This is a genomic window from Cellulomonas sp. Y8 (assembly GCF_008033115.1).
Taxonomy (GTDB): Bacteria; Actinomycetota; Actinomycetes; order Actinomycetales; family Cellulomonadaceae; genus Cellulomonas.
Genome location: NZ_CP041203.1, coordinates 631,797 through 745,238, shown reverse-complemented (window position 1 = coordinate 745,238; position 113,442 = coordinate 631,797). Strand labels below are relative to the sequence as shown.

At 75.3% G+C, this 113,442-nt stretch carries 107 protein-coding genes, 1 other RNA gene and 2 pseudogenes (1 of these 110 cut by a window edge); 61 read left to right on the top strand and 49 right to left on the bottom strand.

Going from position 1 to position 113,442, the window contains the following annotated elements; genetic code table 11:
* The first annotated feature begins 58 nt into the window (after positions 1-58).
* From FKM96_RS03345 to secA, 4 genes are all read left to right on the top strand, one after another.
* Positions 59-835, top strand: a complete 777-nt coding sequence (locus FKM96_RS03345; RefSeq protein WP_246855175.1) for a ComF family protein — start codon at positions 59-61, stop codon at positions 833-835.
* 163 nt (positions 836-998) lie between these two features.
* Positions 999-1,691 (top strand): ribosome hibernation-promoting factor, HPF/YfiA family, encoded by a 693-nt coding sequence (hpf, locus tag FKM96_RS03340; RefSeq protein ID WP_147794036.1) that lies wholly within the window; start codon positions 999-1,001, stop codon positions 1,689-1,691.
* Between the two features lie 350 nt (positions 1,692-2,041).
* On the top strand, positions 2,042-3,220 hold the full coding sequence (locus FKM96_RS03335; RefSeq protein WP_371300484.1) for a winged helix-turn-helix domain-containing protein: 1,179 nt from the start codon (positions 2,042-2,044) through the stop codon (positions 3,218-3,220).
* A 163-nt stretch (positions 3,221-3,383) separates the two neighbouring features.
* Positions 3,384-6,203 carry a preprotein translocase subunit SecA gene (secA, locus tag FKM96_RS03330; protein ID WP_147794035.1) on the top strand — a complete coding sequence of 940 codons (2,820 nt, stop codon included), beginning with the start codon at positions 3,384-3,386 and terminating at the stop codon, positions 6,201-6,203.
* Positions 6,204-6,259: 56 nt separating this feature from the next.
* On the opposite strand, the gene FKM96_RS03325 is transcribed toward secA, so the two are convergent.
* Positions 6,260-6,619 carry an Rv3235 family protein gene (locus FKM96_RS03325; protein WP_147794034.1) on the bottom strand — a complete coding sequence of 120 codons (360 nt, stop codon included), beginning with the start codon at positions 6,617-6,619 and terminating at the stop codon, positions 6,260-6,262.
* Between the two features lie 668 nt (positions 6,620-7,287).
* Between FKM96_RS03325 and FKM96_RS03315 the strand changes: the two genes are divergently transcribed.
* A complete protein-coding gene (locus FKM96_RS03315) occupies positions 7,288-7,773 on the top strand; it encodes a hypothetical protein (protein WP_147794033.1) in 486 nt (161 codons plus the stop codon).
* Positions 7,774-7,944: 171 nt separating this feature from the next.
* Here the strand turns inward: FKM96_RS03315 and hisN are convergent, their stop codons facing one another.
* From hisN to FKM96_RS03295, 4 genes are all read right to left on the bottom strand, one after another.
* Positions 7,945-8,739 (bottom strand): histidinol-phosphatase, encoded by a 795-nt coding sequence (hisN, locus tag FKM96_RS03310; protein ID WP_147794032.1) that lies wholly within the window; start codon positions 8,737-8,739, stop codon positions 7,945-7,947.
* Positions 8,740-8,789: 50 nt separating this feature from the next.
* Positions 8,790-9,836 (bottom strand): ribosome small subunit-dependent GTPase A, encoded by a 1,047-nt coding sequence (rsgA, locus tag FKM96_RS03305; RefSeq protein ID WP_147794031.1) that lies wholly within the window; start codon positions 9,834-9,836, stop codon positions 8,790-8,792.
* Positions 9,837-9,852: 16 nt separating this feature from the next.
* The gene (gene aroA, locus FKM96_RS03300; protein WP_147794030.1) at positions 9,853-11,151 is read right to left on the bottom strand and encodes a 3-phosphoshikimate 1-carboxyvinyltransferase; all 1,299 of its coding nucleotides are present in this window, start codon (positions 11,149-11,151) and stop codon (positions 9,853-9,855) included.
* A gap of 79 nt (positions 11,152-11,230) precedes the next feature.
* On the bottom strand, positions 11,231-11,809 hold the full coding sequence (locus FKM96_RS03295) for a DoxX family protein (protein WP_147794029.1): 579 nt from the start codon (positions 11,807-11,809) through the stop codon (positions 11,231-11,233).
* 114 nt (positions 11,810-11,923) lie between these two features.
* Between FKM96_RS03295 and FKM96_RS03290 the strand changes: the two genes are divergently transcribed.
* Both FKM96_RS03290 and rsrA read left to right on the top strand, forming a co-directional pair.
* Entirely contained in the window at positions 11,924-12,685 is a 762-nt protein-coding gene (locus FKM96_RS03290; RefSeq protein ID WP_147794028.1) for a sigma-70 family RNA polymerase sigma factor, read from the top strand.
* A complete protein-coding gene (gene rsrA / locus FKM96_RS03285; RefSeq protein WP_147794027.1) occupies positions 12,682-12,981 on the top strand; it encodes a mycothiol system anti-sigma-R factor in 300 nt (99 codons plus the stop codon). Before FKM96_RS03290 ends, rsrA begins: the two co-directional genes overlap by 4 nt.
* A 108-nt stretch (positions 12,982-13,089) precedes the next feature.
* On the opposite strand, the gene FKM96_RS22070 is transcribed toward rsrA, so the two are convergent.
* A complete protein-coding gene (locus FKM96_RS22070) occupies positions 13,090-13,164 on the bottom strand; it encodes a 50S ribosomal protein bL37 (RefSeq protein WP_370521008.1) in 75 nt (24 codons plus the stop codon).
* A 131-nt stretch (positions 13,165-13,295) separates the two neighbouring features.
* On the opposite strand from FKM96_RS22070, the gene FKM96_RS03280 reads away from it, so the two are divergent.
* The 3 genes from FKM96_RS03280 to FKM96_RS03270 all read left to right on the top strand — a co-directional run bounded on the left by FKM96_RS03280 (position 13,296) and on the right by FKM96_RS03270 (position 15,980).
* Positions 13,296-14,384 carry a type IV pilus twitching motility protein PilT gene (locus FKM96_RS03280; RefSeq protein ID WP_147794026.1) on the top strand — a complete coding sequence of 363 codons (1,089 nt, stop codon included), beginning with the start codon at positions 13,296-13,298 and terminating at the stop codon, positions 14,382-14,384.
* A 100-nt stretch (positions 14,385-14,484) separates the two neighbouring features.
* Positions 14,485-15,327: a DUF4097 family beta strand repeat-containing protein gene (locus FKM96_RS03275; RefSeq protein ID WP_147794025.1), complete on the top strand. Its 843-nt coding sequence runs from the start codon at positions 14,485-14,487 to the stop codon at positions 15,325-15,327.
* Positions 15,327-15,980, top strand: coding sequence for a PadR family transcriptional regulator (locus tag FKM96_RS03270; RefSeq protein WP_371300481.1), 654 nt, complete (start codon positions 15,327-15,329; stop codon positions 15,978-15,980). Before FKM96_RS03275 ends, FKM96_RS03270 begins: the two co-directional genes overlap by 1 nt.
* A 28-nt stretch (positions 15,981-16,008) precedes the next feature.
* Here FKM96_RS03270 and FKM96_RS03265 read toward each other — a convergent pair whose 3' ends face one another.
* Both FKM96_RS03265 and FKM96_RS20510 read right to left on the bottom strand, forming a co-directional pair.
* A complete protein-coding gene (locus FKM96_RS03265) occupies positions 16,009-16,608 on the bottom strand; it encodes a GDSL-type esterase/lipase family protein (RefSeq protein ID WP_147794024.1) in 600 nt (199 codons plus the stop codon).
* A gap of 109 nt (positions 16,609-16,717) precedes the next feature.
* Positions 16,718-16,873: a hypothetical protein gene (locus FKM96_RS20510; protein ID WP_168216859.1), complete on the bottom strand. Its 156-nt coding sequence runs from the start codon at positions 16,871-16,873 to the stop codon at positions 16,718-16,720.
* 94 nt (positions 16,874-16,967) lie between these two features.
* On the opposite strand from FKM96_RS20510, the gene FKM96_RS03260 reads away from it, so the two are divergent.
* On the top strand, positions 16,968-17,951 hold the full coding sequence (locus FKM96_RS03260; RefSeq protein WP_147794023.1) for a GlxA family transcriptional regulator: 984 nt from the start codon (positions 16,968-16,970) through the stop codon (positions 17,949-17,951).
* 64 nt (positions 17,952-18,015) lie between these two features.
* Here FKM96_RS03260 and FKM96_RS03255 read toward each other — a convergent pair whose 3' ends face one another.
* A complete protein-coding gene (locus tag FKM96_RS03255) occupies positions 18,016-22,008 on the bottom strand; it encodes a multifunctional oxoglutarate decarboxylase/oxoglutarate dehydrogenase thiamine pyrophosphate-binding subunit/dihydrolipoyllysine-residue succinyltransferase subunit (protein WP_147794022.1) in 3,993 nt (1,330 codons plus the stop codon).
* Positions 22,009-22,172: 164 nt separating this feature from the next.
* Positions 22,173-23,465 carry a multidrug effflux MFS transporter gene (locus FKM96_RS03250; RefSeq protein WP_147794021.1) on the bottom strand — a complete coding sequence of 431 codons (1,293 nt, stop codon included), beginning with the start codon at positions 23,463-23,465 and terminating at the stop codon, positions 22,173-22,175.
* Between the two features lie 104 nt (positions 23,466-23,569).
* On the opposite strand from FKM96_RS03250, the gene FKM96_RS03245 reads away from it, so the two are divergent.
* The gene (locus FKM96_RS03245; protein ID WP_210417356.1) at positions 23,570-24,097 is read left to right on the top strand and encodes a MarR family winged helix-turn-helix transcriptional regulator; all 528 of its coding nucleotides are present in this window, start codon (positions 23,570-23,572) and stop codon (positions 24,095-24,097) included.
* Here FKM96_RS03245 and FKM96_RS03240 read toward each other — a convergent pair.
* The 5 genes from FKM96_RS03240 to FKM96_RS03220 form a co-directional block, all read right to left on the bottom strand.
* Positions 24,084-25,262 (bottom strand): RtcB family protein, encoded by a 1,179-nt coding sequence (locus FKM96_RS03240; protein ID WP_147794020.1) that lies wholly within the window; start codon positions 25,260-25,262, stop codon positions 24,084-24,086. The two genes, FKM96_RS03245 and FKM96_RS03240, sit on opposite strands and share 14 nt — an antisense overlap.
* Positions 25,263-25,334: 72 nt before the next feature.
* A complete protein-coding gene (locus tag FKM96_RS03235) occupies positions 25,335-26,144 on the bottom strand; it encodes an ABC transporter permease (protein ID WP_147794019.1) in 810 nt (269 codons plus the stop codon).
* Positions 26,141-27,121 carry an ABC transporter ATP-binding protein gene (locus tag FKM96_RS03230; RefSeq protein WP_147794018.1) on the bottom strand — a complete coding sequence of 327 codons (981 nt, stop codon included), beginning with the start codon at positions 27,119-27,121 and terminating at the stop codon, positions 26,141-26,143. The genes FKM96_RS03235 and FKM96_RS03230 overlap by 4 nt, the downstream gene beginning before the upstream one ends.
* Before the next feature lie 97 nt (positions 27,122-27,218).
* Entirely contained in the window at positions 27,219-28,316 is a 1,098-nt protein-coding gene (locus tag FKM96_RS03225) for an ATP-binding protein (RefSeq protein ID WP_246855173.1), read from the bottom strand.
* Complete coding sequence (locus FKM96_RS03220; protein ID WP_147794017.1) at positions 28,313-29,113, bottom strand: response regulator transcription factor; 801 nt, start codon at positions 29,111-29,113, stop codon at positions 28,313-28,315. The genes FKM96_RS03225 and FKM96_RS03220 overlap by 4 nt, the downstream gene beginning before the upstream one ends.
* 186 nt (positions 29,114-29,299) lie before the next feature.
* Here FKM96_RS03220 and FKM96_RS03215 point away from each other — a divergent pair, with 186 nt between their 5' ends.
* The 3 genes from FKM96_RS03215 to FKM96_RS21880 all read left to right on the top strand — a co-directional run bounded on the left by FKM96_RS03215 (position 29,300) and on the right by FKM96_RS21880 (position 32,818).
* Positions 29,300-30,628 (top strand): hemolysin family protein, encoded by a 1,329-nt coding sequence (locus FKM96_RS03215; RefSeq protein ID WP_210417355.1) that lies wholly within the window; start codon positions 29,300-29,302, stop codon positions 30,626-30,628.
* A complete protein-coding gene (locus tag FKM96_RS03210) occupies positions 30,625-31,683 on the top strand; it encodes a hemolysin family protein (RefSeq protein ID WP_147794016.1) in 1,059 nt (352 codons plus the stop codon). The genes FKM96_RS03215 and FKM96_RS03210 overlap by 4 nt, the downstream gene beginning before the upstream one ends.
* 259 nt (positions 31,684-31,942) lie before the next feature.
* Positions 31,943-32,818 (top strand): M15 family metallopeptidase, encoded by an 876-nt coding sequence (locus FKM96_RS21880; protein WP_147794015.1) that lies wholly within the window; start codon positions 31,943-31,945, stop codon positions 32,816-32,818.
* Between the two features lie 66 nt (positions 32,819-32,884).
* On the opposite strand, the gene FKM96_RS03200 is transcribed toward FKM96_RS21880, so the two are convergent.
* Complete coding sequence (locus FKM96_RS03200) at positions 32,885-33,808, bottom strand: aldose 1-epimerase family protein (protein ID WP_147794014.1); 924 nt, start codon at positions 33,806-33,808, stop codon at positions 32,885-32,887.
* Positions 33,809-33,895: 87 nt separating this feature from the next.
* Here FKM96_RS03200 and prfB point away from each other — a divergent pair.
* The 6 genes from prfB to smpB all read left to right on the top strand — a co-directional run bounded on the left by prfB (position 33,896) and on the right by smpB (position 38,753).
* Positions 33,896-35,012 (top strand): peptide chain release factor 2 gene (gene prfB / locus FKM96_RS03195; protein ID WP_147794013.1). Its coding sequence is split into 2 segments (ribosomal slippage): positions 33,896-34,039 and positions 34,041-35,012, totalling 1,116 coding nucleotides; the frame shifts between segments, so codons are not numbered across the junction.
* Positions 35,013-35,208: 196 nt separating this feature from the next.
* On the top strand, positions 35,209-35,898 hold the full coding sequence (gene ftsE / locus FKM96_RS03190) for a cell division ATP-binding protein FtsE (RefSeq protein WP_147794012.1): 690 nt from the start codon (positions 35,209-35,211) through the stop codon (positions 35,896-35,898).
* A gap of 12 nt (positions 35,899-35,910) precedes the next feature.
* On the top strand, positions 35,911-36,828 hold the full coding sequence (ftsX, locus tag FKM96_RS03185) for a permease-like cell division protein FtsX (RefSeq protein ID WP_147794011.1): 918 nt from the start codon (positions 35,911-35,913) through the stop codon (positions 36,826-36,828).
* Positions 36,829-36,838: 10 nt separating this feature from the next.
* The gene (locus FKM96_RS21255) at positions 36,839-37,966 is read left to right on the top strand and encodes a hypothetical protein (protein ID WP_246855172.1); all 1,128 of its coding nucleotides are present in this window, start codon (positions 36,839-36,841) and stop codon (positions 37,964-37,966) included.
* The gene (locus tag FKM96_RS03175; protein WP_246855323.1) at positions 37,858-38,175 is read left to right on the top strand and encodes a M23 family metallopeptidase; all 318 of its coding nucleotides are present in this window, start codon (positions 37,858-37,860) and stop codon (positions 38,173-38,175) included. Before FKM96_RS21255 ends, FKM96_RS03175 begins: the two co-directional genes overlap by 109 nt.
* Before the next feature lie 107 nt (positions 38,176-38,282).
* Positions 38,283-38,753, top strand: a complete 471-nt coding sequence (smpB, locus tag FKM96_RS03170) for an SsrA-binding protein SmpB (RefSeq protein WP_147794009.1) — start codon at positions 38,283-38,285, stop codon at positions 38,751-38,753.
* Between the two features lie 114 nt (positions 38,754-38,867).
* On the opposite strand, the gene FKM96_RS03165 is transcribed toward smpB, so the two are convergent.
* The 3 genes and pseudogenes from FKM96_RS03165 to FKM96_RS22060 form a co-directional block, all read right to left on the bottom strand.
* Positions 38,868-40,364, bottom strand: coding sequence for a thioredoxin domain-containing protein (locus FKM96_RS03165; RefSeq protein WP_147794008.1), 1,497 nt, complete (start codon positions 40,362-40,364; stop codon positions 38,868-38,870).
* A gap of 247 nt (positions 40,365-40,611) precedes the next feature.
* Positions 40,612-40,725, bottom strand: a pseudogene (locus FKM96_RS22065) (DUF255 domain-containing protein); the annotation flags it as partial.
* A gap of 20 nt (positions 40,726-40,745) precedes the next feature.
* Positions 40,746-41,042 carry a DUF255 domain-containing protein gene (locus FKM96_RS22060; RefSeq protein WP_371300480.1) on the bottom strand — a complete coding sequence of 99 codons (297 nt, stop codon included), beginning with the start codon at positions 41,040-41,042 and terminating at the stop codon, positions 40,746-40,748.
* Positions 41,043-41,162: 120 nt separating this feature from the next.
* Between FKM96_RS22060 and FKM96_RS03155 the strand changes: the two genes are divergently transcribed.
* The gene (locus tag FKM96_RS03155; protein WP_168216858.1) at positions 41,163-42,002 is read left to right on the top strand and encodes an alpha/beta fold hydrolase; all 840 of its coding nucleotides are present in this window, start codon (positions 41,163-41,165) and stop codon (positions 42,000-42,002) included.
* Positions 41,996-42,706, top strand: coding sequence for a triacylglycerol lipase (locus FKM96_RS03150; RefSeq protein ID WP_147794006.1), 711 nt, complete (start codon positions 41,996-41,998; stop codon positions 42,704-42,706). Before FKM96_RS03155 ends, FKM96_RS03150 begins: the two co-directional genes overlap by 7 nt.
* Positions 42,707-42,745: 39 nt before the next feature.
* On the opposite strand, the gene FKM96_RS03145 is transcribed toward FKM96_RS03150, so the two are convergent.
* The 5 genes from FKM96_RS03145 to FKM96_RS03125 form a co-directional block, all read right to left on the bottom strand.
* Entirely contained in the window at positions 42,746-44,119 is a 1,374-nt protein-coding gene (locus tag FKM96_RS03145; RefSeq protein ID WP_147794005.1) for an NAD(P)/FAD-dependent oxidoreductase, read from the bottom strand.
* 98 nt (positions 44,120-44,217) lie between these two features.
* Complete coding sequence (locus FKM96_RS03140; protein WP_147794004.1) at positions 44,218-45,297, bottom strand: ATP-dependent DNA ligase; 1,080 nt, start codon at positions 45,295-45,297, stop codon at positions 44,218-44,220.
* 47 nt (positions 45,298-45,344) lie between these two features.
* Positions 45,345-46,097 carry a histidine phosphatase family protein gene (locus FKM96_RS03135; protein ID WP_147794003.1) on the bottom strand — a complete coding sequence of 251 codons (753 nt, stop codon included), beginning with the start codon at positions 46,095-46,097 and terminating at the stop codon, positions 45,345-45,347.
* Positions 46,098-46,158: 61 nt separating this feature from the next.
* Positions 46,159-46,893, bottom strand: coding sequence for an ABC transporter permease (locus FKM96_RS03130; protein WP_147794002.1), 735 nt, complete (start codon positions 46,891-46,893; stop codon positions 46,159-46,161).
* Positions 46,890-47,867: an ABC transporter ATP-binding protein gene (locus FKM96_RS03125; RefSeq protein WP_147794001.1), complete on the bottom strand. Its 978-nt coding sequence runs from the start codon at positions 47,865-47,867 to the stop codon at positions 46,890-46,892. Before FKM96_RS03125 ends, FKM96_RS03130 begins: the two co-directional genes overlap by 4 nt.
* Positions 47,868-48,062: 195 nt before the next feature.
* On the opposite strand from FKM96_RS03125, the gene FKM96_RS03120 reads away from it, so the two are divergent.
* Positions 48,063-48,875 carry a TetR/AcrR family transcriptional regulator gene (locus FKM96_RS03120; protein WP_147794000.1) on the top strand — a complete coding sequence of 271 codons (813 nt, stop codon included), beginning with the start codon at positions 48,063-48,065 and terminating at the stop codon, positions 48,873-48,875.
* Between the two features lie 12 nt (positions 48,876-48,887).
* Here FKM96_RS03120 and FKM96_RS03115 read toward each other — a convergent pair whose 3' ends face one another.
* Positions 48,888-49,415, bottom strand: coding sequence for a DUF6328 family protein (locus tag FKM96_RS03115; RefSeq protein WP_147793999.1), 528 nt, complete (start codon positions 49,413-49,415; stop codon positions 48,888-48,890).
* A gap of 217 nt (positions 49,416-49,632) precedes the next feature.
* Here FKM96_RS03115 and ssrA point away from each other — a divergent pair.
* The 3 genes from ssrA to FKM96_RS21245 all read left to right on the top strand — a co-directional run bounded on the left by ssrA (position 49,633) and on the right by FKM96_RS21245 (position 52,235).
* Positions 49,633-49,999, top strand: a transfer-messenger RNA (tmRNA) gene (ssrA, locus tag FKM96_RS03110).
* A 255-nt stretch (positions 50,000-50,254) separates the two neighbouring features.
* Entirely contained in the window at positions 50,255-52,015 is a 1,761-nt protein-coding gene (locus tag FKM96_RS21250; RefSeq protein ID WP_246855171.1) for a DUF222 domain-containing protein, read from the top strand.
* A gap of 46 nt (positions 52,016-52,061) precedes the next feature.
* Positions 52,062-52,235 carry a hypothetical protein gene (locus FKM96_RS21245; protein ID WP_246855170.1) on the top strand — a complete coding sequence of 58 codons (174 nt, stop codon included), beginning with the start codon at positions 52,062-52,064 and terminating at the stop codon, positions 52,233-52,235.
* Positions 52,236-52,263: 28 nt separating this feature from the next.
* Here FKM96_RS21245 and FKM96_RS03100 read toward each other — a convergent pair whose 3' ends face one another.
* On the bottom strand, positions 52,264-52,713 hold the full coding sequence (locus FKM96_RS03100) for a MarR family winged helix-turn-helix transcriptional regulator (RefSeq protein ID WP_168216857.1): 450 nt from the start codon (positions 52,711-52,713) through the stop codon (positions 52,264-52,266).
* A gap of 46 nt (positions 52,714-52,759) precedes the next feature.
* Here FKM96_RS03100 and FKM96_RS03095 point away from each other — a divergent pair, with 46 nt between their 5' ends.
* The gene (locus FKM96_RS03095; protein ID WP_147793997.1) at positions 52,760-53,152 is read left to right on the top strand and encodes a VOC family protein; all 393 of its coding nucleotides are present in this window, start codon (positions 52,760-52,762) and stop codon (positions 53,150-53,152) included.
* A gap of 33 nt (positions 53,153-53,185) precedes the next feature.
* Here the strand turns inward: FKM96_RS03095 and FKM96_RS03090 are convergent, their stop codons facing one another.
* The 4 genes and pseudogenes from FKM96_RS03090 to FKM96_RS03075 all read right to left on the bottom strand — a co-directional run bounded on the left by FKM96_RS03090 (position 53,186) and on the right by FKM96_RS03075 (position 55,534).
* A complete protein-coding gene (locus FKM96_RS03090; RefSeq protein ID WP_147793996.1) occupies positions 53,186-53,632 on the bottom strand; it encodes a GNAT family N-acetyltransferase in 447 nt (148 codons plus the stop codon).
* Positions 53,633-53,645: 13 nt separating this feature from the next.
* On the bottom strand, positions 53,646-53,834 hold the full coding sequence (locus FKM96_RS03085) for a hypothetical protein (protein WP_147793995.1): 189 nt from the start codon (positions 53,832-53,834) through the stop codon (positions 53,646-53,648).
* A gap of 181 nt (positions 53,835-54,015) precedes the next feature.
* Positions 54,016-54,978: pseudogene (locus FKM96_RS22055) on the bottom strand (ABC transporter substrate-binding protein); the annotation flags it as partial.
* Between the two features lie 124 nt (positions 54,979-55,102).
* Positions 55,103-55,534: a type II toxin-antitoxin system PemK/MazF family toxin gene (locus tag FKM96_RS03075; RefSeq protein WP_147793994.1), complete on the bottom strand. Its 432-nt coding sequence runs from the start codon at positions 55,532-55,534 to the stop codon at positions 55,103-55,105.
* A gap of 192 nt (positions 55,535-55,726) precedes the next feature.
* Here FKM96_RS03075 and FKM96_RS03065 point away from each other — a divergent pair, with 192 nt between their 5' ends.
* Together FKM96_RS03065 and FKM96_RS03060 are read left to right on the top strand one after the other, a co-directional pair.
* Positions 55,727-58,414 carry a right-handed parallel beta-helix repeat-containing protein gene (locus FKM96_RS03065; protein ID WP_168216856.1) on the top strand — a complete coding sequence of 896 codons (2,688 nt, stop codon included), beginning with the start codon at positions 55,727-55,729 and terminating at the stop codon, positions 58,412-58,414.
* 171 nt (positions 58,415-58,585) lie between these two features.
* Positions 58,586-59,860: a hypothetical protein gene (locus FKM96_RS03060; RefSeq protein WP_147793992.1), complete on the top strand. Its 1,275-nt coding sequence runs from the start codon at positions 58,586-58,588 to the stop codon at positions 59,858-59,860.
* 81 nt (positions 59,861-59,941) lie between these two features.
* Here the strand turns inward: FKM96_RS03060 and FKM96_RS03055 are convergent, their stop codons facing one another.
* The 6 genes from FKM96_RS03055 to FKM96_RS03030 form a co-directional block, all read right to left on the bottom strand.
* Positions 59,942-60,703 carry an ABC transporter ATP-binding protein gene (locus FKM96_RS03055; protein WP_147793991.1) on the bottom strand — a complete coding sequence of 254 codons (762 nt, stop codon included), beginning with the start codon at positions 60,701-60,703 and terminating at the stop codon, positions 59,942-59,944.
* The gene (locus tag FKM96_RS03050) at positions 60,700-61,668 is read right to left on the bottom strand and encodes an iron chelate uptake ABC transporter family permease subunit (RefSeq protein WP_246855169.1); all 969 of its coding nucleotides are present in this window, start codon (positions 61,666-61,668) and stop codon (positions 60,700-60,702) included. The genes FKM96_RS03055 and FKM96_RS03050 overlap by 4 nt, the downstream gene beginning before the upstream one ends.
* Before the next feature lie 100 nt (positions 61,669-61,768).
* Positions 61,769-62,761 (bottom strand): iron chelate uptake ABC transporter family permease subunit, encoded by a 993-nt coding sequence (locus FKM96_RS03045; RefSeq protein ID WP_210417354.1) that lies wholly within the window; start codon positions 62,759-62,761, stop codon positions 61,769-61,771.
* Complete coding sequence (locus FKM96_RS03040; RefSeq protein ID WP_147793990.1) at positions 62,758-63,768, bottom strand: siderophore ABC transporter substrate-binding protein; 1,011 nt, start codon at positions 63,766-63,768, stop codon at positions 62,758-62,760. Before FKM96_RS03040 ends, FKM96_RS03045 begins: the two co-directional genes overlap by 4 nt.
* A gap of 105 nt (positions 63,769-63,873) precedes the next feature.
* Positions 63,874-66,240, bottom strand: a complete 2,367-nt coding sequence (locus tag FKM96_RS03035) for an arylsulfatase (protein ID WP_147793989.1) — start codon at positions 66,238-66,240, stop codon at positions 63,874-63,876.
* A 104-nt stretch (positions 66,241-66,344) separates the two neighbouring features.
* Positions 66,345-67,319 carry a formylglycine-generating enzyme family protein gene (locus FKM96_RS03030; RefSeq protein WP_147793988.1) on the bottom strand — a complete coding sequence of 325 codons (975 nt, stop codon included), beginning with the start codon at positions 67,317-67,319 and terminating at the stop codon, positions 66,345-66,347.
* An 85-nt stretch (positions 67,320-67,404) separates the two neighbouring features.
* Between FKM96_RS03030 and FKM96_RS03025 the strand changes: the two genes are divergently transcribed.
* Positions 67,405-68,163, top strand: coding sequence for a DUF429 domain-containing protein (locus tag FKM96_RS03025; protein ID WP_147793987.1), 759 nt, complete (start codon positions 67,405-67,407; stop codon positions 68,161-68,163).
* A gap of 3 nt (positions 68,164-68,166) precedes the next feature.
* Here FKM96_RS03025 and FKM96_RS03020 read toward each other — a convergent pair whose 3' ends face one another.
* A complete protein-coding gene (locus tag FKM96_RS03020; protein ID WP_168216855.1) occupies positions 68,167-69,243 on the bottom strand; it encodes a winged helix DNA-binding domain-containing protein in 1,077 nt (358 codons plus the stop codon).
* Complete coding sequence (locus FKM96_RS03015) at positions 69,240-70,613, bottom strand: FAD-binding oxidoreductase (RefSeq protein WP_147793985.1); 1,374 nt, start codon at positions 70,611-70,613, stop codon at positions 69,240-69,242. The genes FKM96_RS03020 and FKM96_RS03015 overlap by 4 nt, the downstream gene beginning before the upstream one ends.
* Positions 70,614-70,748: 135 nt before the next feature.
* Between FKM96_RS03015 and FKM96_RS03010 the strand changes: the two genes are divergently transcribed.
* Positions 70,749-71,039 (top strand): DUF1905 domain-containing protein, encoded by a 291-nt coding sequence (locus FKM96_RS03010; protein ID WP_147793984.1) that lies wholly within the window; start codon positions 70,749-70,751, stop codon positions 71,037-71,039.
* Between the two features lie 24 nt (positions 71,040-71,063).
* Here the strand turns inward: FKM96_RS03010 and FKM96_RS03005 are convergent, their stop codons facing one another.
* A complete protein-coding gene (locus tag FKM96_RS03005; RefSeq protein ID WP_147793983.1) occupies positions 71,064-73,568 on the bottom strand; it encodes a hypothetical protein in 2,505 nt (834 codons plus the stop codon).
* Between the two features lie 415 nt (positions 73,569-73,983).
* On the opposite strand from FKM96_RS03005, the gene FKM96_RS03000 reads away from it, so the two are divergent.
* From FKM96_RS03000 to FKM96_RS02990, 3 genes are all read left to right on the top strand, one after another.
* Positions 73,984-74,283, top strand: a complete 300-nt coding sequence (locus FKM96_RS03000; RefSeq protein ID WP_147793982.1) for a hypothetical protein — start codon at positions 73,984-73,986, stop codon at positions 74,281-74,283.
* Positions 74,284-74,341: 58 nt separating this feature from the next.
* On the top strand, positions 74,342-75,277 hold the full coding sequence (locus FKM96_RS02995; RefSeq protein WP_147793981.1) for an aldo/keto reductase family oxidoreductase: 936 nt from the start codon (positions 74,342-74,344) through the stop codon (positions 75,275-75,277).
* Between the two features lie 63 nt (positions 75,278-75,340).
* Complete coding sequence (locus tag FKM96_RS02990; protein ID WP_147793980.1) at positions 75,341-75,643, top strand: DUF1905 domain-containing protein; 303 nt, start codon at positions 75,341-75,343, stop codon at positions 75,641-75,643.
* 24 nt (positions 75,644-75,667) lie between these two features.
* Here FKM96_RS02990 and FKM96_RS02985 read toward each other — a convergent pair whose 3' ends face one another.
* A complete protein-coding gene (locus FKM96_RS02985) occupies positions 75,668-76,015 on the bottom strand; it encodes a hypothetical protein (protein ID WP_210417353.1) in 348 nt (115 codons plus the stop codon).
* A gap of 154 nt (positions 76,016-76,169) precedes the next feature.
* Here FKM96_RS02985 and FKM96_RS02980 point away from each other — a divergent pair, with 154 nt between their 5' ends.
* Together FKM96_RS02980 and FKM96_RS02975 are read left to right on the top strand one after the other, a co-directional pair.
* Positions 76,170-77,072, top strand: coding sequence for a LysR family transcriptional regulator (locus FKM96_RS02980; protein WP_147793979.1), 903 nt, complete (start codon positions 76,170-76,172; stop codon positions 77,070-77,072).
* A 44-nt stretch (positions 77,073-77,116) separates the two neighbouring features.
* The gene (locus FKM96_RS02975; RefSeq protein WP_147793978.1) at positions 77,117-78,364 is read left to right on the top strand and encodes an FAD-dependent oxidoreductase; all 1,248 of its coding nucleotides are present in this window, start codon (positions 77,117-77,119) and stop codon (positions 78,362-78,364) included.
* A gap of 7 nt (positions 78,365-78,371) precedes the next feature.
* Here FKM96_RS02975 and FKM96_RS02970 read toward each other — a convergent pair whose 3' ends face one another.
* Together FKM96_RS02970 and FKM96_RS02965 are read right to left on the bottom strand one after the other, a co-directional pair.
* A complete protein-coding gene (locus tag FKM96_RS02970) occupies positions 78,372-79,535 on the bottom strand; it encodes a glycosyltransferase family 2 protein (protein ID WP_147793977.1) in 1,164 nt (387 codons plus the stop codon).
* Between the two features lie 3 nt (positions 79,536-79,538).
* Positions 79,539-80,543, bottom strand: coding sequence for a phosphodiester glycosidase family protein (locus FKM96_RS02965; protein WP_147793976.1), 1,005 nt, complete (start codon positions 80,541-80,543; stop codon positions 79,539-79,541).
* A 172-nt stretch (positions 80,544-80,715) separates the two neighbouring features.
* Here FKM96_RS02965 and FKM96_RS02960 point away from each other — a divergent pair, with 172 nt between their 5' ends.
* From FKM96_RS02960 to FKM96_RS02950, 3 genes are all read left to right on the top strand, one after another.
* Positions 80,716-81,588 (top strand): class I SAM-dependent methyltransferase, encoded by an 873-nt coding sequence (locus FKM96_RS02960; protein ID WP_246855322.1) that lies wholly within the window; start codon positions 80,716-80,718, stop codon positions 81,586-81,588.
* Between the two features lie 70 nt (positions 81,589-81,658).
* A complete protein-coding gene (locus FKM96_RS02955; protein WP_147793974.1) occupies positions 81,659-82,081 on the top strand; it encodes a VOC family protein in 423 nt (140 codons plus the stop codon).
* On the top strand, positions 82,048-83,883 hold the full coding sequence (locus FKM96_RS02950) for a bacterial transcriptional activator domain-containing protein (protein ID WP_168216854.1): 1,836 nt from the start codon (positions 82,048-82,050) through the stop codon (positions 83,881-83,883). Before FKM96_RS02955 ends, FKM96_RS02950 begins: the two co-directional genes overlap by 34 nt.
* Positions 83,884-84,025: 142 nt before the next feature.
* Here the strand turns inward: FKM96_RS02950 and FKM96_RS02945 are convergent, their stop codons facing one another.
* Entirely contained in the window at positions 84,026-84,913 is an 888-nt protein-coding gene (locus FKM96_RS02945; protein ID WP_147793972.1) for a hypothetical protein, read from the bottom strand.
* Positions 84,914-84,999: 86 nt separating this feature from the next.
* Positions 85,000-86,379: an NYN domain-containing protein gene (locus FKM96_RS02940; protein WP_147793971.1), complete on the bottom strand. Its 1,380-nt coding sequence runs from the start codon at positions 86,377-86,379 to the stop codon at positions 85,000-85,002.
* Positions 86,380-86,459: 80 nt separating this feature from the next.
* Between FKM96_RS02940 and FKM96_RS02935 the strand changes: the two genes are divergently transcribed.
* The 3 genes from FKM96_RS02935 to FKM96_RS02925 all read left to right on the top strand — a co-directional run bounded on the left by FKM96_RS02935 (position 86,460) and on the right by FKM96_RS02925 (position 89,629).
* Complete coding sequence (locus tag FKM96_RS02935) at positions 86,460-88,013, top strand: PucR family transcriptional regulator ligand-binding domain-containing protein (protein ID WP_147793970.1); 1,554 nt, start codon at positions 86,460-86,462, stop codon at positions 88,011-88,013.
* 123 nt (positions 88,014-88,136) lie between these two features.
* Positions 88,137-89,051, top strand: a complete 915-nt coding sequence (locus tag FKM96_RS02930) for a hypothetical protein (protein WP_147793969.1) — start codon at positions 88,137-88,139, stop codon at positions 89,049-89,051.
* A 2-nt stretch (positions 89,052-89,053) separates the two neighbouring features.
* A complete protein-coding gene (locus FKM96_RS02925) occupies positions 89,054-89,629 on the top strand; it encodes a hypothetical protein (protein WP_147793968.1) in 576 nt (191 codons plus the stop codon).
* Positions 89,630-89,640: 11 nt separating this feature from the next.
* Here the strand turns inward: FKM96_RS02925 and FKM96_RS20505 are convergent, their stop codons facing one another.
* Positions 89,641-90,099: a PPC domain-containing DNA-binding protein gene (locus tag FKM96_RS20505; protein WP_168216853.1), complete on the bottom strand. Its 459-nt coding sequence runs from the start codon at positions 90,097-90,099 to the stop codon at positions 89,641-89,643.
* Between the two features lie 2 nt (positions 90,100-90,101).
* A complete protein-coding gene (gene add, locus FKM96_RS02915; RefSeq protein WP_246855168.1) occupies positions 90,102-91,121 on the bottom strand; it encodes an adenosine deaminase in 1,020 nt (339 codons plus the stop codon).
* 379 nt (positions 91,122-91,500) lie between these two features.
* Here add and FKM96_RS02910 point away from each other — a divergent pair, with 379 nt between their 5' ends.
* The 11 genes from FKM96_RS02910 to FKM96_RS02860 all read left to right on the top strand — a co-directional run bounded on the left by FKM96_RS02910 (position 91,501) and on the right by FKM96_RS02860 (position 103,493).
* Entirely contained in the window at positions 91,501-92,571 is a 1,071-nt protein-coding gene (locus FKM96_RS02910) for an ABC transporter substrate-binding protein (protein ID WP_147793965.1), read from the top strand.
* A gap of 26 nt (positions 92,572-92,597) precedes the next feature.
* Positions 92,598-93,422 (top strand): ABC transporter ATP-binding protein, encoded by an 825-nt coding sequence (locus FKM96_RS02905; protein ID WP_147793964.1) that lies wholly within the window; start codon positions 92,598-92,600, stop codon positions 93,420-93,422.
* The gene (locus FKM96_RS02900; RefSeq protein ID WP_246855167.1) at positions 93,419-94,204 is read left to right on the top strand and encodes an ABC transporter permease; all 786 of its coding nucleotides are present in this window, start codon (positions 93,419-93,421) and stop codon (positions 94,202-94,204) included. Before FKM96_RS02905 ends, FKM96_RS02900 begins: the two co-directional genes overlap by 4 nt.
* Complete coding sequence (locus FKM96_RS02895) at positions 94,201-94,992, top strand: ABC transporter permease (protein ID WP_147793963.1); 792 nt, start codon at positions 94,201-94,203, stop codon at positions 94,990-94,992. The genes FKM96_RS02900 and FKM96_RS02895 overlap by 4 nt, the downstream gene beginning before the upstream one ends.
* A complete protein-coding gene (locus FKM96_RS02890) occupies positions 94,989-96,638 on the top strand; it encodes an amidohydrolase family protein (protein ID WP_210417352.1) in 1,650 nt (549 codons plus the stop codon). Before FKM96_RS02895 ends, FKM96_RS02890 begins: the two co-directional genes overlap by 4 nt.
* Positions 96,635-99,127 carry an amidohydrolase family protein gene (locus FKM96_RS02885; protein WP_147793962.1) on the top strand — a complete coding sequence of 831 codons (2,493 nt, stop codon included), beginning with the start codon at positions 96,635-96,637 and terminating at the stop codon, positions 99,125-99,127. Before FKM96_RS02890 ends, FKM96_RS02885 begins: the two co-directional genes overlap by 4 nt.
* A gap of 21 nt (positions 99,128-99,148) precedes the next feature.
* Positions 99,149-99,913 (top strand): hypothetical protein, encoded by a 765-nt coding sequence (locus FKM96_RS20500; protein WP_168216852.1) that lies wholly within the window; start codon positions 99,149-99,151, stop codon positions 99,911-99,913.
* Between the two features lie 81 nt (positions 99,914-99,994).
* Complete coding sequence (locus tag FKM96_RS02875) at positions 99,995-101,188, top strand: NAD(P)/FAD-dependent oxidoreductase (RefSeq protein ID WP_246855166.1); 1,194 nt, start codon at positions 99,995-99,997, stop codon at positions 101,186-101,188.
* 136 nt (positions 101,189-101,324) lie between these two features.
* The gene (locus FKM96_RS02870) at positions 101,325-102,131 is read left to right on the top strand and encodes a PP2C family serine/threonine-protein phosphatase (protein ID WP_168216851.1); all 807 of its coding nucleotides are present in this window, start codon (positions 101,325-101,327) and stop codon (positions 102,129-102,131) included.
* A gap of 106 nt (positions 102,132-102,237) precedes the next feature.
* On the top strand, positions 102,238-102,873 hold the full coding sequence (locus FKM96_RS02865) for a ClpP family protease (RefSeq protein WP_147793960.1): 636 nt from the start codon (positions 102,238-102,240) through the stop codon (positions 102,871-102,873).
* On the top strand, positions 102,873-103,493 hold the full coding sequence (locus tag FKM96_RS02860) for a ClpP family protease (RefSeq protein ID WP_147793959.1): 621 nt from the start codon (positions 102,873-102,875) through the stop codon (positions 103,491-103,493). Before FKM96_RS02865 ends, FKM96_RS02860 begins: the two co-directional genes overlap by 1 nt.
* An 87-nt stretch (positions 103,494-103,580) precedes the next feature.
* Here the strand turns inward: FKM96_RS02860 and FKM96_RS02855 are convergent, their stop codons facing one another.
* Entirely contained in the window at positions 103,581-104,030 is a 450-nt protein-coding gene (locus FKM96_RS02855) for a helix-turn-helix domain-containing protein (protein ID WP_147793958.1), read from the bottom strand.
* A gap of 204 nt (positions 104,031-104,234) precedes the next feature.
* On the opposite strand from FKM96_RS02855, the gene FKM96_RS02850 reads away from it, so the two are divergent.
* The 3 genes from FKM96_RS02850 (at position 104,235) to FKM96_RS02840 (ending at position 107,279) form a co-directional block, all read left to right on the top strand.
* Positions 104,235-105,131 carry an LLM class F420-dependent oxidoreductase gene (locus FKM96_RS02850; RefSeq protein WP_147793957.1) on the top strand — a complete coding sequence of 299 codons (897 nt, stop codon included), beginning with the start codon at positions 104,235-104,237 and terminating at the stop codon, positions 105,129-105,131.
* A 68-nt stretch (positions 105,132-105,199) separates the two neighbouring features.
* Positions 105,200-105,580, top strand: coding sequence for a VOC family protein (locus tag FKM96_RS02845; protein WP_147793956.1), 381 nt, complete (start codon positions 105,200-105,202; stop codon positions 105,578-105,580).
* A gap of 61 nt (positions 105,581-105,641) precedes the next feature.
* Entirely contained in the window at positions 105,642-107,279 is a 1,638-nt protein-coding gene (locus FKM96_RS02840) for a SpoIIE family protein phosphatase (protein ID WP_147793955.1), read from the top strand.
* A gap of 7 nt (positions 107,280-107,286) precedes the next feature.
* Here FKM96_RS02840 and FKM96_RS02835 read toward each other — a convergent pair whose 3' ends face one another.
* Complete coding sequence (locus FKM96_RS02835; RefSeq protein ID WP_147793954.1) at positions 107,287-108,912, bottom strand: endo-1,4-beta-xylanase; 1,626 nt, start codon at positions 108,910-108,912, stop codon at positions 107,287-107,289.
* A 125-nt stretch (positions 108,913-109,037) separates the two neighbouring features.
* Here FKM96_RS02835 and FKM96_RS02830 point away from each other — a divergent pair, with 125 nt between their 5' ends.
* The 3 genes from FKM96_RS02830 to FKM96_RS02820 all read left to right on the top strand — a co-directional run bounded on the left by FKM96_RS02830 (position 109,038) and on the right by FKM96_RS02820 (position 111,673).
* On the top strand, positions 109,038-109,835 hold the full coding sequence (locus tag FKM96_RS02830) for an endonuclease/exonuclease/phosphatase family protein (RefSeq protein WP_246855321.1): 798 nt from the start codon (positions 109,038-109,040) through the stop codon (positions 109,833-109,835).
* Positions 109,832-110,632, top strand: coding sequence for a M15 family metallopeptidase (locus FKM96_RS20970; protein ID WP_210417351.1), 801 nt, complete (start codon positions 109,832-109,834; stop codon positions 110,630-110,632). Before FKM96_RS02830 ends, FKM96_RS20970 begins: the two co-directional genes overlap by 4 nt.
* A 111-nt stretch (positions 110,633-110,743) precedes the next feature.
* Positions 110,744-111,673 carry a universal stress protein gene (locus FKM96_RS02820; protein WP_168216850.1) on the top strand — a complete coding sequence of 310 codons (930 nt, stop codon included), beginning with the start codon at positions 110,744-110,746 and terminating at the stop codon, positions 111,671-111,673.
* Between the two features lie 42 nt (positions 111,674-111,715).
* Here the strand turns inward: FKM96_RS02820 and FKM96_RS02815 are convergent, their stop codons facing one another.
* On the bottom strand, positions 111,716-112,738 hold the full coding sequence (locus tag FKM96_RS02815) for a LacI family DNA-binding transcriptional regulator (RefSeq protein ID WP_147793951.1): 1,023 nt from the start codon (positions 112,736-112,738) through the stop codon (positions 111,716-111,718).
* 179 nt (positions 112,739-112,917) lie between these two features.
* Between FKM96_RS02815 and FKM96_RS02810 the strand changes: the two genes are divergently transcribed.
* Positions 112,918-113,442: the 5' portion of a carbohydrate ABC transporter permease gene (locus tag FKM96_RS02810; protein ID WP_371300479.1), read on the top strand. It continues 405 nt past the right edge of the window; the window shows 525 of its 930 coding nt (coding positions 1-525); the start codon lies at positions 112,918-112,920; its stop codon lies beyond the right edge, outside the window.

The window sequence follows — 113,442 nt, the reverse complement described above, 5'->3', positions numbered from 1 at the left end:
GTGCCGCCGCCGGGGACGCGGGGCGCGCACGTCCGCACCGCCGCGCGAGGGTGGTCGGGTGCCCGTCACCACCGTGCGCGGCGGCCCGCTCGCCCGCGCCGCCCGCGAGGTCCTCGACCTCGTCCTCCCCGTCACGTGCGCCGGGTGCGGCGTCCCGGGCCGGCCGCTGTGCCCCGTGTGCCTCCACGCGTTCGCCGGGCCGCCGCGGCGGTGCGAGCACGCGGCGGGGCGGCTGGACCGGATGGACGGCACCACCGTGCCGGTGTGGGCGCTCGCCGAGAACGACGGCGCAGTGCGGCGGGCGGTCGTCGGCTGGAAGGACCGGGGGCGGGCGGACGTGACGCCGTGGTTCGGGGCCGTGCTGCGCCGGGCGGGCCCGGCGGTGCGCCGCGCGCTCGCGGGCGCGGCGGCCGACGGCGCGCCGGGGCCGCTGCTGGTCGTGCCCGCGCCGGCGTCGCCCCGGGGCCGGGCGCGCCGCGGCGAGGACCTCGTGGGGGCGCTGGCCCGCTCGGCGGCCGCCGGGCTCGGCGGGGCCGTCGCGCTGCCCGCGCTGCGTCTCGCCGGGGCGGGCCGGGACCAGGTCGGGCTCGGCGCCCGGGGGCGCGCGGCGAACCTCGCCGGCCGGGTCCGGGTCCGCCCGCGGGCGTGCGCGGCGCTGGTCGGTGCCCGCGCCCTCCTCGTCGACGACGTGCTGACGACGGGCGCGACGCTGGCCGCGTGCCGGTCGGCGCTGGAGGCCGCGGGGGCGCAGGTCGTGGGTGCGACGGTGCTGGCCGTCACCCGTCCGCCGGGATCGCCGACCGGCTGGTTGGAAGCCTCGGCCGACCCGGGCTAGCGTGGTCCCACAGCACCGGGAGGCGACGACGTCCCCCGGTACCGGGACTCGACGGGCACGCCCGCACGAGGAGGTGGTGCCGCAGACCAGCGCCCCGCGAGGGCGCTCCGAGCATGCTGCCGGGCGGGCACCGACCCGCCCCCGGACCTCCAGGAGGTACCCCATGGAGATCGTCGTCGCCGGCCGTCACACCGACGTCCCCGAGCGGTTCCGTCAGCACGTGACGGACAAGCTCGCCAGGCTCGAGCAGCTCGCCCCCCGGGCGCAGCGCATCGACGTCGAGGTGACCCACGAGCCCAACCCCCGGCAGGCCGCTGCCGCCGAGCGGGTCGAGCTGACCGTGGTGGGCAAGGGACCGGTGATCCGCGCCGAGGCGTGCGCGGACGACCGGTACGGGGCCTTCGACCTGGCGATCGACAAGCTCGCGGAGCGCCTCCGTCGGGCCCGGGACCGGCGCAAGAGCCACCGCGGCAAGGTCCCCACGCCGGTGAGCGACCCGCTGCCCCCGCTCGAGGACCTGGAGCCCGAGCCCGCCGCGCCGGAGCCGTCCGAGGACGGGGTGGTCGAGACGACGCTCGGCGACTCGCCCGTCGTCATCCGCGAGAAGGTGCACGTCGCCCAGCCGATGACGATCGACGACGCGCTCTACGAGATGGAGCTCGTCGGGCACGACTTCTTCCTGTTCGTCGACGCCGAAACCGCGCAGCCGTCCGTCGCCTACCGCCGCCGCGGCTGGAGCTACGGGATCATCAAGCTCGACGCCGCGGTGACCAGCATCGGCACGGGCGAGGGCGCGGCCGCCGCGCCGCAGGCCGGGGGCGTCGCCGCCCCGGCGGGGGCCGCCGCGCAGCGCTGACCCCGGACCCCCCGCACCACGGAACCGCGCCCGCCGACGACCCTCCGGTCGGCGGGCGCGGTCGCGCCCGGCGGCACGCAGCGACCTCGGCGCGAGGGCGACCTCGCAACCGGCACCCCGGTCACCCGCGGCGTGTGTCGGTGGCGGGCGGCACGATGGGGCGATGGCCACCAGCACCGACGCCGCGCCGCCCGCCGCCCCCGGCCGCCGCACCGCCGCCGCCCGCCGCGCCGTCACCGGCACCGCGCACCGCCCCTCGGCCACGCTGTCGCTGTCCCCAGGCCCGCCGGGTCGCGCTGCGCGCCCAGGGCCTCGACCGCCCGCGCGCCGAGCGCACCGGGCCCGCCACGATGCGGCAGCTGCAGCAGGTCGTCGACCGGGTCGGGCTGCTGCAGATCGACTCCGTCAACGTGGTCGCCCGCGCGCACCTCGTGCCGACGTTCTCCCGGGTCGGCCCGTACGACCCGGCGCTCCTCGACCGCGCCGCGGGCCGGGCGCCCCGCCGGCTGGTCGAGACCTGGGCGCACGAGGCCTCGTACGTCCCGCCGGAGACGTACGCGCTGCTCGGCTGGCGGCGGCGCGCCTACCGCGACTACGCGTGGGGCTCGATCCGGGAGGTGCCGCTGACGCACTCGCCGCTCGTGGCCGACGTGCTGGCGATGATCGCCGACGACGGCCCGCTCACGGCCAGCGAGGTGCACGCGCGCGTCGAGGGGCCCGTGCCGCGGGACCGCACGGAGTGGGGCTGGAACTGGACCGCGGCCAAGCGGGTGCTGGAGTACCTGTTCTTCACGGGGCAGGTCGCCTCGGCCCGCCGGAACCCGCAGTTCGAGCGCTGCTACGACCTCACCGAGCGGGTGCTGCCCCCGGACGTGCTCGCCGCGCCCGAGCCCGACGACGACGACGCGGTGCGCGAGCTGCTCCGGATCGCCGCACGCGCCCACGGCGTCGCCTCGGAGCGCTGCCTCCTCGACTACTTCCGGATCAAGGGTCCGCGCGCCCGGGCGGCCGTCGGCGACCTGGTCGACGAGGGGACGCTGGTCCCGGTGCAGGTGGACGGCTGGGCCCGGCCGACCTACCTGCACGCCGACGCCGACCTGCCCCGCCGCGCCACCGGCCGCGCGCTGCTCAGCCCCTTCGACCCGCTCGTGTTCGAGCGGCGCCGGCTCGAGGAGCTGTTCGGCCTGCGGTACCGCATCGAGATCTACGTGCCCGAGGCGCAGCGGGTGCACGGGTACTACGTGCTGCCGTTCCTCCGCGGCGAGCGCCTGGCCGCGCTCGTCGACCTCAAGGCGGACCGCCGCGCCGGGGTGCTCCGGGTGCACGCCGCGCACCCGGCGGAGGCCGCGGGGCCGGTGCCGGGGGCGGTCCCGGGCTCGGCGCCCGGCGACGTCGCGGCGGACCTCGCGGCCGAGCTGCGGCTGCTCGCGACCTGGCTCGGGCTGGACGACGTGGCGGTGGGGGACCGGGACGGCACGCCGCGCGGGACGCTCGCCCCGGTCCTGGCGGGAGCGCTCGCGGCGGGCTGACGCGCAGACCGCCGCGGCGGGGTGGCCGGCAGGCCACCGGACCGGGGCGCCGGGTTGCTGCACGTCGCCGCGCCTCACCTACGATGGTCGGGGCCCGGCTGTGCGGTCGGGACGCCGGGACGCCGCACGTGGCCACGTGCGGCGCAGCGAGTCGGGAGTGCACGTGCCTGCGATCCTCGAGAAGGTCCTCCGCCTGGGCGAGGGACGGATCCTCAAGAAGCTGTCGGGCGTCGCCCAGCAGGTGAACGCGCTGGAGGACAGCTTCACGTCCCTGTCGGACGCCGAGCTGCGCGAGGAGACCGACCGGTTCAAGGCGCGGCTGGCCGACGGCGAGTCCCTCGACGACCTCATGGCCGAGGCCTTCGCCGCGGTGCGCGAGGCCGCGCGCCGGACGCTGGGCCAGCGGCACTTCGACGTCCAGCTGCAGGGCGGCGCCGCGCTGCACTGGGGCAACATCGCCGAGATGAAGACCGGTGAGGGCAAGACCCTGGTCGCCACCGCGCCGGCCTACCTCAACGCGCTCACCGGCAAGGGCGTGCACGTCGTCACGGTCAACGACTACCTGGCGAGCTACCAGGCCGACCTCATGGGCCGCGTCTACCGGTTCCTCGGCCTCACCACGGGCGTCGTGCTGTCCGGCCAGACCCCCGCCGAGCGCCGCGTCCAGTACGCCGCCGACATCACCTACGGCACGAACAACGAGTTCGGCTTCGACTTCCTGCGCGACAACATGGCGTGGAGCACCGACGAGCTCGTGCAGCGCGGGCACCACTTCGCGATCGTCGACGAGGTCGACTCGATCCTCATCGACGAGGCCCGCACCCCGCTCATCATCTCCGGCCCGGCCTCCGGCGACGCCAACCGCTGGTACTCCGAGTTCGCCAAGGTCGTGCGCCGCCTCCAGCCCGAGCGCGACTACGAGGTCGACGAGAAGAAGCGCACCATCGGCGTCCTCGAGCCCGGCATCGAGCGCGTCGAGGACTACCTCGGCATCGAGAACCTCTACGAGTCGCTGAACACGCCGCTGATCGGCTTCCTCAACAACGCCATCAAGGCCAAGGAGCTGTTCAAGCGCGACAAGGACTACATCGTCGACAAGGGCGAGGTCCTCATCGTCGACGAGCACACCGGCCGCGTGCTGCCGGGCCGCCGCTACAACGAGGGCATGCACCAGGCGATCGAGGCGAAGGAGGGGGTGGTCATCAAGGCCGAGAACCAGACCCTCGCCACGATCACCCTGCAGAACTACTTCCGCCTGTACGACAAGCTCTCCGGGATGACCGGCACCGCCGAGACCGAGGCGGCCGAGTTCCAGGGCACGTACAAGCTGGGCGTCGTCCCCATCCCGACCAACCGCGGGATGCAGCGGATCGACCAGGCCGACCTCGTCTACAAGGCCGAGGAGGGCAAGTACGACGCCGTCGTCGCCGACATCGTCGAGCGGCACGCGAACGGCCAGCCCGTCCTGGTCGGCACCACGAGCGTCGAGAAGTCCGAGATCCTCTCGAAGAAGCTCCGCAAGGCCGGCGTCCCGCACGAGGTGCTCAACGCCAAGCAGCACGCCCGGGAGGCGTCGATCGTGGCGCAGGCGGGCCGCAAGGGCGCCGTCACCGTCGCCACCAACATGGCCGGCCGCGGCACCGACATCATGCTCGGCGGCAACGCCGAGTTCATGGCCGTCGCCGACCTCGCCTCGCGCGGGCTCGACCCGAACGAGAGCCCGGAGGAGTATGAGGCCGCCTGGCCCGACGCCCTGGAGAAGGCGAAGGCCGCGGTCGCCGCGGAGCACGACGAGGTCGTGGAGCTCGGCGGCCTGTACGTGCTCGGCACCGAGCGGCACGAGTCCCGCCGCATCGACAACCAGCTCCGTGGCCGCTCCGGCCGGCAGGGCGACCCGGGCGAGTCCCGATTCTACCTGTCGCTGCAGGACGACCTCATGCGGCTGTTCAACTCCGGCATGGCCGAGTCGATGATGACCCGCGCGGGCTTCCCGGACGACCTGCCGCTGGAGTCGAAGATCGTGACCCGCGGCATCCGGTCCGCGCAGTCGCAGGTGGAGGCGCGGAACTTCGAGATCCGCAAGAACGTCCTCAAGTACGACGACGTGCTGTCCCGGCAGCGCGAGGTCATCTACGAGCAGCGCCGGCGCGTGCTCGAGGGCGAGGACATGCAGGAGCAGGTCCAGCACTTCCTCGAGGACGTGCTCGACGACTACGTCACCGCGGCGACCGCCGAGGGCCACCCGGAGGACTGGGACCTCGAGCAGCTGTGGACCACGCTCAGGACCGTGTACCCCGTGTCGATCGAGGTGGACGAGGTCGTCGAGCAGGCCGGCGGCCTCGGGCGGGTCACCCCGGAGCTGCTCAAGGCCGAGCTGCTGTCCGACGCGCGGATCGCCTACTCCGAGCGCGAGACGTCCCTCGGCGAGCCGAACATGCGCCAGCTGGAGCGCCGGGTCGTGCTGTCCGTGCTGGACCGCAAGTGGCGCGAGCACCTCTACGAGATGGACTACCTCAAGGAGGGCATCGGCCTGCGCGCGATGGCCCAGCGCGACCCGCTGATCGAGTACCAGCGCGAGGGCTACCAGCTGTTCCAGGCGATGACGGACGGGATCAAGGAGGAGGCCGTGGGCTACCTCTTCAACCTGGAGGTCAAGGTCGCGGAGGCGCCCACGCAGGCGCCGACGTCCCAGGACGAGGTCGCCGGGTCCGCCGACGGCGCACTGGCCGCCGGTGCCGGTGCGGAGCCGGTGCTGGTCGCGAAGGGCATCGACGGCCCGGAGCGCAAGGTGCCGCTGCAGTACTCGGCGCCGAGCGTCGACGGCGACAGCGGCACGACCGTCACCCGGGGCCGTCGTGCGGCCGGTCCGGCGACGTCGGAGCCCGCCGGGGGAGCCCCCGACGCGGCGGACGGCACCGGCGAGGACGCCGGAAACCGCGAGGCGCGCCGCAAGGCCGCGAAGCAGCAGCGCCGCCGGGGCTGAGCCCGAGGTGCGACGCCGCCCGCCCACCCCGCCCGGGGTGGGCGGGCGGCGTCGTCTCAGCCCACGACGAGCGCCGCCGCGCGCCAGCGCCCGGTGGACCGGGTGAGCCGGACCGCGACGGCGCGGACGCGGTCGGCCTGGGCCACCACGACGGACGCCTCCACGGTGTGCGCGTCGACGCGGTGCACCCGGACGCGCCGGACCGACGGGCGCCGTGCCGCCCCTGCGGGCACGGTGTCCGTCGGCTCCGCGGCGACGTCGCGCGGGCTCGCGGCGGCGTCGAGCACCCGGGAGCGGGGTGCCGTGAGGGCGGCCCGGCGCGCGAGCCCGTCGTAGACCTCGGGCGTGAGCCAGCGCGCGAGCTGGGCCAGCGGCCGGCTGCCGGCGAGCACCTCGACCGCGGCGAGCGCGACCATGCAGCACGCCTGCCGCGGGTCGAGCTCGGGGGCCCCGCCCGGTGCGGCGCCCGGCGCCCCGCCCCACGAGCGAGCCGGAGCGCCGCCGGGCGCCCGGGCCGGGGAGGTGCGCGTGGTGGGCGGCCGCCGCGGCCGCGCCGACCTCCCGGACCGCACCGTCCTCGGCGCCGGCCCGTCCTCCCGCGCGTTCGTCCCCCGTGCGGTGCTGTCCGGCGCGTCAGGGCCCGGCCGGTCCGCCGGGCCCGCCCGGCCCGCCGGGTCCGCCGGGTCCGCCGGGTCCGCCGGGTCCGCCCGTCCCGCCGGGTCCGCCCGGCCCGTGCCGTCGTCGGGCGCGGCGGCGTCGCCCCGCACCGCGGGAGGACGCGGCTCGACCGCCTCCGGCGGCTCGGGCGGGAGCGGCGGGGGAGCGGGGACGAGGCGCACCTCGACCGCGGTGCTCACGGGTCTCCCGTCGTGGTCGTGCCGGTGCGGTACCTGCTCATGTGCTACCTCCGTGGTCGGTCGGCCCCGCCGCCCGGCACAGATGTACCCCTCCACGCCCGGCGCGCGCCAGGGAGTCCTGCGGAACCTGGGGACAGGGACCGGCGGGTCGGCGCACGACGCGCGGAACTCGCCCGGGTTCGTCCGGGATGTGCGTCGCGATCGTCTCGGGGCGGCACACTGATCCCGTGCGCCTCTACCTGCCTGCCACCCTGGACGAGCTCGACGACCTGCTGGGCGGCCGCGCCCCGCTCGCGGCCCCGCGCCGCGCGCACGCGGTCACGCCGGCGCTGACCGCGCTGCTTCCCGACGAGGACGAGGAGGGCGTCGAGTTCGCGGCGCAGCTCATGGCCGCGGACGACGCGCTCGTCCTGCTCGCGTCCCGCCCGGACGCGCCCGGCCTGCGACTCGTGGTCACGGTCGAGGTGCCGGACGACGCCGTGCGCGACGGCGCGCCGGACGACGGCGCCGGCGTGGACGACGAGGCCGCGAGCCTGGTCACGCTGACCGCCCCCGCGACGCTCGACGTGGTGGTGTGCGCGCACGTCGACGAGCCCGCTGCCAAGGACGAGGTCGCCCGCGCGCTGGACGGCGACGACGCCGCGCTCGACTCCCTCGCCGAGCGCGACCTGCTCTGGTACGACGCGACCGAGCTGACCCGCATCCCGCGCTGACGGCCCGCGCCCACGGAGCGTCCTGCCGGACCCGCCCCGCGACGGGCGCGCCGAGGTCGGTGGTCCCGGCCGAGATCGGTGGTTCCAGGCACCGACCTCGGCGCGAACCACCGACCTCGGCGCGAACCGCCGACCTCAGCGACGGGGGGCCGGGGGGCGGAGCCTCGCGGGTCAGTGCTCGATCAGCGGGTCCAGCACCTGCAGCGCCGCTCCGTGGAGCCTGCCGTTGGACACCAGCGCGCTGCCGCCGAACGGCCCGTCGACGCCCTGCACCGACGTGAACCGCCCGCCGGCCTCCGTGACGATCGGCACCAAGGCCGCCATGTCGTGCAGCGCGAGCTCGGGCTCGGCGGCGACGTCCACCGCGCCCTCGGCCACCAGCACGTGGGACCAGAAGTCGCCGTACGCCCGGGTGCGCCACACCTTGCGGGTGAGGTCCAGGAAGTGGTCGAGCCGGCCCTGCTCCTCCCAGCCGCCGAGGCTCGAGTAGGACAGCGACGCGTCCTGCAGCCGTCCGACCTCGGACACCTGCATCCGGGTCGCCGACGTGAGCGACCGCCCGGTCCACGCGCCCGAGCCGACGGCGGCCCACCACCGGCGGTGGAGCGCGGGCGCGCTGACCAGGCCGACGACGACCTCGTCGCCGTCGAGGAGCGCGATCAGGGTCGCCCAGACCGGCACGCCCCGGACGAAGTTCTTGGTGCCGTCGATCGGGTCGACCACCCACCGTCGCGGGCCGTGGCCGGTGTCGGCCATCTCCTCGCCGTGCACGGCGTCGCGCGGGCGGGCCCGGGACAGCTGCGCGCGGATGAGCTCCTCCGCTGCCCGGTCGGCGTCGGAGACGGGCGTCAGGTCGGGCTTGGTCTCGACCCGGAGGTCCTGCGCCTTGAACCGCGACATGGTGAGCGCGTCCACCTGGTCGGCGATCACGTGGGCGAGGCGCAGGTCGTCGTCGTACCGGGTCATGGGTCCAACCTATCCGGGCCGTACGGTCCGGGACGCCGTGTCAGCCCCGGTCAGCCCGCGTCCGGCGCACCCGAGCGGCTCACGAGCAGCCGGCGGAACGAGTCCACCCGGGCCGTCCGCGCCTCGCGGGCCGCCTCGTCGGGGGAGGCCTCGACCCACTCGTCCAGGGCGCAGTCCGGTGCGTCGGCGGCGTGCGTGCAGCCGCGCGGGCACTCCTCGGCGATCTCGGCCAGGTCGGCGAACGCCCCCAGCAGGTGGTCCGGGTCGACGTGCGCCAGCCCGAACGACCGCACGCCGGGCGTGTCGATGACCCAGGTGCCCGGCTCCCCGGGCACGCGGAGCGCGACGGCCGACGTGGACGTGTGCCGCCCGCGCCCGGTGACGTCGTTCACCACGCCGACGGCCCGCAGCGCGTCCGGCACCAGGGCGTTGACGAGCGTCGACTTGCCGACGCCCGAGTGCCCGACCAGCACGGACATCCGCCCGGCGAGCGCCGCGCGGACCTCGTCCAGCCCCTCGATCGCGGCCTCGTCGGTGCGCGAGCTGACGACCACGCGCACGCCGATCGGCTCGTACAGCGCCCGCAGCGCGGCGGGGTCGGCGAGATCGGCCTTGGTGAGCGCGAGCAGCACGTCCATGCCGGCGTCGTAGGCGGCGACCACGCAACGGTCGATCATCCGGGTCCGCGGCTCGGGGTCGGCCAGGGCGGTCACGACGACGAGCTGGTCGGCGTTCGCGACGATCACCCGCTCGACCGGGTCGGTGTCGTCGGCGGTGCGCCGCAGGACGGTGCTGCGCTCGACGATCCGGACGATCCGCGCGAGCGAGCCCTCGGCGCCGGAGGTGTCGCCCACGAGGTCGACCCGGTCGCCCGGCACGACCCGCTCGCGGCCGAGCTCGCGCGCCTTCATGGCGACGGCGACGCGCTCGTCCGGGCCGTCGGCGTCGACCAGGACCGTGTACCGCCCGCGGTCGACCCCGGTGACGAGCGCACGGTCGGCGTCGGCGTGCTCCGGGCGGGTCTTGGTGCGGGGGCGGGTGCCCCGGCGGCTGGGCCGGACCCGGACGTCCGACTCGTCGAGCGCGCGGCGCGCCACGGTCAGCAGCCCCCCGTCACGCCAGCATCCCGTCCCACAGCCCCACGAAGTCCGGGATGGTCTTGGCGGTGGTCGCGACGTCCTCCACCAGCACCCCCGGCACGGCCAGGCCGAGGAGCGCGCCGAACGTCGCCATCCGGTGGTCCGCGTAGGTCCGGACCGTCCCGGCGTGCAGCGGCCGCGGGGTGATGACCAGGCCGTCGGTGGTCTGCTCGGCCTGCCCGCCGAGCCGGGTGATCTCGGCGGACAGGGCGGCGAGCCGGTCGGTCTCGTGCCCGCGCAGGTGGGCGATGCCCCGCAGCCGGGTGGGGGAGTCGGCGAGCGCGGCGAGCGCGGCGATCGTCGGGGCGATCTCGCCGGCGGCGTGCAGGTCGAGGTCGACGCCGCGCACCTGGCCGGTGCCGGTCACCGCCAGCACGTCGCCGTCGAGCCGGGTCGTCGCGCCCATCTGCTCGAGGATCCCGGGCAGCAGCCCGCCCGGCTGCGTCGTGGCGGCGGGCCAGCCCGGCACCCGCACGGTCCCGCCCGCGACCAGCGCCGCGCACAGGAACGGCGCCGCGTTGGACAGGTCCGGCTCGACCCGCACGTCGCGCGCGGCGACCGGTCCCGGCTCGACCTGCCACACCGTCGGCACGGAGTCGTCGACCACGACGCCGGCGGCGCGCAGGGCGGCGACCGTCATCTCGATGTGGGGGAGGCTCGGCAGCGTCGGGCCGGTGTGCCGGATCGTCAGCCCCCGCTCGAACCGCGGCGCGGTGAGCAGCAGGCCGGACACGAACTGCGAGGAGCCCGACGCGTCGACGTCGACGACGCCGCCCTCGACGGAGCCGGTGCCGGTGATCGTGAACGGGAGGTGGCCCGGCTCGCCGTGCTCGGCGACGCCGACGCCCAGCGCGCGCAGCGCCGCGAGGACGGGGCCCATCGGCCGGACGCGGGCGCCCGCGTCGCCGTCGAACCGGACGTCGCCGTCCGCCAGCGCCGCCACGGCGGGCAGGAACCGCATGACCGTCCCGGCCAGGCCGCAGTCGACCGCCCGCGGCCCGCGGAACGCCCCCGGCGTCACCAGCCAGTCGCCGGGCGCGGCGGGGTCGTCCTCGATCGTCGTGCCGAGGTCCCGCAGCGCCTGCGCCATGAGCAGCGTGTCCCGGGAGCGCAGCGCGCCGCGCAGGCGCCCGGGGCCGTCGGCGAGCGCGGCGAGCACCAGGTAGCGGTTGGTCAGCGACTTGGAGCCGGGGACCTCGACCGTCGCGTCCAGGGGGCCGGTCGCCGTGGGGGCGGGCCAGTCGGGGGCGGCGGGGAGGACCTCGGAGCTCATGGCGGTCAGGCTATCGGGGCGCGCCGGGCGCCCGGCCCGGGCGTCCGCCCTGCGAGGCGGCGCGGGTCGCGCACGGGGCTCAGTGCACCGCGTCCGTGATCTTCTTCGACGCGGCCTTCGTCGCCGCCGAGGCCGTCGCCGCCGCGGCCGCCGCCTTCGCGGTCGCGGCCCGGGTCGCCCGGGCGTGCTCGACGCGCCAGCGCACCGACGGCCGCCCCGCGGTGTCGGCGGCGGCGATGAGCGCGCCGCCGGTCATCGACAGGCCGCGCAGGAACCGGGCCTTGCGGTCCTTCTTCTCCTGCTCGGACAGCGTGCGGCGCTCCTTGCGGGAGGCCGGGGCGTCGGCTGCGGCGAGCGGCAGCGTGAGGGCGGCGAGCGCCAGGGCGGCGGCGCGGGGCGCGCGCCCGGTGGCGAGCAGCAGGGCGGCCAGCGCGGTCGCGCCGCCGTGCACCCGCACGACCGTCGTCAGCTGCGCGTCCGACGGGTGCCGGTAGGCGTCGAGCGCGCCGCCGAGGGCGCCGCGCGGGACGGCGGCGTCGAGCCGCTCGACCGCACCCCGGGCGACCGCGACGTGCGCGGCCGGCCGGCGCAGCGCGTCGACCCCCTCGCTCAGGAACCACGACGCGAACAGCGGTCGGGCGATGCGGCGCAGCAGCATGACGTCCTCCTCCCGGCCGTCCGCGACGCACGGACGCCTGCCGTCCAACCTAGCGGCGCGACCTGCTCGCCGCCCCCGGGAATGCCCGGGGCGGCCGCCCGTGTTGTGCCGTCCATGAGCTGTACCACCCTCGAACGGCCGGCCGCCTCCGCCGGTGGCGTCGCCGTGCTGCCCCGCCCGGGCGGCCCGGTGCCTCCGCGCGCACTAGGCTCGGCGGTGATGAGCGAGGACACCACACGCGCCCCCGAGTCCGAGGACGACGCGGCGCGCAGCGAGCGGTTCGAGGCCGAGGCGCTGGTCTACCTGGACCAGCTGTACGGCGCCGCCCTGCGCATGACCCGGAACCCGTCGGACGCCGAGGACCTGGTCCAGGAGACGTTCGCGAAGGCGTTCGCCGCCTTCCACCAGTACCGGCCGGGCACGAACCTCAAGGCGTGGCTGTACCGGATCCTCACCAACACGTTCATCAACACGTACCGCAAGAAGCAGCGCGAGCCGCAGCAGTCCCAGGCGGACGAGATCGAGGACTGGCAGATCGCGCGGGCCGAGTCGCACTCGTCGACGGGGCTGCGCTCCGCCGAGGCCGAGGCGCTCGACCACCTGCCGGACTCGGACGTGAAGGACGCGCTCGCGCGGCTGCCGGAGGACTTCCGGATCGCCGTGTACCTGGCGGACGTCGAGGGGTTCGCCTACAAGGAGATCGCCGAGATCATGGGCACCCCGATCGGGACCGTGATGTCCCGGCTGCACCGCGGGCGGGGCCAGCTGCGCGACATGCTGGCCGACTACGCGCGCGACCGGGGGCTGGTGCCGGCAGGGGGGTCCGCGACCGCCGAGGGCGGGGACGGCACGGGATCGTCGAGGAGGGCACGATGACGGGCTTGGACGCCGCGGGGACGTCGACGCCGGCAGAGGGCCAGGGGTCCTGCGGCCCCGAGTGCGAGCAGGCGCTGGGCCGGCTGTTCGCCTACGTGGACCGGGAGCTCGAGCCGGGTGACGCGGACCAGGTGCGGCAGCACATCGAGGACTGCCGGCCCTGCCTGGACGAGATCGCCGTCGAGACGATGCTCAAGGAGCTCGTCAAGCGGTGCTGCCAGGACAAGGCCCCGGAGGACCTGCGGGTGAGGATCCACGCACAGCTGACGACCCTGCGGGTCACGCGCACGCTCTGAGCGGCGCGGCGGCCGGCCCGCAGGTCGGACGCCGCCCCCCGAGCACGACGAAGGGCCCGGTGCGTCGCACCGGGCCCTCGTGCTGGGTGCGGCTGCGCCGCCCGACGCTCAGGCGTTGGGGCGCTTGCCGTGGTTGGCGCCGTTCCCGGCGCGGGAACGGCGCTTGCGGCCACGCTTGCTCATGGAACTTCTCCCTGGTGAGACTGACCGGCACGGCGGTACAGCCGCCCGGGGACCCTCCATGGTCCCACATCCGCGCTGCTCGTCCGCACCGACCGTTCAAGGACGGGGGGTGACCGGCCGATCACCAGGGAGTGAGCGACCAGCCGCAGTCCGTCGTCCCCCTCCTGCACGCCCTGGCCCAGGCCGGCGGCTCCGACCTGCACGTCAAGGTCGGCTCCGAGCCGCGCGTCCGCGTCGACGGCCGGCTCCGCCGGCTGCAGGTCCCCGCGCTCAAGCCGCGGGACACCGAGCACATGCTCGGGGAGGTGCTGCCCGACGACCTGACCGAGACGTTCGTCCGCACCCACGAGGCGGACTTCGCGTTCTCCCTGTCGGGCGTGGGCCGGTTCCGCGTCAACGCGTACCAGGCCCGCGGCACCTACGGCCTGGTGTTCCGCCTGGTCGGGACCGGCGCGCAGTCGCTGTCCGAGCTCGGCCTGCCGGAGGTGCTGGGCGAGCTCGCCCTGGAGCCGCGCGGCCTGGTGCTCGTCACCGGCCCCACCGGGTCGGGCAAGACGACGACGCTCGCCTCGATGATCGACCTGATCAACACGGTGCGCGAGGCCAACATCGTGACGATCGAGGACCCGATCGAGGTCCTGCACGCCGACAAGCGCGGCATCGTCTCCCAGCGCGAGATCCGGCAGGACACGGCCGACTTCACGGTCGCGCTGCGGGCCGCCATGCGGCAGGACCCGGACGTCATCTTCGTCGGCGAGATGCGCGACGTGGAGACCGTCCGCGCCGCGCTGTCCGCGGCGGAGACCGGGCACCTGGTGCTCTCCACGCTGCACACGATCGACGCCGCCGAGTCGGTGAACCGCATCGTCGACTTCTTCCCGCCGCACGAGCAGCAGCAGATCCGCGTCGCGCTGGCCCAGGCGCTGCGCGGCATCGTGTCGCAGCGGCTGGCGCGCAAGGCGGACGGCGCGGGCCGGACCGCGGTGGTCGAGGTGCTGGTGAACACCGGCCGCACGGCGGAGGCGATCGTGGACCCGTCGAGCAGCGAGCCCCTGCTGGACCTGATCAAGCAGGGCGACTACTACAAGATGCAGACGTTCGACCAGCACCTGGTGCGCCTGGTCGCGGACGGCACGGTGACCTACGACGAGGCCCTGGGCGTCGCGACGAACCCGCAGGACCTGACCGTCGAGCTGCGCTCGGTGGGCCTGATCGCCTGACCGCACCGCGGCCCGCCGGCCCGCGCCACCCCTTGCCCGCCCTGCTGACGCGATATAGCGTGTCCGAACGCGATATATCTCGATGCGGAGGAGCAGCGCCATGGCCACGGAGTCCTGGGTCGTCATCGGCCCGCAGATCATCGAGGTCGAGGACGTGCGCTCGCTGCGCGTCCAGGTCAGCGGGGGACGGGTCGACGTCGTCGCCCACGACGACCCGGCGCTGACCGGGGCGCGGCTCGAGGTGCACCGGGTCGACGGCTCGCCGCTCGAGGTGACCTACGCCGACGGGGCGCTGTGGGCCGGCGTCCGGTCGGTCACCGGCATCGACGGCTTCCTGGAGCGGCTGCGCGGACCGGGCCAGCGCGACCGCGTGGAGATGCACCTCGCCGTGCCGCGCGCCGTCGCCGCGTCGCTGGCCTCGGTGAACGCGGACCTGCTGCTCGCCGGCGTCCAGCAGGACGCGACGGTGTCCACGGTGGGCGGCGGCGTGGTCGTGGACGGCACCCGCGGCGCGCTGTCGGTCAAGAGCGTGTCGTCCGACGTCGTCGTGCGCGACCACCTCGGGGACCTGTCGATCGGCACCGTCTCGGGCGCGGCGACGGCCTCCGGCGCGCTGCACCGGGTCTCGGTGACCACCGTGTCCGGCGAGGTGACGCTCGACTGCCTGGCGCCCACCTCGGTCTGCCACGTCCGGACCGTCTCCGGCGACGTCGCCGTGCGGCTGCCCGCGGGCCACGGCGTCGGGGTCGAGGCGCGCAGCGTGTCCGGGCGGGTCGTCGTCGACGGCGTCGAGCACGGCGACCGCCGCCCCGGGCGCACGACCGTCGACCTCCGCGACGACCGCGCCACCTGCTACGTCTACTCCCAGACCGTGTCCGGCCACCTCACGGTGCTGCACGGCGCCCCGCTCGCCGAGCCGGTGATGGACGCCGGCGGCGCCTGATGGCCGTCTTCGGGCACGGGCAGCTCCGGCTGTACCTGCTCTCGCTGCTGGAGGCCGGGCCGCGGCACGGCTACGAGCTGATCCGCGCGCTGTCGGACCGGTTCGGCGGCACCTACCGGCCGAGCGCCGGGACGGTGTACCCGCGGCTCGCCCGGCTCGAGGAGGAGGGCCTGGTCGCGCGCACCGAGTCGGGCCGCAAGACGCTGTACGCCCTGACCGACCGCGGCCGGCAGGAGGTCGAGGCGCACCGCGCGGAGCTGGCCGCGCTGGAGCACGAGCTGGCCGACGTGGTGCGCGACCTCGCCGCCCAGGTGCGGGCCGAGGTCGCCGGGTCCATGGCGGGGATGCGGGCGGAGATGGCGGCGGCGGCGCAGCAGGCGCGGGCGGCGGCGCTCCGCACCCGGGAGTCGCGGGTCGAGGCGTCGGCGGCCGGGGTGCCGCGTCCGGGCGGCCCGGCCGCGGAGGAGCGCCGGGCCGCCCGGACGCGCCGCGCGCAGATCGAGGCCGACCTCGCGGCGTTCCGGGCCGACGTGCGCGACGCCGTGCGCCGCGCGGAGGCGGCCGGGGGGCCGACCGCGCTCACCGCCGACACGGTGCGCACCGTGCTCGCGAGCGCCCGCTCGGCGATCGCCGCGACCCTTCCGCCCCGCTGAGCACGGGGCGGCGGGCGGCCCGCGGCGGTCAGACCACGTCCTCCGGGAGGCCGAGCCAGGCGTTCCAGTGCGAGTGCAGCACGAGCCAGGCCATGAGCCCGTAGCCGGCCTGCCCGGGCAGCGACCCGTCGCCCGCGGCGAGGTCGGCGAGCCACTGCTCGTGCCCGGCCAGCGGGGTGCAGGTGTCGACGTACGGCACCCGGCGCCGGGTGGTCACGTCGGCGAAGGCGGCGGACAGGTCCGCGAGCGTCGTGGGGTCGACCCCCGCGCCGGGCGGCGGGCCGACGACGAACGCCGGCATCCGGCGCTGCTCCGCCGCGTCGAGGATGTTCGCGAGGTTGAGCCGGCTGCGCGCGAGCGACAGCCCGGCGAGGGCGTCGGCGCGGCCCAGGGAGACGACGAGCCGGGTGTCGGCCTCGGCCGAGGCGCGCCGGCCGACCTCCTCCTCCCACCGGGCGGAGAGGCCGGAGGTGGTCTCGCCGGGGACCGCCAGGGTCAGCACGGTCGGGGGCACGGGGGTCGCCGTGCGCGCGGCCACGCGGCCGACCCAGCCCAGCGCCCGCGGGTCGCCGGCGCCCGCGGCCAGCTCGTCCCCGATCACCACCAGGCGCAGTGGCAGCTCGCCCACGTCCCGTCCTCCCGCTCGCCGTGCGCGTCCCGCGGTCGCGGACGCGTGGCCAGTCTCGCAGCCGGAGCGCCGGGGGCGCCCGCCGACGCGCGGCGCGGGACCGAGGGGCTCAGTGCAGGTAGCGGTCGGCGTCGTCGGTCCAGTCGTGGTGCGAGCGCGGGGGCTCGCGGCGGCCGAGGCCGTCGGTCCGCAGCCAGTCGTACAGCCGGGCGCCGAGGTAGGCGGTCAGGGTGAGGAGGGCCAGGGCGAGGATCAGTGCGGTCATGGCAGAAAGCCTTCCGCCACATCGATCCCGCCACGAGTGGCAGCACTGCCGACCCCCGTCGACTTCCCGCCAGATCCGTGGCAGGCTCGGTCGCATGCTGCAGCGTGTCGCCGCGATCGCGGTCCCCGGGGTGTCGGCGTTCGAGCTCGGGCTGGTCTGCGAGGTGTTCGGCATCGACCGGTCCGACACCGGCGGCCCGACCTTCGACTTCACGCTGTGCACCCCGGAGCCCGGGAGCGTGCCGATGGAGCCGGTGCTCGCGATCGAGGTGCCGACCGGGCTCGAGGTCACCGAGGACGCCGACCTCGTCGTCGTGCTGCCCTACAAGGCGCCCTACGGGCTGCCCGCGGCCGCGCGCGACGCGATCCGCGCGGCGCACGACCGCGGCGCCTGGGTCATGAGCATCTGCTCGGGCACGTTCGCGCTGGGGGAGGCCGGGCTGCTCGACGGGCGGCGGTGCACCACGCACTGGATGTACGCCGACGACCTGCAGCGCCGGTACCCCACGGCCGAGGTGGACCCGGCGGTGCTCTACGTCGAGGACGGCCGCGTCATCAGCAGCGCGGGGACCGCCGCGGGCATCGACGCCTGCCTGCACCTCATCCGCCGCGAGCTCGGCGCGCAGCAGGCGGCGCTGGTCGCGCGGCGGATGGTCGTGCCGCCGCACCGGGACGGCGGGCAGGCGCAGTACGTGGACACCCCGCTGCCGTGCGACGCGGACACCCTCGCCCCGCTGCTCGCGTGGATGTCCGAGCACCTGGACGCCGACCTGACCGTGCCGGACCTCGCCGCCCGTGCGCTGATGTCCGAGCGGACGTTCGCGCGCCGGTTCCGCGCCGAGACCGGCACGACGCCGGCCGCCTGGGTGACCCGGCAGCGCCTGGTGCGGGCGCAGGAGATGCTCGAGCGGACCTCCGCCGGGGTGGACGAGGTCGCGCGCGCCAGCGGGTTCGGCAGCGCGGCGATCCTGCGGCACCACTTCGCGCGGGTGCTGGGCACGAGCCCGCAGGCCTACCGCCGCCAGTTCGCGTGCACCGACGAGGCGGAGGCGGCCGCCGACCGCATGTCGGTCGCCTGAGCCCGGACGCGCGTGAGGCCGGCCGCCCTCGAGGGGCGGCCGGCCTCCGTGCGTGCGGTGTGCGTCAGCGCTCGAACGCCGCCCGCAGGATCTCCGCCTGCTCGGCCTGGTGCGCCTTCGCCGAGCCGGCCGCGGTCGAGGCGGACGCCGGGCGGGACACGGCCCGGACCGGCGCGCCGACGACCGGCGGCAGCGCGAGGGAGACGTACGACCACGGGCCCTGGTTCCGCGGCTCGTCCTGGACCCACACCAGCTCGGCCCCGTCGAACGGCGCGAGCGCCGCGCGGATCCCGTCGTGGTCGAGCGGGTACAGCTGCTCGAACCGGACGATCGCGGTCCGCTCGTCGCCTCGCTTCTCGCGCTGGGCCACGAGGTCCCAGTAGAGCTTGCCGGAGCAGAGCAGCACGCGGTCGACCCCGGCGGCCGAGGCGGCGGCGCGCTCGTCGCCGATCACCGGCCGGAACGTGCCGGACGTGAAGTCCTCGACGTTCGACGCGCCCGCCTTGAGCCGCAGCATCGACTTCGGGGTGAAGACGATGAGCGGGCGGCGCGGCCGGGCGTAGGCCTGGCGGCGCAGCAGGTGGAAGTACGACGCCGGGGTGGTCGGCTGGGCCACGGTCATGTTGCCCTCGGCCGACATCTGCAGGAACCGCTCGATGCGGGCCGACGAGTGGTCCGGCCCCTGGCCCTCGTAGCCGTGGGGGAGCAGCAGCACGACGGACGAGTGCTGGCCCCACTTCTGCTCGGCGGAGGAGATGAACTCGTCGATGACGGTCTGCGCGCCGTTGACGAAGTCGCCGAACTGCGCCTCCCACAGCACCAGGGCGTCCGGGCGCTCGACGGAGTAGCCGTACTCGAAGCCGAGCGCCGCGTACTCCGACAGCGACGAGTCGTAGACCCAGAACTTGGCCTGGTCCGCCGACAGGTAGAGCAGCGGGGTCCACTCGGCGCCGGTCTCCCGGTCGTGCAGGACCGCGTGCCGCTGCACGAAGGTGCCGCGGCGGGAGTCCTGCCCGGCGAGGCGCACCGGCGTGCCCTCGATCAGCAGCGAGCCGAACGCGAGGATCTCGCCGAAGCCCCAGTCGATGCCGCCCTCGCGGGACATCTGCTCCCGCTTGGCGAGCAGCTGCGCGAGCTTCGGGTGGATCGTGAAGCCCTCCGGCGCTCGCACGTGCGCGGCGCCGATCCGCTCCAGAACCTTGGCGGGCGCGGCGGTCTGCCAGCCGATGATGACGCCGGCGTCCTCGCGCTGGGACTCCGGGCGCTCCAGGCCGGCCACCGGCTCGGCGTCGGGCGACGGCGGGGTCCAGCCCTCCTCGCGGGTCTCCGCGAACACCCGCTCGAGCTGCGCCTGGTAGTCGCGCAGCACGTGCTCGGCCTCCTCGAGCGTGATGTCCCCGCGGGACACCAGCGCCTCGGTGTAGAGCTTGCGGACCGAGCGCTTGGCCTCGATGAGGTTGTACATCAGCGGCTGGGTCATCGAGGGGTCGTCGCCCTCGTTGTGGCCGCGGCGGCGGTAGCAGACCATGTCGATGATCACGTCGCGGTCGAACTGCTCGCGGTACTCGAACGCGAGCTCGGCGACCCGCACGCACGCCTCGGGGTCGTCGCCGTTGACGTGGAAGATCGGGACCTGCAGGCCCTTGGCCACGTCGGTGGCGTACTGGGAGGAGCGCGAGGACGACGGGCCGGTGGTGAAGCCGACCTGGTTGTTGATGACGACGTGGATGGTGCCGCCGGTGCGGTAGCCGCGCAGCTGGGCCAGGTTGAGGGTCTCGAAGACCACGCCCTGCCCGGCGAACGCCGCGTCGCCGTGGATGAGGATCGGCAGCACGGAGAACCCGTCGCCGCCGAGGTCGATCCGGTCCTGCTTGGCGCGGACGATGCCCTCGAGCACCGGGTCCACCGCCTCGAGGTGGGACGGGTTCGCGGCCAGGTAGACGCGGGTGGACGCCCCGGACTCGGCGTGGAACACGCCCTCGGTGCCCAGGTGGTACTTGACGTCGCCGGAGCCCTGCACGGACTTGGGGTCCTGGTTGCCCTCGAACTCGCTGAAGATCTGGCCGTACGACTTGCCCGCGATGTTCGCGAGCACGTTGAGCCGGCCGCGGTGCGCCATGCCGATGGCCACCTCGTCCAGCCCGCCCTCGGCGGCGCGGGACAGCACGGCGTCCAGCAGCGGGATGACGGACTCGCCGCCCTCCAGGGAGAACCGCTTCTGGCCGACGTACTTGGTCTGCAGGAACGTCTCGAACGCCTCGGCGGCGTTGAGGCGGCGCAGGATGCGGAGCTGGTCCTCGCGCGGCGTGGGGGCGTAGCCCGCCTCCAGCCGCTCCTGGAGCCAGCGACGCTGCCGCGGGTCCTGCAGGTGCATGTACTCGAAGCCGGTGGTGCGGCAGTACGAGTCGCGGAGCAGGCCGAGCACCTGGCGCAGGGTGGCCCGCGGCCGGCCGGTGAACCCGCCGGTCGGGAACGTGCGGTCCAGGTCCCACAGCGACAGGCCGTGCGTCTGCACGTCCAGGTCGGGGTGCTTGCGCAGGCGGTAGGCCAGCGGGTCCGTGTCGGCCATGAGGTGGCCGCGCGACCGGTAGGAGTGGATGAGCTCGGCGATCCGCGCGGGCTTGATGGCCTCGGCGTCGGGGTCGGCCGCCTCCTTGACCCAGCGGATGGGCTCGTAGGGCACGCGCAGGGACGCGAACACCCGGTCGTAGAAGCCGTCCTCGCCGAGCAGCTTGCGGTGCAGGATGCGCAGGAAGTCGCCGGACTGGGCGCCCTGGATGACGCGGTGGTCGTAGGTGGACGTCACCGTCAGCACCTTCGACACGCCCATCTTGTTGAGCTGCTCGTCCGAGGTCCCCTGGAACTCGGCCGGGTAGTCCATCGCGCCGACGCCGATGATCGTGCCCTGGCCCTGCATGAGCCGCGGCACGGAGTGCACCGTGCCGATGGTGCCGGGGTTGGTCAGCGACAGCGTGGTGCCGGCGAAGTCGTCGACGCCGAGCTTGCCGCCGCGGGCGCGCCGCACCACGTCCTCGTACGCGTTCCAGAACTGCGCGAAGTCGAGCGTCTCGGCCTGCTTGATGCTCGGGACGAGGAGCTGGCGGGTGCCGTCCGGCTTGGCCAGGTCGATCGCGAGGCCCAGGTTGACGTGCGCCGGCGTGACGTAGCCGGGCTTCCCGTCGACGAGCGTGTACGCGGTGTTCATCGCGGGCATCTCGCCGACCGCCTCGACCAGCGCGAAGCCGATGAGGTGCGTGAACGAGATCTTGCCGCCACGGCCGCGGGCGAGGTGGTTGTTGATGACGATCCGGTTGTCGACCAGCAGCTTGGCCGGGATGGCGCGCACCGACGTCGCGGTGGGCACCTCCAGGCTGGCCTCCATGTTGGTGACCACCCGGGCGGCCGGGCCGCGCAGGCGCTGGGTCTCGTCGGACGCCTCGGGCACCTCCTGCTCCGCCTCGCGGGCGGCCTTGGCGGCCGGGGCGTAGGGGGCGGTCGCGGGCTGCGCCGTCGCCACCGGGGAGGTGGTGGGGGCGGGCTCCGGATCCCGCGGCGCGGGCTGCTCCTGGGGTCGGGTGGCCTCCGGGGCGGGGGCGGGCGGGACCGCGCCCCCGGTGTCCGCGGGGCGCTCGGCGACGGGCGCCGCGACGGTGCCCGGGCGCTCGCCGGCGGGTGCGCCCGGCGCGGGGCGCGGTCGGCCGCCTCGCGGGGCGTGGGCGCGTCCCCCGACGCGCCCGGGGCCGCGGGGGCAGCGGGTGCCGGGGCGCTCGCGGTGCCGGCGGGGCGCGGCGTCGACCACGCCGTTCCCCCCGGTGCTCCCCGCGCCGCCCCCGTCCGCGACCGCCCCCGACGTCGTCGTGGCGGGCGCCGAGGGCTTGTAGCCCTCGAAGAAGTCCCACCACGCCGGGTCGACCGACGTCTTGTCCTGGAGGTACTGCTCGTACAGCTCGTCCACCAGCCACGTGTTCGCGCCGAAGTCGGCACGGTTCACGTCTGGCTCCGCATGCTGGGACACGCGAGGATCGCCCACTTCCTCCGCGGTCACGGACCGCGTCATCGCCGGATCAGTTCGTGGACCACCCTACGTCCTGACCGGGCGTCATCTCCCCTCGGGGAGCGCGGCGCGCGGACGGTTCACACGGTTGTCACACGGCTGGTCCGGCGGGGGTGTCAGGCTCCCCATCTGCGGGTCTGCGCCGGGTCGAGGACGTGTCAACTCGGTCATGCGCCTGCCGGGACGACCTCCTCGGCGCGAGCGGGGGCGGTGGCGGCGAACCGCGCCGCGAGCACGGCGCCCACCGCCAGCACCAGCATCGTCACCGCCATCGGCACGGCGGTCCGCTCGCCCGCCAGGCCGACCAGCGGGGACACCGCGGCGCCCACGCCGAACTGCAGCGCGCCCATCACGGCGGACCCGGTGCCGGCGGCGTGCGCGACCTCGTCGGTGGCCAGCGTCGTGGCGTTGCCGAACACCAGCCCGAGCGAGCTGACGGCGAGGAACAGCAGGACCAGCGTCGGCCACCGGGGGAGGCCGAGCAGCACCACGTCGAGCAGCAGGAGCACGCTCAGCACCGCCACCGCCGCGACGCCGACGGCCAGCAGCCGCTGCGGCGCGAACCGGTCCACGAGCCGGGTGCCCAGACCCGCGACGACGCCGAGGCCGAGCGCGTTCGCCGCGAACGCCACCGAGTACGCGCCGACCGACAGCCCCAGGACGTTCTGCAGCACGAACGGCGACGCCGAGATGTACGCGAACATCGCCGCGAACCCGAGCACCAGCGCGCCGGTCCAGCCGAGGTAGCGGCGGTTGCCGAGCACGGAGCGGGCGTCGCGGAGCGTGGCGGCGAGCCCTCCGTCGGTTCGGGCGTCGCGCGGCCGGGTCTCCGGCACCAGGGCCAGGACGCCGACCAGCATGAGCGCGCTGAGCCCGGCGAGGATGCCGAACACCCCGCGCCAGCCGACGGCGGTCACCAGCGTGCCGCCGAGCAGCGGGGCCGCGACGGGCGCGACGCCCTGGATCAGCATCATGATCCCGAACAGCTTCGCGGCGGCGGTGCCCCGGGCGCGGTCGGCGACCACGGCCCGGCTGAGCACCACGCCCGCGGCGCCGGCGAAGCCCTGGACGAACCGCGCGGCGATCAGGAACCCGATCGACGGGGCGAGGGCGCACGCCAGCCCGGCGGCGGCGCACAGGGCGCTGCCGGCGATGAGCAGCCCGCGGCGGCCGCGCTGGTCGGACAGGGGGCCGATCACCAGCTGCCCGAGCGCCAGCCCGACCATGAACGTGGTCAGGGACAGCTGCACGGCGGTCGCGGTGGTGCCGAGGTCGACGGCCAGCTGCGGGAAGGCGGGCAGGTACATGTCGGTCGCCAGCGGGGCGATCGCGGTGAGCAGCGCGAGCACGACGGTGGTGGCGAGCGGGAGCGCGCGGCGCGGCGGGGTCGCGTCGGCGGCCGGTGCGGCGTCGGCGGTCGGGGTGGCGGCAGGCACGGCGGTGCCCGGGGCAGCGGTCATGGGGTGTGCTCCAGCACGGGGGAGGGCGGCGCGGTGCCGCGGACCGGAGCATCATATCTATGAACTCATATATGTCCGTTCATAGGCGCTGCTAGCCTCCCGGAGTGACCCGACTCCGCCCCGCCGACGACGCCGGGGCCGACCCCGAGACCGACCCCGCGGCCGACGAGCTCCGGCTCCTCGCCGTCGCGCTGCACGACCTGTCCCGCGCGGTGCGCCGGGCCGAGGGCGCGCACGACGGTGGGCTGCCCCCGCTGCCGCCGACCGAGTTCGAGGTGATGCGCTACGTCGACGCGCACCCGGGCACGAGCGTCGGCGGTGTGGCCGCGGGGCTCGACCTGCGGCAGAGCAACGTGAGCGCCGCGCTGCGCGGCCTCGTCGGTCGCGGGCTGGTCGAGCGCGCCGCGGACGCAGACGACCGCCGGGTGACCCGGCTGCACCCGACCTCCCACGCCCGGGCCCGCCGCGAGCCGGTCGAGGCCGGGTGGGCCCGCGCGCTCGGAGCGGCGCTCGCGGGCATGGCGACCGAGGACGCGGACGCCGTGCGGCGAGCCGCCGCCCCGCTCGCCCGCCTCGCCGCGCGGACGCGGGCGGCGGGGGAGCGGGACGGCGACGGCCTCAGTCGCCCTTGACGTTCACGACCTGGCGCAGCACGTGCCGCACCTCGACGAGGTCGGCGGCGTCCGCCATCACCTGGTCGATGTCCTTGTACGCCGCCGGGATCTCGTCGAGGAAAGCGTCGGTGTCCCGGTACTCGATCCCCGCCATCGCCTCCCGGAGCTGGTCCCGGGTGAACAGCCGCCGGGGGGCGGACCGGGAGTGGGCCCGGCCGGCGCCGTGCGGGCTCGACGTCAGCGACAGCGGGTCGCCCTTGCCGGCCACCACGTAGGACGCGGTGCCCATCGACCCGGGGATCAGGCCGGGCTCCCCGCGCCGCGCCCGGATCGCGCCCTTGCGGGACACCCACACCGTCTTCCCGAAGTGCTGCTCCTGCTCGGTGAAGTTGTGGTGGCAGTTGACCCGCTCGGCCTCGTCGACCGGCGCACCCATGTGGGCCCCGATCGCCGCGACGACGCGGTCCATCATCTCCTCGCGGTTGGCGGCGGCGAAGTCCTGCGCCCACCGCAGCTCGCGGACGTAGGCCCAGAACTCGTCGGTGCCCTCGACCAGGTAGGCGAGGTCGGGGTCGGGCAGCGGGATCCACCACCGCCGGCACAGCTCGGCCGCGACGGCGATGTGGTGCTGCGCGATCTTGTTGCCGACGCCCCGGGAGCCGGAGTGCAGGAACAGCCAGACGGTGCCGGTCTCGTCCACCGAGACCTCGATGAAGTGGTTGCCGGAGCCGAGCGAGCCGAGCTGCAGCCGCCAGGTCCCGGCGTACCGGCCGGGGTCGAACCCGGCTTCCGCGGCAGCGGCCTCGAGGTCGGCCACCCGCGCCGCGGCGGTGTCGGTGAGCGCGGTGTTGTACCCGCCTGCCGACACCGGGACGGCGGCCTCGATCGCCTCGCGCAGCGGGGTGAGGGGACCGGCCGCGCGCAGCTCGTCCTCGGACCAGGCGGTGCGCACGGCGATCATGCCGCAGCCGATGTCCACCCCGACGGCGGCCGGGATGATCGCGCGGAGCGTCGGGATCACCGACCCCACCGTCGCGCCCTTGCCCAGGTGGGCGTCGGGCATCAGGGCCACGTGCGGGTGCACGAACGGCATCGTGGCGGTGCGGACGGCCTGCTCGCGGGTCTTCGGCTCGAGGATCGACGCCCAGCTGACCAGGTGCTTCGAGAGGTGCTCGCGGCTCATGGCGGGATCATGGTCGCTCCGGCCGCCGGCGGTCGCGCTGATTTCGCGCGCCCGCCGGCGGCCGTCACCTGGTCAGGTGATGTCGCGCTTCAGCGTCGTGAACCGCCCCAGGACGGCGAGCAGCACCGCGTACCCGACGAGCACCGCGGCACCCGCGGCCGGCCCGAGCAGCGAGCCCGCGCCGGTGGCGGAGTAGAACGACCCGCCGCTGATCGCCTCGCCGGCCGCGCCGGGCAGGAACTTGCCGATCGGGGCGGTCGCGTCGTTCAGGCCGAGCACCAGCCGGGCGATCGGCTCCACGAACTGCGTGAACGCGAGCACGACGACGATCGCGACCACCTGGTTCGGCATCGCGAAGCCGAGGCCGACGCCCACGACGCACCAGACGGTGAGGGCCAGCGCGGTCCGGGCGATGATGCCCCAGACCTCGCCCTCGCCGAGCAGGTTCGGCGCGTCGGTGAACGCGAACGCCAGCGCGCCCGCGCCGACGGTCGCGAGCGTGCCGAGCACGCCGTACAGCACGCCCACGGGGATGCTCGCGACGAGCTTCGCGACGACGAACCGGTTGCGGTCCGGCTGCGCCAGCAGGGTCGGGGTGAGCGTCCGGTGCCGGAACTCGGCGGTGACGGACAGCAGGCCGACCAGGAGCGGCAGCGCGTACCCGAACGAGGCGGGCAGCGTGTAGACCGCGGTGACGACGGCCATCGGGTCGGCCACGACCGGCGCGCCGTCGGTGCCGGACACCTCGGCGCCGTCGAAGGTGAACGCGAACGCCATCGCGGCGCCCATGAACGCCATGTAGCCGATCATCACGATCAGCAGCACCCACCACGTCCGGGTGGTGACGATCTTCCGGTACTCGGAGACCAGGGAGTCCTTCATCGCGCACCTCCGGCGGGGGCGTCGGTCGGGGCGGGGGCGGGGCCGTCGGCGGGCGCCGCGTGCGCGCCGCGGGCCGGGGCGGGGGCGGTGAGCCGGAGGAACACGTCCTCCAGGCCGACGCCGTGGGCCGCGAGCTCGTGCAGCTCGAGGCCGGCGGCGAACGCCGCGTGCCCCACGGTGGCGACGTCGGTGCCGACGAGCTCGGCGACGCCGGGCGCCCCGGCGACCCGCTGCCAGCCCGCGCGGGCGACCAGCGCGTCGAGCGCGGCACCGTCGGGGGAGGCGACCCGGACCCGCGGCTCGGCCAGCCCGCTGAGCTCGGCGAGCGTGGAGGCGTGCACGAGCCGCCCGCCGGCGATGATGACGACGTCGTCCACGGTCTGCTGGACCTCGGACAGCACGTGCGAGGACACCAGCACCGTGCGGCCCTGGGCGGCGAGCGCCCGCAGCAGGTCGCGCAGCCAGCGGATGCCCTCGGGATCCAGCCCGTTGGCCGGCTCGTCGAGCAGCAGCACCGGCGGGTCGCCGAGCAGCGTGGTCGCCAGCGCGAGCCGCTGCCGCATGCCGAGCGAGAACCCGCCGACCCGGCGCTTCGCGGCTCCGGCGAGGCCGACCAGGTCGAGGACCTCGTGCGCCCGGGCATCCGGCACGCCGGCCTGCGGCGCGTACAGCCGCAGGTGGTCCAGCGCCGTGCGGCCGGGGTGGAAGTCGGCGGCCTCGAGGGCGGCGCCGACGGTGCGCATCGGGCGGTCGAGCGCCGTGTACCGCCGGCCCCCGATGGTGGCCGTGCCCGACGTCGGCTGCACGAGACCGAGCAGCATCCGCAGGGTGGTCGTCTTGCCGGCGCCGTTGGGGCCCAGGAACCCGGTCACCCGACCGGGGCGGACCGTGAAGCTCAGGTCGTCCACGGCCCGGACCTGGCCGAACGTCTTCGTGAGGTGGGAGACCTCGATGGCGTGCGTCGCGTCGGGTGGCATGTCTCGACCCTAGGGACCGACCCGCGCGCCGCGGATCAGCCGCGAGGTGGAACCCGGGGGTGGCCGCGCCTCCGCCGCCCGGGGGAGCCCGGCAGGCTCAGAAGGCCGCGGTCGCCGGCCGGGACGTCCGCCGCGACGGCAGCATGACCCGCATCGTGCAGCCCGTGTCGCTGTCCGCGACCTCGACCGTCCCGCCGTGCAGCGTCACCGCCCACCGGACGATCGACAGCCCCAGGCCGGTGCCGCCGGTCGAGATCTGGCCGGTGATCGCCGGGGAGTTCCCGCGGGCGAACCGCTCGAACACCCGCTCGCGCTGGTCGGCCGCGATGCCGGGACCCTGGTCGATCACGTCGAGCCGGACCCAGCCGCCGGCCCGGTGCGCCTCCAGCCGGACCGGGGCGCCCCGCGGGGAGTGCCGGACGGCGTTCTGGACGAGGTTGGCGACCACCTGGTGCAGCCGCTCGCGGTCCGCCGGGAGGGTGAGCTCCGGCGGGTCGACGACCACGGGGAACGTCAGGTCCTTCGACGCGCCGACGAGGCGGCCCTCCTGCGCCGCCTCCTCCAGGAACTGCTGCACGGGGACGTCGGTCACCTGCAGGTCGACGGCGCCCGCCTCCAGCCGGGACAGGTCCAGCAGGGTGGCGACCAGCCGGCTGAGGCGCTGGGTCTGCGCGAGCGCGGCCTTCATCGTCTCGGGGTCCGGGTCCTCGACGCCGTCGACGATGTTCTCCAGCTGCGCCTGCAGGGCGGTCACCGGCGTGCGGAGCTCGTGCGACACGTTGGCGACCATCTCCCGGCGCAGCAGGTCCGCCTGCTCGAGGTCGTCGGCCATCCGGTTGAACGCCGTCGCGAGCTCGCCGACCTCGTCCCGGCTGGTCGCGCGCACCCGGCGGCTGTAGTCGCCGGCGGCCATCGCCCGGGCGGCGGAGGTCATCTCGCGCAGCGGGGACGTCATGCCGCGGGCGAGCACCTGCGTCATCACCAGCGCGAGGACGATCACGATGGGGAACGTCCGGGACGGGCCGAGCGCGTTGTTCAGCCCGATCCAGGTCAGGAGCGCCGCCACGAACACCGCGGCCGCGACCAGGACGCCGAGCTTGATCTTGATGGACCGCAGCCGGTCGAGCGGGCGGACGTCCGGCAGCCGGCCCACGCGCGCCGGGCGCTGGTGCCGGGGAGGGGTCGGCACCGTCACGCCGGGCCGCCTCCCGGGGTGGCCGTGCCCGCCGCGCCGGCCGGCTCCAGGGCGTAGCCGACGCCGTGCACGGTGCGGATCAGGTCGGCGCCGAGCTTCCTGCGCAGGGCCTTCACATGCGAGTCCACCGTGCGGGTCCCGGAGGCGTCCACCCAGTCCCAGACCTCGGCCAGCAGGCGCTCGCGGGTGAGCACGGTCCGCGGGCTGGCGGCGAGGGCGAGCAGCAGGTCGAACTCCGTCGGCGTGAGGTGCACCTCCTCGCCCGCGCGGTGCACGCGGCGCTGCGCGCGGTCGATGACCACGTCGCCCACGGCGACCGGCGGCTCGGCGGACTCGGTGCCCGCGGCGGCGAGCTCGGCGGCGAGGGCTGCGCGCTGCTGGCGGCGCAGCAGCGCCTTGACCCGCGCGACGAGCTCGCGCATCGAGAACGGCTTCGTCATGTAGTCGTCGGCCCCGACGCCGAGGCCGATGAGCATGTCGGTCTCGTCGTCGCGCGCCGTCAGCATGAGGACGGGCACCGGGCGGTCCGCCTGGATCCGGCGGCACACCTCGAGGCCGTCGATGCCGGGCAGCATCACGTCGAGCACGACGACGTCGGGCGCGAGGCGCGCGGCGGCGTCGACCGCCTGCAGGCCGTCGCCGACCGTCTCGACCTGCCAGCCCTCGGCGGCGAGCCGTCGCGCGACCGCGGTGGCGATGGCCGGCTCGTCCTCGACCACGAGGACCGAGGTGGATGCGGCGCCCGGGGCGCCCGCGGGGGTTCCGGCACCGGCGCCGGGGCGGGATGCGAAGGTCATCTCGCCAGCGTAGAGCGCGCGTGTGGAGGTTTCGTATGATTGCGCCACCATGAGCAGCTCAAGTCGCTGCCGGCGTCCCACCCGGGCCGACGTGCCCGGGGGAGACCATGCCGGCCCTTCCTGCCTCCTGACCCACCCCGTGCGCGTCCCGGTACCGCCGGGCGTGCGCGCCGCGGGTGGTGACCCGTGCTGACCGACTGGTTGCTCGTCGCGCTCGGCGTCGTGCTCACCGCCGGCACCGCGGTGTTCGTCGCGAGCGAGTTCTCCCTGGTCACGCTCGACCCCGGGGTCGTCGAGGGCCAGACCCGGCCCGACGACCGCCGCGGGCAGAGCGTGCTCAAGGCGCTCCGCCGGCTGTCGACGGAGCTCTCCGGCGCCCAGGTCGGCATCACCGTCACCACGGTGCTGCTCGGCTACACCACGCAGCCTGCCGTCAACGCGCTGCTGGCCGAGCCGCTGCGCGGGTCGTTCCTCGGCCCGGCGATCGGCGGCGCGGTCGCGCTCGTCGTCACGCTGGTGCTGGTGAACGGGTTCTCGATGCTGTTCGGCGAGCTGGTGCCGAAGAACTTCGCGATCAGCCGCCCGCTGGGCACCGCGCGCTGGGTCGCGCCGCTGCAGGCCGGCTTCACCTCCGCGCTGCGCCCGCTGATCACCCTGTTCAACTCCAGCGCCAACGCGCTGCTGCGGCGCATGGGCGTCGAGCCGCGGGAGGAGCTGTCCGGCGGCCGGTCGCCGCAGGAGCTCGCCGCCCTGGTGAAGCGGTCGGCCCAGCAGGGCACCCTCGACGAGTCGACGGCGACCCTGCTGACCAACTCGATCGAGTTCACCGACCTCACCGCGGTCGATGTGATGACCGACCGGCAGCGCGTCGTCACGCTCCGCCGCGCGGACACCGCCGCCGACGTCGTCCGGCTGTCCCGCGAGACCGGGCACTCCCGGTTCCCGGTGATCGGCGACGACTCGGACGACGTCGTGGGCCTGGTGCACCTGCGCCGGGCCATCGGCGTGCCGTACGAGCGGCGCGACGAGGTGCCCGCCGCCGCGCTGATGATCGACGCGCCGCGGGTCCCCGAGACGGTGCACCTCGGCCCGCTGCTGGTCGAGCTCCGTGAGCACGGGATGCAGATGGCCGTCGTCGTCGACGAGTACGGCGGCACGTCGGGCGTGGTGACCCTGGAGGACGTCGTCGAGGAGCTGGTGGGCGACGTCGCGGACGAGCACGACCGCCGGCGCACGGCCGCCTCGCGGCGCGCGGACGGCGCCTGGGTGGTGTCGGGCCTGCTGCGCCCGGACGAGCTCACCGAGACCACGGGCCTCGTCGTCCCGGAGGACGGCCCGTACGAGACGCTGGGCGGCCTGGTGATGGCCGCGCTCGGGCGGGTGCCCGAGGCCGGGGACGAGGTGCGCGCGGGCGACGTGCTGCTCCGCGTCGAGACCATGGCCCGCCGCCGCGTCGAGCGCGTGGTGGTCCAGCCGGCCCGTGCGGCCGCCGATGCCGAGGGGGCGGCCCGATGAGCCCCGGGGTGGCCCTGGCGCTCGCGGTCGCGCTGCTCGCGGGCAACGCCTTCTTCGTCGCGGCCGAGTTCGCGATCATCTCCGCGCGGAGGTCGGCGATCGAGCCGCTGGCCGCGGCCGGCGACCGCCGCGCGACGACCGTGCTGTGGGCGATGGAGCACGTCTCGCTCATGCTCGCCTGCGCCCAGCTCGGCGTGACCGTCTGCTCCACCAGCCTGGGCCTGGTGGCGGAGCCGGCGATCGCGCACCTGATCGAGGACCCGCTGCACGCGGTCGGCGTCAGCACGAGCCTGGCGCACCCGATCGCGTTCGTCGTGGCGCTGCTCGTGGTGGTCTACCTGCACGTCGTGCTCGGCGAGATGGTGCCGAAGAACCTGGCCGTGTCCGGCCCGGACCGCGCGGTGCTCGTGTTCGGCCCGCCGCTGGTCTGGATCGGGCGGGTCGTGCGCCCGGTCATCGCGGCGCTGAACTGGATCGCCAACCACGTGCTCCGGCTGTTCCGGGTGGACCCGCGCGACGAGGTCGCCTCGGCGTTCACGGCCCAGGAGGTGCAGTCGATCGTCGAGCAGTCGCAGGCGGAGGGGCTGCTGGACGACGAGCAGGGCCTCCTGTCCGGCGCGCTGCAGTTCTCCGACCGCACGGCGGCCGAGGTGATGGTCCCGCTCGCGGACCTCGTCACCGTCCCCGTCGACGCGACGCCGGACGAGGTCGAGCGGCTGGTCGCCCGGACGGGCTACAGCCGGTTCCCGGTGCTCGGCCGCGGCGACGTGCCCACGGGCTACCTGCACGTGAAGGACGTGCTCTACGCGGACGACGGCTCCCGCCGGCTGCCGGTGCCGACGTGGCGGGTGCGCGCGCTCGCCGTCGTGGCACCGGGCGACGAGGTCGAGGAGGCGCTGGCCGCCATGCAGCGCTCCGGCGTGCACCTCGCGCGCGTCGAGGACGACGGCGGGGCGGTCGGCGTCGTGTTCCTGGAGGACATCCTCGAGGAGCTCGTCGGCGAGGTCCGGGACGCGATGCAGCGGGGCGCGTTCCGGCACCGCGCGGGGGCCTGACGGCCCCGGACTGGGCCGAACGTGGGACCTTCGTCACACGACAGGGTGAGCCCGGTGGGTGAACGCGCGCGACACGCCGATGATCCGTCAGCTACCCCCCGGTCGGGGGGTTGGAACGGGCACCCCGGTGCCGTTATGGTTTCGTGATCGATCACCCGGATCCCCCTGACGGTGACGCCTCGGCGCCCCGCCCCTTCCCGGGTGTCGCCCCTCGTCCGTCGGCGGCTCCTCGCCGCCTGCCCGTGAGCTCGGAGGTCCCGTGGCGTCGCACCGCGTGCAGCCCGCCGACGCCGGCGCCCCCACCCGACGCCAGCTCCGCGAGGCGGGCCGCACGCGACCCGCCGCCGCGTCCGCCGACGCCGCCCCCGCGTCCGCCGACGCCGCCCCCGCGGCGGTCGCCGTCACCGAGCACCGGCGGCGCACCAGCCCGGCCGCCCGGTGGGGCACCCGCGCCGGCGTGCTCGTCACGCTGGCCGCCGTCACGGTCGCGATCCCGCTCTCCCAGGGCGCCGCGCGCAGCGAGGACGGCTTCACGGACGCCGAGGCCGACGCGACGCTGCCCAGCACCGTCGAGGCGCTCACCTCCTCCGCGACGTCCGTGCTCCCGCCGGCCTCGCTCGTGTCGGGCGACGCCACCGCGCTGCGCGCGCAGGTGGACGTCAGCCGCAGCCAGGAGCGCGAGATCCTGCCCGGCTGCGACGGCGAGGCCAACCCGGCCAGCGCGAACGGCCAGGTCCCGCAGTCCGACCTCTGCTACCTCTGGGACGGCAAGACCCAGCTGCGCGCCGACGCCGCCGAGGCGCTCGCCGAGCTCAACGCCATGTGGGTGACCCGGTGGGGCACCGACCTGTGCCTGTCCAGCGGCTACCGCACGCTCGCCGAGCAGCGGGCGGTCAAGGCCGCCAAGGGCTCGCTCGCCGCACCCGCCGGCCGCAGCAACCACGGCTGGGGCCTCGCGGTCGACCTGTGCACCTCGCAGACCACCGGCGCGCAGTGGGAGTGGCTGAACGACAACGCGCCGGTGTTCGGCTGGGAGAACCCCGACTGGGCGCGCCCCGGCGGATCCGGCCCCTACGAGCGCTGGCACTGGGAGTACACCAAGGGCGTCATGGCCGACGGCGAGTACTACGGCTGACGCCCCGCCCGCACGAGAACGGCCCCGCCTCCTCCGGGAGGCGGGGCCGTCGTCGTCCGGGGCCGATCAGGCCAGCGTCATGCCCCAGGTGACCTCGTGCGTGGCGCCCGGCTCGAGGCGCACCAGGCGCTCGCCGGTGCGGAACGCGTCCGCGATGCAGCTCATCGGCTCGGCGGCGACGCCGCGGCGGTCGATCTTCGGGATGCCGTTGCCGGTGCACACCTGCCAGGTGTCCATCGAGGAGTCCATCCACATCGCGGCGCCGTGGCCGTCGGGGGAGCCGAGCACGATCCAGGACAGGCCGTCGGCGTCCCGGGTCACGTCGACGAACGCGTCGTCCAGCGCCACGCCGGCGAGCGGCTGCGGGGCGCGGCGGTCCTCGGCGCCCGACAGCGGGCGCGTGCCGGTCGGCAGCAGCCGGTCGTCGACCGTCACCTGCGACGCGGCGTCGACCCGCAGCGTGCAGTCGTCCACGGCGGCGTCGCCGGGGGACAGCCACGGGTGGAAGCCGATGCCGTACGGCGCCGCGGTCGCCCCCAGGTTGGTCGCGGCGACGTGCACGCGCAGCCCGGCGTCGGACAGCGAGTAGGTGACGTCGACGCGCAGCGACCACGGGTAGCCCGGCGTCGGGACCAGGTCGTGGCGCAGCGTGACGGAGGTGTCGCCGTCGGGGCCGGACCCGGAGGCGACCTTCGCGTACCGGACCTGGGCCACCAGGCCGTGCAGGGCGGTCATCCGGTCGGGCTCGGTGACGGGGACCTGGTAGTCGGTGCCGTCCCAGGTGTACTGCCCGTCCCGCAGCCGGTTGGGCCACGGGGCGAGGACGGCGCCGGAGAAGGCGGGCGCGAGGTCGGACTCGTCGAACGGCAGCACGACGTCGCGGCCGCCGACGCTGTAGGCGCGGACGCTGGCCCCGACCTCGGCGATCACGGCGCGGTGGGCGCCGTGGGCGAGGGCGTGCTGCTGTCCGGAGGGTGCGGGCGTGTTCACGCTCACACCGTAGCGGCCGGGGGTCCCGGGTCGGGCGAACGCGTCCCGTGACCCCGCACCGCCCGGCAGCCGGTAGCCTGGACCGTCGTGGCAGCCACCGACTTCCCCGCCGAGATCCGCGACCTGCGCAGCACCCTGCAGTCCATCCAGGCGGTGTCCGACCCCACGGCCCTCCGGGCGAAGATCGCCGACCTCTCCGAGCAGGCGTCCGCCCCCGACCTGTGGGACGACCCCCGAGTCCGCCCAGAAGGTCACCAGCGCGCTGAGCGCCGCGCAGTCCGAGCTCGACCGCGTCGACAAGCTCGGCGGCCGGATCGACGACCTCGAGACCCTCGTCGAGATGGCGACGGAGGACGGCGGCGACGCCGAGACCCTCGCGGAGGCGGAGGCGGAGCTCGTCTCGATCCGCAAGGACCTGGGCGAGCTCGAGGTCCGCACGCTGCTGAACGGCGAGTACGACCAGCGCGAGGCGGTGACGATCCGCGCGGGCGCCGGCGGCGTGGACGCGGCCGACTTCGCCGAGATGCTCATGCGGATGTACCTGCGGTGGGCGGAGCGGCACGGCTACCCGACGACCGTGCTCGACACGTCGTACGCGGAGGAGGCCGGCCTGAAGTCGGCGACGTTCGAGGTGAAGGCGCCGTACGCGTTCGGGCACCTGTCGGTCGAGGCCGGCACGCACCGCCTGGTGCGCATCTCGCCGTTCGACAACCAGGGCCGCCGGCAGACGTCGTTCGCGGCGGTCGAGGTCATCCCGCTGATCGAGCAGAGCGACGACAACATCGAGATCCCCGAGTCGGAGATCAAGGTCGACGTGTTCCGCTCGTCCGGCCCGGGCGGGCAGTCGGTCAACACGACGGACTCCGCGGTCCGCATGACGCACATCCCGACCGGCATCGTCGTGTCGATGCAGAACGAGAAGTCGCAGATCCAGAACCGCGCGGCGGCGCTGCGCGTGCTCCAGTCCCGCCTGCTCCTGGTCCGCAAGGCCGAGGAGGACGCGAAGAAGAAGGAGCTCGCCGGCGACATCAAGGCGTCCTGGGGCGACCAGATGCGCTCGTACGTGCTGCACCCGTACCAGATGGTCAAGGACCTGCGCACCGAGCACGAGGTGGGGAACACCTCCGCGGTGTTCGACGGCGACATCGACGGGTTCATCGAGTCGGGGATCCGCTGGCGCCGCCAGGCGGCCGTCGAGGCCTGATCCGCGGGCTGCGGCCGCTCGGCACGCGGCAGAACCGGGCATTTCGCCCGGAACGCGGGCGGTGGGGCGACTCACAGGTTCGCGCGCGGCGTGTCACGGACGGGTCACGACGGGCGGCTGCCTACGCTCGACGCGGCCAGGTCCCGCACCACCCTCCGCACGCCCTCAGTCCCCGACCGGCTGGCCGCAGAACCCCGTGATCAGATTCGAGAACGTCACCAAGGTCTACGCGCGCGGCGCGCGCCCCGCGCTGGACCACATCAGCCTCGAGGTCGAGCGCGGCGAGTTCGTGTTCCTCGTCGGCGCGTCCGGCTCCGGCAAGTCGACCTTCCTGCGGCTGGCGCTGCGCGAGGAGCGGCCCTCGGCGGGCAAGGTCTTCGTCGCGGGCAAGGACCTCACCACCCTGTCGTCGTGGAAGGTCCCGCACCTGCGCCGCCAGATCGGCGCGGTGTTCCAGGACTTCCGGCTGCTGCACAACAAGACCGTGTTCGAGAACGTGGCGTTCGCGCTCCAGGTGATCGGCAAGCCGCGGCACCACATCCTCACCACCGTGCCCGACGTGCTCGAGATGGTCGGGCTGGCCGGCAAGGAGAAGCGCCGCCCGCACGAGCTGTCCGGCGGCGAGCAGCAGCGCGTGGCGATCGCGCGCGCGTTCGTGAACCGGCCGTCGATCCTGCTGGCCGACGAGCCCACCGGCAACCTCGACCCGACCACCTCCCTGGGGATCATGCGCCTGCTCGACCGGATCAACCGCACGGGCACCACGGTCGTCATGGCGACGCACGACGACGAGATCGTCGACCAGATGCGCAAGCGGGTCGTGGAGCTGTCCGGCGGCGAGATGGTGCGCGACCAGTCGCGCGGCGTCTACGGCTCGGACCGCTGAGGGGGGATCGACGTGCGACTGCAGTTCATCCTCTCGGAGATCGGCATCGGCCTGCGCCGGAACCTCTCCATGACCATCTCGGTCGTCCTGGTCACCTTCGTGTCGCTGACCTTCGTGGGCGCCGCCGCGCTGCTGCAGATGCAGATCGGCAAGATGCAGGACGACTTCTACGGCAAGGTCGAGGTCGCGGTGTACCTCTGCCCGGCCGGGACCTCCTCGGAGCCCACCTGTGCCGGCGGCGAGGTCACCGACGACCAGAAGCAGGCGATCCTCGACGCGCTCGACGCGCCGGACGTGTCCCCGTACATCGAGAGCGTCACGGCGGAGTCCAAGGAGCAGGCGTTCGAGACGTTCCAGCGCCAGTTCGAGGGCCAGTACTGGGCCCAGGTGATGACCGTCGACGACATGAACGAGTCGCTGCGGATCAAGCTCACCGACCCGGAGAAGTTCGAGGTCGTCGCCGACGTGCTGCAGGGGCGGCAGGGCGTCGAGACCGTGCAGGACCAGCGCGAGCTCTACAACACGCTCTTCCGGGTGCTGAACTCCGCGACCCTGCTGTCGCTCGGCCTCGCAGGGGTGATGCTGCTCGCCGCCGTGCTGCTCATCACGACGACGATCCGGCTGTCCGCGCTCAGCCGCCGGCGCGAGACCGGGATCATGCGCATGGTCGGCGCGTCCAACCTGTTCATCCAGCTGCCGTTCATGCTCGAGGGCGCGATCGCCGCCACGATCGGCGCGGCGCTGTCCGTCGCCGGGCTGTGGGCCGGCGTGCGGTACCTCGTGACCGACTGGCTGGGCGGCCAGGTCGCGTGGATCCCGTACGTCACCATCAACGAGGTGTGGCAGGTGGCGCCGTTCCTGGTGGCGGCCGCGATCCTGCTCGCCGCGATCTCGTCCCTGGTCACCCTGAGCCGCTACACGAAGGTCTGAGATGGCGAGCATGCGCACCCGCACCCCCCGCCGCGCGCGCGGCACCCGCGCCGTCGCGGCGTCGCTCGCCGGCGCGCTCGCGGTGCTGCTCGGGCTGACCGCGGCCGGGTCCGCGGTCGGCGACGACCTCGACGACCGGCAGGCCGCGCTCCAGCGCCAGCAGCAGCAGAACGAGCAGCAGCGGGCCGACGCCGAGGCGGCGCTGGAGGGGCTCAGCACGCAGTACCAGCAGACCGCGCAGGACCTGCTCGCGGTCCAGCAGCAGCTCGCCCCGGCGCAGGCCGCGCTCACCGCGGCGCAGGCGGCGCTGGCCGGCTACGAGCGCGAGGCGGAGCTCATCGCCGCGCGGCTGCAGGACGCCGAGGACCAGGAGACGTCGATCAGCTCGACGATCGCCACGGACACCCAGCGCTCCGACGAGATCCGCAGCCAGATGCGCCAGATGGCGCGCCAGGCGTACCAGGGCGGCCCGAGCCTGTCCGGCCTCAGCATCATGGTCGGCGCGCAGACCGTCGAGGAGTTCACCGAGCAGTACGGGCTCGCCTCCGCCGCGCAGCGCACCCAGAACCAGGTGCTCGACGAGCTCTCCGACATCGAGGCCGCCAACAAGAACAGCCAGGCGCGGCTCACGGCCGTGCGCGAGCGGATCACCGAGCTCAAGGCCGAGGCCGACGCCAAGGTCGCCGAGGCGGAGCAGGCGCGCCAGGAGGCCGCCGACCGCCAGGCCGAGGTCGAGCGGCTGATCGCGGAGCAGACCGCCAAGCAGCAGGCCCTGGCCTCGCAGAAGGCGGCCGCCGAGGCCGAGGTCGCGTCCATCGACGCGGAGAAGAAGTCGATCGAGTCGGAGCTGACCAAGGTCGCGAACGAGCAGCGGGCCCGCGCCGCCGCGGCCGCCGCGGCGGCGGGGCAGCCCGCGCCCGCCGCCGGCCCGTCTCCGGCGCGGTGTTCGGCAACCCGACGTCGATCAACCCGATCCACGTCACCAGCGAGTACGGCATGCGGCTGCACCCCATCCTCGGGTACTACCGGCTGCACGCGGGCATCGACCTGCGCACCTACTGCGGCACCCCGATCTACGCGGCCCGCGAGGGCACCGTGCAGTGGGCGCGCTGGCGCAACGGGTTCGGCAACCAGGTGATGGTCGACCACGGCCTGTACAACGGCAGCTCGCTGATGACGTCGTACAACCACATGACGAGCTTCGTGGTCGGCGGCGGGCAGCACGTGTCCCAGGGCCAGCTGCTCGGCTACTCGGGCAACACCGGGACGTCGGCGGCCTGCCACCTGCACTTCGAGGTCTACGTCAACGGCGCGACGCAGAACCCGCGGCCGCTGCTCGGCCTGTAGCGGAATCCGGGCGACGCGCGGGGCGGGGCCGGTTAGGCTGCTGCGTCGCCCCCCGGTCCCGTCGGGGCACCCGCACGACCCCCGTGCACGACCCCAGGAGGAGAGTCATGGCCAAGCAGAGCGGTCGGTCGCTCGTCGCGTCCAACCGCAAGGCGCGCCACGACTACCTCATCGAGGACGTGTTCGAGGCCGGCGTCGTGCTGAGCGGCACCGAGGTGAAGGCGCTGCGCGCCGGCCGCGCGTCGCTGGTCGACGGCTGGTGCTCCGTCGACGGCGGCGAGGCCTGGCTCGAGGGCGTGCACATCCCCGAGTACTCGCAGGGGACGTGGACCAACCACGCGCCGCGGCGCAAGCGCAAGCTGCTGCTGCACCGCGAGGAGATCGACCGGCTCGAGGCGAAGACCCGCGAGAAGGGCCAGACGATCATCCCGCTGTCCCTGTACTTCCTCGACGGCCGCGCGAAGGTCGAGATCGCCCTGGCGCGAGGCAAGCGCGAGTACGACAAGCGCCAGGCCCTGCGCGAGCGCCAGGACAACCTCGAGGCGGTCCGCGCCATGCGGGAGAAGCGCGACCGCTGACCCGCGCCGCGCCGCGACCCTGCGCCCGCGTCGCGGATCCGCCGAGAGGGCAACTCTCGGCTGTGGTGCGGGGGTCGCGCACAGCCGAGAGTCGCCATCTCGGCGAGAGAGCCCCTAGGCGAGCGACGCGCGCAGGGCGCCCGGGTCGGTCGTCGGGCGGTCGCAGACGAACCCGCGGCACACGTACGCCGCCGCGCGGTCGCCCACCAGCGGGCGGTCACGCAGCAGGCCCACCGCCGCGGGGTCGGCGGCCACCTCGTCGGGGTCGCCCTGCGCGAGGACAAGGCCGGGTGCGGGGGAACGCAGCGCCGCGCGCACCAGCGCCACCCGGCCGGGGTCGTCCGCCCGGCCGAGCACCGCGACCTCCCGCGGCCCGTCCAGCACCGCCTCGGCGGTCGCCAGCGCCCAGGCCACCGCGCGCGGGTGCCGGTGCGCGATCGACAGCGGCCCGGCGAGCGCGAGCTCCGCGGCGCGCCGGTCGGTCGCCGAGCCGGTCAGCGCCGCGCGGGCGAGCAGAGCGCCCGCCGCGGCCGACTGCCCCGCGGCCGAGGGCCCGTCCGCGACGTCCGGCCGGGTGGAGAGCCGCGCGACGACCGGGTCGGTCTGGTCGTCGGCGGTGTCCCGGAACCCGTGCCCCGGGGCACGGAACCGCGCGAGCACCGTGTCCAGCAGGGCCGACGCCCGTGCCGCCCACCGCGGGTCCCCGGTCACGCCGCCGAGCACTCCGAACCCCTCGGCCACCGCGGCGTAGTCGGTGAGCACCCCGGGCGCCGTCCCCACCGCGCCGTCCCGCGACGTGCGCGCCAGCCGCACCAGCCCGTCCCCGCCCTGGAGCGTGTGCACGGTGTCGAGCAGCTCCGCCGCGTCCCCCGCCGCCGCGACCCACTCGCGGCGCTCCAGGGCGGCGCCCGCCTCGGCGAGCGCGGCGACCGCCAGCCCGTTCCACGCCGCGACCACCTTGTCGTCCCGCGCGGGCTGCGGCCGGGCGGACCGGGCGCGCAGCAGCGCCCGGCGCACCCGCGCGAACCGCACCTCGTCCTCGGGAGCGGGGTCCGCGCGCAGCTGCAGCACGGAGGTGCCCGCCTCGAACGTGCCGGCCTCCGTGACGCCGAACAGCTCCGCCGCCCACGCACCGTCCTCGGCGCCGAGCGCCTCGTCGAGCGTCGCCCGGGTCCACACGTAGGTCGCGCCCTCGACGCCGTCGGTGTCCGCGTCGAGCGAGGAGGCGAACGCGCCCTCGGGCGTCCGCAGGTCGCGCAGCAGCCAGTCCGCGGTGCCCTCGACCACGTGCCGGGCCAGGTCCGACCCGGTGCTGCGCCACCAGTGCACGGCGACCCGGAGCAGCATCGCGTTGTCCTCGAGCATCTTCTCGAAGTGCGGCACTGTCCACGTCGCGTCCACCGCGTACCGGGCGAACCCGCCACCGACCTGGTCGGCCATGCCGCCGCGGGCCATCGCCTCCAGGGTGCCGGTCGCCAGCGCGAGCGCGCGGGCGTCGCCGGTGCGGGCGTGCCGGCGGAGCAGCCACTCCAGGGTCGTCGACGGCGGGAACTTCGGGGCGCCGCCGAACCCGCCGTGCTCGGCGTCGTACGACGCCGCGAGCGCCTCCACCGCGAGGTCGGAGACCCGGGCGACGGCGTCGAGGTCGAGGGCGGCGGTGCCGTCGTCGTCGTCGGCGTCGCCCGCCCCGCGCGCCGGTCGCCGCGTCGGCGCCGTCGGCAGCAGCGCCCTCGGCCGGGGCCGCCCCGTCCGCCGCGGCCCCGCCCGCGGTGCCCGCGCTCGCCGCGGCCCCGCCGCCCAGGTGCGCCAGCAGCTCGGCGGCCCCGCCCCGGACCTCGTCCCGCCGCTCCCGCCACGCCCGGGACAGCGCCTCGAGCACCTGCCCGAACGCCGGCCGCCCGGCCACGGGGACCGGCGGGAAGTACGTGCCGCAGAAGAACGGGTCGCCCTCCGGCGTCGCGAACACCGTCATCGGCCAGCCGCCCTGCCCGGTCATCGCCTGGGGGTCGCCGCCATGTAGGCGGCGTCGAGGTCGGGGCGCTCCTCGCGGTCGACCTTCACGTTGACGAACCGGCTGTTCATCACCGCGGCGACCGCCTCGTCCTCGAAGGACTCGTGCGCCATGACGTGGCACCAGTGGCACGCGGCGTAGCCGATCGACACGAGCAGCGGCACGTCCCGGCGGCGGGCCTCGGCGAACGCCTCCTCGCCCCACTCGTACCAGTCCACCGGGTTCCCGGCGTGCTGGCGCAGGTACGGGCTGGTGCTGCGGGCGAGGCGGTTCGGCATGCGTCCCACTCTCGCCCGGCGCCGCGGGGCCCGCACCCCGCGCGGGTGCCCCGGGTGGCCCGGCGCCGCGGAGTCCGCCAGAGTACGGATCCCGCCCGCTCGACCCCGAGGAGCCCGTCCGTGCTGTCCACGCCCTCCGACACCCCGGCGGACGACCGCGCCGGCGACCGCCTCGACGGGCGCTCCGGCGGCCGGCAGCCGGGGCGGCTGCTCGCCCGGGCCCTCGGCGGCGCGCAGCCGCGCGGGCTCGACCCGGCGGCGGGCGTCGTCGTCACGGACGTCGGGCGCCCGGACGACCCGGCGGTGGTGCTGGTGCACGGCATCGGCGTCTCGGAGCGGTACTACCGCGCCCTGACCCGCGAGCTCGCCACCGACCGCCGGGTCCTCGTCCCGGACCTCCCCGGGTTCGGCCGCAGCCCGCGCCCGGCCCGGGTGCCCACGGTGGGCGACCTCGCGGACGTCGTACTCGCCGTGCTCCGGCACCGCGGGATCGACCGCGCGACGCTGGTCGGGCACTCGATGGGCGCCCAGGTGGTGGCCGAGGCGATGCTCCGGGCGCCCGACGTCGTCGAGCGGGTCGTGCTCATCGGCGCCGTCGTCGACCCGGAGGCGCCGTCGGTGCTCCGCCAGGCGCTGCGGCTCGCGAAGGACGGGCTGCACGAGCCTCCGGGGATCAACGCCGTCGTGGCCAGCGACTACCTGCGGACCGGGCCCTCCTGGTACGCCGCGATGCTCCCGCACATGTTCGCCTACGACACCGCCGCCGCCGTGTCCCGGCTGCCCGGCCCCGCTCTGGTGGTGCGCGGCGAGCACGACCCGGTCTCCTCGCGGGCGTGGGCGCGTCGGCTGGGTGCGCTCGCGGCTCGCGCCGACGTCCGCGAGGTGCCCCGCGCCGGGCACGTCGCGATGGCCAGCCACGCGCCGCTGCTCGCCCGCTGGGTGCGGGAGGGCCCGTGCTGAGCGCGGGGGTGGCCGCCCGCCGCGCGGTCTGGTGGGGCCAGGACTACGCCTACGCCGGCTGGCGGCAGGCGCGCGGGCTGCTGTCCCGGACCTCGCCGGACTCGTACACCCGGCCCGCGCCCGCCCGCCGCCCGCCGGTCCTGCTGCTGCCCGGCGTGTGGGAGACCTGGCGGTTCCTCGAGCCGCTCGCGCGCGGGCTGTTCGCGGGCGGGCACCCGGTGCACGTCGTCGCGCCGTTCGGGCTGAACCGGGGGAGCGTCCCGGACATGGCCGACCTGGCCGCGGCCCAGCTGCTCGACGCCGACCTGCGCGGAGTGGTGGTGGTCGCGCACTCCAAGGGCGGGCTGATCGGCAAGAGCGTCATGGGCCGAACCGACGTCGGCGACCGGGTCCTCGGCATGGTCGCGATCAACACGCCGTTCTCCGGGTCGCCCTACGCGCGGCTGCTTCCCCTGCGGTCGATCCGGACCTTCCTGCCCGACGACGAGGTGCTCACGGCGCTCGCCGCCCAGCGCGCCGACCACGGGCGCATCGTGTCCGTGGCGACGTGCTTCGACCCGCACATCCCGACCGGCAGCGAGCTGCCGGGGGCTCGCAACGTCCGCCTGCAGACGCCGGGGCACTTCCGCTCGCTGACCGATCCGGCGCTGCTCCCGCTGCTGGAGCGGGAGCTCGCGCGCCTCGCGTCGGCCGGCCCCGCCTGACCCGGCAGGGCCGTGCCGGTGAGCGGCGTGGACGGCGGCTCAGTCGTCCAGGACCTGGCGGGTCGGCACCGTGGGCTTGTCGACGCCCCGCGTGCGCAGGGCGCCCCGGCCGACCACCTGCTGCCAGGTGGCCGTGCGCTCGGACCGCCCGCGGCCGATGAAGCTCACGGCCCAGTGCAGCAGCGTCGTGATCCGGTTCTTGAACCCGACCAGGTAGAACAGGTGCACGCCGAGCCAGAGCAGCCAGGCGCCGAACCCGGCCGTCTTGACCGGCCCGATCTTCGCGACGGCCTGGAACCGGGACACCGTCGCGAGCGACCCCTTGTCCTTGTACCGGAAGGGCCCGGCGCTGGGCTCGCCCTGCACACGGCGGACGATCTCCTGCGCGGCGTACCGCCCGGTCTGCATGGCGGCGGGCGCGACGCCCGGCACCCCGGGGCGCAGGGCCATGTCGCCGACGACGAACACCTCCGGGTGCCCGGGCAGCGAGCCGTTGGGCTCGACCCGCACCCGGCCGGCGCGGTCGACCTCGGCGCCGGTCTTCTCGCCGAGCTGCTTCCCGAGCGGCGAGGCCTGCACGCCGGCGGCCCACACCTTGGTCTGCGCCTCGATGGTGGTGCGGTTGCCGTCGCCGTCCTCGACGGTGACGGACTCGTCGTCGACGTCGACGACCTTGTGCCCCATCAGCAGCTCGACGCCCAGGCCCTCGAGCACCCGCGCCGCGGCGTCCTGCAGGTCCTCCGGGTTGCCGGGGAGCACCTTCGGCACCGGGTCGACGAGGAGGATGCGCGCCTGGGTCGGGTCGAGGCGGCGGAACGACCCGCGCAGCGACCGGTGGGCCAGCTCCGCGAGCTGCCCGGCCATCTCGACGCCCGTGGGGCCCGCGCCGACGACGACGAACGTCGTGAGCCGCGCGCGCTCGGCGGGGTCGGTGGCGAGCTCCGCCAGCTCGAACGCGCCGAACACGCGGCCGCGGATCTCCAGCGCGTCGTCGATGCTCTTGAGACCCGGGGCGAAGTCGGCGAACTGGTCGTTGCCGAAGTACGACTGCCCCGAGCCGGCCGCGACGACGAGGCTGTCGTACCGGGTGCGGGTCTCGCCGAGCGGCGAGGACGACACGACCACCCGCTCGTCGAGGTCGATGTCGGTGACGACGCCCAGGAGCGCCCGGGCGTTCCGCTGGCTCCTGAGCACGTCGCGGGTGGCGGGGGAGATCTCGCCCACCGACAGCACCCCCGTGGCGACCTGGTAGAGCAGCGGCTGGAACAGGTGCGTCGCGGTCCCGTCGATCACGGTGACCCGGACGGGGGCGTCGGCCAGCGCCTTGGTGGCGAACAGGCCGCCGAAGCCGGACCCGATCACGACGACGTCGTGCGGCTTGCCGGGCGTGCGCGAGGGGACGGAGGCGCTCATTCCACGGGGTCCTTCCGCGGTCGGATCTGGCGGACCCGTCCGACCCTACGAGCGGGTCGAGCGGAGCGCGCGCGGAGGGCGCCGGGGCCCGCCGCCGGTCATGTGGGCGGCGCGAGGATCTCCGACAGCCGGAAGCCGACCGGCTCCTCCAGCTGCGCGTAGGTGCAGGTCGCGGGGTCGCGGTCCGGGCGCCAGCGCTTGAACTGCGCGGTGTGCCGGAACCGGTCGCCCTCCATGTGGTCGTAGCCGACCTCGACGACGAGCTCCGGGCGCAGCGGCACGAACGACAGGTCCTTGGTCGCGTTCCACCGGCTGACCGCGCCGGGCATCCGCCTGCCCTCGTGCGCCGACTGGTCCGCCCAGTCGCCCCACGGGTGCTCGGACAGGTCGTCGGCCCGCAGCGGCGCCAGCTCCTCGACCAGCGCCTTGCGCCGGGCCATCGGGAACGACGCCGCGACGCCGACGTGCTGCAGCCGGCCGTCGTCGGTCCACAGCCCGAGCAGCAGCGAGCCGAGCACGTCGCCGGACTTGTGCCAGCGGAACCCGGCGACCACGCAGTCGGCGGTGCGGGCGTGCTTGACCTTGGACATCGTCCGCTTGTCGGGCTGGTAGGTGCCGTCGAGCGGCTTGGCGACGACGCCGTCCAGCCCGGCCCCCTCGAACTGCGTGAACCACTGCTGCGCCACCGCGAGGTCGCCCGTCGCCGGGGTGACGTGCACGCGGGGGTCGTCGCCGGTGATCGTGGCGCCGAGCGCGTCGACGAGGCGGGCGCGCCGGTCGCCGAACGGGGTGCGCATCAGGTCGTCGTCGCCGAGCGCGAGCACGTCGAACGCCACGAACGACGCGGGCGTCTGGCCGGCCAGCAGCCGGACTCGGCTCTCCGCGGGGTGGATCCGCTGCTGGAGCGCGTCGAAGTCGAGCCGGTCGCCGGACACGATCACGATCTCGCCGTCCAGCACGCACCGCTCCGGGGTGGACGCCCTGATCGAGTCGACCAGCTCCGGGAAGTACCGCGTCATCGGCTTCTCGTTCCGGCTGCCGAGCACCACCTCGTCGCCGTCCCGGAACACGATGGTGCGGAACCCGTCCCACTTGGGCTCGGTGTGGCCGAGGTCGGGGATCTCCGGCACGGCCTTGGCCAGCATCGGCGACACGGGCGGCATCACGGGCAGGTCCATGGCGCCCATCCTGCTCGGCGGCGGCGCGACGGGCCAGAGGTGGCGCGTCAGCCCGCGTCCGGGCGCTCCGGGGAGCGCACCGGCTGCTCGGTGCCGGGCACCGGCAGCCCCGGCGCGCCCTGCGCCGCGGGGTCGTACCCGAACGTCCGCACCTCCCGCTCGCCGTCCGGCCCGATCCGGACCGTCGACACGCTCGCGTTCGCCAGCGGGTCCATCGGCACGGTGCCGGCCATCGCCAGGTAGGCCAGCAGCGTCACGCCGTGGCTGACCACCAGCACGTCGCCGCCGCCCGCGTGCTCGCGCTCGATGCGCCCGAACGCGTCGGCGACCCGCTCCAGGTACGCGGTCGTGCGCTCGGCGCCGGGCAGGCCCGGGTAGGTGCCGGTGAGGATGCCGCCGAACAGCTCGACCGGGTCGCCGAGCGCCAGCAGCTCGGCCTCCGGCCGCGCCTCGAGGTCGCCGAAGTGCATCTCCCGGAGGCCGGGGTCGGTGGTGAGCCCGACGCCGGGGTGCGCGGTGAGCAGCTCGCGCGCCGTCGCGACGGTGCGGCCCGCCGGGCTCGCGTACGCCGCGGCGAAGCTCCGGTCCGCGAGCACCCGCGCGGTGGCGCGCACGCCGGCCAGGCCGTCCGCCGTCAGCGGGGAGTCCGACCAGCCCTGCAGCAGCCGGGCGGTGTTGAACTCCGTGCGGCCGTGCCGCACCAGGTAGAGCGTCGTGGTGCCGTCGGGGGCCGCCCCGTCGTCGAGGCTGCTCGTCGGGCCGTGCTCCGCCCCGTCGGCGGACGTCGCGATGAAGGGCATGCCCGCGATCCTAGGCACGGCCCCGGCGCCCGTCGTCGGGTCGCCGGGGCCGTGCGAGCACCTACGCCCGTCGGCGCAGCGCCCAGGTGGCGCCCGCCACCGACGCCGCGCACCAGGCCAGCAGCACGACGAGCGAGCGCCCGGGCATCGTGAACGTGTCGTCCGCCAGCCCGGACCGGATCAGCTGGGCCATCGGCTCGAACGGGAACCACTCGTGCGCCGTCTGCAGCCACGCGGGCATTCGGTCGGCCGGGTAGCTGACCGGGGTGAACAGCAGGATCACGAACACCAGCACCTGGGTCATCAGCATCGCCAGGGTGGGCTTGAGCAGCGACGCCATCCCGTAGCCCACCGCCGCGGCCGTGAGCGACACCAGCAGCGTCGCGGGGACCAGCCACGGCGCGGGCGACAGGTGGACATCGAACCGGAGCACGCCGGTGACGATGCCGAGCACCATGCCGGGCAGCGCGATCAGCGTCCAGACCAGCAGGTCGCTCACCAGGAACGAGCCGCGCGGCACCGGCAGCGTGCGCATCCAGTCGAGGCTGCCCTCCGTCCGGGACTGGGACAGCATCTGCGGCGTCATCACCAGGCCGACCATCACGAGCGTGATCGTCGGGGCACCGGTCGCCAGGTAGAGGGCCTGGTCCGGGGGCGGATCGCCGATCACGAGCCCGAAGCCCAGGATCGTCGCGACCGCCAGGAACACCTGGACGACGACGAGCAGCGGCAGCATCGTCGCCTGCCGGCGGAACTGCCACTGGGTGAGCAGGAGGGTCTGCTGGACGGTGGTCACGCCGCCACCTCCGCACCTGCGGCCCGGACCGCGTGCTGCTCGTGGCCGACGAGGTCGACGTACACGTCCTCGAGCGAGGCCGGCGTCAGCGCGTACCGCTCGAGCCGGTGCGCCGCGACCTCGTCCTGCGCCCAGCGCACGACCTCCGCGGCGTCGGCGGCGCGGACGGTGCCGACCTCCCTCCCGCGCGCGCCCGCCACCTCCCGCACCGCGGGGTGCCACCGCCAGCCGGCGTCGACGGCGCCGGGGGAGAGGTCCGCCTCCACGGTGAGCGTGCCCTGCAGGTGTGCCGTGAGGCCCGCGGGGGTGTCGTCCGCCAGCACCCGGCCTCGGTCGAGCACGACGAGCCGGTCGACGACGCGCTCTGCCTCCCGGACGTTGTGCGTCACCAGCAGCACCGCGCGGCCCTCGTCGGCGAGCGCGCGGATCCGGCCCCAGAGCAGCCGCCGGCGCACGGGGTCGACGTCGTTGGTGGGCTCGTCCAGGACGACGAGCCGGCCCGGGGTGACGACGGTCATCGCGAACGCGGTGAGCCGGGCGATGCCGCCGGACACCTTCTCCGCGGGGGTGTCGGCCCAGGGGCGCAGGTCGAGGGCGTCGAGCAGCTCGTCGGTCCGCGCGCGCACCGCCGCGCGGTCGGCGCCGCGGATGCGCCCCACCAGCTCGATCGCCCGGCGCGGCGTGAGACCCGTGATCGGGACGTTGGCCTGCGCCTGGATGCAGGTGCGTCGGCGCGCCTCGGCGGGCTGCGCCACCGCGTCGACGCCGTCCAGGCGGATCGTGCCCTCGTCGGGGCGGACGAGCCCGACGACCTGGTTCACGAGCGTCGTCTTGCCGGCCCCGTTGTGGCCGAGGAGGCCGACGACCTGCCCCGCCGCCACGTCCAGGTCGATCCCGTCGTTCGCCTGCACGCCGCCGCGCCCGCGGTACCGCTTCCGCAGCCCGCGGACGGTCAGCACACCCGCTGCGTCCATCTCCGCACTCCCTCGCTCGTCGCCCCGTCGGCTCGCATACCGACCGGTACGTGATGGAACGTATCAGGATGTGGCGCTGAGATACCAGCGGGTATCTGATCGGTAGAGCGCGACGTCGTCGCAGGTCACGTCATCGGCTCGCGCCTTGTCAGGTGCGGGATACCGGTCGGTACGCGACGCGGCTAGGATGGCGGCATGGCGCGCACGCACGACGACCAGGCCCCCGGCGGGAACGCGGCGGACGACTCGATCGGGGCCGCAACCCGCGCCCTCGCCGACGCCACCGCCGCGCTGACCCGGCTCATCGGCAAGCAGGTGCAGTCCGTCGTCCCCGAGGTCTCCGACGCGGTCGCCGCGAGCCTGCGCGAGGCGTCGCGCGGGCTGGCCGACGCCTCCGAGAGCGTCGGGCGACGGGGCGGGAGCGGCCGGGCCGAGGAGCGGCGCGCCGAGCGCGCGGGCCGCACGCGCACCGAGCTGCTGGACGCCGCGGCGCGCGCCTTCGCCCGGCAGGGGTACGAGGGCGCGTCCCTCGGGGACATCGCCGCCGACGCCGGGTACACCAAGGGCGCCGTGTACGCGCACTTCGGCTCGAAGCACGAGCTGTTCCTCGAGGTCGCCCGCCGGCAGATCGCCGCCGCCACCGCCCAGCCCGGCCTGCCCCCGCTGGAGGACGAGGGGTTGGAGCCGTGGGTGTCGGCGGCGCTGCACACCATGGTCGACGAGACCGACCTGCTGCTGTCGCTCGAGATCCTGTCCTTCGCCGTCCGGCACCCCGAGGCGCGCGCCGAGCTCGGCGCGTTCTACGAGGACGGCTTCGCCGAGCTCGCCGGTCAGGTCGGGCGCGAGCGGCACCCCGCCGCCCCCGAGCCGGACGAGGCCGACTGGGACACCGCGCTCGCGGTGGTCAGCGTCTCGAACATCGCCCTGCTGCTCGGCGCGGTGACCGGCTCGCCGCACGCCTCGCCGGAGGCGGGCTCGCGGGTGATCGCGCGGCTGCTGCGGGGCTGACGGCGCGCGTCGTCAGGCGGTCTCGCGCCGCGCGCGGTGCGACAGCCGCCACGGCAGCGCGACCCAGACGACCGCCAGGCCGGTCAGCGTCACCGCGCCGGCCACGATCCCGGCCGTGCGCCCGACCACCACGTCGAACAGCAGCAGCGCCGAGCCGCCGAGGACGAGCGCCAGCGCCGCGAGCCCCGTCTGCGCCATCCGGTCCGCCGAGTCCACGAGCTCGCGCTTGAGGTGCCGTCGGAACAGGATCCTGTGCAGCGAGACCGGCGCCACGATGAACGCGGTCGCGGTCAGGGCCAGCACGACCAGCACCAGGTAGACGGTCTTCTGGTAGTCGTCCAGGTCCAGGAACCGCTGCTGGAACGGGACCGTCAGCAGGAACCCGGTCAGGATCTGCACGCCGGTCTGCGCGACGCGGAGCTCCTGGAGCAGCTCGTTCCAGTTCCGGTCCATCCGCTCCGTGGCGGTCTCGCTGCGGCCGTCGCGGGGATCGGCGTCGAGGTCCTCGGGGCGGGTGCTCTCGGAGTCGTGCTGCGGCATGGTCGGTCCTTCGCGCGGTGCGCGCCGCCCGGGTCCTCGGCGGCGTCTGCGCCGATGGTGCCCCGGTCGATCGCAGGACGCAGGTCGAGCGGGCAGTCCCACGGGAATCACGGTGCGGGCTGCGGCGTTGCACCCGTATGCTGGACCTGCTGCGGCAGGCGGCCGGGAGCCCGCGAGGGCGACCGGGCGAGGGTCGCGGCGATTGACAACTCCACATGGGGGTGATCGGTTTCGACGGTGATCGTCGAGCCAGGAGAAGCGGGCCGAGGACACACGGTTATCTCGCTAACGCTCCGTGTAAACCCATAGGTGCCGATAACAAGCGCACCGACTTCGCCCTCGCCGCCTGAGCGAGCCTCGAAGTCCGTCAGCCTGAGCTAGCTTCCGACTCAGTTCCTGGCGTCATCTAGGGAGCCACTGCTCGTAGCCTTCGTCACGGGGGCTGCGGGGACTTTCACGTGACTGAGCCTGTCCACCACTTGTCTGCGTGATGGTGGGGGCCGAGAAAAGCGCAGCAGACTGCGCCCGGAGAAGCCCTGGTTCCACGTCATCGGACGCGGGTTCGATTCCCGCCACCTCCACTCGAGTGCCGAGAGGCCCGTCCCCGTCCGGGGGGCGGGCCTCTGGTGCGTCATCGGTCCCGGGCTGTGCCGGTGGCCGCTCGGGCTGCCGGGGCCGCGAGGCCCGCCCGCGGGACCCGCCGTGCGGGACCCCGCGCGCGGGACCCGCCGCGCGGCTGCGGGGCGCCGAGTCGTCCACAGGTGCCGTGGTCGTGCGTCGTCCCCAGGGCAGGGGTCGGTCGCCGGGGTCGTGTCGGTGGGCGTCGGTAGTGTCGTTCCATGGCATCTGACCTGCAGGAACACCCCGACGGCGACCCGGTCGCCGCCGTGTTGCTGCCGGTCTACGGGCCCGACGGGACCTGCCTGACGGACTTCGGCCCGGACCCCGTCGTCGCCGCGGGTGGGGCGCCGCGCACGGGTGAGCAGCGGCAGATCGAGGCGATCCGGTCCTGCGAGCCCGGACCCGAGCTGGACGCGTGGTTGCGGGGGCTGGATGCGAGCGTGCTGCCCTCGGCGATCGTGGTCGAGGTGATCGCCGCGCAGACCCGGATCGAGTCCTACCAGCACGCCCGGACCCTCGGCCTGATCGCCGAGCTCGCCTCCCGGGAGGAGATGAGCCCGGAGTGGTCGCCGCTGGCGGGCGCGCCCCCGACGCAGGCGTGCGTGGCCGGCGACGAGCTGGCGATGCGCCTGGGATGGCCGCGGGTCGCGGCGACGAAGACCGTGCACCGTGCCCTGGTGTTGGACGGGATGCTCGGCGCGACCCGCGAGGCGTTGGAGGTCGGGCACCTCGACGCGGCCAAGGCCCAGGTCCTGACGGCCGGGTTGGCGGACCTGTCGTTCCAGGTCGCGCACGCCGTCGAGGACGCGGTGCTGCACGACGCCGACCAGTGCTCGGTCGCCGAGCTCCGGCAGCGCGTCGAGCGCGAGATCCGGCTGGTCGACCCCGAGGGCGCCGCCGCACGCCGCGAGCGCGCCCGGCGCACACGCAAGGTCTCCCACCCCCGGCCGCAGCCGGACGGCATGGCCTCGATGTGGCTGGTGCTCGACGCGGCGGACGCGCTCCGGGTCGACGGGGTCCTCACGCACGCCGCGAAGACCGCCAAAGCGCTCGGCGACGACCGCACCCTGGACCAGCTGCGCGCCGACGGCCTCCGCGACCTGGTGGTCGGCGACGTCCCGGAGTCGGACGGGCCGGCGTTCGAGGTCCACCTGTCCCCGGGCCTGCCCGTGCCGCCGGAGCCGCGACGGTCGTGGAACGGGGCGACCTCCACCGACCGGGACGGCGCGGTGCTCACCCGCCCGGTGGAGCCGATCCCGATCGCCACCCTCACCCCGCTCGGTCCCGCCACGCACCCCGAGCCCCGTGTGGGCCACCCGGCCCCTTCGCGCGGAGCGCGACGCACGTCGACCGGGGTCCCGACCGGCATCGGGGCGGAAGACGACACCGGGGTCTCGACCGACACCGGGGCGGAAGGCGACACCGCGGTCTCGACCGACACCGGGGCGGAAGACGACACCGGGGCGGAAGACGACACCGGGGTCTCGACCGACACCAGGGGCCGGGACCACAGCTGTCGCCACCACACCGAGCGCACCGAGCACACCGAGCGCACTCGACGCGCACGCCCTCGCGCCCAGCACCGTCACGCCCGCTGCCGCGACCGCGATCACGCCCGCTGCCGCGCGCCGCGGCTGCACCCGCTGCTCCGGCCGCCCGGGCGCCGAGATCCGGATCACCATCCCCGCCTCGACCCTGCTCGGCCTGGACGACCAGCCGGCGCACCTCGACGGCCACGGCCCCATCGACGCCGTGCAGGCCCGAGCGCTGGCGATCGGCGGGGTCTGGCAGCGGGTCGTCACGGACCCGCTCACCGACCGGGTGCTGGACGTCGGCCGCGAGCGATATCGACCACCCGCCGCCCTGGCCGACCTCGTCCGCACCCGCGACGGGACCTGCGCCGCACCCGGGTGCAGAGTCCCGGCCTGCGCTTGCGAGCTCGACCACACGAAGGAGTTCCACCCTCAACCCGGTGGTGACCCCGACGCGCCCCTGGGCGGCACCGACGCGGACAACCTCGGGCCGGTGTGCCACCGGCACCACCGACTCAAGAGCGACGGCGGCTTCCGACTACGGCAGATCAGCCCCGGGCTCTACGAGTGGATCACCCCCACCGGGCACCGCTACCTCACCCGGCCGGGGACGGGGCAGGCCCACGACGCCACCGCCGACCCCTACGACGCCCCACCGCCGTTCTGACGAACCACCTCGGTTCTGAGGCGCGCGATCAGTCGTCGCCGGCGAGCAACGCGTCCCTGCTCGCCCCGAGCGCGTCCCGCAGCGCCGCCCGCCCTGCGGCGTCGAGCCCGCCGAGCATCCGCTCCATCACCCCGGCCACCCGCGCCTCCGCCTCCGCCAGCGCCGCGGTGCCGGCGCGCGTCGCGGCCACCGCCCGCTCCCGCCGGGGCCCCGGTTCCGCGGCGCGCTCGACCAGCCCTTGCCGCTCCATGCCCTGGACGAGCACGTTCATCGACTGCCGGGAGACGAACGTGCGCCGCGCGAGCTCGGACCCGGTGATGCCCGGCTCTGCGCGCAGCGTGCTCAGGCAGGCGTACTGGGACACCGTGAGTCCGAGCGGCCGCAGCGCCTCGTCCATGCGGTGGTGCAGCGCGGCCTGCGTGGCCTTCAGCAGGATGCCGAGCTCCTTGGCGAGAGCGGCGTCGGCGGGGTCGTCCATGTCAGCATCTTGACACAAACCCGGGTGACAGTGTCAGGATGTTGACATGAACTTCACCCCCACCGGCACGACCGGCCCCGACTTCGTCTCTTTCCAGGTGCGCGACCTGGCCGCCTCCGCCGACTTTTACGAGCGCCTCGTCGGTCTCACCCGGCTCCCGGCGCCGAACCCTCAGGCCGTGGTCTTCGCCACCGGCGGCGCCGGAGCGACGGCGTTCGCGGTGCGCGTGCCCTTCCCGGGCGTCGACCTCGACGCCGCCCCGCAGCTCGGGGCCGGGGTCGGGGTGTGGTTCCACCACCCGGACGCCGCGGGACTGCACGCCCGGCTCGTCGAGGCCGGCGTGCCGATCGTGCAGGAGCCGTTCGAGAGCCCGTTCGGGACGACCTTCTCGTTCCGTGACCCCGACGGCTACGTCGTCACGATCCACTCGAAGGCCTGATCTGGGCGGCGCCGCGGTCCGCGGCCCCGGCCGTCAGCCGAGGGGGATCTGGTAGTGGATCATCCCGGACCGCGTCGCCACCCGGTCGTAGAGGGCCCGGGCCGTGGCGTTCGACTCGGCGGTGAGCCAGTAGACCTTGGCGGACCCGTTCCGCTCGGCCCACGCGCGCACGTGCTCGACGAGCGACCGGCCCGCGCCGGCCCCGCGCCCGCCCGGCGCGACGAACAGGTCCTCGAGGTAGCAGTAGCTCGTCGTGGTCCAGGTCGCGGCGTGGGTGAGCCAGTGCACGAGGCCGACCGCCGCGCCGGAGTCGTCCCGGGCGAGCGCCCCGTGCAGGCCGGAGCCCGGGTCCACGAGCCGGGCGAACGTGGCGGCCGTCGTCGCCTCGTCGAGGGTGGTCTCGTAGAACGCGAGGTACCCGTCCCACAGCGCGCGCCACGCGGCGCCGTCGTCCGGGGTGAGCGGGGTGACGGTGGCCATCCGCGCAGCGTAGTCAGCGGTCCGGGGCGTCCGCGGCGACGTCCGTCAGCGACGCGAGCACCCCGTCCAGCGCGCTCGGGTCCTGCACGAGCCGGAGCATCGCCGCGCTCCACGCCGACTGGACCTCGGCCGGCATCGCGTCCCCGGCGCCGAACCGCACGACCTCGGCGCCGGTCAGGTGCTCCGCGACCGACCGGGCCACCGCGTCGGGGTAGGCCGAGGCCGGCACCCCGCGGTTGACGGAGGTGTACCCGCCGAGCTCGGCCCACCGCGCCTGCGCGTCGGCGCCGGGTCAGGTGGGCCAGGAACGAACGGGTCGCCGGGGTGTCGCGCAGGGCGACCACGAGGTCCGCCCCGACCGTCACGGAGCCCGCGAGCGCGGGGTCGACCGCGGGGAACGGGAACCAGTCGTACCCGGTACCCGGGGCCAGGTCCGGGAAGGCGTCCGTGATGAACGCCTGCGCGAAGGACGCCATCGGGTACGCGTAGGCCGCCGGCGGGTCCGCGAACACCGGGCGCACGCCCTCGGCGTCGCCGGTGGTGAGGATCGCCCCGGTTCCGCCGACGACCCGGCCGGGCGCCGCCACGAGGGTCAGGAACCGGTCGAACGCCCGCCGGACGCAGTCGTCGGTCCACGGGATCTCACCGGCGACCCACGCGTCATAGGTGCCGGGGCCGCAGCCGCCGAGCACGAGGGACGCCACCCAGTCCGTCAGCGCCCAGCCGCTGCCGGGGCCGCGGGGCGCGACCACGGAGAGCGGCGTGCGGCCCTCCGCCGCCACCTCGTCGGCCCATGCGACGAGCTCGTCCCAGGTCGCGGGGACCGCGTACCCGCCTGCGTCGAACGCCGCGGGGGAGAACCAGACGGTCGACCGGTCGGTGGCCTTGACCGGGAGCGCGTACAGCGCCGCGTCGACGGTGCCGAGGTCGGTCCACGCGTCGGGGTAGTCGCGGGTGACGGCCGTCGGGTCGAGCAGGTCGTCCAGAGGGACCAGGACTCCCTCGGCGACGAGGTCGCGCAGGAGCCCCGGGTTCGGCAGGACGGCGACGTCCGGCAGGTCTCCGGCGGCCGCCGCGGTGGCGAGGTCACCCGCCAGGTCCTGGGACCCCGTCCAGTCGACGGTCGCCCCGGTGGCGTCCTCCCAGGCCCCGGTCACGGTCGCGAAGGCGTCGCGCTCGGGACCGCTCCACAGCCCGAGGACGGTCACCGAGGCGCCGTCGAGCGCGGTGGTCGCGGTGCCCCCGGACGGGGTCCCGGTCGGCTCGGGGCTCTCTGGGGTGGTGCACGCCGCGGCGCACAGGGCGAGCGCGGCGACCGCGACGACGGCCGTCCGACGCAGCGCCATCGTCGCCTCCCGCCCCGCCCCGCGACCGCCCCCGGCGCCGGCGCCCGTCCCGCCGAGCCGTCCCGACGTCGCGCACGCTACGCGCCGGGCTCGCGCCGGCCGCGGTCGCCGACCGGGCCGCAGGTCAGCGCAGGTCCCGCGCCGCGTCCTCGTACCAGCGCAGCCACGCCCTCCCGGCCTCCCCGGTCCGCCGTCGCAGGGCCGAGCGCCGCAGCTCCACCGGGCGCAGGTCCACCCACCCGCGCTTCTCCAGCCCGGGCAGCGTCCCGGGCGAACGCGCGTAGCCGCCCCGCCCGTCCTGGTCCTGGGAGGTCAGCCGCACGACGGTGCACCGCCGGCCGCGTGACGACAGCACCACGACGGGCCGGTCCTTCGCGCCCGTCCCGTCACGGAACGGCACCATCGCGAACCACACGTCGCCCCGGCGTGCTCGCGGCGCCCCCGCCCGCCCGAGCAGTCGCAGCACGAGCACCACGGCGCCGACGACGAGGACCAGCAGCCAGGGGCGGTCGGCGACGAGGTCGGCGAGGACTCCGGGCACGATCTGGTCGGTCATGCAGGGGAGTGTCGCAGGCCGGCGCCCCGGCGGGCGCGCGGGGCCGACCGCGGCGCGTGCCGGTCCCGGCGGCGCCCGCGTTGACGGTGCCCCGTCGTGGTCGCTAGGTTCTCAGGAACCGGTTTCCCGCCGTCTTCGGCGGGGTCGCCGCACACCGGGTCCCTGCACGACGACGACGTCGAAGGAGCACGTGTGCGCGCCCGTCCCCGCCCCGCCCCGCTCGTCCTCGGAGCCGCGGTGCTCGCGTCCGCGCTCGCCTGCGGGCCGGCCGCCTCCGCCACGCCGGCGCCCGAGACGCCCCCGCTCGTCCCGGCCCCGGGCCCGGCCCCGGCCCCGGCCTCGGCCGCGGACGCGGACCTGCCCCCGGATCCGCCTGCCGAGCGCACCTGGCGGTCGGCCTTCGTCGGGAACGTCTCCGGCTCCGGCGCCAACGCCGGCTCGGTCGAGGTCCTCGACGACGGGTCGGTGCGCCTGACGTCGGTGGACGGGAAGATCGCCGAGTCCGAGGACGGGTTCGTCTACCACTACACCGAGATCGACCCGGCGACGGAGAACTTCACGCTGACCGCGACGTTCCACGTCGACGACGCCTCCGCGGTCGACAACCAGAGCGGGTACGGCGTGATCGCCCTCGACACGTTCGTGCCGGGCAGCAAGGGCGCGCGGTACTTCAACTCCGCGGCGGCCGCGTTCGCCCGGCAGACCGACCCGGAGACCGGGCAGTTCCGGTACGGCACCGCCGGTGGGCGGTTCGTGTCCGGCTACACCGAGGCGCCCGACGTCGCGTCCACCGCCCGCTCCGTGCGGGACTCCGCCGCGTTCGACTGGGGGTTCCGCTCCGACCTGGTCACCGAGCAGAACGCCAACCCGCCCAAGATCCTGACCGGGGACACCTTCACGCTCACGCTGCGGCGCTCGAACACCGGCTTCCACGCCTGGCTGGGCGACGAGGACGACCGGCAGGTGATCGCGTACGACCCGGCGATGCTGCTGCAGCAGACCGACGACGCGATGACCGTGGGGGTGTTCGCGGGGCGCAAGATCCAGGTGACCGTGACGGACCTCGACCTGACGACGGTGCACCCGGACGACGACGACCCCGCGGTCCCGCGCCCCGTCGCCCTCCTGGATCCGGCGCTGGCGCTGGACTCGGCCACCACCACGCCGTCCCGGGACTACGCACCGGGGTTCACGGCGAACGTCCGCGGGGCGGTGCACGTGCGCGACGCCTCCGGCGACGTGCTCGGCGGCCCGGTGCCGGTCGTGCCCGGCGTGCCGGCCCGCGTGCCGCTGCACCTGCCGGAGGGGCGCTCCCACCTCACCGCCGTCCTCGAGCCCGCACCGGAGGCGGAGCAGGAGCTCGACGAGGGCGTCCGGCTCGCCTCGACGGAACCGGTGCCGCTGTCCGTCGACCTGGAGGTGCGGCGCTACGGGGTGGCCGGTGACGCCCTGCACGTGGCGCCCACGGCGGAGGCGGACGTCGCGGCCGGCGGCCCGCCCGGGTCGCCCGACGGCGCAGGCACCCGGGCGGCCCCGCTCGACCTCGCCACCGCCCTCGCCTTCGCCCAGCCCGGGCAGCAGGTCGTGCTGCGCGGCGGCACCTACCGGCCGGAGGGGGCGGTGGTGATCCCCCGAGGACGCGACGGGACCCCCGACGCCCGCATCCTCCTGACCTCGGCACCCGGCGAGCACGTCCTGGTGGACCTCTCGGGCTCGCCGGACGGCGGGTTCGTGCTTCGCGGCGACTTCTGGCACGTCCACGACATCGAGGTGACGGCCGCCCGCGGGCGCCAGAAGGCCTTCTCCGTCATGGGCAACGACAACGTCGTCGAGCGGTTGCACACCCACCACAACGGCAACACGGGCCTGCAGATCTCGGGCGACGACACCGAGCCCCGGTCGATGTGGCCCGCGCGGAACCTGGTGCTGTCCAGCGTGTCGCACCACAACGTCGACCCGGAGCGGAACGACGCGGACGGGTTCGCGGCCAAGCTGACCGTCGGCGACGGCAACGTGTTCCGCTACTGCATCGCGCACCACAACGTGGACGACGGGTTCGACCTGTACGCGAAGTCCACGCTCGGGCCGCACGGGTCGGTGGCGATCGAGCACTCGGTGGCCTACCGGAACGGCTACCTGACGGACGACCCGGCGGAGGTCTCGCCGCAGAGCGGGAAGGGCTTCAAGCTCGGCGGTGAGTCCATCCCGCTGGGCAACGTGCTGACGAGCTCCGTGGCCTACGGCAACGTGACGCAGGGCGTGTCCAGCAACTCGAGCCCGGACGGCACCGTCCAGGGGGTCACCGCCTACGCGAACGGGCAGAACAACCTGACCCTGTCCACGACGACGCACCCCGTGACCGACTACCGGGTGACCGGCTTCCTGTCCGTCGGGCCGCGCGGGGTCGACCACATCAGCCTCCGCGAGCAGGCCGACTCCATCCGCACGGATCCGAGCAACTACCTCGACGGCGTCAACGCGCTCGGGGTGGAGGTGCGGGACGACTGGTTCGTCCACCTCGACACCTCCGTCGCCCCGACGATCGCCGCGGACGGCAGCATCGACATGCACGGGCTGCTGGAGCTGACGGCGGCGGCGCCGGCCGGGACCGGCGCGCGGCTGCTGCCGAACCCGGACCCGACAGAGATCGTGCTCGGGCCCGAGCCGGGAGCGGGGGAGCCCGGCGTCCCGGGTGCGCCGGAGGGTGAGACGCCCGCGCCCGGGGCGCCCGGACTCGGCGACCCCGGCGACGCGGCGGCCGGGGATACCCCCGGTGCACTCGCGACGACGGGCACGGATGCAGGCGCCGCCGCCGTGCTCGCGGCGCTGCTGCTCGCACTCGGCGCCGGGCTGGTGGGTCGAAGGCCAGCCGCGCCCTGACGTGGGAGCGGCCCGGTCGCGGAGCATCCGAAGGAGACACGTCGGGAGCCGGCGTCGTCCGGAGGTCGGGCGATCTTCAGCCCCTGATGCGCCTTGCGGATGAAGTGCCGGATCCGACCCGTCCGACGTCGTCCCGCATCGATGTGGGTGGTCGACGCCATACTCACCAGCATGGTCTTCCTCGGCGTCGTGGCGGTGGTGCTGATGGTCGGCTCCGCCGTCTCGGCGGCCTCCGCTCTCCGTGCGTGGCCTCGGGCGAGCGCATCTCTGCTCGGGCAGCTCAGAGGCGCGCGACTCGGGCTGAGGGCGGTCGTGCTGGCGTCGATCGCGGTCGCACTGCTCGGTGTGGCATTCCTCGAACCGGGAAGTCCCGTCATCCGAGGCGCCAGCGTGGCGGCGATCTCAGCCGCATCGCTGCTGCTGGCCGCACGACATCTCCTGCGCCGGGCCGAGGTGATCGACGGACCGCCATCGACCCTTGCCGCGCTGGTTGTGGCGTCCGTCCGAGATCGAGCGCGTCGCCTCCTCCGGGGGGCGAGGTCAGTCCGGCAGGCGATCGCCCCCGGCACGGCATCGTGGCGTGAGATCCGCTGGGGTGGGGCTGCCGATGAGCTGTTGTCGTTCGGGTCGTTCGCCGTGACATACACGGCGGTGGTGGCCCTGGCGCTCGTGCTCGCGCTCCTCGAGGTGACGGTCGTCATCGGGTCCGGTGACAGCATCGGCGCCGTGGTGTTCAGGGCCCAGATCGGCTACAACGCGCTCTTCGCGGTGTCGATCTTCACGATCGCCGCGCTCGGCGTCGTCTCGATGGCGGTAGCGCTTCGACGTGCGAGGGTCATCGGGTTCCCGCTCCGCGTCGTGCGTCGGCTCCAGTCGCTCGCGGCCCATGTGGGGTACGGCTCGCTCGCGGGCGTCATCGGGGCCGCGCTGACTCCGGTCACGAGGCTCGTCCTCGGGGGAGCTTCGTCTGTCGAGGGCGGCGAGCTGTCGCCCTCGATCTTGCTCGAGATGCCCGCGACCGGGGCCGTCGTCGGGTACGTCAGCGGCCTGGTCGCGATCGTTCTCCAGCTGGCGTCCGAGTCGACGAACCTGGTGTACCGGCATCTCCTTCTCCCGACTGCGTTCGTCGGCGTGCTCGTGCTCCTGCACACGGCGGGCTTCACGCCGGAGCTGCTCTACCGTCAGCTCGTCGGCACGGGTGTGGACCTGGCGGGCACGGGCACGGGCATCTGCGATGCAGAGCGGGGCGATTCCCGGGTCGCGGCGTTGCTCTCGGATCCGCCTGGCGCTCTTCGTGCCGTTGAGCAGTGCGGCGGCCAGAATGTGCTTCCTGGCTCTGCGTTCGTCCAGGTGAGCGCCGCGATCATGATGACGTTCGCAGCGGTCGGCTTCACCCGCGGTGTGCGGATCAGGGTCGCCGAGTCGAGCCAGGGCTCATCGAAGTAGCGGCGAGTCCTCGGTCGTCGCAGCCGTTGACGCGGCCGGCTCGGACGTCCCCGCGCGCACGGACGCTCGCGCCGGAGTCGATCACGCCCGGTAGTACACCGCCAGCGGGTACCCCGGCCCCTCGACGACGGTGACCGGCGTCGCGAACACGTCCGACAGCACCGCGTCCGTCATCACCTCCCGCGGCGTCCCCACGTACCGCACCCGGCCCTCGGTCATCGCCACGACCCGGTCGGCGTACGCCGAGGCGAAGTTGATGTCGTGCACGACGAGCACCACGGTCTTCCCGAGCTCGTCCGCGGCACGCCGCAGCCGGGCCATCATCGCGACGGCGTGCTGCATGTCGAGGTTGTTGAGCGGCTCGTCCAGCAGCACGTACTCGGTGTCCTGCGCGAGCACCATCGCCACGTACGCGCGCTGCCGCTGCCCGCCGGACAGCTCGTCGAGGTACCGGTGCTGCAGGTCGGCCAGATCGAGGAACCCGAGCGCGGTGTCCACCGCCGCCTCGTCGTGGGCGGTCAGCCGGCCCTGGGAGTGCGGGAACCGGCCGAGCCGCACGAGCTGGCGCACGGTCAGCCGGGCGACGAAGTGGTTCTCCTGCCGCAGGATCGCCAGCCGCCTCGCGAGGTCGCGGGGGCGCGCGGTGACGACGTCGAGGCCGCCGACGGTCACCCGGCCGGCGTCGGCGCCGAGCAGCCGGCCGACGATCGTCAGCATGGTCGACTTGCCGGCACCGTTGGGGCCGACGAGGGCGGTCACGCCGCCCGTGGGGATCTCGAGGTCGACCGGCCCGAGGGCGTGGACGTCCCCGTAGGTCTTCGCGACGCCGTCGAGCGTGATCACCGCAGGCCCTTCCGGAGCAGGTGGACGAGGAACACGAGCCCGCCGCCGAGCTCGATGATGACCGAGACCAGCCCGGCCGCGTAGAACAGGTGCCGCAGCACGAAGTACGCCAGGAGCAGGGTGGCGCAGGCGACGGCGACGACCATCGGCAGCGTGCGGGCGTGCCGGCTGGTGCCGACGACCTGGTAGGTGAGCATCGCGACGACGAACCCGAAGAAGGTCATCGGGCCGACCATCGACGTCGACACCGAGATGAGGACCGCGACGAGCACCAGGGTCAGCAGCACCTCGCGCTGGTGCCGCACGCCGAGGCTGGTCGCGGTCTCCCGGCCCAGTGCCACGACGTCGAGCACGTGCCGCCGCCGCCACAGCACCGTGCCGACCGCGACGCAGACCAGCGCGCCCCACGGCAGGTACGAGGCGTCCGAGACGCTGATGTTCCCGAACAGCCGCGCGGACAGGATGTCGAACTCGCTGGGCGTGAGCAGCCGCTGCATGAACGTCGACAGCGAGCCGAACCCCATGCCGAGGACGACGCCCACGAGCAGCAGCAGGTGCAGGTCGGCCCTGGTCCCGGTGAACAGCCAGCCGTAGAGCAGCGAGGCCGCGCCGACCATGACCAGGCTCTGCAGCGCGATCTTCCCCAGCCCGTCGGTGGCCGCGAGGGTGCCGGCGCCGAACAGGAACACCAGCCCGGTCTGGATCACCCGGTACATCGCGTCGAAGCCCAGGATCGACGGCGTGAGGATGCGGTTGTGCGTCACGGTGTGGAACACGACGGTCGCCACGCCCTGGCAGAACGCGACCACGAGGATCGTGCCGACCGAGGAGAACCGGCTCCGGACGATGACCCAGAAGCCGGGCGAGCCGGGCGCGGCGGGGTTGCCGTAGGTGAGGATCCCGACGGCGGCCACGACGGCCACCAGCGCGACCGCGGCGAGCCGGAAGCCGTACGAGCCGGTCACGGCGCGGACTCCGGCGGTCGCCGTGCGCCGGGGGGACCCCGGTCCGCCCGTCGGCACGGACGCCCCGGCCCGGGCGCTCGACGGCGACGTCGTCGCGGCCTCAGCCACGGCGCCGCACCCGGAGGACCAGGGCCACGAACGCGGCCGCGCCGACCAGGCCGAGGATCATCGCCACCGGCACCTCGAACGGCATCCGCACCGTCCGCCCCGCGATGTCGCACGCGGTGACCAGCGCGACGCCGCCGAGGCACACCCACGGCAGGTTCGACCGCAGGTCGTCGCCGCGCAGCAGGGACACCACGTTGGGCACGACCAGCCCGAGGAACGGCAGGAACCCGACGACGACCGTGGTGACCCCGGAGGCGACCGCGACCAGCGCGGTGCCGACGAGGATCAGCCGGTCGTAGCGGAGCCCGAGGCCGGTGGCGACGTCCCGGCCGAGACCGGCGACGGTGAGCCGGTCGGCGAGCACGAAGATCGCGACGCAGACCGCGGCGACCACCCACAGCACCTCGTACTGCCCGCGCACCACGCTGGTGAAGCTGCCCATGAACCAGGTGCCGAGCAGCTGCAGGTAGTTCGTCGAGATCGCGATCAGGGTGGTCAGCGAGCTGACGACGGCGCCCAGCATGATCCCGACGACCGGCACGACGAGCGTCGAGCGCACCTGCACCCGGCGCAGCACCGCGAGGAACACCATCGTCCCGGCGAAGGCGGACAGGCTCGCGAGCACCATCCGGGTCGCGATGCCCGCGCCGGGCAGCAGGATCACCGACAGCAGCAGGCCGAGCGCGGCCCACTCGCTGGTGCCGCTGGTGGTGGGCTCGACGAACCTGTTCTGGGTGAGCTGCTGCAGCACCAGGCCGCTGACCGCCATCGCGCTCCCCGCCAGCACCAGCGCGAGCGTGCGGGGGACGCGGGTGATGAGGAACATCGCGGCGCCCCCGTCGGCGCGCAGGTCGTAGACGCCGACGAACAGCGACGCGACGACCAGGGCCAGCGTGACGAGGGCCGCGACGAGCAGCGGCGCGACGGAGCGCCGCCCCGGGCGGGTGCCCGGGGCGGCGCTCGCGGCGTCGGTCGCGAGGGTCACGCGGCGTCGGTGAACGCCTGGGCGACCTGCTCGTAGAGCGCGGTGTACGCCTGGATGTCCTCGGTGAGGTAGAAGTCGGGGTCGAGGTAGATCACCTGGTCCTGCGCGACCGCGGTCACCCCGGCCAGCGCCTCGGAGCCGCCGATCAGCTCGGCCGCGGGGCGGTACTCGCCCTCGCCGACGCCGGCCCCGTCGCGGTCGAGCACGATGATCCAGTCGGGGTTCGCCGCGGCGATCGCCTCGACGCTGATGTCGTCGCCGTGCGAGGTGTCCTCGGCGGCCTGCTCGATCGCCGGCCGCAGGCCGAGCGTCGGGAACAGGGTGCCGATGCTGCGGCCGGTGACCGGGGCGCTGTAGGAGATCTCGCCGCCCGAGGTGATCAGGCCGACGACGGTGCTCTCGCCGTCGTACGCCTCGGTGGCGTCCGCGATCGCCTGCTCGTAGTCGGCGACGACCCGCGCGGCCTCGTCCTCGCGGTCGAAGATCTGGCCGAGGGCCTCGACCTGGCGGACGAGCTCGGCGGACTGCTCCTCGCCGTCCCGCGGGTGCAGCTCGATCACGACGGCGTCCGGGTTCTGCGCCACGATGTCGTCGTAGCTGTCGGAGAACCGGTACCCGCCGATGACGAGGTCGGGCTCGGCGGCGACGATCGACTCCAGGTTCGGCTCGCGGTGCGTGCCGACGTCGAGCACCGCGTCGTCCTCGGTGTACCCGGGCCACAGGCCGTCGCCCATGATCCCCTTCGGTGCGGCGACCAGCGGGACGTCCCACGCGGACAGCGTCTCGAACACGTGGTTGTCGAGCGCGACGACGCGCTCCGGGTCGACGGGGACCTCGACGCTGCCGTGGTTGTCCTCGATCGTGACGGTGGTGGCCGCGGCGGCGGTCTCCGCCCCCTCGGCGTCGGTCCCCGCGTCGGCGGTCCCGCCGCAGGCCGCGAGGACGAGGGCGAGCGGGACGGCCGTGAGGACGGCGGCGAGCCGGTGGTGGCTCTGGCGCGTGGGCATGGCAAAGGCTCCTAGCGGGAGTCGGGACAGGATCCGGCGGCCGAAGTAAGGGGAACCTATCCTTACCAGCGCCTGTCGCGTCAACCTCGTCCGCGCCCGCGGTGGTCACTGCCGCGCCATCGCCACCCGCATCCGCTCCTCGGCGCTCACGACGTGGTCCGGGTGGAGCGGCCCCACGTCCAGCTGCACCCGGTGGATCCGGCCGGTGAACCGGCTGGTGGCGGTCGTGTAGCCCGAGCCGACCGGGGTGCCGGTGTCCCGCCCGACGTCGGTGGTCTCGTCCGCCGAGAACACCAGGGGCTGGGTGGCCCCGACACGGCCGGCCCCGACCGGCGAACCGTCGACCAGCAGCGTCACGTCGCCGCCGCGGCCCAGCCCGCCGCCGTCGTAGGCCAGCTCGACGCGCAGCTGGTGCCGACCCTCCGGCGCGGGGGAGTCCGCGGTGACCACGAACTCCTGGATGCCGAGCACGTTGTAGACGAACGCGAACCGGCCGTCGGTGCAGTACGCCGCCCAGCCGCCGAACCGCCCGCCCTGCGCGATCAGCACGCCGCGCGCGCCGCCGGCGGGGACGTCGACCTCGGCCGTCACGGCGAACGACCGGTTCTTGACGGACACGACGCTGTTCTCCGACAGCCGGCCCATCCCCGGGTAGAAGACCTGGGTGTCGCCCCGCACGAGGGTCGGCCGCCCGGCCGTGGCGGGGTCGATGCGCTCGGCCGTCCGGTCGTCCATCGGCAGCACGCGGTGCCGGACCGCCTCGACGAGCCAGAGCCGCTGCAGGCGCGCGAGGACGTCGGGGTGCTCGGCCGCGAGGTCGCGGGCCTGGCTGAAGTCGCTGCGGCCGTCGTACAGCTCCCACACGTCGTCGTCGAACGCCGGGACGGTGCCGCCGACCATGACCCACGGGGTCCGGTGCTTCGTGACCGCGCTCCAGCCCCGGTGGTAGATGCCGCGGTTGCCGAACATCTCGAAGTACTGCAGGTCGTGCCGCTCCGGGGCCGCGGCGTCCCCGAACGCGTACAGCATCGAGGTGCCCTCGATCGGCGCCTGCTGGACGCCGTCGACGACGACCGGCTCGGGGAGGCCCGCCGCCTCCAGGATCGTGGGCGCGATGTCGATGACGTGCGTGAACTGCGACCGCAGGCCGCCGGGTTCGGCGATGCCGTCCGGCCAGTGCACGACCGTGCCGGTGCGGGTGCCGCCCCAGTGCGACGCCACCTGCTTGGTCCACTGGTACGGGGTGTCCATCGCCCACGCCCAGCCCACGGCGTAGTGGTTGTACGAGCTCGGGGAGCCGATCTCGGCCATCCGGCTGCGCAGGAACCCGGGCGTCTCGAGCGCGGCCATCCCGTTGAAGTTCGCCATCTCGTTGAACGCGCCGTTGACCGTGCCCTCCGCCGACGCGCCGTTGTCGCCGAGGACGTAGTAGACGATCGTCCGGTCCAGCTCGCCCAGCTCCTCGAGCGTGTCGACCAGCCGGCCCACCTGAGCGTCGGTGTGCTCGAGGAACCCCGCGTACGTCTCCATCTGGCGGGCGAGCACGGGCTTGAGCTCGTCCGGCATCGCGTCCCACGCGGGGATCTCGTCGTGCCGGGGCGTCAGCCCGGCGTCGGGCGGCACCACGCCGAGCTCGCGCTGGCGCGCGAAGGTCCGCTCGCGCTGCGCGTCCCAGCCGTCGTCGAACTGCCCGGCGTAGCCCTCGATCCACTCGGCGGGGACGTGGTGCGGCGCGTGCGTGGCGCCGGGGGCGAAGTAGACGAAGAACGGCCGGTCCGGCGTCAGCGCGCGCTGCATGCGGATCCACGCGGTCGCCCGGTCGGCCAGGTCCTCGGTCAGGTGGTAGCCCTCCTCGGGCGTCGCCGGCGGCTCGACGGGCGTCGTGCCCTCGTACAGCGCCGGGTCCCACTGGTTGTTCTCGCCGCCGATGAACCCGTAGAACGTCTCGAACCCGCCGCCGCCCGTCGGCCACGCGTCGAACGGCCCGGCCGGCGAGGTCTGCCACACCGGCACCTCGTGGCACTTGCCGAACTGAGCGGTCGCGTACCCGTTGAGCCGCAGGGTCTTGGCCAGCGGGGCCATCGAGTTCGGGCGGACCGACGAGTTGCCGGGCGCCGACGTCGCCGTCTCGGTGATGCTGCCCATGCCGACCGAGTGGTGGTTGCGGCCGGTCAGCAGCGCCTGCCGCGTCGGCGCGCACAGCGCCGTGGTGTGGAACCGGTTGAACCGCAGCCCGCCGGCCGCCAGCCGGTCGGCCGTGGGGGTCCGGCACGGGCCGCCGAAGGTGCTCGACGCCCCGAAGCCGACGTCGTCCAGCAGCACCACCAGCACGTTCGGCGCGCCCTCCGGCGGCAGCAGCGGCTCGATGGGCGGGAACGCCGTCTCGGGGTCCTTGGCGTCGTAGGTGACCAGACCCGTCGGCGGGCGGTCGGGGATCGGCAGGATCGTGCGGGCGTGCGGGTCGGGTCGCATGGCGGGACCTCCGGGTCGGGGCACGTGCCCCGCACGCTACGGAGGGTCCGGCGCGGCGCACCTCACCCGCGACGGGCGGCCGCGTGCCGGTCGCGGGCCCGGTGTCAGGCGTCGGCGGCGCACCGGAAGCCGACGTTGCCCGCCGCCGAGTCCGGCGTGCTGGAGCTGCGGGAGTCCACGCGGTACCGGAAGCAGTACGACGCGTGGCACAGGTACGACCCGCCGCGCAGCACCCGCCGGGCGCCGCTCGCCGGGCCGCGCGGGTCGGTGCGCGGTCCGGCGCGGTAGGTGTCCGCGGCGAACCAGTCGCCGCACCACTCCCAGACGTTGCCGGTGGTCCCCGACAGCCCGAACCCGTTCGGCGGGTACGCGTCGACCGGGGCCGTGCCGGCGTAGCCGTCCTCGGCGGTGTCGTGCGCGGGGAAGTCGCCCTGCCAGACGTTCATCCGGTGCCGGCCGCCCGGCTCCCGCTCCGCGCCCCACGGGTAGTGCACGCCGGTCAGGCCGCCGCGCGCCGCGTACTCCCACTCCGCCTCCGTCGGCAGCCGCCCGCCCGCCCAGGCGGCGAACCGCGCCGCGTCGTCCCAGGTGACGTGCACGACCGGGTGGTCGGCGATCCCGTCGAGGCCCGACCGCGGCCCCCGGGGGTGCCGCCAGTCGGCGCCCTCGACCTGTCGCCACCAGGGCGCGCCGACCACACCGCGGGTCGGCGGGAAGTCGTCGGGGAGCAGGCCGGCGAACACGAACGACCAGCCGTCGCGCTCGGCCTGGGTCACGTGGCCGGTCGCGGCGGCGAACGCGGCGAACCGCGCGTTCGTCACCGCGGTGGCGTCGATGCGGAACGGGGCGAGCCGGACGCGGTGCGCCGGGCCCTCGCCGTCCTCCGGGTAGCCGTCGGGACCGTCGTGGCCCATGACGAACTCGCCGCCGGGGAGGGCGACGAGGTCGGCGGCGGTGCCGGGGGTGCGGGCGGCCACGGGTCCCGGTGGCGACGAGGCGTCGACGGCGGTGCGCGGTGCGGATCCGGGCGCGCAGCAGGCCCGCGGGTGCTCGTGGCCGGGGTCCGGGTGCGCGGTCATGCGCCGATCCCACCGCGCGGGCGCCCGGCCGGGCCTCGCCCGGCCGGGGTGAGGCGCGGTCCGGGCCCTCCGTAGGCTCGGGCGCGTGACGACCTCCGCGCTGCACGTCGGCCTCGACCTCGCGTGGTCCACGGGCGTCACCGGTCTCGCGGTCGTCGACGACGCCGGCCGCCTGCTCGACTCGGGGTCGTGCCGCGCCGACGACGAGATCGCGGCCTGGCTCGGCGGCCTCCACGGCCCGGTCGCGGTGGTCGGCGTCGACGCGCCGCTGGTGGTCCCGAACGCGACGGGTCAGCGGGAGGCGGAGCGGGCGATCGGCCGCGCGTTCGGCGCCTACGGCGCCTCGGCGCACACGGCGAACCGCGGCACCTTCGGGGGAGCGGACCCGCGCGCGTGGCGGCTGGCCGAGCGGTTCGGCTGGGCGGTCGACCCGGCGACGCCCGTTTGCGCGGGCCGCACGGTGTGCCTCGAGGTGTACCCGCACCCCGCGCTGGTCGCCCTGTTCGGGCTGCCGTACCGGCTGGACTACAAGAAGGGCCCGCGGGAGCGGCGACGGGCCGGGTTCGAGGCGCTCGTCGGGAACCTGGAGTCGGTGCCGGAGCTGCGGGTGGGGGAGAGCCCGCGGTGGCCCCACCTGCGCGCGGTCGTCGCGGACCCGGGACCGGGCGACCTCGACCGGGTGGAGGACGAGCTCGACGCGGTGCTGTGCGCGCACCTCGCGTGGCTGTGGCACCACCGCCCGGGGGCGCTCGTGGTCTACGGGTCCGGGGATGCCGGGTACGTGGTCGCGCCGCCGCCGCCCGCGCACCCGGCGGTGCGCCCGCCGCGCCCCGTCACCGGGTGATCGTCACGACGGGGTCGAGGTCGAGGAACGCCGCCATCCGCGTCGCCTCCGCCCGCACGTCGTCCTCGGCCCCGGCCGGCAGGGGCGCGAGGGGGGTGCACGGCGAGCGCGCCGTCGTCGACCGTCCACGTCGCGGCGACGAACCCGTCGACCAGCACCGTCGCGTGCACCATCGAGTAGCCCGGCATCACCGTCGTCCGGAACGGCTCGGGGGAGCAGCCGGGTGCGGTCGCGGTGGCCGAGGACCGCGTTGTCGAATGCCCCGAGGAACCGCACGGGCGTCGGCGCGTCCTCGTCGACGAGCGCGCCGTCGGGGACGTCGAGCAGCTCGGCCCCGTCCGGGCCGCGGTAGGTCCGGAGCCCGCCGCGCAGGTCCTCGACCACCGGCCGCAGCCGGGTCAGGCCGGTGAACGCCTGCAGGTCCATGACCGACGCCGGGCCGAACGCCGCGAGGTACCGGTGCACGAGGGCGGGCAGGTCCGGCTCCCGCATCGGGGCACCGAGCCACGCCGCCGCGTCGGCGACCCGGATCGACCGCCGGCTCCACCAGGACCCGAACGCCGAGGTCGCCGGACCGTGCACCACGGGCGTCAGCGCCTCGACCGCCGCCGCGAGCACCGCGGCCCGCCGACCGGGCCAGCGGGCGGCCAGCGCGGCCCCGAGGTCGCGCCGCGGCACGAGGTCGTCGCCCAGGACGTCCCGGGCGACCGCGACCAGCTGCGCCGGGTCGATCCCGCCGGTCTGGTCGCGGTAGTACGCCGCCCGGGACAGGCGGTCGAGCACCGGCGCGACGGTCGGGCGCAGCCACCGGTAGTCGTCGGCCGTCACCAGGTGCTGGGTCCCGCGCAGCAGCGGGCCGCGCACGAGCGCCCGCGCCTCGACGGTGGTCTCGACGTCGGCGCGCGCGAGGCCGGCGACCCGCGACCACAGCGCGGCGAACACCCAGTTCGGCTCCTGCGCCTGCACCGCCAGCAGCCGTGCGACGGCCTCGGCGACGGGGACGTCGGCGCGCGCGTCGAGCAGCTGGCGGCGCAGCAGGGTGCGGTTGAGCCGGCGCAGCGTGAGCGTCGTCGTGGTCACCCCGCCGGCGGCACGTTCTGGTTCCGGCGGAACAGGTTTCCCGGGTCGTACGCCGCCTTGGCCGCCGCGAGGCGGTCCCACGTGGCGCCCGGGTACGCCGCGCGCACCCGCTCCGGCCCCTCGTCGCCGAGGAAGTTCACGTACGCCCCCCGGTCGCCCTGGTCCAGGACGGCCGCGGTGCCCTCGACCCACGCGGTGCGGGCCGCCCGGTCCTCGGGTCCGGTGACGAACGCGGCGACGTTCCCCATCAGGCGGCTCGACCGGTGCGCGAAGGCGGTGGCGTCGGCGGGCACCCGCCCGATCGCGCCGCCCAGGGCCCGGAGCTGGACGACGCGCATGCCGTCGATCTGCTCCAGCCGGCCGACGACCGCCTCCGCGAGCGGCAGGTCGACGCGGTCGAGCAGCAGCGTCCGCGCGACGGCGGTCGGGTGGTACTCGGGGTCGGCCGGCGGGAACAGCTCCGGGTAGGCGACCGGCCGGACCAGGTCGGCGATCGGCTCGGCGAGCGCCCGGATCGGCGCCAGCGCGGCGTCGGCGGCCTCCGGCGGCCCGGACCAGCAGACCAGCGCCATGACGGCGAGCGCGCCGTGGTGCTCGGCGGCGACGAACGGCAGCGGCGGGCAGGGCATGACGTTGACGATCGCGGTGAGCTCGTCCGGCCCGTCCTGCAGCGCGCCGAGGAAACCCGCGACCACCGGCGCCGACGCGGGCAGCAGCAGCATCCCGCCGGTCACGCCGTCGAGCGGGTGCAGCCGGAACCGGAACCGGGTGACGACCCCGAGGTTGCCCCCGCCCCCGCGCAGCGCCCAGAACAGCTCCGGGTGCTGGTCGGCGTCCGCGCGCACCACCCGGCCGTCCGCCAGCACCACGTCGGCGGCCAGCAGGTTGTCGACCGTGAGGCCGTGCGAGCGGGACAGGAAGCCGACCCCGCCGCCCAGCGTGATGCCGGAGACGCCGACCGAGCCGGTGTCCCCGAACCCGACGGCGAGCCCGTGCGCCGCGGTCGCGGCCGTGGTCTCGCCCGCGGTGGCGCCGGCCTCGACCCACGCGGTGCGGCCCCCGGGGTCGACGTCCACCGCGCGCATGTCCCGGAGGTCGATGACGAGGCCGTCGTCGACGGTGCCGTGGCCCGCGCCGCTGTGCCCGCCGCTGCGGACGGCGAGCGGGAGGCCAGCGTCGCGCGCGAACGCGACCGCGGCGGACACGTCGGCGTCGTCCAGCGGGCGTGCGATGACGGCGGGGCGGGGGTCGGCGCCGCCGAGCACCACCACCCGGAGGGCGTCGTACTCGGGGTCGTCCGGCTGCACGACGCGGCCCGAGAACCGGGTCCGGAGGTCGTCGACGTCCTGGGTGCTCGGCGAGGCGGTCATGCGGCGCTCCTGACGCACTGCGGCACTGCGGCGGCTGAGACCCCACCCAGGGTTCTCCCGGTCGTGGCCCGGGGGCAAGGGGTTTCGGGGCGGTACCTGGGCGCGGACGCGTGCCCCTTTCGTACGCTGACGCCCATGGACCTGCGGTTCCGGGGCGAGATCATCCACTGGCGCGGCCCGGCGCCGTACCACTACGTCGCCGTCCCGGGCCCCGAGGCGGACGAGCTGCGCGCGGCGTCGTCGCTGGTCTCGTACGGCTGGGGAGTCATCCCGGTCGCGGTGACGCTCGGGCGGACCCGGTGGGAGACGTCGCTGTTCCCGAAGGACGGCGGCTACCTGGTGCCGATCAAGACGGCCGTGCGGCGGGCCGAGGGCGTGGACCTCGGCGACGAGGTGGAGCTGCGGCTCCGCGTCGAGGTGCGCTGAGGGGTCGCGTCCGGGGCGGTCGCGTCAGCGGTCGCGGCCCGTCCTCGGACGCCGAGGCCCGAGCCGCCGCCAGAGCACCCAGAGACCGCCACCGGCCGCGGCGCCGAGGAGCGCGAACAGGATCGACCGCTGCGCGTCGAGCGACGACAGCGGGCCACCGAAGAAGTAGTCGATCATCGCGGCCAGCACGGAGAAGGCGCTCAGGACGGTCAGCGTGGTCACGATCGTGTTGAGCCTGCTGCTGAGCTGCGACTGCAGCAGGTCGAGCGTCTCGCGGTGGGAGCTCTTCAGCTCCCCTCGACGACGGTCGAGCTCGTCCATCAGGTCATCCAGGTGCCAGGTGCGGACGATGTGGCCCCAGAAGTCGAGCTGGCGCGGGGTCAGGCTCGCGACCTCGTCGTGCAGCACGGCACGGAACCCTGAGGTGGCGTCGATCGTCTCCGCAACCGCGTCGGACATCGCACGCAGCTCGGCGATCTCACCACTGCGCCGGCTGGCCGTGACGCACGAGGACTGCGCGAGCAGCTCCTGCGACCACGCGTCGGCCGCTGCCCACGCGGTGTTGGCGAGGGCGATGACCGAGGCGACGTCTCCGCCCGCGCCGCCCGAGCTCTCCTGGACGACCGACGTGCCGATCCCCGGAGCGACGCAGCCCCCGGCGGTCCTCACGACGGGCGTGTCTCCGCCACCGAGGATCTCGCCGCACCATCCGTCGGCCGCCGTCGCCTCGGGTGTGCGGATGTCCAGCACGCGGTGGACCCACTTGACGCGACCGGCGACCGCGGCAGGCATCGATCGCGACCAGCCGTCCTCGACGTGCCGGGACGCGTCGTCCGCCAGCGCTGTGCACACCTCGCGGATCGCGTCGGCGAGGCGCGAGCTCGCGCTCTCGCAGACGTCTCGGGCGAGGCCGGGGCGTGCGATCGGATGCACCGGGACTGCTCGGACGCGGATCGACCCGATCCCGAACGGTGTCAGCTCCACGTGCGCCGACCGGAAGGCGAGCGAGTCCCCGAGCGCTGCCTCCAGCCGGCGGCGGGCCCATTGGAGAGCCGGCGCGGCCGTGGCCGAGCGGTCGACATGCAGCTCCGCGAGCGTGCGCGGCACGACCGAGGTGCCTTCGTAGGTATCCACGTCGTAGACGAGACCGTTGGCCCGTGCGCGGTCTCCTGCGACCGACCACGGGATCGGTCCGCCGCCCTCGACGGTGTCGCCGTGGTGCCAGTCCCAGAACCACTGCCGCGCACCGCGGCGCAGGAATGCGGGCAGATCCAGCGTGAAGCCCTGCTCGAAGGGTGCGATGAAGGACACGCCGTCCAGGACGGCCGTCCCGGTCGTCGGCGTCGGGGAAGCGGTGTGGTCGATCAGGTCGCGCACGGCGCGCTCGACCTCCCGCAGCACGGGGTCGACCGCGGACCGCCAGGCTTCCGGGCACCTGTCGGCGTCGGGGTCTGCCGCGAGAAGGCGAGCGATCTCGGCTTCCGTGACCGCGGTGCCGAGCCAGTCGCCCAAGCGGTCGATGAGGGCGCCGCCACGGTCGCTCCGATGGCAGACGAGTGCGGCGAGCCGTGCCTCGGCCGCGCTGCCCACGCACTCGAAGGGCGTGTGGTCGGCCAGGCCCAGGAGCGCCTCGAACGACGTGTCGAGGTCGGGCTCGTCGTACAGGTTGATCGCGCCGAAGGTCGCCTCGACGACGGCGGGATCGAGGTAGGCCCGTGCGCTCATCCAGACGTACAGGCACTTGGGGCAGCGGAGGCACCACGGCTTGGCCACGTTGCACGAGTGCGTCGAGGCGAACCGCCCGCCGGCACGCGCCACGATCCCGAAGATCAGGGGATCCGAGAGCGACCCGAGCATGCTCGCGTAGTGGCACCGGCCACCGGTGAGGTCGGAGAGATAGCCGTCGAGGGCGGCCTCGGCGGCAGCGGACTTGCCCCACTGGTGGTTGACGGGCTCGCCGTCCCACACCAGGTTGGGCACGCCTGCCGAGAGCTCGTGGCCGACGAGGAGATGCGTGAACCCTCCGGCGAGCATGACGGGCAGCGCCATGAAGACCGAGAACGGTGTCTCGGAGGCTGTGCGCGCGCCGATACCCGCAGGCGCCGCGAGCTCGAGGTAGGGGCTGTCCTCCCAGTCGTCCAGGTGCGTCACCCGGATGTGGCCCGATGAACGCAACCCGGATCCTGCGACCGCCTCGATCAGGTCGTGCTGGTGCTCGGCGAGGCCGTAGCCGCTCGACGAGTACCCGAGTGTCGTGTACTCGACCCCGGCCTCGTCGAGCAGCTGGAGCACCGCGAGCGAGTCCTTGCCGCCGCCGCACATGACGAGCGGGCGCACGCCGCCGGTTCCAGCGCCCGGGCCGGCGAGGTCGGGGACCTCCCCAGGATCGACCACGCGCGGCAGGGAGGGGGCCCGGTACCCGGGCATGTCGTTCTCGTACCGCCACTGCGCCCACACGTGGTCGGCGACGAGGGTCCACAGGTCCGCGAGCCCGTCCGTGACGTGACGGCGGAGGTGCTCGGGCAGCACCACCTCCGCGGGGCGGCATTGAGCCCGCGGTTCATGTCGAAGAGCGCCACGTGCAACGCCATCCGCTCGAACTGGTCGGCGCCCATCCGGCTTCGCAGCGCGTCCAGGTCGACCGAGTGGTACCAGACCGAGGCCGCGTAGTGCTGGCCCGCGACGGCGAACGAGTACCGGAGCCGGTGCCCGTGCGCCACGATGTCGAGGAGCTCCAGCCGCCCGGCGGAGGAGTCGGCACCGGCGGCGACGTCGAGCGGCGGTCGGGGGACGGGGACAGCGCTGACGGTCATGACGTGCTCCGCGGGTCGAGGGAGGGGCATCCCTTCGTTCGACCGCAGCGACGCGCTCACCAGGGGACCTACGTCCCGGAGGGCGGCGTGATCCCTGCGGGGACCGTGCGGCGACGTGTCACGATCGGCCGATGACCTCCACCTCGTCACCCGACCCCTCCGCGCGGGCGGGCCGCCCACGTGCATCCCTGCCGCTGGTTGCTGTCGGCATCGCCGGCGTGGTGCTGACGGTCGTCGGCGGCTGGCTGCTGACCCGGCCAGTCGTCGCCTGGTTCGCCTACGCGCCGCTGAGCGAGCACGCGCTGGTGCCGAGCCCGCGACCGTCGCTCGCCGGGATGGTCGCGCTCGGTCTCGGCTGCGCGCTGTGGGGCTGCGTGGTCGGGTCGGTGCTGGGCCGGCGCCGCGAGGCACGTGCCGGCGGGGATGCCTAGAGTCGGTCACGCGGCCCGGTCACCGGGCGCACGTCACCGTCGACCCCGAAGGACCAGCATGAAGACCTTCACCCTGCCCGGCACCGACATCGTCGCGCCGAACGTGATCCTCGGCCTGATGCGCATCCAGCAGAAGTCCGACGACGAGGTCCGCGAGCTCGTCCGCACCGCGCGGGACGCGGGGATCGCGTTCGTCGACCACGCCGCCGTCTACGGCGACGAGAAGCACGGCTGCGAGGCCCGGTTCGCCGAGGCGCTCGACCTGACGCCCTCCCAGCGCGACGAGTTCGTCATCCAGACGAAGGCCGGGATCATCAAGGACGGCCCGTACTTCGACTTCTCGTACGAGGAGATCGTGTCCTCGGTCGAGGGATCGCTGCGCGCGCTGCGCACCGACCACGTCGACATCCTGCTGCTGCACCGCCCGGACGCCCTGGTCGAGCCGGACGAGGTCGCGCGGGCGTTCGACGAGCTGTCCGCCGCCGGCAAGGTGCGCGCGTTCGGCGTCTCCAACCACACGCCGCAGCAGATCGAGCTGCTGAAGAAGTCGGTGCAGCAGCCGCTCGTGGTCAACCAGCTGCAGCTGAGCATCACGCACGCGCCGCTCGTCGCGCAGGGCGTGGCCGCGAACATGGCGGCGCTCGACCAGTCGATCTCCCGGGACAACGGGCTGCTCGACTACTGCCGGCTGCACGACATCACCGTGCAGGCGTGGTCGCCGTTCCAGAAGGGGTTCTTCGACGGGGTGTTCCTGGAGGACCGGGAGACCTACGGCGAGCTGAACGCGGCGATCGACCGGCTCGCCGAGAAGTACGGCGTGACGCCGACCGGCATCGCGGTCGCCTGGATCACCCGGCACCCCGCGCAGATGCAGGTCGTGCTCGGGACGACGACGCCGTCCCGGGTGACCGAGTCGGCGGCGGGGTCCGAGGTGCCGCTGACGCGGGCGGAGTGGTACGAGCTGTACCGCGCGGCGGGGCACACGGTGCCGTGATCCGCGGGCGCCGGTGCTGCCGCACGGCCGTCGCGTGTCGGCGGGGTGCGGCAGCATCGGGGCATGACCTTCGACTTCGAGGCCCCGCTCTGGCTGTGGGAGGCGCGGCGCGCCGAACGCTGGACCTTCGTCAGCGTGCCGGAGGACGCGTCCGACGAGATCCTCGAGCGGGCCGGCGCGTTCGTGCGCGGGTTCGGGTCGCTGCGCGTCGAGGTCACCGTCGGCGGCACGACCTGGCGGACGTCGATCTTCCCGGACGGCGGGAAGCGGGCCTACTCGCTGCCGATCAAGAAGGCCGTGCGCGCCGCGGAGGGCCTGGAGGTCGGCGGGTCCGTGCGCGTCCGGCTGCGGGTGCTGGACGTCTGAGTACGCGGGTCCGACGGCAGGGCGTCAGGCCGCGAGGTCGACCACGCGGGCGGGCACCGGCTCGACCACGACGGCCGGCACCTCGGCGACCTGGGCCGCCGCGCGCTCCGCGGCCTCGCGCTGCCGCTGCCGCCGGGCCTTGAGCACCACGGAGACGGCGTGCGCGCCGACGACGGCCCACACGGCGTTGGTGACCACCGACGGCCACACCCCGCTGCTCGCGGCGACCAGGCCCATGAAGAGCCCCGACACGACGTTGGCGAGCTGGTAGCGCCCGGACGTGGGCGCCCACTTCCCGCGGGTGACGAGGACGTAGGCGACGAGGCACGTGACCGCGCCGACCCAGCCGAGCGCGGTGACGAGAGCGGACACGGGCGTACTCCTGGCAAGGCAGAGGGGTGGGTGGAGGGCCGGCCGCGCGGGGTCCCGCGGTTCGCCGGCAGCAGAATCATGCGGCCAGATCGGGTTCAGCACAATCGAATGATGTTGCGACAGGGGTGCAGCAGAACTGAATTAGGATGAAACGGTGCCGACCGATCCCCGCCGCCTCGCCGTCCTGCTCGCCGTGCACCGCGCCGGCGGGGTGCTCGCCGCCGCCGACTTGCTGCACGTGACGCCCTCCGCGGTGTCCCAGCAGATCGCCCGGCTGGAGTCGGAGGAGGGGGTCGCGGTGCTCGACCGCAACCCCCGCGGCGCGACCCTGACGGCCGCCGGCCGGATCCTCGCGGAGGCCGCGGAGCGCATCGAGTCGGAGCTCGTCGAGGCGCGCAAGTCGCTCGCGGAGCTCGGCGGGGAGCTGTCCGGCCGGGTGACCGTCGCGGCGTTCCAGACCGCCATCCGCGCAGTCATCGCCCCGGCGTTCGCCGTCGTCGCCGAGCACCACCCCGGCATCGAGCTGCTCATCGAGGAGCGCGAGCAGGGCGAGTCGATGCGCCGGCTCCGCGAGGGCGACGCGGACATCGTGCTGCTGGAGCGGGACGAGGACGCGGACACGCACGTGCCGCGCGGGCAGCGCGACGTGGTGCTGCTGGAGGAGCCGTGGCGGCTGGTGCTGCCCGGGTCGGTCGCGACGCCCACGCAGCTGTCCGACCTCACCGGCGTGACCTGGCTGGCGGCCGAGCCCCACACCGCCGCGGCGCGGGCGATGGGCCGGGTGACGGCGGCCCTGGGCCCGGTCACCTCGCAACACCTCTACTACGACTTCGACGTCGCGCTCGCGCTCGTCGCGGCAGGGCAGGGGGTGGCCCTCCTCCCGGCGCTCGCGCTGCAGGGCGAGCTCCCGGACGGCGTGACGGTGGCGACGGTGCCGGGGCTCGGGTCGCGGCGGCTGGTCGCCCGGCACCGCGCGACGCGCCGCGAGCCGGGCCCCGCGGTGGTGGCGGTGATCGACGAGCTGCTGGCCGTGGCGTCCGGCATCGACCCGGTGTGACGCCCGCCGGGCGCCGGGCCGACCCCGCCCCTAGGCTCCGGCGCATGGACTGCGACGTCGTGGTGGTCGGGGCCGGGCTGGCCGGGCTGACCTGCGCACGGGCCCTGCACGCGCGCGGGCTGGACGTGCGGGTGCTGGAGGCGGGTCCGGCCGTGGGCGGGCGGGTGCGCAGCGAGCAGGTCGACGGGTTCACCCTCGACCGCGGGTTCCAGGTGATCAACCCGGCCTACCCGGCGCTGCGGGACGCGGTCGACGTCGACGCGCTCCGGCTCCAGCCGTTCCTGCCCGGCGTCGCCGTGCGGCGCGGCGACGGCCTGGCGGTGCTGGCGGACCCGCGGCGCGCGCCGGCCCGGCTGCGCGAGACGCTCGGCAGCGGCTACGTCCGGGTCGGGGAGCTCGCGGCCCTCGCGCGCTGGGCGGCCCCGGCGCTCGGACCGGTGCGTGCGCTGGAGGCCGGGCCGGACGCCACGCTCGCGGAGTCGCTGACCGCGGCCGGGGTCGACGGGCGGCTGCGGCACGAGGTGCTGGAGCCGTTCCTCGCGGGGGTGCTGGCCGACGAGTCCGGCGCGACGTCGGCGACCTTCGCCCGGCTGGTGGTGCGGTCGATGCTGCGGGGGACGCCGGGGCTGCCGGTCGGGGGCGCGGGTGCGCTGCCCGCGCTGCTCGCGGAGGGCCTGCCGGACGTGACGACCGGCGCCCGGGTCGCGGAGATCGAGCGGGTCGACGGCGGTCGGGCGGTGCGGGTCGAGGGCAGCCGGGTGCGGGCGCGGGCGGTGGTCGTCGCGGCGGACCCGGTCACGGCGGCCGACCTCGCCGGGGTCGAGGCGCCGCCGATGCGGGGGCTCACGACGACCTGGTGGGCGGCCGAGGGGATCCCGCGGGTCGACGCGGTCGTGGTCGACGGGCGGCGGCGCGGGCCGGTGGTGGACGCGGCGCTGATCTCCGCGGCCGCCCCGTCGTACGCGCCGGCGGGCGCGCAGCTGGTGCAGGCGACCTCGGTGCTGCCGTCGGGCCCGTGGGACGCCGCGGCCCGCCCCGACCCGGCCGAGGTGCGGCGCCAGGCGGGGGAGATGCTCGGAGCCGACCCGCGGGGCTGGCGGGAGCTCGCGACCCACGAGATCGCGCACGCGCTCCCCGCGGCGACGCCGCCGCTCCGGGTGCGGCAGCCGGTCGACCTGGGCGACGGGCTGTACGTGTGCGGCGACCACCGGGACACGCCGTCGCAGCAGGGCGCGATCGCGTCGGGCCGGCGCGCGGCGCGGGCGGTGGCGCGGCGGCTGCTCGGGGGGTGACGCCGGCTCATCCCCTCCTGATCCTCGCGCTGCCGCCCGATCGATCGGCGGGGGGTGCGAGAGCAGGGAGGGGATCGGGGGCGGGGCCGCGCGGCACCGGCGCCGTCGACCGCGCGCCCGCGAACACGAACCGGCGCTGGACCTGGAAGCTCACGAGGTACAGCACCGCCTCGGTGGCGACCTTCGCCGGCAGCAGGCCGACGCCGAGGCCCGTGAGCGCCGCGAGCAGCAGGTAGCTCGCGCCGAGCAGCAGGACGGCGAGCGTCGCGTACCGCGCGGCGGCCCGGCCCCACGGCACCCGGCGGGTCGCGCCGCGGCCGTGCGGCCCGCCCCGGCCCGTGCGCCCGCACACGACCACCCGGTTCACCGCGAAGTTCACCCCCGCGCTCAGCACGCGCGCCCCGAGCACCGACGCCGCCAGCGACCCGGACGCCGCGTGCAGCGCCAGCAGCGCGACCGTGTCGATCGCGAACGCCGACAGCGACGACAGCGAGAACAGCAGCAGCGGCGCGAGCACCCGGGCGGAGTCCGCGAGCGGCCGGAAGTGCGACGACGCGTTGCCCTCCAGGTAGATGGTGGCGATCTCGACCTCCTCGACCGGCTGCCCCTCGGCGGCGGCGCGCAGCAGCAGGTTCTGCTCGTACTCGAAGCGCTCGCCGCGCACGCTCCGCAGCCAGGGCAGCAGCGCGGCCGGGTAGCCGCGCAGGCCGGTCTGGGTGTCGCGGAGCCGCAGCCCGGTGGCGAGGTGGAACACCCGTGCGGTGACCCGGTTGCCGAGGACCGACCGCGCGGGCACCCGCCCGGTGAACGCGCGCACGCCCAGCACGGTCGCGGGCCGGTCGGCGGGCTGCGCGTCCAGCGCGGCGGCCACCCGGAGCACGTCGGCGACCGAGTGCTGCCCGTCGCTGTCGGCGCACACGACCGGCTCGCCGGGGAGATGCCGCTCGGCGTGGGCGAACCCGGTCCTGAGCGCGCAGCCCTTCCCGCGGTTGCCGGGGTGGGTCAGCACCGTGCAGCCCTGCGCGCGGACCCGGTCGAACAGGGGTCGGTACACCGGCCCGGAGCCGTCGTCGACCACGAGGACGCGCACGCCGGGCGCGGAGGCCCGCAGGTCGCCGACCAGCCGCACCAGGCGGTCGTCCGGCTCGTAGGCGGGGACCAGGACGATCACGGCTCAGCCCCCGATGTACAGGATGTCGGAGGTGCCGCGCTCGGTGCCGTTGCCGAGCGGGTCGTTCACGAGCGAGCCGTCGAAGTACATCGTCGAGGAGCCGCCGCCGTCGATGTTGTAGGCCGTGGTGGCGCCGAGCGACTGCATGATCTCGGCCAGCTCGGTCATGTCGACGCCCGCCGAGTAGCCGGGGGACCGGCCGTCCACGACGACGAACACCAGGTGGTTGTCGTCGACCACGCCGACCGCGGTGCGCGGCTGGTCGCCCTGGATCGAGTGGTTGCCGACGTTGGTGTCGACCTCCACGTCCTCGATGCCGTCGACGACCTGCCCGTCCTCGACCAGCGCCGGCCCGAACGACAGGGTGTTCCACACCCCGTCCGCGACGAGCGCGTCGGCCGTCGTGGCGGTCTCGTCGTAGACCTCGACGTGGCCGTCCGTGTAGAACGCGAGGCCCTCGCGGGCGCCTTCGTCGCGGTAGACGACGCCGTTCCGGATCACGATGCCGGTGTCCCGGAACCCGTAGTAGTCGCCGTTGATCGCGAACACCGCGTCGTTGTCCTCGGCGATGGCGGAGGTGGTCGCGGTGATGTTGGTGCCGAACTGGTTGTTCGCGAAGGCCGAGCGGAGCACGGTGGCGTCGGACAGGGTCACGTCGGCGACGTAGTAGGTGACCTGGTCGTCGCCGCTGCCGGTCACGACCGTCGAGATGCTGATGCTCGCGTCGTCGGACTCGTAGGTGGTGCCCGTGACGGTCCCGCCGGTGCCGGTGCCGGTGCCGGCGTCGTCGTCGGTGGTCGTCGTGCCGTTCTGCGCGGCCTCGTAGGCCTGGACGTCCGCGATCTCGACGTGGTCGACCACGAACCGGTCGAGGGCCCAGGCCGACCCGCCGCCGACGGCGAGCAGCAGGACGAGCGTCGAGACCAGCAGGGAGCGGCGGAGCCGGCGGCGGCGCGGGGGCCGGCCGGCGGGCTCGCCGTCGGGTCGGGTGCGGGGGTGTCGGGTCATGCGGACAGGTCTACGGAGCCCGCTCAGGGCGGCCCCGTGCGGGCGCTGTGCGCCCCGTGTGAGACGTCGGGCGCGGCGTCACACGCCCGCGCACACGCCGCGGGGGTTCCGTGGTCCGCATCCGGGCACCGGCACGAGGGCCGGGCCCCAGGGCGAGGAGCAGGTGGACGAGATGATGACGATCGTCGGGGGAGCGCGCGCGACGGAGGACGCGGCCGTGACGGCCCTCAAGCAGCGGCACCGGGCGATGTGGGCGCTGGGCGACTACCCGGCGCTCGCGGCCGAGGTGGTCGGCGGCCTGGGTCCGGTGCTGGTCGGCGCGGTGGGCGTGCAGCCCGGGGAGCGGGTGCTCGACGTGGCCGCCGGGACGGGGAACGCGGCCGTCCCCGCGGCGCTCGCGGGCGGCCGGGTGGTGGCGTCGGACCTCACGCCCGCGCTGCTCGACGCCGGGCGCCGGGCGGCGGAGGCGCGGGGGGTCGCGCTGGACTGGCGGGAGGCGGACGCCGAGGCGCTGCCGTTCCCGGCCGGGTCGTTCGACGTGGTCACGTCGTGCATCGGGGTGATGTTCGCCCCGCGGCACGCCGTCGCCGCCGCGGAGCTGCTCCGGGTCTGCCGGCCCGGTGGGCGGGTCGGGCTGCTGTCCTGGACGCCGACCGGGTTCATCGGGCGGCTGTTCGCGACCATGAAGCCGTACCTGCCGGCGCCGCCGCCCGGCGTGCAGCCGCCGCCGCTGTGGGGCGACGAGGCGCACGTGCGCGACCTGCTCGGCGCCGGGGTCGAGGACGTCCGGGTCGAGCGCCGGTCGCTGCCCGTCGACGCGTTCGGCACGCCGGAGGAGTTCCGTGACTACTTCGCCACCCGGTACGGCCCGACGATCGCGGCGTACCGCGCGGTGGCCGACGACCCGGACCGGACGGCCGCGCTCGACGCGGACCTGGTCGCGCTGGCGAGGGACGCGGCCCGGGTCGGGCCCGGCGGGGGCATGTCCCTCGCGTGGGAGTACCTGCTCGTGACCGCCCGCCGGACGAGCGCCGCCGCGTCTTGACGGCGGCGAGACGACGGCGGCAGTGTGAGCCAGGTCACAGCACTGCGCAGTCCGGCAGAAGGAGCCCGCCATGCCCACGCGCCTCAACCCGTACCTCGGCTTCCGTGACACGGCGCGGGAGGCCATGGAGTTCTACCGGTCCGTGTTCGGCGGCGAGCTCACCGTCAGCACCTTCGGGGACTTCCAGGCCAGCGACGACCCGGCCGAGAAGGACAAGGTCATGCACGCCCAGCTCGAGACGCCCGGCGGCCTCGTCCTGATGGCGTCGGACACCCCGAACGCCATGTCGTACACCCCGGGGGACAACTTCTCGGTCTCGCTCAGCGGCGGCCCCGACTCGGAGGCCGAGCTGCGCGGGTACTGGGACAAGCTGTCCGACGGCGGCAACGTCGTCGAGCCCCTGGCCACGGCGCCGTGGGGCGACGCGTTCGGGATGGTGGCGGACAAGTTCGGCACGATGTGGCTCGTGAACATCGCGGGGAACGCGGGCTGACCCCGGGGGCGGTCGCCCTGCTCGGCCCGCCGGCGATCCGGCCGGCCGAGCAGGGCGCACCCGCGCGTCCGGGACCGCGCGGCAGCAAGGCGTGGCTGCTGCTCGCGTACCTGGTGCTGGCCGGCCGCGCGGTGCCGCGGAGCCGGCTGACCGGCCTGCTGGTCGGCGACGCGGACGACCCCGGGGCGGCGCTGCGGTGGAACTTGTCGCAGCTCCGCCGCGCGCTCGACGGCGTGGCGGACCTGGGCGGGGACCCGCTGGTCCTCGACCTGAGGCCGGGCACGGTCGTCGACGTCCGGGTGCTGGCGTCCGGGGCGTGGGCCGAGGCGCTCGCGCTGCCCGGGTTCGGCGGCGCGCTCCTGGAGGGGGTGACGCCGCGCGGCGGTGCGGCGCTCGAGCTCTGGCTCGCGGCGGAGCGGGAGCGGGTCGCGGGCCTGACCGCGGCGATCCTGCACGAGGCCGCGCACGCCCGGCTCGCCCGCGACGACGCCGCCGGGGCCGTCGACCTCGCGGCGCGGCTGGTCGCGGCCGAGCCGCTGGCGGAGCGCGGGCACGAGCTGTGGGCCCGCGCGCTGGTCGCGGCGGGGGACCTCGCCGGCGCCGAGCGGCGGGTGGCCGAGTGCCGGGCGCTGTTCCGGCGCGAGCTCGGGGTCGAGCCGTCGCCGAGCCTCGCCGCGGCGCTCCGCACCCCGGGGCCGGCCGCCCCCGGCACTCCCGCCGCGGTCGACGCCGCCGTGGAGGGCGGCGAGGGGGCGGCGCACGTCGGGGCGTACGAGCGCGCGATCGACCTGCTGCGCGCCGGGGTGGACGGCGCGCGGGACCTCGGCGACGACGCCCGGCTCGCGACCGCGCTGGGCGCGCTGGGCCGGGTCCTCGTGCACGGCGTCCGCGGGAGCGACGAGGAGGCGGTCGCGGTCCTGCACCAGGCGCTCGTCGCGGCGCGGCGCAGCGGGTCCGCCGACGTGGCCGCCCGGGCCGCGCTCGAGCTCGGGCACGTCGAGACGCTGCGGGGGCGGTACCCGCGCGCCGGCATGTGGTTCCGCCGGTCGCGCGAGCTGGGCGGCGACGACGCCCGGCTGCGCGCCTGGGTCGGGGTGTTCGACGGCATCGGCCGCAGCGACCAGGCCGACTACGCCGGGGCGGCCGCCGTGCTGGCGGAGGCGACCGAGGACGCGCGGTCGGCCGGTGACCTGCGGGCGGAGGCGTACGCCCTGACCGCCCTCGGCCGCCTGCGGGTGCTGCGCGACGAGCCGGGCCCGGCGCTCGCGGCGCTGGACCGCGCGTGCGCCGTCGCGCAGGACCTCGGCTGGACGTCGTTCCTCCCGTTCCCGCGGTCCCAGCGCGCCGAGGTGCTGCTCCGGGCGGGCGACCTGGCCGCCGCCGAGGCGGGGTTCGAGGGGGCGTACGCGCTGGCCTGCCAGGTCGGCGACCCGTGCTGGGAGGGCTACGCGCTGCGCGGGCGCGGCCTGCTCGCGGCGGCCCGCGGCGACGACGCCGCCGCGCTCGAGCTGCTGACGGCCGCGCCGGGCGCCTGCCGCCGGCAGCGCGACGCGCACGACTGGGTGGAGGCGCACTGCCTGGACGCGCTGTGCGGGTTCGCGGTGCCGCGCGCGGTGACGGGGGCGACGGGCTGGGTCGACGAGCTGGAGGCGTTCGCCGCGCGCCGCGGGATGCGGGAGCTCGTGGCCCGGGCGGGCCGGCACCGGGCGGCCCTCGGGCAGCCGGGGGCGGCGGAGCACGCCGCGGCCCTGGTGGCGGGGATCGACAACCCGGCCCTGGCCGCCGCACCGGCCGGGGCCTGAGCGCCTCGTGCCGGGCGTCCCGGGACGGTCGCGCTGCCGGGGGTGTCGTTCGCCGAGTTCGGTGCTTCCCGCCGAGTTCGGTGCCCCTGGCCACCGAACTCGGCCGGAGCCACCGAACTCACGGTGCCGGGCCGCGCCGGGGTCAGACGCCCGGCGCGCACGCGCCCTGGCCGAGCGCCGCGAGCCCCGCGAGGTCGCCCGCCTGGAACGTCGACACCGTCGCCACCGGGTTCATCAGCTGGGTGGGGTCGTCGACGTGGTCGAGGCCGACGAGGTGCGCGAGCTCGTGCCGCAGCACCGCCGGCCACGGTGTCGCGGTCAGCCCGGGCTGGAGCAGGTCGGTGTCGAGGTAGACCGCGCCGGACACGTGCGACGTCCGGCCGCGGGCGTCGGTCACCGACTGCGGGCCGCCGACCCCGACCACGTCGCCGGCGAGGGACGGCACGGTCGCCGCGTCGGTGAACCGGACGAGGACCGGCGCCCAGCGGTCGCCGTACCGGTCGGGGAGGAACGCGTCCCGGTCGGGGTCGGCGGGCTCCGCCACGACGCCGTCGTCCGCGAAGGTCAGACCGGTCGCCGCGGCGAGCTCCGCCGTCGCCGCCTGCACCTGCGCCGCGAAGTCCGCGGGCGCCCCGGTCGGGTCCACGACGACGTGGATCGGGCGGCACGGGGACCACGTCACCGGGACCGTGGCGCCGGTGCTGTCCTGCTGGGTCGCGAGGAACGCGAACGACGTCGCCGGTGCCGCGGGGACGACGGCGGGCGCGAGCCGCTCGTCCGCCTCCTCGACGCCCGGGCGCGGGTGGTCGCGCGCGGCCGCCGGGACGAGCGCGAGCCAGGGGGCCTCGACGCCGAGCGCGGGCAGCCACCGGGTGCCGTAGACGGCCGCGATCGTGAGCACGACCAGCCAGGGCAGCACGCTCGCGGCGCGCCGGCGCCGCCGCACGGGCAGCGGCGCCGGCGACCACGTGCGGGGGTCGGACGACGGGGCCCAGCCCGGCGGAGGTCGGTCGCGGCGACGGAACGGCACACCGTCCCATCGGCCGCCGGGGCGGGCGGGTTGAGCGGCGCCGCCGCGCCGGGCCGACGCCCCCGTCGGCGGGGCGGAGGCGGGCCTCAGTCCTCCAGGTCGTCCAGGAGACCGCCGCCGACCCAGTCGTCGATCGCGACCTCGTCGGCCTCGGTCAGCTCCATCCGCGCGCCGCGGCAGAGCCCGACGACGTTGTCCGCCCAGGCCTCCGCCACGTCGACCGCGGTGACCGTGTCGTCGAGCTCGAGCCCGACGTAGAGCACCCCCGAGATGACGGTGTTGACGGTCGACCGGCCCACGGCGGCGCCCGCCGCCTGGCAGGCGTCGCGGACCCGGCGGGCCGTGGCGGTGCGCTCGAACGGGTGCGCCCGCACGTCGTCCGCGAGGGCGGTCAGCAGGACGCGGTAGTTGTCCTTGCTGAGGCCCGGGGTGTCGGTGACGGCGACGACCTGGCGCTGCAGCGCCGACGCGTCCGTGCCCGCCGGGCCCTCGGCCGCGGCGCCCGGGAGGTCCGCCTCGCCGAACCGCTTCGGGTCCCAGACGTACCCGGGCGACGGCCGCGCGGCCACGCCCAGCTCGGGCACGGCCTCGCCCAGCCAGGGCAGGAAGCCGCCGGTGCCGGCCCAGCGGGTGCTGGGCAGCGTCGGGTCGGCCTTCTGCGCGGCCTGCGCGACGGCGCCGGTCGGCACGGGGCGGTCGGCGGACCGGACGCGCTGCAGCACGGCCCGGCGCGCCGCGAGGGAGCCGGGGGAGCCCGTCGCGGGGTTCTGCTCGTCGCGGCGCGCCCCGCCGCGGGACCCGGGGCCCGCGGGCTCGGGCGCGGCTGCGACCTCCGACGACGCCTCCGGCTCCGGCTCGGCCGCGGCGGCGGGCTGCTCGGGCGCCGGCGCCGCGTCCGCGGCCTCGGCGGCACCCCGGCCGGCCGTCACCAGCTCCGCCAGGTCGTCGGCCGTGATGACGGTGTCCGCGACGGCCCGGTACGCGCTGGCGGCCGGGCTCGCGGTGATGATCGTGACCCGGCGGTCGGCGGCGCGGCACCGCTGCACGAGCGGCGTGAAGTCGGCGTCGGCGGAGACGATGACGAACTCGTCGTACCGGGTGTCGGCATCCAGCGCGTCGACGGCGTCCAGCACGAGGTTGATGTCGGCGCTGCTCTTGCCCTGCTGGGTCAGCGACGGGCAGTCGACGACCTGGAAGCCGGCGCGCGTGAAGTTCGGGCGGAACCGGCTGAAGACCGAGGGGTTGAGGTAGCAGGCGCGCACCAGGAACCGGCGGGTGAAGTCGCCGTCCGCGTCGCTGCCGCTCTCCAGCTCGGCGAGCCAGTGGCCGGGGTCGGTCGCGAACGCCTCGGCGGCGTCCGGGTCCAGGCGGCGCAGGCCGATGTAGACGTTGTCGAAGTCGACGAACATGGCCGTGCGCAGGCGGCGCGGCGCGTCGGGGCGGCTGGGGTCGAGGGCTGACGTCACGTCGCCATCCTGCCGCGAAACCGGCCGGGCCGCCCCGCTCGTACACTGTCCCGGTGCCGAGCGGGACCAGGTGGTGAGCAGTGGACGTCCGTGACCTCCTGGCCGCACCCGATCTCGGGCTGAGCGTGGTGGCCGCCGAGCCGGACGCGCTCGACCGCCCGGTGACCGCCGCGTACATCACCGACCTGCCCGACCCGTCGCGGTTCCTGTCGACGGGTGACGTGGTGCTCACCAGCGGGCTGTGGCTCGACCGGCCGGACGGTGCGGCGACCTTCCTCGGCGCGCTGGCGCAGCAGAACGTGGCGGCGGTCGTCCTCGGGCTCATCGAGATCGGCGTGATCCCCGACGAGGTCATCGCGATCTGCCGCGCCCGCGGGCTCACGCTGCTCACGGTGTCGCCCGGGGTGTCGTTCCGCCGGATCGCCGACGAGATCGCCACCCGGCAGCCGGGCTCCGCGGCCGGGCTGGCGAACCGCACGATGCGGTTCAGCCGCCGGATCGCCGACACGGTGTCGCGCGGCGGCGGGGTCGCCGAGCTGCTGGCGCAGTTCACCGCGGAGTTCGCCGTCGGCTGCTGGGTGATCGACGAGACCGGGATGCTGCTGGCCACCGCGGGTGCCGCCCCGGACCGCGCGCAGGTCGCCGAGCAGTGGAACGCCGTCATCGCCCGGGAGCACGACAAGCGGGTGATCCTGCCCGGAGAGGGCACGGAGCACGGGCCGGCCACGATCGTCCGCACCGGCGCCCGCGACCGGTCGGGCTTCTTCGGCTGCTGGGGCGACCACCGGTCGTTCTCGGACGAGGTGGCGCTCGCGCTGGACGCGGTCGTGGGCGCGCTGCGCGTCGAGATGGAGCTCGCCGCCCGCTGGCGCGAGACCCGGGACGCGCAGGTCGCCGCGCTGATCACGGCGATCCGCGACGCCGAGGCGTCGCCGGGCGCGATCTCCGCCCGGATGCGCCTGGAGGGCATGGCCCCGTCGGACGAGACGACGATCGTCGCGGCCCGGGTCGACGACGCCCGGTTCCCGCGCGCGGCGGTGCTCGAGATGCTGCAGCGCACGCTGACGGCCCGCGGGCACCGGGTCCTGGGCTGCCGGTTCGACGACCAGGCGATCCTGCTGGTCAACGGCGTGGGCGACGACGAGCGGCCGCTCGCCGAGCACCTGGCCGAGGAGTACCTGCTGCTGCTCGACGGCCGGCAGCTGCGCGTCGGGATGAGCGACCCGGTCAGCGGGGTCAGCCGGCTGAACTCGGCGATCGCGACGGCGGTCGAGCGGGTGCAGAACGCCTCGGGCCCCGAGCCCGTGGTGGTGTCGACGTCGCTGCACGTGCAGACGCACCGCGCGCTGCTGCGGATGCTCGGCGAGAGCACCCGGTCCGGGTACGCCCGCGAGGTGCTGGCACCGCTGCTGTCCTACGACGAGCGGCACAACGCGGACCTGGTCGGCACGCTGCGTGCGTTCCTCGACGGCGGCGGCGCGTGGCAGGAGACCGCGCGGCAGCTGCACCTGCACACGAACACGCTGCGCTACCGGATCGCCCGCATCGAGGAGCTGACCAGCCGCGACATGAGCACCATGTCCGACCGCGTCGACCTGTTCCTCGCGATGACCTGCCTGGACGAGACCGAGTAGCCAGAGCCGATCGCATTACGCCGATCGGCTGAATGGGACACGGTCTACGACCAGCGCCGAGGCGCGCGCTCTAGCCTCGGTGGGCGCGGACAGCTCTCGCGCACCAATCACTCAGGGGGAGAATTGGCTCGCAAGGTAACGCGTTCGCTCACAGCCTTCAGCGTCCACGGCCACATCAATCCAGGCTCCGGCGACGAAGAACTTCTCGACTATCGCCAGTTCTTCTCCCGGATCGCGAAACTGCCGCTCGGACAATTGCGAGCCTCGGTCTCCGGAGAGACAGTTGCAGTGAGCGACATGCAGGACTCATCGGGGACTCTCGCGCTCCTTTTTGTGTCGGGGAGCGAGGACGAGTACCCGCTCCTCTTCGATCCTGTTACTTCCGTGGCATCCGTCGTTGATCCTGGCGCCGGTCGTTTCATGGTGAACGGAGTTTGGGGTTTCTTTGATTACGGCTCCCGCTTCCTCGTGGTCGAGCGGAAGCGGCCTGGCGTGCCCGTTTCGAAAATTGAGCGACTTCTTACTGCGATCGGCCGAGAAAGGCTCGGTCTAGACGAGCTCGTTATCAGCCTGAATCCCGTTCCTGCTGCGTCTTTCGTGCGCGAGATTGAGCGATTCGCGCGAATCCGAGAAGCGTCGATCACCATGCGGCGGCCCAACAAGAGTTGGACGGCGAGCGCGATCAATCTTCTGGCTCAGGCCGGTGATTCAAACGCGGCGCAGGTCCAGGTGCAGCTGAATGCGGATCGCGGTCAGAGTCTCGCCAAAGACGAGGGGATTGTCCAGGACGTCAAGGAAGTTGCCGAGAACCCTGTCGGTCCGCTCAGGAATGCCACCGTCAAGGGTTCGATGCCAGACTACGACGGCGAGCGTTCAGTGAGCCTCTCTAGTCATATAATGCGAGCGACCGCCCAAGTCGATGCGTCAAGTCCGCTAGAGCAGCAAGTGGTCGCGCTCGCTGCTGGTGCGAGGCGGTTGGTGGCTCGCATCCGTGCGATGGGCCGGGAGAGCGCAGAGACGGGTGACGCTGAGGAGTGACGATGGGCGACTCGCCCGAGCTTGCCGTCGCGGAGAGAGACCTGAGATTTGTGCGCGGCCAGGTTTGGCCTCGGCGTCGCGAGATAATCGCTCACCCTGCCTTCGGGCTCGCGGGGGCTTCCGCGGTGGTGGTCGCGCTCGCGGTGGATCACCTGCCAGTAGGCGGGATGCGGATTAACGAGCTCGCCGACATAGGGTTCACTTTTGCGGCAATCGCGTTTGGTGCCTGTGTCTCAGCTACTGTACTGTCAATCGGCCTACCGGGGGCTCGCCGTGCACGGCTATGGTCGCGCGCGGCAGGGTCAGTCCCGGGAAAGAGTGCACTGTCGGACCTCATCTTTGTGCTGGCCTGGGCGTCGGTGTGCCAGTTCGTCCTTATTGTGACCTGCTCGCTCGCCGTAGCGTTTGGAGGCGATATCGATGTAGCGCCCGCGGGCATGTTGACCTCCCACAGGGTCGCGCTAGCGCTCGGCCTATTCTCGGCCTTTTACGCGTTCGCTGAGTTATTGATCGTGATTCTCACGCTCAGTCAGATCGCTGTAGTGATTATCGCTGAGGAACAGCGCGATCCGGGTTGAGAACCGCTCGGTCAGGCGAAGTGCATCGTCGGGATGCCGTACGCGCGCGGGTCCGGCACGCGCAGCAGCGCCGGCGCGACGACCTCCTCGACGAGCACTTCGACCGTGTAGTGCGTCTCGGCGCTCAGCACGTGCCCGGCGAAGCCCGCCGCGGCGGCGTTCTTCACGCCCACGGCCAGGTGCAGGTGCGGCGTGGGGGTGCCGGTCTCCGCGTCCCACAGGATCGTGCCGCTGCCGATGCCCTCGGTGTAGGTCACGGTGACCTCGTGGGGGAGCGGCGGCTCCTGGTCGTCGACCGGCACGTCGGCCGCGATGAACCGCGCGGTGCGGAACGCCCCGGAGAACACGGGGACGAAGCCCTGCCGGATGCCGTGGTCCCGGCACGCCTCCGTCAGCGCCGCCAGCACCTCGTCGCCCGGCTCCAGCACGACCGCCACGCGCCGGCCGGTGGTCACCTCGGTGCTCCGCACGCTCAGACCTCCGCCGGGTCGAGGGCGAGCGCGGGCACGGCGGCGCCGACCCGCTCCGCGTGCGCGCGGATCTCGGCGAGGAGCGCGGCCTTGCCGGCGTCGGGCAGGAACGACGACGCGACCGCGTTCGCGGCGAGCACGCCGACCTGGTCCTCGGTGACGGTCCCGGCGGCGACCAGCGCGCGCACGTTGTCGTCCAGGTACCCGCCGAAGTAGGCGGGGTCGTCCGAGTGCACCGACGCGCGCAGGCCCTCGTCGAGCATGACCGCGATCGGGTGGTCCGCGAGGTCGGGCCCGGCGGTGCGCAGCGCGAGGTTGGACAGCGGGCACACGGTCAGCGGGGTGCGGGTGGCGCGCAGGTGGGCGACGAGCTCGACGTCCTCCAGCGCGCGGTTGCCGTGGTCGATCCGCTCGGCGCCCAGGATGTCCAGGGCCTCCCACACGTAGTCCGGGCCGCCCTCCTCGCCGGCGTGCGCGACGCGGCGCAGGCCCTCGGCGGCGGCGCGCTCGAACACGTCGCGGAACAGCGACGGCGGGAAGCCGACCTCGCTGGAGTCCAGGCCGACCGCGAGCAGCAGCGACCGGTGGGGGAGCACGGCCTCGAGCGTCGCCATCGCCGCCTCGGGACCGAGGTGCCGCAGGAAGCAGACGATCAGCCCGCCGGACATGCCGTGGACCGCGCGGGCGTCGGCGAGCGCCGCGGACAGCCCCAGCAGCACGTCCTCGACCGGGACGCCGCGCTCGGTGTGCGACTGCGGGTCGACGAAGATCTCGGCGTGCCGGACGCCGGCCGCGGCCGCCCGGGCCAGGTACCGGGCCCCGAGGTCCTGGAAGTCCTGCCGCGTGCGCAGCACGTCGAGGTTCGCGTAGTAGACGTCGAGGAACTCCTGCAGGTCGCGGAACGGCGCGCCCCGCCCGGCGCCCGCGGGGACGGGCAGCCCGTTGCGGTCCGCCAGCGCGCGGATGAGGTCGGCGTCCAGCGTGCCCTCGATGTGCACGTGCAGTTCAGCCGTCGGCCACACGTCCTGCTCCCGGTCGTTCGTCGTTCGTCGGTCGTCGCGGAGGTGTCGTCCACGCTTGCCGGGAAGCCAACCACAGGGCCGTGGCCTGCGGCCTCGTGCGATCCACCAACGACCGGCGGCGGTCCTGCGGCGAGGGGCTGGTCGATCCGCCGGGTGCGTGGCCGTACGCCCTCGTCGTGTGACGCGCACGTGACGCGCTCGGTGGGTCGCACAACGGACCGCACCGCCGGGGCGGGTCGAGTTCGGAGGATCCCACATGGCGACGGCCGAGCCCGGGCCTGTCGAATGGGTGCAGTCGCCGGGTCGCCCGGCGCGACCCTCCCCCTGGCACCGCGGCCGCCCGTAGCCGCGGGCGCCGCACGACGTGATCGAGGTTGACGTGACCCGCTCCTTCACCGCGCGCCCCCGGCGCCGGATCGCCGGCCTGGCCGCCGCCGTGGCCGCCGCCGGCCTCCTGCTCTCCGCCTGCTCCTCGGACGACACCGCCGGCTCGTCCGACGACGCGTCCGGTGCCGCCGAGTCGTTCGACGCGGTGAGCGTCCAGCTGTCCTGGCTGAAGAACCAGCAGTTCGCGGGCGAGTACCTCGCGGTGGAGGACGGCCTGTACACGGACGCCGGGTTCGCGGACGTCACGCTGACCGCGGGCGGTTCGTCGGCGACCTCCGCCGAGGCGGCCGTCGCCTCCGGCCAGGCCTTCGTCGGCCTGTCCTCCCCGCTGATCACCGCCCCGGCGATCCAGAGCGGCGCCGCCCTGAAGATCGTCGGCGCCACGTACCAGCAGAACCCGTTCGCGCTGGTGTCGGCGACCTCCGCGCCGATCGAGGGCCCGGACGACCTGGCCGGCAAGACGATCGCGGTCTCCGACTCGAACACCCTGGTGTGGAACGCGTTCCTCGCCGCCAACGAGATCGACGCCTCCGAGGTCACGACGGTGCCGCTGTCCGACACGTCGATGCTCACCACCGGCCAGGTGGACGGCTTCATCGGCTACACCACGACCGGCGCCGCCGCGCTGACCGCGGCGGGCTTCGACGCCACCGAGTTCCTGCTCGCCGAGAACGGCCTGCCGATGGTGGGCGAGGTGCTGGTGACCTCCCAGGAGGCCATCGACGAGCGTCCCGAGGAGGTCAAGGCGTTCCTGCTCGCCACGGCCGAGGGCTGGCGCGCGGCGCTGGACGACCCGGAGCGCGCCGTCGACCTCACCGTGAACACGTACGGCAAGGAGCAGCAGTACGACGCCGACGCGATCACGCTGTCGTTCGACCGCCAGGCGACGCTGATCGAGTCGGACGAGACCGCGACGAACGGCCTGCTCACCGTCAGCGACGAGCTGCAGGAGGGCACCATCGCCTCCCTCGGCTACGCCGGCGTCGACATCACGGCCGACGAGCTGTTCGACCTGTCGCTCCTCGACGAGGTCTACGCCGAGAACCCGGACCTGCTCTCGTGACCGACCCCCGGTCCACGCCCGCCCCCGTGCTGCCGACCCCCTCGGCCGCGGGGGCGGGCGTGCCCACGTCCCCGGCCCCGGGCATCGAGATCACCGGCCTGGGCAAGGAGTTCCGCTCCGGCCGCCGGTCGGTGACCGCGCTGGAGGACGTGAGCCTGTCCACCCCGCGCGGCTCGTTCCTGTCGCTGCTCGGGCCGTCCGGGTGCGGCAAGTCGACGATCCTGCGCATCCTCGCCGGGCTCGAGACGCCGACGTCGGGCACGGTCGCCGTGAACGGCACGCCCGTCGCGACCGGCAAGCGCGCCGACGGCATGGGCATCGCGTTCCAGGACCCGGCCCTGCTGCCGTGGCGCTCGGTGCAGAAGAACATCCGGCTCCCGCTGGAGATCCAGAAGCGGAAGGACGACGGGATCGTCGACGAGCTGATCGAGCTCGTCGGCCTCACGGGCTTCGAGAAGGCCCGCCCGGCGCACCTGTCCGGCGGCATGCGGCAGCGCGCGTCCATCGCCCGGGCCCTCGCGGTGCGGCCGGACTTCCTGCTGCTGGACGAGCCGTTCGGCGCCCTCGACGACATGACCCGGCAGCGGCTGAACTTCGAGCTGCAGCGGATCTGGACCGAGCGCTCCGCGACCACCCTGATGGTCACGCACGGCATCGCCGAGGCGGCCCTGCTGTCCGACTACGTCGCCGTGATGTCGGCGCGCCCGGGCCGGATCGTCGAGGTCGTCGAGATCCCGTTCGAGCGCCCGCGCACGCCGGAGATGATGCGGACCCCGGAGTTCCACGAGGTGGTCGACCACCTGTCCGGGCTGCTGTTCTCCCCGGGATCCGTCGGCAAGGGCGACGAGTGAGCGTCGCCCTCGCGCGGTTCCGCGGCGCCCTGGCCCGCCCGTGGGTCGGCGGCACCGTCGGCATCGTGCTGCTGATCGCCCTGTGGTGGGCGATGACCGCAGGCCTGGAGAACAGCACGTCGTTCCCGTCCCCGGTCGACGTGGCCCGCTCCGCGGTCGCGGACGGCTGGCCGTTCTACGAGGCCAACGTCGTCCCGACCCTGACGCGCGCCGCGCAGGGCTACCTGTGGGGCAACCTCGCCGGCCTCGCGCTGGCGGCGGTCGTGCTGGTGGTGCCGCGGCTGGAGGACGTGATCACCCAGATCGGCGTCATCTCGGCCTGCCTGCCCGTCACCGCGATCGGCCCGATCGTCATGGTCATCTTCGGCGGCCGCGCCTCGGCGATCTTCCTCGGCGCGCTGCTCGTCTTCTTCACGACGCTCGTCGGCGCCATCCTCGGGATGCGCTCGGCGAGCCGCAGCTCGCTGGACCTCGTCGCCGCGTACGGCGGCGGCCGGTGGACGCAGATCCGCAAGGTCCAGCTCATGTCGGCGCTGCCGGCGATCGTCACCGCCCTGCAGGTGGCGGTCCCGGCAGCGCTGCTCGGCGCCGTCGTCGGGGAGTACCTCGGCGGCATCGACGCGGGCATCGGCGTGGCGCTCAACGCGGCGCAGCGCCAGATCCAGCCCGACCGCGTGTGGGCGCTGAGCATCCTGGCCGGTCTGATCGCGCTCGGCGGCTACGCGCTCGTCGGCCTGGTCGGGCGGGTCCTCACCCCCTGGGCGAAGGAGAAGCGCGGATGAGCGGCGGGACGGGGCGGTTCGTCGCCCGCCGGGTCGGCACCCTCGCGGCGGCCGTGGTCGTGGCCCTCGCCCTGTGGGTGGCGGTGCTCGAGGTGTTCGACGTCAGCCCGCTCATCGGCAAGCGCCCCTGGGACGTGTTCGACTACGTCGTCACCGCCGAGGGCGCCGCCGACCACCGCGCGACCATCGCCGCGGACCTCGCGGTCACGGTCCGGGACGCCGGCATCGGGTACGTCGTCGGCCTCGCCGCAGCGTTCCTGCTCGCCGTGGTGTTCTGCGTGTCGCCGGTGCTGGAGCGGATCGTCATGCCGACCGCGATGGTGCTGCGGTCGATCCCGCTCGTCGTGCTGACGCCGCTGATCACGCTGATCTTCGGCATCGGCCAGGCGGGCGTGACGGCGATCGTCATCCTCGTGGTGTTCCTGCCCGCGCTGGCGAACATCCTGTACGGCCTGCGGAGCGTGTCCGGGGAGCACCGGGACCTGGTGCTCGCGTACGGCGGCTCGTCGTGGACGGTGCTGCGCAAGGTCGCCCTGCCCGCGGCCGTGCCGTCGACGCTGGCCTCCGCGCGGATCGCCGTCCCGTCCGCCGTCACCGGCGCGATGATCGCCGAGTGGCTGTCCACCGGCCAGGGCCTGGGCGGCGCGATCTCCAAGGCCGCGGGCTCGTTCGGCTACGACGCGATGTGGGCCTCGGCGATCACGGTCGCCGCGGTGACGATGCTGGCGTACGCGGTGCTGAGCATCGTGGACACGCTGGTGCAGGAGCGGATCGGGCAGCTGTCGTGACCAGTGCCGGGGCCCGCGCGGGTGCCGTGACGCTCGTCCTGCGCGGCGGGACCGTCGTCGACGGCACCGGCGCCGCCCCCGTGGTGGCGGACGTCCTCGTGGCCGGCGACCGGGTCGCGGCGGTCGGCCCGGGCCTGGCCGCCTCGGCGCCCGCCGGCGCGCGGGTGGTCGACGCCGCGGGCCTGGTCGTCGCGCCCGGGTTCATCGACGCGCACACCCACTCGGACGTCGTGCCGTTCATGGCCGAAGCCCAGCCGTTCAAGGTGCTCCAGGGCGTCACCACGGAGGTGGTCGGCAACTGCGGCAACTCGGCGGCCCCGCTGGTCGACGACCGCGCGGTGGAGCTGCACCGGCCGATCTCGTCGACCGTGGCCGCCGGGGTGTCCTCCTGGCCGCGCACGTTCGCCGGTTACCTGGAGGCCGTCGAGGAGCACGGCCCGACGACGCACGTCGCGTCGCTGGTCGGGCACCACACGCTGCGGATCAGCGCGAACGGCATGGCCGAGGCGCTCGCGCCGGGCGCGCTGGACCGGATGGTGGAGCTCGCGGACCAGGCGTTCGCCGACGGCGCTTTCGGGTTGTCGACCGGCCTGATCTACGCGCCGGGCGTGTACGCGGACACCGACGAGGTCGCCGCCCTCGCCGCGGTCGCCGCCCGCTGGGGCCGGCCGTACGCCACGCACATGCGCGACGAGGGCGACGGCCTGGTGGACTCGCTCGCCGAGACGTTCGACGTCGCCCGGCGCACCGGCGTCCGGGTGCAGGTCTCGCACTGCAAGGCCGCCGGCCGGCGGAACCACGGGCGCGCCGGCGAGCTGCTCGCGGCGCTCCGGACCGCGCGGGCCCAGGGGGTCGACGCGCACGGCGACGCGTACCCGTACACGACGGGGGAGAGCTTCCTCACCGCGCTGCTCCCGGCCGAGGCGCAGGTCGGCGGGCGCGCCGAGCTCGTGCGCCGGTTGTCCGACCCGGCCACCCGCGCCGCCCTGCTCGAGCGTGCCCAGGCCGGCGGCCCGGGCTCCGGGTCCTGGACCCAGACGACCCCCGCGGGCGTGCTGCTGTCGATGCACACCGACGCGGGCCTGCTCGGCCGGAGCGTCGCCGACGTCGCCGCCGAGCGCGGCCTCGACGCCTGGGACGCGCTGTGCGACCTTGTGCTCGCCGACCCCGGCGCGATGATGGTCTACGAGCTCATGGCCGAGGACGACGTGCGCGCGATCCTCGCCGACCCGCTCATCGCCATCGGATCGGACAACTCCGTGCCCGTCGGCAACGCGCACCAGCGCGGCTGGGGCTGCTTCCCGACGGTGCTCGGCCGGTACGTCCGGGACCTCGGCGTCCTCGACCTCGCGGAGGCGGTCCGGAAGATGACCTCGCTGACCGCCGACGCGCTCGGGCTGCCCGACCGCGGCCGGCTCGTGCCGGGCGCGATCGCGGACGTGGCCGTCTTCGACCCCGCCACCGTGGGGCACCCCGGGACGCCGCAACGGCCGTGGGAGCGCCCGACGGGCGTCGTGTGCACCGTGCTCGCCGGGACCGTGGTCGTCGACGGCGGGGAGTTCACCGGGGCGCGCGCCGGGCGGGTGCTGCGGGCGGGCCGGCCCGAGCCGGTCGGCCGCACGGGCGGGGCGGGGGTCGACGCGTGAGCGGCCGGCACGCCGCCGGCCCGGCGACCGCCGCCGCGGCCGCCGCGGACCTCGAGCTGCCCGCCATGCTGCTGCGCGACGACGCGATCGAGCACAACGTCCGGGTGATGGCCGACTGGTGCCGCGCCGCGGGCGTGCAGCTCGCCCCGCACGCCAAGACGCACATGTCCCGCGACCTGGTCCGCCGGCAGACCGCCGCGGGGGCGTGGGGCTTCACCGCCGCGACGCCCGCGCAGGTGCGCACGCTCGCCGGCTGGGGCGTCGGCCGCGTGCTGCACGCGAACGTCCTGGTCGACCGCGGGTCGATCGCCTGGGTCGCCGAGCACCTGCTCGCCGCCGGCTCCGCGACCGAGTACCTCTGCTACGTCGACAGCGACGCGGGCCTGGACCTGCTGCTGACCGAGCTCGACCGGCTCCGGCCCGACCGGCCGCTGCCGCTGCTGCTGGAGCTCGGGTTCCGCGGCGGCCGCACGGGCGTGCGGGACGACGTCGCCGCGCTGGCGCTGGCCGGCCGGGTGGCGGGCGCCGAGCGCGTCCGGCTCGCGGGCGTCTCCGCGTTCGAGGGCCTGATGCCGGTCGGCGACGACCCCGGTGCCCCGCCCGGGGCCGCCGACCTGCTGGCGCGGGTCCGGGCGCTGGTCACCGCGATCACCGAGGCCGGCCTGGTCGCGGGTGTGCCCGTGGTCACGGCCGGCGGCTCCTCGTACTTCGACCTGGTCGCGCGCGAGCTCGGCCCGGCGATGTGGGACCGGCCGGTCACGACCGTGCTGCGGTCCGGCTGCTACGTGACGCACGACCACGGCGTCTACCGGCGCACGTCGCCGCTCGGCGCCGACCGGGGGTCCGCGACCCTGCGGCCCGCGTTCGAGCTGCGCGCGGCCGTGCTGTCGGCCCCGGAGGACGGGCTGGTGATCGCCGGGTTCGGGCGCCGCGAGGCGCCGACCGACGACCGGCTGCCCGTGGTGCTGGGGGTCGCGGGGGACGCGGCCGACGCGCCCGACGCGCCCGACGTCGCCGAGTGGCAGGTCACCGGCGTCAACGACCACCACGCCTTCCTCCGCGTCCCGCCGGGCACCCGCGTCGCCCCGGGTACCGTGCTCCGGCTGGGGATCAGCCACCCCTGCGGCGCGTTCGACCGGTGGCGGCACCTCCCGCTGGTCGACGTCGAGGACCGCGTCGTCGGCGAGATCACGCCCCCGCCTCTAGGGCGCCCGCGCGCCCGCCCGCCCGCCCCCCCGCCGGGGACCACCCCGGCCCGCACCACCCGCGAAGGACCCGCCATGACCGACAGCACCCACGAGAACGTCCTCGACGGCCTCCCGCTCTGGGACGGCGAGCGCGAGGTCGGCCCGGCCCGGCTGACCTGGTCCGGCGACGAGATCCTCGCGGTGGAGGAGGCACCGGCCCGGCACGCGGACCTCAGCGTGGTCCCGGGGCTCGTGGACACGCACGTGCACCTCGGCTACCCGGCGGGCGCGCCCGCGAAGGACCCGTCGGCGTGGCCGATCCTCACCCCGCCGGAGGAGCGGTCGCTGCACGTCGCCGCGAACGCGCTGCGCTGCGCCCGCGCGGGTGTCACCACGCTGCGCGACCTGGCCGCGGACTCGATCCAGCTCGCCGTGGGCCGCGCGTTCGACGCGGGCGTCCTGACGGGACCGCGCCTGCTGTCGCACGGCCAGGTCGGCATGACCGCCGGCCACGGCGACCTGTTCGTGCCGCCGCACTACCCGCACCGGCCGCCGACCGCCGACAGCCCCGACGAGTGCCGCAAGCTGGTCCGCGTGTGGGCCCGGTCCGGCGCCGCGGGCGTGAAGATCTACACCTCCGGCGGCGTGCTCTCGATGGGGGACAAGGTCGGCTGGCGCAACCAGACCACCGAGGAGATCCGCACCACGGTGGACGAGGCGCACGCCCTCGGCCTGCTGGTCGCCGCGCACACGCACTCGGTGGAAGGGCTCGACATCGCGCTCGCCGAGGGCGTCGACTCGATCGAGCACGGCACCGCGATCGCCGAGCACCACCTCGCCGCGCTGGTCGAGCGGGACCTGCCGGTCGCGCCGACGCTGCTGATCAACGACATCATCGCGGAGGCCCGCCGGCCGGTGTCCGCGGAGGCGCAGGCCAAGGCCCGCGACGTCGTCGCGCTGCGGGACGCCGGATTCGCCCGCGCCGCGGAGGCGGGGGTGCGGTTCGTGCTCGGCACGGACGCCTCGGGGCAGTTCGTCGGCTTCGGGGACCAGATGGAGGAGGTGCGCACGATGGCGGCGATGTTCGGCTGGACGCCCGCGCGGGCGCTCGCCGCCGCCACCTCGGACGCGGCCGACGCGATCCGGCTGGGGTCGGTCACGGGCCGGCTCCGCCCGGGGCTCGGCAGCGACTTCGTCGTGCTGCGCGGTCGCCCGTGGGAGGACGTCGACGCGCTGCGGGTGGAGAACATCGTGGCCGTCGTGTCGCGCGGGCGGGTCGTCGCCGGCGCGCTGCCGGCCTGAGCCGCGGGCAGGATGGCGGGCATGCCGATCCGACCCGGCGCCCGCGTGCGCGCCGTCGCCCTCGTCGCCCTGCCGCTCCTGCTGCTCGCGGGGTGCGGGACGTCGGACGGGCCGGAGCCCGACCCGGAGGCCGCCACGTCGGCGGCGCCCGCCCCGAGCGCGACCTCGACGCCCGCGCCCAGCCCGACGCCGACCGCCGGGCCCGCGCGCCCGCTGCTCAACGCCGGCACCGTGGCGGAGGGCGCGCCGGCCTCCGTCTCGGGCGAGGGGCCGGCGCGCATCGCCGTCGTCCGGGCCGGCGACTTCGGCGTCGTGGCGCAGCTCGACTGCGGCGCCTGCACCGGCGACGTCGTGCTCACCTCCGACGGCCGCATGTCGCCCTGGGGCGCGGGCCCGGCGCCGCTCACCGGGACGTACCTCGTTGACGTGCTCGAGGGCACGGACGCCAAGCAGGGCTTCCTGCTGGACGCGGTCGGCCCCTGGACGCTCACGTTCTCCAGCTGGGACGAGCTGCCGGTGCTGACCGGGCCGCAGCAGGGGGCCGGCGCCGCGGTGCTGCTGCTCGGCGACACCGCGAGCGGCGCCCGGATCGACTACACCCCGGCGGGGCCGGACGACTCGCTGCTGGCCCGGGTCGTGTCGGCGGTCGACGTCGACCCCGCCACCGGCCCGGCGTCGCTGGTGCTCGGCGGGGACGAGGCGCTGAGCGAGACGGCGGACGTGGCGCTGCCCGGCGTCGTGGCGCTGAGCACCAACGGGACCTGGACGGTCACGCCGCTGCCGTGAGGCCCGGGCGCGCCCGGGGGTGGCGTCCTGCGACCGGCCGCGCCAGGCTGGGCCGCGAGGACGCGACCTTCGGGAGGCACGGTGCGGGACAGCTACGACTACGTCGTCGTCGGGGCCGGGATGGCGGGCGACGCCGCGGCGCACGGGATCCGCGAGGTCGACCCGGACGGGACGGTCCTTGTGATCGGCCGCGAGCCGACCGCGCCTGTCACCCGGCCCGCCCTGACCAAGAAGCTCTGGACGGACCCGGAGTTCGCGCTCGACCAGGTGTGGCTGCCGACCGCGGAGGAGACGGGCGCGGAGCTGCTGCTCGGCGAGGCGGTGGTCGCCGTCGACACCGCGGCGCGCACCGTGACGACGGACGCGGACGTCACGGTCGGCTACGGCGCGCTCCTGCTCGCGACCAGCGGGCACCCGCGCCGGCTGCCGGGCGTCGAGGACTCCGGCCGCGTCATCTACTTCCGCACCGTGCGCGACTACGAGCGGCTGCGCGACCTCGCCGGCGGCGGCCGGCACGTCGTCGTGGTCGGCGGCGGCTACATCGGCACCGAGCTCGCCGCGGCCCTGGTGCAGAACGACACCCGGGTCACCCTGGTGTTCACCCAGGACGTGCTGACGGGATCGACGTTCCCGGCCGCGCTGGCGCGGAAGGTCGAGCGCCGGTACGCCGACGCGGGCGTGACGCTGTTGCGCGGCGCGAAGGTCTCCTCGACGGAGTCCGGGCCGGACGGGGTGGTCGTCACCCTGGACGACGGGCGGACGCTGGAGGCGGACGGCGTGGTCGTCGGCGCCGGCCTCGAGATCGAGACCGACCTCGCGCGCGCCGCGGGCCTGGAGGTCGACGACGGCGTGGTGGTGGACGACCGGCTGCGGACGTCCGACCCGCACGTGTGGGCCGCCGGCGACGTCGCGCAGTACCCGGACCGCCTGCTGGGCCGCCGCCGCGTCGAGCACGTCGACAACGCCACCACGATGGGCCGGCAGGCGGGCCGCAACCTGGCGGGCGCCGACGAGCCGTACGACCACACCCCGTTCTTCTACTCCGACCTGTTCGAGCTCGGCTACGAGGCGGTCGGCCGGCTGGACGCGTCGCTCGAGACCGTCGAGGACTGGCACGGCGACGACCTCGGCGCGGGCGTCGTCTACTACCTCGACGGCGGCCGGGTGGTGGGCGTGCTGCTGTGGGACGTGTGGGACGCGACCGACCGCGCGCGCGAGGTGATCGCGGGGCAGACCGACGTCCGGCCGGAGGCGCTGCGCGGGCTGATCGGCTGACGCCGGCGCGCCCGCGGGGTGCTGCCACCCGGGCGGCGCGGCCGGGAGCTGCGTCCGGCCGCACCCGGCTGCGCACGTGCGCCCGGACGTGGCATCGTGGGGTCACGAGGTGCCCGATCCCCCTGGAGGTGCCGCAGTGCCGCTCACCCTCGACGCCGCCCTGCGTTCGGTCGCGGGCGAGCACCGGCCGCACAACGAGGACTCGGCCGGCTGCGCGCCGGGGTACGCGTTCGTCGCGGACGGGGTCGGCGGGCACGCGGGCGGCGACGTCGCGTCCTGGACCGTCGCGCACCGGCTCATGGCGGCGCTGGCGGCCTCGGACGCGGACCGGTTCACCGCCGAGGACCTGCGCGCCGCGGTGGCGACCGCGAACGCCGACCTCGCGGAGCGGGTGCGCGCGGACCCGTCGCTGGAGGGCATGGCGACGACGTTCACCGGCGTGTTCTGCGCGGACGAGGCCGTGCGCGTGATGCACATCGGCGACTCGCGCGCGTACCTGTGGCGCGACGGCGAGGGGCGCCGGGTGACGCGGGACGACTCGCTGGTGCAGCTGCTCGTCGAGGCCGGGGTCATCGACGCCTCCGAGGCGGCGCACCACCCTCGGCGCAACGTGATCCTGCATTGCCTGGCCGGCGACGCCGAGGACGCCGCGCACGTCACGGTGCTCGAGGTCGACGCGCGGCCGGGGGACCGGTGGCTGATGTCCACCGACGGGCTGACGGACTACGTGCCGGAGGAGCGGGTGCTGGCGCTGCTCGGCACCCCGGGCGGGCCCGAGGCCGTGGCGGAGGCGCTCGTTGGCGAGGCCCTGGACGCCGACGCGTGGGACAACGTCACGGTCGTGGTGGCGGACGTGGTGGCTGCGGGGGAGGCGCGGGCGGACGGGCGGGCGCGCCTGGCCGGGGCCGCCGCGGACGACCGGCTGCCGGCCGCCGCGGGCTGACCGCCGTCTGCTCCCGGCAGACGGTGTCTGCCCTGGGCAGACCCGGGGCCGTCGGGGGCGTGCGCGGTGCGAGCGTGCGGGGACCAGCCCACCCGAGGAGGCCCGCATGTCACCCGTCCCCGTCCCGCCCGCCGACCGCGCCGAGGCCCCGCCGGCCCGTGCGTTCGACGACGACCTCGCGGCCCGCCTGCTGCACCAGCGGATCGTCGTGCTCGGCCAGGAGGTCGACGACACCGTCGCCAACCGCGTCTGCGCCCAGCTGCTCCTGCTCTCCGCCGAGGACCCGCGGCGCGACATCGCGCTGTACATCAACTCGCCCGGCGGCTCGGTCACGGCCGCCATGGCGATGTACGACACCATGCGGCTGATCCCGAACAACGTCGCGACGCTCGCGATGGGGCTCGCGGCGAGCGCCGGGCAGTTCCTGCTCAGCGCCGGCACCCCGGGCAAGCGGAACGTCATGCGGCACGCCCGCGTGCTCATGCACCAGCCGTCCGGGGGCATCGGCGGCACGGCCGTCGACATCGCGATCCAGGCGCAGAACCTGGCGCACACCAAGCGGACGATGCAGGCGCTGATCGCCGAGCACACCGGCCAGAGCGTCGAGACGATCGAGCGCGACTCCGACCGGGACCGCTGGTTCACCGCCGAGGAGGCCCTGGCCTACGGGTTCGTGGACCGCGTGGTCGAGCACCTGGACGACGTCCGCCCGGACGCCGCGCAGCGACGGGCGGGCCTGTGATGGCCGGGACCTACACCGTGCCGGTGGTCGTCGAGCAGCGGCCGAACGGCGAGCGCGCGTCCGACGTGTTCTCCCGGCTGCTGAGCGACCGGATCGTGTTCGTCGGGACCGAGATCGACGACGGCGTGGCGAACGTGGTCGTCGCCCAGCTGCTGCACCTGCAGTCCGAGGACCCGGACCAGCCGATCCACCTGTACCTGAACTCGCCGGGCGGCTCGGTCACGGCCCTGCTCGCGATCTACGACACCATGCGGTACGTCCGGCCCGACGTGGCGACGTACTGCCTCGGGCAGGCGGCGTCCGCGGCGGCAGTGCTCCTCGCGGCCGGGGCGCCCGGGCAGCGGCACGTGCTCGAGCACGCGCGCGTGCTGCTGCACCAGCCGTCGGGCGGGGCGCAGGGGACCGCGGCGGACCTGGAGCTGCAGGCGGCCGAGATCCTCCGGCTGCGCGGGCAGGTCGACGACATCCTGGCGGCGCACACCGGGCGGTCCCGCGAGCAGCTGCGGGCCGACACCGACCGGGACCTCGTGCTGACCGCCGAGCAGGCCGTGGCGTACGGGATCGCGGACACGGTGATCACGACCCTCAAGCGGCCCGCGCTCCCGTCCGCGGCGGCCTGACCGCGGCGCCGGCCGAGGTCGAGCGTTTCCGGCGAGGTCGAGGGTTTCCCGCCGCGTGCCGGCCGGAAACCCTCGACCTCGGCGGGATCAGGCGGCGAGGAGGAGCGCCGTGCGCGAGGGAGGGCGGGTGGTGGCGAGCGGGGTGACCGGGGCGAGGCCGGGGACCGCGGCGCCCGGGGCGCCCGCCAGGTCGACGACCACCCGGCCCTCCGCGCGGGCCAGCACGGCGTGCGCGTCGCCCACCAGGTCGACCAGCCGCAGCCCCAGCGCCCGGCAGACCGCGCCCAGCACCTCGGAGGACGCCTCCTTGCGGCCGCGCTCGACCTCGGAGAGGTACGGCACCGACACCCGGGCGGCGTCGGCGACGTCGCGCAGCGTGCGGCCCTGGCGCTCGCGGTGCCGGCGCAGCACGGCGCCGACGAGGACGCGCAGCGGCGGCTCGGGCCGGGCGGCGACGGGGTCGGCGGGCCGGGCGGGCCCGGTGCGCCCGCCAGGCGTGGCGGGGCCGGCGGACGGGGCTGCGGCGACGTGCGGCATGGGCGGACCTCCTCGGTCCCCGCCACGCTAGCGCCGTGACCCCCGCCGCGGCCGGGCGCGCCGTTCTGCCCTCAGCAGACGCCGCGGCACCCGCCCCGCCCGCCCGGGCGCTCAGCGCTCTTGACTTCGAGCGCGCTCCAAGCGGCATCGTCCGAGGAGCCGGCGCGGTCCGCGCGCCCGGCACGACCCCCCGGAGGAGCCACCATGCGCCTGGGCGCCCACCTCATGCGGTTCGACGCGGTCGAGCCCGCCCGGCTCGGTCCCGAGCTCGCCGACACGGCCGAGGCGGCGGAGGACGCCGGCCTGGCCTGGCTGTCGGTGATGGACCACTTCTTCCAGATGGAGCCCGCGGGCTTCCCCGCGAGCGACCCGATGCTGGAGGCGTACACGACGCTCGGCATGCTGGCCGGCCGCACGGAGACGGTGCAGCTCGGCGCGCTCGTCACGGGCGTGACCTACCGGCACCCCGGCCTGCTCGCGAAGATCGTCGCCACCCTGGACGTGCTGTCCCAGGGCCGCGCGACGCTCGGCATCGGCGCCGCGTGGTACGAGAAGGAGCACGTGGCGCTCGGGGTGCCCTACCCGCCGCTGAAGGAGCGGTTCGAGCGGCTCGAGGAGACGCTGCGGATCTGCCGGCAGATGTGGGACCCCGAGGACGAGGGCCCGTTCGAGGGCGAGCACTACCGGCTCGCGGAGACGCTGTGCCGCCCCCTGCCGCTCAGCCGGCCCGGGCGCGGCCCCGAGATCCTCGTGGGCGGGTCGGGGGAGCGCAAGACGCTGCGGCTCGTCGCGCAGTACGGCGACGCGTGCAACCTGTTCGAGACCGGCCCTCAGGAGGTCGGCCGCAAGCTTGACGTGCTGCGCGGGCACTGCGACGACGTCGGCCGGGACTACGCGGACATCCGGGTGACGCTGCTGATGGGCGGCGACCAGCTGCTGTCCGGCGACGTCGACGGGTTCGTCGCGGCGGCGCGCCCGTACGCCGACCTCGGCGTCGAGACGGTCATCCTGCGCCCGCCGGCCGAGGTGCCGCTGGCGACCTGGGTCCGGGACCACGTGGCGCCGGCGGTGCCGCGGGTGGCGGAGCTGGGCGCGCGCTGAGCGGCGCGGGCCGCCCGCGGTCCGCTCCCGACGTGCGGCGGGGCCCGACCTGACCCCACGATGGGCGCATGCAGGGGCGGGCCGACGACGGCTGGTGGGGTGTGGTGCTCGACGCGCCGGAGCCGTGCGCGCTCGCGGCCTTCTACGCGGAGGTGCTGGGCTGGCAGGTCGTCGGCGACGACCCCGATCACGCGGTCGTCGCGGCGCCGTCCGGCGTGGCGTACCTCGCGGTGCAGCGCAGCCCCGACCACCAGCCGCCGGTGTGGCCCGCCGAGGACGGGCGCCAGCAGCGCCAGCTGCACCTGGACGTCGAGGTGCTGGACCTGGAGGAGGCGGTCGCGGGCGCGCTGCGGCTCGGTGCGCGCCTCGCCGGGCACCAGCCGCAGCCCTCCCGTCGCGTGCTGCTGGACCCGGCCGGCCACCCGTTCTGCCTCTACCGGGACGGCTGACCCGCGCGGACCGCCCGCCGTCACCCGGCGGCGGGGGTCGGCGGCGCGTAGGGTCACCAGCGTGCGATCCCCCTGGTTCCTGCGCGTCACCGCCGGCAGCGCGACCGGCGCGCTGGCGCGCGAGGTGGACTGGGCGGCGACGCCGCTGGGCGTACCGAGCACCTGGCCGACCGCGCTGCGGCTCACGGTCGAGATGTGCTTCAGCACCCGGTTCCCCGTGCTGGTCACCTGGGGGCCCGAGCTCACGATGATCTACAACGACGGCTACCGGGAGATGCTCGGCTCCGACAAGCACCCGGGGGCGATGGGCGCGCCGCTCGCCGAGGTGTGGAAGGAGGTCTGGGACGACCTGCGGCCGTCGGTCGAGGCGGTCATGCAGCGCGGCGAGCGGACCTGGGAGGTCGACCGGCACCTGGTGACCAACCGCTCCGGGTACGACGAGGACGTCTACTTCACGTACTCGTACTCGCCGATCCGGGACTCCTCCGACGAGGTGCGCGGGCTGCTGGACATCGTCACCGAGACCACCGAGCGGGTCGTGGAGCAGCGGCGGATGCGGCTGCTCGGCGACCTGTCGGCCGCGGTCACGACCGCGCGGGACGACCTGCACGCGCTGTCGTCGGCGGCGCTCGCGCTGTTCGAGGACGCGCCCGACGTGCTGGCCGCGGCGCTGTACGTCCGGGGTGCCGGGGGCGCGCTCGAGCTGCGGGGCAGCGCCGGGGCGTCACGCGGAGCCGAGGCCCCCGGAGACGTCGTGGACCGGGTCGCCCGCACGGGCGTGGCCGAGGAACGGGGCCGGACGGTGGTGGTCCCGCTCGCGGGCGTGGTCGACGCGGCGCCCGTCGGGGTGATGGTGCTGACCGGCGCCGGGCGCCGGCCCTGGGACGACGCCTACCGGTCGTACCTGCACCTGGTCGCGAGCATCGTCGGCGCCGCGGTCGGCGGCACGCTGCGGCACCAGATCGAGGTGGACCACCTGCGGGAGGTCAGCGACACGCTGCAGGCCGCGATCCTGCCCGAGGGGTCCAGCGTCGCGGGCGTGGTCGCCCGCTACCTCCCCGCCGTCGGCGACCTGGCGGTCGGCGGCGACTGGTACGACGTGGTCGAGCTGGGCCCGGGGCGCCGCGCGCTCGTCGTCGGCGACTGCGTGGGCCACGGCCTCGACGCGGCCGCGCGGATGGGCCAGCTGCGCGCCGCCACCCGAGCCCTGCTGCTCGAGGACCGCAGCCCCGCCGACGTGCTGGACGGCCTCGACCGGTTCGCGCGCACCCTGCCCGGGGCGGAGTGCACCACGGTGTTCTGCGGCGTCGTCGACGAGGTGGAGCACACGGTCGTGCACTCGTCGGCCGGGCACCTGCCGCCCGTGCTGCGCCGGGCCGCGGGCGGGGCGGAGATGCTGGTCGGAGGACGCGGCGCGGCGCTCGGCATCTCGACCGCCGCGCGCCCGGAGGCCGTCGAGCGGCTGACGGACGGCGACCTGCTGGTCGTGTGCACGGACGGCCTGATCGAGCGGCGCCGCGAGACGCTCCGCTCCGGGTTGGACCGGCTGGTGGCGGAGGTGGCGGCCCAGCCCGCCGACGCGCGCACGGCGTCCGTCGCCGACGACCTGATCCGCGCGCTCGCCCCGCACGGCGCGGAGGACGACGTGGCGCTGGTGGTCTACCGCGCCGGCGCGGTCGCCGCGGACGACCTGCCCTGACGGGACGTCAGCCCGCGCCCAGCCCCTCGAGGAACCCCTCGTAGGCCGGCTTCGCCTGCAGGTCGTCGTCGAACAGCAGCGGCGCCTCGTACGGCCGCTCCTCGGGCCAGGCCCGCAGCCACGACCGGGTGTCGTACAGGCCCCAGACGCCGACGAACGCCAGGTCGCGCTGCGCGAACGCCGCGGCCAGGTCGCGCACCTGCCCCCGCTGGGCCTCCAGCCGGTCCGGCGGCGTCCGGTCCAGCTGCTCGTCCCGCCCCGAGATCGCGACGTCCAGCTCGGTCACGGCCTGCCGCACGCCGAGCGCCGCGACCGCGTCGAGGGTCGTGGCGACCCGGTCGACGTCCGTGTCCAGGTCGACGTGCATCTGGTGCCCGACGCCGTCGACCGGGGCGCCCGCGGCCTGCAGGTCCATCACGAGCCGGACCAGCCCGCGGCGGCGGTCGGGGGCGTCCGTGTCGTAGTCGTTGAGGTACAGCGTGACGTCCGGGCCCAGCTCCTCGCGCGCGATCCGGAACGCCTCGGCGACGTAGTCCGGGCCGAGCACCTCGTACCACCGGCTGTGCCGCAGGCCGTCCGGCTGCTGCGGGTCGAGCGCCTCGTTGACGACGTCCCAGGACGTCACCGGGCTCGCGTCGCCGTACCGCTCGGCCAGGTGGTCGGCGACCGCGCGCGTGTGCGTGCGCAGCCTCTCGAGCAGCAGCGCGCGGTCCTCGGCGCTGCCGGTGAGCGGGCGGCCGTCGGGGGCCTCGAAGAACCAGTCGGGCGTCGACCGGTGCCAGACCAGCGTGTGGCCGTGCACCGTGAGCCCGTGGGCGGCGGCGAAGTCCAGCACCTCGTCCATGGGTCCGAAGTCGAGCTCGCCCTCCGTCGGCTGCACCGTGATCGGCTTCATGGCGTTCTCGGGGGTCAGCTGGTCGAAGTGCCGGAGCAGCAGCTCGGCGGGGCGGCCGGTGAGATCCTGCGGCCCGACCGCGACGCCCAGCGGCACCTCCGTCGCGTCCTTCAGGGCGGTCACGTCGGTCTGCACCTCCGGGGTCGGGCGCTGCACGGTGACGTCGTCCAGCCGCAGGTCGGCCGTCGACTCGGTGGTCTCGACGTACAGCCGCCACCCGCCGTCGCCCTCCGGGACCTGGGCGGTGCCGGACACCTCGACCCAGTCACCGGCGGAGGCGGCGGCCCGTGCGACGTGCAGGTAGAGGGGGTCCTCGCTCCCGGGGTCGCGCTCGAGGGTGAGCTGCACGTCCGCGTCCGGCGCGCCGTCGCCGAGCCGGACCCAGGCCGAGACGGTGTGCACCTGGCCGCGGGCCACCGACCCCGACAGGTCGACGGCCGCGCCGTGCCAGGCCTCCGACCGGCCGCTGACCAGCAGGCTGCCCGCGCCGTCGTGCGTGACGTCCTGCGCCGCGGCGACCTGCACGCCGTCGCCGAGCGGGGCCCAGCCCTCGTCGCCCTCGTCGAAGCTGCTGGACAGCACGGTGGTCATGGCCTCGGCCGGCGCGGTGCTCGCGGGCGCGGTCGGGGCGGGGGAGTCGTCGGCGCGGTCGTCGTCCCGGACCAGCAGCACCACGGCGAGCAGCACGAGGACGAGGACGACGGCGCCGGTGCCGAGCAGCAGGGCGGGTCGGCGCACGCGGGTGCCTCTCGTCCAGGGATCGGGGGAGGGCCCACGGTAGGCACGCCGGTGCCCGGGAGGCCAGTCCCGCAGGTGGGCGCGCGCGTCGGCGCGCCGGTCCCTACGCTGGCGGCGTGCGGGCCATGACGTGGAACGTGTGGTGGCGCTTCGGGGGCGCGTGGCGGGAGCGGGAGCCCGCCGTCCTCGGCGTGCTCGCCGACGCCCGCCCGGACGTGCTCGCACTGGTGGAGACGTGGCGGGACGCCGACGGCACGCAGGCCGACCTGGTCGCGGACCACCTCGGCCTGCCCGCCGCGGTGTTCGTGCCGACCGGGCTGCCGCCGGTCCCGGACGCCCCGGAGCCCGACCTGGCCGGCGTCGAGATGGGCATCGCCCTGGTCGCCCGGTGGCCCCCGCTCGCGACCCGGACCGTGCCGCTGCCGGCGACCCAGCGCCCGGGGCCGCCGGCGCACGTCCTGCACGCCACGCTCGACCACCCCGCGGGGCCGCTGCACGTCCTGGTGGCGACGCTCGAGTGGGAGCCGCGGTACGCCGAGGACCGGATGGCGCAGGCCTGGGCGCTCGCGGACCTCGCGGCGGACGCCGAGCTGGACGGCGACCTGCCCGTGCTGGTGCTCGGCGACCTCAACGCGCGCCCCGACGGCCCGCAGCTGGCGGCGCTGACCCGGCAGCTCGCGGACCTGTGGCCGCTCGGGGGCGGCGACCCGGCCGCGGCGACCCTGAGCTCGGTCGTGCCGGAGGCGCCGCTGGAGGTCGTCGAGCTGATCGACCAGCGGATCGACCACGTGCTCGCCCGGCCCGGCCGCCCCGGCGGGACGCTGCGCGCGGACGGCGCCCGGCTCGCGGGGACCGAACCCGTGGGCGGGCGGTACCCGTCGGACCACTTCGCGGTGGTCGTGGACGTGGAGCTGACGTCGTGAGGCGGGCACGTCCGGCGGGGTTCGCGGCCGTGCTGCTGCTGGCCGCGGCCGCGTGCACGCCGGGCGGGGACCCGGCGCCGTCCCCGGGGCGGAGCCCGGCGGGGGAGTCCGCCGCGCGGGCCGCCGAGCCCGCGCCCGCGCCCGCCGCGGACCCCGAGCCCGCCGCGGTCCTCGCCCCCGACGCCGCGTGGGCCGACCACGGCGCGGTGGCCGCCGACGCCTACGCCCTCGGGTACGCGGGCACCGTCGGCCCGATCACGCCCGAGCTGGCGGCCCGGATGCAGTCCTCCTGGCGCGCGGGCTGCCCGGTGCCGCTGGCCGACCTGCGGTACGTCACGGTCACCTACCGCGGGTTCGACGGCGCGACGGCGACGGGGGAGCTCGTCGTGCACGCGGACGTCGCGGACAGCGTGGTGGCGGTGTTCGGCGAGCTGTTCGCCCTGGGCTACCCGGTCGCCTCGATGCGGCTGGTCGACGACTTCGGCGGCGACGACGACGCCTCGATGGCGGCGGACAACACCTCGGCGTTCAACTGCCGGCCGATCAGCCGGGGCACCGGCTGGTCCGAGCACGCCTACGGCCGGGCGATCGACCTGAACCCGGTCGAGAACCCGTACGTGCGCGGGTCGCTGGTGCTCCCGCCGGAGGGCGTCCCGTACGCGTCGCGGCTCGACGCCCCGGGCGTGCTGCACGCGGACGACGCGGTGGTGCGGGCGTTCGCGGCGCACGGCTGGCGGTGGGGCGGGGACTGGTCGTCGCCGGTCGACTACCAGCACTTCTCGACGACCGGTCGCTGACCTGCGCGCGTGCCCGCGCGGCCTCGCCCGAGGGACCAAGGGCCTGGCGTGTCCGCGGGGTCGAGGCGCATGGTGGACGCATCCGACGTCAGCGGGACGGAGGTGCGGGAGATGGACGACAGGGTGGTCGTCGGCTACGACACGTCGGTCGAGTCGGCCGCGGCGGTCCGGTGGGCCGCGGCGCAGGCGGCGAGCCGCGGCTGGGCGCTCGACGTGGTGCACGTCTGGGGCTTCGCGGGCCGCGAGGGCGGCGGCGCCGGCGAGTCGTGGCTCGGTCGCGAGGTGCAGGAGCAGGTGCGGCAGGTCGCCGAGGAGGGCGCGCGGATCGCGGTCGAGGCGGCCCCCGGCGTGGACGCCCGGCCCGAGGTGCGGCACGGCCCGCCCGCGCGGGTGCTGGTCGAACGGGCCGCCGACGCCCGGCTGGTCGTGGTCGGCCGGCGCGGCGCGGGCGTGGTCAACGCCCTGATCGGGTCGGCCGCGACCGGCGTGCTGCACCGGGCACGGTGCCCGGTGGTGGTGGTGCCCGCGTCCGCGCACGCCGGCGCGGGCCGCGACCCGGTGCTGGTCGGCTTCGACGGGTCCCCGGGCTCGTTCCGCGCGCTCGAGGCCGGGTGCGACCAGGCGGCCCACCTCGGCACCGGCGTGAGCGTCGTGACGGCGTGGACCACGGCGGTCGAGACGACCAGCCCGGCGTACTGGGCGTTCACCTACCCGCAGCGCTCGCCCGGCGAGGTGGCGCTGGAGGAGGCGGAGCGCGTGCTGGAGCGCGGCCGGTCGTGGGCGGCGTCCCGGCGGGACGTCGAGGTGGCGTTCGACCTGGCCGAGGGGCGGCCGGCGCAGGCGCTGGTGCGGCGCTCCCGGCACGCGAGCCTGCTGGTGGTGGGCACGCGCGGGCGCGGGGGGTTCGCCAGCCTGGTGCTGGGCTCGACCAGCCGCCCGGTGGTCCAGCGCGCCGAGTGCCCGGTGCTGGTCACGCGCAGCGCGGAGGCGGTGCCGGAGTCCCGCCCGCCGCGACCGGAGCGCGCGACGGCGTCGGCCTGACGGCCCGCGGGGGCGGACCCGGCGGCGCGCGGGACGCGCGGCTCAGGCCCGCGGCACCCCGGTGCTCGCCCGCACCACGAGCCGGGTGGGCACCACGATCCGCGAGTCGGTCAGCGTCTCGCGGTCCCGGATCTGCCGGACCAGCAGGTCGATGAGGCGGCTGCCGATCTGGTGGAAGTCCTGCTGCACGGTGGTGAGCGGCGGCCAGAGGAACTCGGCGAGCGGGATGTCGTCGAACCCGACGACGGACAGGTCGTCCGGGACCCGGCGCCCGCGCTCGTACAGCGCGCGGACGACGCCCGCAGCCATCTCGTCGTTGGCGCAGAACACGGCGGTGGCGTCGGGGTCGTCGGCCAGCCGCCGCCCCAGCTCGTAGCCGGACCGCGCCGTCCAGTCGCCGACCAGCACCTCCGGGACGGGGCGCCCGGATCCGACCAGGTGCTCGCGCCACGCGGCGGCGCGCATCTGGGCGGGGGCCGAGTCCTCCGGGCCCGCCACGTGGTGCACGGTGCGGTGCCCGAGGTCGAGCAGGTGCTGCACGGCGAGGTGCGTGCCGGTGACCTGGTCCGCGCCGACCGCCGGGTGGTGCCCGACGAACCGCGAGTCGGAGACCGCGACCGGCATCCGCGGCGGCAGCGCGAGCGTGACCGGGGTGGCGGTCTCGGCCCGGATGATGACCAGGCCGTCGATCGACTGGTGCGACAGCCGGGCCACGGCGTCGGTGACGTCGGCCGACCCCGGGGTGCGCACGTCGACCAGGCTCACGGTGTACCCCTCGGCCCGCGCGGCCTCGACGACGGCCTCGACCGTGCGGGACTCGCCGGTGCGGGCGAGGCGGTGCGCGATCAGGCCGAGGGTGCCGAACGAGCCGTACCGCAGCGCGCGCGCCGCGTGGTTGGGGGAGTACCCGAGCTCGTCCATCGCCGCGAGCACCCGCTCGCGGGTCTCCGGCCGGACGTTCTCCGCGCCGGTCGACACGCGCGAGACGGTCTGCGAGGAGACGCCGGCGAGCTGCGCGACGTCGGCGATCGACGGGCCCGGGCGGCCGCGCGCGGCGACGGTCATGCCGCAGACCCTAGCGCGTGTTCACGTCACCATCGACGCAATGGTGACGTCACCATTTCGTGACCTCCGAGGGCACCGCTCCCGTTGACGCACGCGGCGACCCCGTGGCACCGTGAGCGGGCGCACCGGATGTTGACGTCAACATCGGACGCGCAACGACCCCGAAGGAGTGGCTCGTCGTGACGCAGACCGTCCCCCCGCCCGTCGTGGCGGACCTCCCGGCCCGGCCCGGACGCCGTCCGGCCCGCCGCGGCCGGTGGACCGGCTGGGGCTTCGTCGGCCCGTTCATGGCCGTGTTCGCGCTGGTGTTCCTCGCGCCTATCGCGTACTCGATCTACCTCAGCCTGTTCCGCAAGCAGCTCGTCGGGGGCAACGCCTTCGTCGGCGTCGAGAACTACCAGCGCGCGTTCGCCGACCCGGCGTTCTGGTCGGCGCTCGGGCGCGTGACCCTGTTCCTCGCGGTGCAGGTGCCGATCATGCTCGGCATCGCGCTGCTGGTGGCCCTCGCGATCGACAGCGGCCGGCTCTACGGCAAGAGCTTCTTCCGCATCTCGATCTTCATGCCGTACGCCGTGCCCGCCGTGGTCGCCACGCTCATGTGGGGCTTCATGTACGGCACCCGGTTCGGCCTGGTCGGGAACATCAACGACGCGTTCGGGGTCTCGCTGCCCAACCCGCTGTCGCCCGACCTGGTGCTGCTGTCG

Coding starts and splice junctions, on each gene's coding strand:
- hpf (WP_147794036.1), top strand. CDS start 999: ATGGAGATCGTCGTCGCCGGCCGTCACACCGACGTCCCCGAGCGGTTC.
- FKM96_RS03335 (WP_371300484.1), top strand. CDS start 2,042: ATGCGGCAGCTGCAGCAGGTCGTCGACCGGGTCGGGCTGCTGCAGATC.
- FKM96_RS03325 (WP_147794034.1), bottom strand. CDS start 6,619: ATGGTCGCGCTCGCCGCGGTCGAGGTGCTCGCCGGCAGCCGGCCGCTG.
- hisN (WP_147794032.1), bottom strand. CDS start 8,739: ATGACCCGGTACGACGACGACCTGCGCCTCGCCCACGTGATCGCCGAC.
- aroA (WP_147794030.1), bottom strand. CDS start 11,151: ATGAGCTCCGAGGTCCTCCCCGCCGCCCCCGACTGGCCCGCCCCCACG.
- FKM96_RS03295 (WP_147794029.1), bottom strand. CDS start 11,809: ATGCTGCTGCGCCGCATCGCCCGACCGCTGTTCGCGTCGTGGTTCCTG.
- FKM96_RS03290 (WP_147794028.1), top strand. CDS start 11,924: ATGAGCTGTACCACCCTCGAACGGCCGGCCGCCTCCGCCGGTGGCGTC.
- rsrA (WP_147794027.1), top strand. CDS start 12,682: ATGACGGGCTTGGACGCCGCGGGGACGTCGACGCCGGCAGAGGGCCAG.
- FKM96_RS03275 (WP_147794025.1), top strand. CDS start 14,485: ATGGCCACGGAGTCCTGGGTCGTCATCGGCCCGCAGATCATCGAGGTC.
- FKM96_RS03270 (WP_371300481.1), top strand. CDS start 15,327: ATGGCCGTCTTCGGGCACGGGCAGCTCCGGCTGTACCTGCTCTCGCTG.
- FKM96_RS20510 (WP_168216859.1), bottom strand. CDS start 16,873: ATGACCGCACTGATCCTCGCCCTGGCCCTCCTCACCCTGACCGCCTAC.
- FKM96_RS03260 (WP_147794023.1), top strand. CDS start 16,968: ATGCTGCAGCGTGTCGCCGCGATCGCGGTCCCCGGGGTGTCGGCGTTC.
- FKM96_RS03255 (WP_147794022.1), bottom strand. CDS start 22,008: ATGACGCGGTCCGTGACCGCGGAGGAAGTGGGCGATCCTCGCGTGTCC.
- FKM96_RS03250 (WP_147794021.1), bottom strand. CDS start 23,465: ATGACCGCTGCCCCGGGCACCGCCGTGCCTGCCGCCACCCCGACCGCC.
- FKM96_RS03240 (WP_147794020.1), bottom strand. CDS start 25,262: ATGAGCCGCGAGCACCTCTCGAAGCACCTGGTCAGCTGGGCGTCGATC.
- FKM96_RS03235 (WP_147794019.1), bottom strand. CDS start 26,144: ATGAAGGACTCCCTGGTCTCCGAGTACCGGAAGATCGTCACCACCCGG.
- FKM96_RS03230 (WP_147794018.1), bottom strand. CDS start 27,121: ATGCCACCCGACGCGACGCACGCCATCGAGGTCTCCCACCTCACGAAG.
- FKM96_RS03220 (WP_147794017.1), bottom strand. CDS start 29,113: ATGACCTTCGCATCCCGCCCCGGCGCCGGTGCCGGAACCCCCGCGGGC.
- FKM96_RS03210 (WP_147794016.1), top strand. CDS start 30,625: ATGAGCCCCGGGGTGGCCCTGGCGCTCGCGGTCGCGCTGCTCGCGGGC.
- FKM96_RS21255 (WP_246855172.1), top strand. CDS start 36,839: ATGCGCACCCGCACCCCCCGCCGCGCGCGCGGCACCCGCGCCGTCGCG.
- smpB (WP_147794009.1), top strand. CDS start 38,283: ATGGCCAAGCAGAGCGGTCGGTCGCTCGTCGCGTCCAACCGCAAGGCG.
- FKM96_RS22060 (WP_371300480.1), bottom strand. CDS start 41,042: ATGCCGAACCGCCTCGCCCGCAGCACCAGCCCGTACCTGCGCCAGCAC.
- FKM96_RS03145 (WP_147794005.1), bottom strand. CDS start 44,119: ATGAGCGCCTCCGTCCCCTCGCGCACGCCCGGCAAGCCGCACGACGTC.
- FKM96_RS03140 (WP_147794004.1), bottom strand. CDS start 45,297: ATGGACCTGCCCGTGATGCCGCCCGTGTCGCCGATGCTGGCCAAGGCC.
- FKM96_RS03135 (WP_147794003.1), bottom strand. CDS start 46,097: ATGCCCTTCATCGCGACGTCCGCCGACGGGGCGGAGCACGGCCCGACG.
- FKM96_RS03125 (WP_147794001.1), bottom strand. CDS start 47,867: ATGGACGCAGCGGGTGTGCTGACCGTCCGCGGGCTGCGGAAGCGGTAC.
- FKM96_RS03120 (WP_147794000.1), top strand. CDS start 48,063: ATGGCGCGCACGCACGACGACCAGGCCCCCGGCGGGAACGCGGCGGAC.
- FKM96_RS03115 (WP_147793999.1), bottom strand. CDS start 49,415: ATGCCGCAGCACGACTCCGAGAGCACCCGCCCCGAGGACCTCGACGCC.
- FKM96_RS21250 (WP_246855171.1), top strand. CDS start 50,255: ATGGCATCTGACCTGCAGGAACACCCCGACGGCGACCCGGTCGCCGCC.
- FKM96_RS03100 (WP_168216857.1), bottom strand. CDS start 52,713: ATGGACGACCCCGCCGACGCCGCTCTCGCCAAGGAGCTCGGCATCCTG.
- FKM96_RS03095 (WP_147793997.1), top strand. CDS start 52,760: ATGAACTTCACCCCCACCGGCACGACCGGCCCCGACTTCGTCTCTTTC.
- FKM96_RS03090 (WP_147793996.1), bottom strand. CDS start 53,632: ATGGCCACCGTCACCCCGCTCACCCCGGACGACGGCGCCGCGTGGCGC.
- FKM96_RS03075 (WP_147793994.1), bottom strand. CDS start 55,534: ATGACCGACCAGATCGTGCCCGGAGTCCTCGCCGACCTCGTCGCCGAC.
- FKM96_RS03060 (WP_147793992.1), top strand. CDS start 58,586: ATGGTCTTCCTCGGCGTCGTGGCGGTGGTGCTGATGGTCGGCTCCGCC.
- FKM96_RS03040 (WP_147793990.1), bottom strand. CDS start 63,768: ATGCCCACGCGCCAGAGCCACCACCGGCTCGCCGCCGTCCTCACGGCC.
- FKM96_RS03035 (WP_147793989.1), bottom strand. CDS start 66,240: ATGCGACCCGACCCGCACGCCCGCACGATCCTGCCGATCCCCGACCGC.
- FKM96_RS03030 (WP_147793988.1), bottom strand. CDS start 67,319: ATGACCGCGCACCCGGACCCCGGCCACGAGCACCCGCGGGCCTGCTGC.
- FKM96_RS03015 (WP_147793985.1), bottom strand. CDS start 70,613: ATGACCGCCTCGCCGAGCACCCAGGACGTCGACGACCTCCGGACCCGG.
- FKM96_RS03010 (WP_147793984.1), top strand. CDS start 70,749: ATGGACCTGCGGTTCCGGGGCGAGATCATCCACTGGCGCGGCCCGGCG.
- FKM96_RS03000 (WP_147793982.1), top strand. CDS start 73,984: ATGACCTCCACCTCGTCACCCGACCCCTCCGCGCGGGCGGGCCGCCCA.
- FKM96_RS02995 (WP_147793981.1), top strand. CDS start 74,342: ATGAAGACCTTCACCCTGCCCGGCACCGACATCGTCGCGCCGAACGTG.
- FKM96_RS02990 (WP_147793980.1), top strand. CDS start 75,341: ATGACCTTCGACTTCGAGGCCCCGCTCTGGCTGTGGGAGGCGCGGCGC.
- FKM96_RS02975 (WP_147793978.1), top strand. CDS start 77,117: ATGGACTGCGACGTCGTGGTGGTCGGGGCCGGGCTGGCCGGGCTGACC.
- FKM96_RS02965 (WP_147793976.1), bottom strand. CDS start 80,543: ATGACCCGACACCCCCGCACCCGACCCGACGGCGAGCCCGCCGGCCGG.
- FKM96_RS02960 (WP_246855322.1), top strand. CDS start 80,716: ATGATGACGATCGTCGGGGGAGCGCGCGCGACGGAGGACGCGGCCGTG.
- FKM96_RS02955 (WP_147793974.1), top strand. CDS start 81,659: ATGCCCACGCGCCTCAACCCGTACCTCGGCTTCCGTGACACGGCGCGG.
- FKM96_RS02925 (WP_147793968.1), top strand. CDS start 89,054: ATGGGCGACTCGCCCGAGCTTGCCGTCGCGGAGAGAGACCTGAGATTT.
- FKM96_RS02895 (WP_147793963.1), top strand. CDS start 94,201: ATGAGCGGCGGGACGGGGCGGTTCGTCGCCCGCCGGGTCGGCACCCTC.
- FKM96_RS20500 (WP_168216852.1), top strand. CDS start 99,149: ATGCCGATCCGACCCGGCGCCCGCGTGCGCGCCGTCGCCCTCGTCGCC.
- FKM96_RS02865 (WP_147793960.1), top strand. CDS start 102,238: ATGTCACCCGTCCCCGTCCCGCCCGCCGACCGCGCCGAGGCCCCGCCG.
- FKM96_RS02860 (WP_147793959.1), top strand. CDS start 102,873: ATGGCCGGGACCTACACCGTGCCGGTGGTCGTCGAGCAGCGGCCGAAC.
- FKM96_RS02855 (WP_147793958.1), bottom strand. CDS start 104,030: ATGCCGCACGTCGCCGCAGCCCCGTCCGCCGGCCCCGCCACGCCTGGC.
- FKM96_RS02850 (WP_147793957.1), top strand. CDS start 104,235: ATGCGCCTGGGCGCCCACCTCATGCGGTTCGACGCGGTCGAGCCCGCC.
- FKM96_RS02845 (WP_147793956.1), top strand. CDS start 105,200: ATGCAGGGGCGGGCCGACGACGGCTGGTGGGGTGTGGTGCTCGACGCG.
- FKM96_RS02830 (WP_246855321.1), top strand. CDS start 109,038: ATGACGTGGAACGTGTGGTGGCGCTTCGGGGGCGCGTGGCGGGAGCGG.
- FKM96_RS02820 (WP_168216850.1), top strand. CDS start 110,744: ATGGACGACAGGGTGGTCGTCGGCTACGACACGTCGGTCGAGTCGGCC.
- FKM96_RS02815 (WP_147793951.1), bottom strand. CDS start 112,738: ATGACCGTCGCCGCGCGCGGCCGCCCGGGCCCGTCGATCGCCGACGTC.